This window comes from Prauserella halophila, from assembly GCF_024171895.1.
Lineage (GTDB): Bacteria > Actinomycetota > Actinomycetes > Mycobacteriales > Pseudonocardiaceae > Prauserella > Prauserella halophila.
In genome coordinates this window covers 1-114,339 of the sequence record NZ_JAMTCQ010000008.1, presented here as the reverse complement: position 1 = coordinate 114,339, position 114,339 = coordinate 1, and the positions used below count along the sequence as shown (strand labels likewise).

At 71.1% G+C, this 114,339-nt stretch carries 104 protein-coding genes and 1 pseudogene (1 of these 105 only partly in view); 51 read left to right on the top strand and 54 right to left on the bottom strand.

Going from position 1 to position 114,339, the window contains the following annotated elements; all coding sequences use genetic code 11:
* The 6 genes from LY41_RS00750 to LY41_RS00725 form a co-directional block, all read left to right on the top strand.
* Window positions 1-1,303, top strand: the 3' end of a protein-coding gene (locus LY41_RS00750) for a nitrate- and nitrite sensing domain-containing protein (protein ID WP_253861798.1). The gene continues 3,044 nt to the left of window position 1, outside the view; 1,303 of the gene's 4,347 nt are visible here — the last part of the coding sequence; its start codon lies off the left edge, out of view; it ends in the stop codon at window positions 1,301-1,303.
* Window positions 1,300-1,752 carry a roadblock/LC7 domain-containing protein gene (locus tag LY41_RS00745; RefSeq protein ID WP_030533451.1) on the top strand — a complete coding sequence of 151 codons (453 nt, stop codon included), beginning with the start codon at window positions 1,300-1,302 and terminating at the stop codon, window positions 1,750-1,752. Before LY41_RS00750 ends, LY41_RS00745 begins: the two co-directional genes overlap by 4 nt.
* 62 nt (window positions 1,753-1,814) lie before the next feature.
* The gene (locus LY41_RS00740; RefSeq protein ID WP_253861796.1) at window positions 1,815-2,390 is read left to right on the top strand and encodes a DUF742 domain-containing protein; all 576 of its coding nucleotides are present in this window, start codon (window positions 1,815-1,817) and stop codon (window positions 2,388-2,390) included.
* Window positions 2,371-2,994: a GTP-binding protein gene (locus tag LY41_RS00735; protein WP_253861795.1), complete on the top strand. Its 624-nt coding sequence runs from the start codon at window positions 2,371-2,373 to the stop codon at window positions 2,992-2,994. The genes LY41_RS00740 and LY41_RS00735 overlap by 20 nt, the downstream gene beginning before the upstream one ends.
* A gap of 123 nt (window positions 2,995-3,117) precedes the next feature.
* Entirely contained in the window at window positions 3,118-6,354 is a 3,237-nt protein-coding gene (gene icmF, locus LY41_RS00730; RefSeq protein ID WP_253861793.1) for a fused isobutyryl-CoA mutase/GTPase IcmF, read from the top strand.
* Window positions 6,355-6,495: 141 nt separating this feature from the next.
* Window positions 6,496-7,329 (top strand): LLM class F420-dependent oxidoreductase, encoded by an 834-nt coding sequence (locus LY41_RS00725; protein ID WP_253862827.1) that lies wholly within the window; start codon window positions 6,496-6,498, stop codon window positions 7,327-7,329.
* 143 nt (window positions 7,330-7,472) lie between these two features.
* Here the strand turns inward: LY41_RS00725 and LY41_RS00720 are convergent, their stop codons facing one another.
* Both LY41_RS00720 and kstR read right to left on the bottom strand, forming a co-directional pair.
* Complete coding sequence (locus tag LY41_RS00720) at window positions 7,473-8,447, bottom strand: NsdA family TPR-like regulatory protein (protein WP_253861790.1); 975 nt, start codon at window positions 8,445-8,447, stop codon at window positions 7,473-7,475.
* A gap of 175 nt (window positions 8,448-8,622) precedes the next feature.
* Window positions 8,623-9,198, bottom strand: a complete 576-nt coding sequence (gene kstR / locus LY41_RS00715) for a cholesterol catabolism transcriptional regulator KstR (protein WP_253862826.1) — start codon at window positions 9,196-9,198, stop codon at window positions 8,623-8,625.
* 201 nt (window positions 9,199-9,399) lie between these two features.
* Here kstR and LY41_RS00710 point away from each other — a divergent pair, with 201 nt between their 5' ends.
* Window positions 9,400-11,553 carry an acyl-CoA dehydrogenase family protein gene (locus LY41_RS00710; protein ID WP_301296556.1) on the top strand — a complete coding sequence of 718 codons (2,154 nt, stop codon included), beginning with the start codon at window positions 9,400-9,402 and terminating at the stop codon, window positions 11,551-11,553.
* Here LY41_RS00710 and LY41_RS00705 read toward each other — a convergent pair.
* The gene (locus LY41_RS00705; RefSeq protein WP_253861788.1) at window positions 11,510-12,796 is read right to left on the bottom strand and encodes an alpha/beta hydrolase; all 1,287 of its coding nucleotides are present in this window, start codon (window positions 12,794-12,796) and stop codon (window positions 11,510-11,512) included. The genes LY41_RS00710 and LY41_RS00705 overlap by 44 nt on opposite strands.
* Window positions 12,797-13,038: 242 nt before the next feature.
* Here LY41_RS00705 and LY41_RS00700 point away from each other — a divergent pair, with 242 nt between their 5' ends.
* The 5 genes from LY41_RS00700 to LY41_RS00680 are packed head-to-tail and all read left to right on the top strand — an operon-like array spanning window position 13,039 to window position 17,948.
* A complete protein-coding gene (locus LY41_RS00700; protein ID WP_253861786.1) occupies window positions 13,039-14,226 on the top strand; it encodes an acyl-CoA dehydrogenase family protein in 1,188 nt (395 codons plus the stop codon).
* Complete coding sequence (locus LY41_RS00695) at window positions 14,226-15,407, top strand: acyl-CoA dehydrogenase family protein (RefSeq protein ID WP_253861784.1); 1,182 nt, start codon at window positions 14,226-14,228, stop codon at window positions 15,405-15,407. Before LY41_RS00700 ends, LY41_RS00695 begins: the two co-directional genes overlap by 1 nt.
* Window positions 15,404-16,390, top strand: a complete 987-nt coding sequence (locus LY41_RS00690) for a bifunctional MaoC family dehydratase N-terminal/OB-fold nucleic acid binding domain-containing protein (protein ID WP_253861783.1) — start codon at window positions 15,404-15,406, stop codon at window positions 16,388-16,390. The genes LY41_RS00695 and LY41_RS00690 overlap by 4 nt, the downstream gene beginning before the upstream one ends.
* Window positions 16,387-16,776 carry a MaoC family dehydratase gene (locus LY41_RS00685; RefSeq protein ID WP_253861781.1) on the top strand — a complete coding sequence of 130 codons (390 nt, stop codon included), beginning with the start codon at window positions 16,387-16,389 and terminating at the stop codon, window positions 16,774-16,776. Before LY41_RS00690 ends, LY41_RS00685 begins: the two co-directional genes overlap by 4 nt.
* A complete protein-coding gene (locus tag LY41_RS00680; protein WP_253861779.1) occupies window positions 16,773-17,948 on the top strand; it encodes a lipid-transfer protein in 1,176 nt (391 codons plus the stop codon). The genes LY41_RS00685 and LY41_RS00680 overlap by 4 nt, the downstream gene beginning before the upstream one ends.
* 141 nt (window positions 17,949-18,089) lie before the next feature.
* On the opposite strand, the gene chsH3 is transcribed toward LY41_RS00680, so the two are convergent.
* Genes chsH3 through LY41_RS00660 form a run of 4 tightly spaced genes read right to left on the bottom strand, consistent with a single transcriptional unit; the run spans window position 18,090 to window position 21,631 of the window.
* Window positions 18,090-18,950, bottom strand: a complete 861-nt coding sequence (gene chsH3, locus LY41_RS00675) for an enoyl-CoA hydratase ChsH3 (RefSeq protein WP_253861778.1) — start codon at window positions 18,948-18,950, stop codon at window positions 18,090-18,092.
* Between the two features lie 10 nt (window positions 18,951-18,960).
* The gene (locus LY41_RS00670) at window positions 18,961-20,088 is read right to left on the bottom strand and encodes a ferredoxin--NADP reductase (RefSeq protein WP_253861776.1); all 1,128 of its coding nucleotides are present in this window, start codon (window positions 20,086-20,088) and stop codon (window positions 18,961-18,963) included.
* Window positions 20,078-20,479, bottom strand: a complete 402-nt coding sequence (locus LY41_RS23750) for a hypothetical protein (protein WP_253861775.1) — start codon at window positions 20,477-20,479, stop codon at window positions 20,078-20,080. The genes LY41_RS00670 and LY41_RS23750 overlap by 11 nt, the downstream gene beginning before the upstream one ends.
* Window positions 20,480-21,631 carry a 3-ketosteroid-9-alpha-monooxygenase, oxygenase component gene (locus LY41_RS00660; RefSeq protein WP_253861773.1) on the bottom strand — a complete coding sequence of 384 codons (1,152 nt, stop codon included), beginning with the start codon at window positions 21,629-21,631 and terminating at the stop codon, window positions 20,480-20,482. It abuts the gene before it with no gap.
* Between the two features lie 353 nt (window positions 21,632-21,984).
* Here LY41_RS00660 and hsaA point away from each other — a divergent pair, with 353 nt between their 5' ends.
* The 5 genes from hsaA (at window position 21,985) to LY41_RS00635 (ending at window position 26,392) form a co-directional block, all read left to right on the top strand.
* Window positions 21,985-23,178 (top strand): 3-hydroxy-9,10-secoandrosta-1,3,5(10)-triene-9,17-dione monooxygenase oxygenase subunit, encoded by a 1,194-nt coding sequence (hsaA, locus tag LY41_RS00655; RefSeq protein ID WP_253861771.1) that lies wholly within the window; start codon window positions 21,985-21,987, stop codon window positions 23,176-23,178.
* A gap of 9 nt (window positions 23,179-23,187) precedes the next feature.
* Complete coding sequence (gene hsaD, locus LY41_RS00650) at window positions 23,188-24,060, top strand: 4,5:9,10-diseco-3-hydroxy-5,9,17-trioxoandrosta-1(10),2-diene-4-oate hydrolase (RefSeq protein WP_253861769.1); 873 nt, start codon at window positions 23,188-23,190, stop codon at window positions 24,058-24,060.
* A complete protein-coding gene (gene hsaC, locus LY41_RS00645) occupies window positions 24,060-24,959 on the top strand; it encodes an iron-dependent extradiol dioxygenase HsaC (RefSeq protein WP_253861768.1) in 900 nt (299 codons plus the stop codon). The genes hsaD and hsaC overlap by 1 nt, the downstream gene beginning before the upstream one ends.
* Window positions 24,956-25,567 (top strand): 3-hydroxy-9,10-secoandrosta-1,3,5(10)-triene-9,17-dione monooxygenase reductase subunit, encoded by a 612-nt coding sequence (hsaB, locus tag LY41_RS00640; protein WP_253861766.1) that lies wholly within the window; start codon window positions 24,956-24,958, stop codon window positions 25,565-25,567. The genes hsaC and hsaB overlap by 4 nt, the downstream gene beginning before the upstream one ends.
* An 84-nt stretch (window positions 25,568-25,651) precedes the next feature.
* The gene (locus LY41_RS00635; protein WP_253861764.1) at window positions 25,652-26,392 is read left to right on the top strand and encodes an SDR family oxidoreductase; all 741 of its coding nucleotides are present in this window, start codon (window positions 25,652-25,654) and stop codon (window positions 26,390-26,392) included.
* A 15-nt stretch (window positions 26,393-26,407) separates the two neighbouring features.
* Here LY41_RS00635 and LY41_RS00630 read toward each other — a convergent pair whose 3' ends face one another.
* Window positions 26,408-27,568, bottom strand: coding sequence for a steroid 3-ketoacyl-CoA thiolase (locus LY41_RS00630; protein ID WP_253861762.1), 1,161 nt, complete (start codon window positions 27,566-27,568; stop codon window positions 26,408-26,410).
* Between the two features lie 231 nt (window positions 27,569-27,799).
* On the opposite strand from LY41_RS00630, the gene LY41_RS00625 reads away from it, so the two are divergent.
* Complete coding sequence (locus LY41_RS00625) at window positions 27,800-29,026, top strand: cytochrome P450 (RefSeq protein WP_253861760.1); 1,227 nt, start codon at window positions 27,800-27,802, stop codon at window positions 29,024-29,026.
* 197 nt (window positions 29,027-29,223) lie between these two features.
* Here the strand turns inward: LY41_RS00625 and LY41_RS00620 are convergent, their stop codons facing one another.
* Genes LY41_RS00620 through LY41_RS00610 form a run of 3 tightly spaced genes read right to left on the bottom strand, consistent with a single transcriptional unit; the run spans window position 29,224 to window position 32,513 of the window.
* The gene (locus tag LY41_RS00620; protein WP_253861759.1) at window positions 29,224-30,384 is read right to left on the bottom strand and encodes a thiolase family protein; all 1,161 of its coding nucleotides are present in this window, start codon (window positions 30,382-30,384) and stop codon (window positions 29,224-29,226) included.
* 3 nt (window positions 30,385-30,387) lie between these two features.
* The gene (locus LY41_RS00615) at window positions 30,388-31,476 is read right to left on the bottom strand and encodes a thiolase family protein (protein WP_253861757.1); all 1,089 of its coding nucleotides are present in this window, start codon (window positions 31,474-31,476) and stop codon (window positions 30,388-30,390) included.
* Window positions 31,477-31,487: 11 nt separating this feature from the next.
* Window positions 31,488-32,513: a Zn-ribbon domain-containing OB-fold protein gene (locus tag LY41_RS00610; protein ID WP_253861755.1), complete on the bottom strand. Its 1,026-nt coding sequence runs from the start codon at window positions 32,511-32,513 to the stop codon at window positions 31,488-31,490.
* Between the two features lie 100 nt (window positions 32,514-32,613).
* Here LY41_RS00610 and LY41_RS00605 point away from each other — a divergent pair, with 100 nt between their 5' ends.
* On the top strand, window positions 32,614-34,206 hold the full coding sequence (locus LY41_RS00605) for an acyl-CoA synthetase (RefSeq protein ID WP_253861753.1): 1,593 nt from the start codon (window positions 32,614-32,616) through the stop codon (window positions 34,204-34,206).
* Window positions 34,207-34,553: 347 nt separating this feature from the next.
* Here the strand turns inward: LY41_RS00605 and LY41_RS00600 are convergent, their stop codons facing one another.
* Entirely contained in the window at window positions 34,554-35,342 is a 789-nt protein-coding gene (locus LY41_RS00600) for a crotonase/enoyl-CoA hydratase family protein (protein WP_253861751.1), read from the bottom strand.
* Window positions 35,343-35,505: 163 nt separating this feature from the next.
* On the opposite strand from LY41_RS00600, the gene LY41_RS00595 reads away from it, so the two are divergent.
* The gene (locus tag LY41_RS00595) at window positions 35,506-37,122 is read left to right on the top strand and encodes an acyl-CoA synthetase (protein WP_253861750.1); all 1,617 of its coding nucleotides are present in this window, start codon (window positions 35,506-35,508) and stop codon (window positions 37,120-37,122) included.
* A 98-nt stretch (window positions 37,123-37,220) separates the two neighbouring features.
* Window positions 37,221-38,330: an NAD(P)H-dependent flavin oxidoreductase gene (locus LY41_RS00590; protein WP_253861748.1), complete on the top strand. Its 1,110-nt coding sequence runs from the start codon at window positions 37,221-37,223 to the stop codon at window positions 38,328-38,330.
* 10 nt (window positions 38,331-38,340) lie between these two features.
* Here LY41_RS00590 and LY41_RS00585 read toward each other — a convergent pair whose 3' ends face one another.
* The 4 genes from LY41_RS00585 to LY41_RS00570 all read right to left on the bottom strand — a co-directional run bounded on the left by LY41_RS00585 (window position 38,341) and on the right by LY41_RS00570 (window position 43,547).
* Window positions 38,341-40,308, bottom strand: a complete 1,968-nt coding sequence (locus LY41_RS00585; protein ID WP_253861746.1) for a hypothetical protein — start codon at window positions 40,306-40,308, stop codon at window positions 38,341-38,343.
* Window positions 40,305-41,456: a 5'-methylthioadenosine/S-adenosylhomocysteine nucleosidase family protein gene (locus tag LY41_RS00580; protein ID WP_253861744.1), complete on the bottom strand. Its 1,152-nt coding sequence runs from the start codon at window positions 41,454-41,456 to the stop codon at window positions 40,305-40,307. Before LY41_RS00580 ends, LY41_RS00585 begins: the two co-directional genes overlap by 4 nt.
* Complete coding sequence (locus LY41_RS00575) at window positions 41,456-42,184, bottom strand: NUDIX hydrolase (RefSeq protein ID WP_253861742.1); 729 nt, start codon at window positions 42,182-42,184, stop codon at window positions 41,456-41,458. The genes LY41_RS00580 and LY41_RS00575 overlap by 1 nt, the downstream gene beginning before the upstream one ends.
* 127 nt (window positions 42,185-42,311) lie before the next feature.
* Window positions 42,312-43,547 (bottom strand): APC family permease, encoded by a 1,236-nt coding sequence (locus tag LY41_RS00570; RefSeq protein WP_253861740.1) that lies wholly within the window; start codon window positions 43,545-43,547, stop codon window positions 42,312-42,314.
* Window positions 43,548-43,588: 41 nt separating this feature from the next.
* Here LY41_RS00570 and LY41_RS00565 point away from each other — a divergent pair, with 41 nt between their 5' ends.
* Window positions 43,589-44,041: a hypothetical protein gene (locus LY41_RS00565; RefSeq protein ID WP_253861739.1), complete on the top strand. Its 453-nt coding sequence runs from the start codon at window positions 43,589-43,591 to the stop codon at window positions 44,039-44,041.
* Between the two features lie 40 nt (window positions 44,042-44,081).
* The gene (locus LY41_RS00560) at window positions 44,082-44,519 is read left to right on the top strand and encodes an SRPBCC family protein (RefSeq protein ID WP_253861737.1); all 438 of its coding nucleotides are present in this window, start codon (window positions 44,082-44,084) and stop codon (window positions 44,517-44,519) included.
* Window positions 44,520-44,633: 114 nt separating this feature from the next.
* On the opposite strand, the gene LY41_RS00555 is transcribed toward LY41_RS00560, so the two are convergent.
* The 4 genes from LY41_RS00555 to LY41_RS00540 form a co-directional block, all read right to left on the bottom strand.
* On the bottom strand, window positions 44,634-46,313 hold the full coding sequence (locus LY41_RS00555) for a fumarate hydratase (RefSeq protein WP_253861734.1): 1,680 nt from the start codon (window positions 46,311-46,313) through the stop codon (window positions 44,634-44,636).
* Window positions 46,314-46,787: 474 nt separating this feature from the next.
* Complete coding sequence (locus LY41_RS00550; RefSeq protein ID WP_253861732.1) at window positions 46,788-47,921, bottom strand: sigma-70 family RNA polymerase sigma factor; 1,134 nt, start codon at window positions 47,919-47,921, stop codon at window positions 46,788-46,790.
* 302 nt (window positions 47,922-48,223) lie between these two features.
* Window positions 48,224-48,649, bottom strand: a complete 426-nt coding sequence (gene dtd, locus LY41_RS00545) for a D-aminoacyl-tRNA deacylase (RefSeq protein ID WP_253861730.1) — start codon at window positions 48,647-48,649, stop codon at window positions 48,224-48,226.
* Window positions 48,646-50,190: a DUF7782 domain-containing protein gene (locus LY41_RS00540; protein ID WP_253861729.1), complete on the bottom strand. Its 1,545-nt coding sequence runs from the start codon at window positions 50,188-50,190 to the stop codon at window positions 48,646-48,648. The genes dtd and LY41_RS00540 overlap by 4 nt, the downstream gene beginning before the upstream one ends.
* 193 nt (window positions 50,191-50,383) lie before the next feature.
* On the opposite strand from LY41_RS00540, the pseudogene LY41_RS00535 reads away from it, so the two are divergent.
* A pseudogene (locus LY41_RS00535) lies at window positions 50,384-50,692 on the top strand (DUF3099 domain-containing protein); the annotation flags it as partial.
* Between the two features lie 172 nt (window positions 50,693-50,864).
* Here the strand turns inward: LY41_RS00535 and LY41_RS00530 are convergent.
* Entirely contained in the window at window positions 50,865-51,761 is an 897-nt protein-coding gene (locus LY41_RS00530; RefSeq protein WP_253861727.1) for a carbohydrate kinase family protein, read from the bottom strand.
* Window positions 51,758-52,711, bottom strand: coding sequence for a pseudouridine-5'-phosphate glycosidase (locus LY41_RS00525; RefSeq protein ID WP_372493040.1), 954 nt, complete (start codon window positions 52,709-52,711; stop codon window positions 51,758-51,760). The genes LY41_RS00530 and LY41_RS00525 overlap by 4 nt, the downstream gene beginning before the upstream one ends.
* A 61-nt stretch (window positions 52,712-52,772) precedes the next feature.
* On the opposite strand from LY41_RS00525, the gene LY41_RS00520 reads away from it, so the two are divergent.
* Window positions 52,773-53,021: a DUF3039 domain-containing protein gene (locus LY41_RS00520; protein WP_253861725.1), complete on the top strand. Its 249-nt coding sequence runs from the start codon at window positions 52,773-52,775 to the stop codon at window positions 53,019-53,021.
* A gap of 52 nt (window positions 53,022-53,073) precedes the next feature.
* Here LY41_RS00520 and LY41_RS00515 read toward each other — a convergent pair whose 3' ends face one another.
* Window positions 53,074-54,252, bottom strand: a complete 1,179-nt coding sequence (locus LY41_RS00515; protein ID WP_253861724.1) for a YihY/virulence factor BrkB family protein — start codon at window positions 54,250-54,252, stop codon at window positions 53,074-53,076.
* Between the two features lie 379 nt (window positions 54,253-54,631).
* On the opposite strand from LY41_RS00515, the gene LY41_RS00510 reads away from it, so the two are divergent.
* Window positions 54,632-56,362: a DEAD/DEAH box helicase gene (locus LY41_RS00510; RefSeq protein ID WP_253861722.1), complete on the top strand. Its 1,731-nt coding sequence runs from the start codon at window positions 54,632-54,634 to the stop codon at window positions 56,360-56,362.
* Between the two features lie 249 nt (window positions 56,363-56,611).
* On the opposite strand, the gene LY41_RS00505 is transcribed toward LY41_RS00510, so the two are convergent.
* Complete coding sequence (locus tag LY41_RS00505; RefSeq protein ID WP_253861720.1) at window positions 56,612-56,791, bottom strand: DUF7455 domain-containing protein; 180 nt, start codon at window positions 56,789-56,791, stop codon at window positions 56,612-56,614.
* A gap of 261 nt (window positions 56,792-57,052) precedes the next feature.
* Between LY41_RS00505 and LY41_RS00500 the strand changes: the two genes are divergently transcribed.
* Window positions 57,053-57,925, top strand: coding sequence for an EamA family transporter (locus tag LY41_RS00500; RefSeq protein WP_253861718.1), 873 nt, complete (start codon window positions 57,053-57,055; stop codon window positions 57,923-57,925).
* Between the two features lie 160 nt (window positions 57,926-58,085).
* Here the strand turns inward: LY41_RS00500 and LY41_RS00495 are convergent, their stop codons facing one another.
* Complete coding sequence (locus tag LY41_RS00495) at window positions 58,086-59,507, bottom strand: RNA polymerase sigma factor (RefSeq protein WP_253862824.1); 1,422 nt, start codon at window positions 59,505-59,507, stop codon at window positions 58,086-58,088.
* A gap of 217 nt (window positions 59,508-59,724) precedes the next feature.
* Complete coding sequence (gene ppgK, locus LY41_RS00490; RefSeq protein ID WP_253861717.1) at window positions 59,725-60,486, bottom strand: polyphosphate--glucose phosphotransferase; 762 nt, start codon at window positions 60,484-60,486, stop codon at window positions 59,725-59,727.
* Window positions 60,487-60,657: 171 nt separating this feature from the next.
* Here ppgK and LY41_RS00485 point away from each other — a divergent pair, with 171 nt between their 5' ends.
* Window positions 60,658-61,449, top strand: coding sequence for an inositol monophosphatase family protein (locus LY41_RS00485; RefSeq protein ID WP_301296542.1), 792 nt, complete (start codon window positions 60,658-60,660; stop codon window positions 61,447-61,449).
* A gap of 121 nt (window positions 61,450-61,570) precedes the next feature.
* Here the strand turns inward: LY41_RS00485 and cei are convergent, their stop codons facing one another.
* Complete coding sequence (gene cei, locus LY41_RS00480) at window positions 61,571-62,257, bottom strand: envelope integrity protein Cei (protein WP_308292178.1); 687 nt, start codon at window positions 62,255-62,257, stop codon at window positions 61,571-61,573.
* Between the two features lie 490 nt (window positions 62,258-62,747).
* Between cei and LY41_RS00475 the strand changes: the two genes are divergently transcribed.
* Window positions 62,748-63,056 (top strand): DUF4193 domain-containing protein, encoded by a 309-nt coding sequence (locus LY41_RS00475; RefSeq protein WP_253861713.1) that lies wholly within the window; start codon window positions 62,748-62,750, stop codon window positions 63,054-63,056.
* 181 nt (window positions 63,057-63,237) lie between these two features.
* Here LY41_RS00475 and LY41_RS00470 read toward each other — a convergent pair whose 3' ends face one another.
* A complete protein-coding gene (locus LY41_RS00470) occupies window positions 63,238-63,729 on the bottom strand; it encodes a DUF3093 domain-containing protein (protein ID WP_253862822.1) in 492 nt (163 codons plus the stop codon).
* A 159-nt stretch (window positions 63,730-63,888) separates the two neighbouring features.
* On the opposite strand from LY41_RS00470, the gene dut reads away from it, so the two are divergent.
* Together dut and LY41_RS00460 are read left to right on the top strand one after the other, a co-directional pair.
* Window positions 63,889-64,353, top strand: coding sequence for a dUTP diphosphatase (dut, locus tag LY41_RS00465; protein ID WP_253861711.1), 465 nt, complete (start codon window positions 63,889-63,891; stop codon window positions 64,351-64,353).
* Entirely contained in the window at window positions 64,353-65,054 is a 702-nt protein-coding gene (locus LY41_RS00460; RefSeq protein ID WP_253861710.1) for a DUF3710 domain-containing protein, read from the top strand. The genes dut and LY41_RS00460 overlap by 1 nt, the downstream gene beginning before the upstream one ends.
* Window positions 65,055-65,214: 160 nt before the next feature.
* Here LY41_RS00460 and LY41_RS00455 read toward each other — a convergent pair whose 3' ends face one another.
* Window positions 65,215-65,949: an alpha/beta fold hydrolase gene (locus LY41_RS00455; RefSeq protein WP_253861708.1), complete on the bottom strand. Its 735-nt coding sequence runs from the start codon at window positions 65,947-65,949 to the stop codon at window positions 65,215-65,217.
* A 188-nt stretch (window positions 65,950-66,137) separates the two neighbouring features.
* Here LY41_RS00455 and LY41_RS00450 point away from each other — a divergent pair, with 188 nt between their 5' ends.
* The gene (locus LY41_RS00450) at window positions 66,138-66,515 is read left to right on the top strand and encodes an OB-fold nucleic acid binding domain-containing protein (protein ID WP_253861706.1); all 378 of its coding nucleotides are present in this window, start codon (window positions 66,138-66,140) and stop codon (window positions 66,513-66,515) included.
* A gap of 26 nt (window positions 66,516-66,541) precedes the next feature.
* On the top strand, window positions 66,542-67,441 hold the full coding sequence (locus LY41_RS00445) for a DUF3159 domain-containing protein (protein ID WP_253861705.1): 900 nt from the start codon (window positions 66,542-66,544) through the stop codon (window positions 67,439-67,441).
* A gap of 111 nt (window positions 67,442-67,552) precedes the next feature.
* Here LY41_RS00445 and LY41_RS00440 read toward each other — a convergent pair whose 3' ends face one another.
* Window positions 67,553-68,209, bottom strand: coding sequence for a potassium channel family protein (locus LY41_RS00440; RefSeq protein WP_253861703.1), 657 nt, complete (start codon window positions 68,207-68,209; stop codon window positions 67,553-67,555).
* Window positions 68,210-68,875 (bottom strand): potassium channel family protein, encoded by a 666-nt coding sequence (locus LY41_RS00435; protein WP_253861701.1) that lies wholly within the window; start codon window positions 68,873-68,875, stop codon window positions 68,210-68,212.
* 354 nt (window positions 68,876-69,229) lie between these two features.
* Between LY41_RS00435 and LY41_RS00430 the strand changes: the two genes are divergently transcribed.
* Genes LY41_RS00430 through LY41_RS00420 form a run of 3 tightly spaced genes read left to right on the top strand, consistent with a single transcriptional unit; the run spans window position 69,230 to window position 73,172 of the window.
* Window positions 69,230-71,296: an APC family permease gene (locus LY41_RS00430; protein WP_253861699.1), complete on the top strand. Its 2,067-nt coding sequence runs from the start codon at window positions 69,230-69,232 to the stop codon at window positions 71,294-71,296.
* Window positions 71,289-72,506: a class I SAM-dependent RNA methyltransferase gene (locus LY41_RS00425; RefSeq protein WP_253861697.1), complete on the top strand. Its 1,218-nt coding sequence runs from the start codon at window positions 71,289-71,291 to the stop codon at window positions 72,504-72,506. The genes LY41_RS00430 and LY41_RS00425 overlap by 8 nt, the downstream gene beginning before the upstream one ends.
* A gap of 36 nt (window positions 72,507-72,542) precedes the next feature.
* Window positions 72,543-73,172 carry an alpha/beta fold hydrolase gene (locus LY41_RS00420; RefSeq protein WP_253861696.1) on the top strand — a complete coding sequence of 210 codons (630 nt, stop codon included), beginning with the start codon at window positions 72,543-72,545 and terminating at the stop codon, window positions 73,170-73,172.
* Between the two features lie 79 nt (window positions 73,173-73,251).
* Here LY41_RS00420 and LY41_RS00415 read toward each other — a convergent pair whose 3' ends face one another.
* Entirely contained in the window at window positions 73,252-74,640 is a 1,389-nt protein-coding gene (locus LY41_RS00415) for a GntP family permease (RefSeq protein ID WP_253861695.1), read from the bottom strand.
* Window positions 74,641-74,676: 36 nt separating this feature from the next.
* Window positions 74,677-75,237, bottom strand: a complete 561-nt coding sequence (locus LY41_RS00410; protein WP_253861694.1) for a gluconokinase — start codon at window positions 75,235-75,237, stop codon at window positions 74,677-74,679.
* 187 nt (window positions 75,238-75,424) lie between these two features.
* Here LY41_RS00410 and LY41_RS00405 point away from each other — a divergent pair, with 187 nt between their 5' ends.
* From LY41_RS00405 to LY41_RS00390, 4 genes are all read left to right on the top strand, one after another.
* A complete protein-coding gene (locus LY41_RS00405; RefSeq protein WP_253861693.1) occupies window positions 75,425-76,147 on the top strand; it encodes a FadR/GntR family transcriptional regulator in 723 nt (240 codons plus the stop codon).
* Between the two features lie 40 nt (window positions 76,148-76,187).
* Window positions 76,188-78,104, top strand: coding sequence for a 1-deoxy-D-xylulose-5-phosphate synthase (dxs, locus tag LY41_RS00400; RefSeq protein WP_253861691.1), 1,917 nt, complete (start codon window positions 76,188-76,190; stop codon window positions 78,102-78,104).
* A 140-nt stretch (window positions 78,105-78,244) separates the two neighbouring features.
* On the top strand, window positions 78,245-78,985 hold the full coding sequence (locus LY41_RS00395; protein WP_253861689.1) for a response regulator transcription factor: 741 nt from the start codon (window positions 78,245-78,247) through the stop codon (window positions 78,983-78,985).
* Complete coding sequence (locus tag LY41_RS00390; protein ID WP_372493039.1) at window positions 78,986-80,134, top strand: sensor histidine kinase; 1,149 nt, start codon at window positions 78,986-78,988, stop codon at window positions 80,132-80,134. It begins immediately after the preceding gene.
* A gap of 123 nt (window positions 80,135-80,257) precedes the next feature.
* Here the strand turns inward: LY41_RS00390 and LY41_RS00385 are convergent, their stop codons facing one another.
* The 5 genes from LY41_RS00385 to LY41_RS00365 all read right to left on the bottom strand — a co-directional run bounded on the left by LY41_RS00385 (window position 80,258) and on the right by LY41_RS00365 (window position 86,903).
* Window positions 80,258-82,366, bottom strand: a complete 2,109-nt coding sequence (locus tag LY41_RS00385) for a 3-hydroxyacyl-CoA dehydrogenase NAD-binding domain-containing protein (RefSeq protein ID WP_253861687.1) — start codon at window positions 82,364-82,366, stop codon at window positions 80,258-80,260.
* Window positions 82,363-83,565: a thiolase family protein gene (locus tag LY41_RS00380; RefSeq protein ID WP_253861685.1), complete on the bottom strand. Its 1,203-nt coding sequence runs from the start codon at window positions 83,563-83,565 to the stop codon at window positions 82,363-82,365. Before LY41_RS00380 ends, LY41_RS00385 begins: the two co-directional genes overlap by 4 nt.
* 256 nt (window positions 83,566-83,821) lie before the next feature.
* Window positions 83,822-85,009, bottom strand: a complete 1,188-nt coding sequence (locus tag LY41_RS00375; RefSeq protein WP_253862820.1) for a ribonuclease D — start codon at window positions 85,007-85,009, stop codon at window positions 83,822-83,824.
* Between the two features lie 146 nt (window positions 85,010-85,155).
* Window positions 85,156-85,872: a LuxR C-terminal-related transcriptional regulator gene (locus LY41_RS00370; protein WP_253861683.1), complete on the bottom strand. Its 717-nt coding sequence runs from the start codon at window positions 85,870-85,872 to the stop codon at window positions 85,156-85,158.
* 467 nt (window positions 85,873-86,339) lie between these two features.
* Window positions 86,340-86,903: a DUF3000 domain-containing protein gene (locus LY41_RS00365; protein ID WP_253861681.1), complete on the bottom strand. Its 564-nt coding sequence runs from the start codon at window positions 86,901-86,903 to the stop codon at window positions 86,340-86,342.
* 89 nt (window positions 86,904-86,992) lie between these two features.
* Between LY41_RS00365 and hemE the strand changes: the two genes are divergently transcribed.
* The 5 genes from hemE (at window position 86,993) to LY41_RS00340 (ending at window position 91,002) form a co-directional block, all read left to right on the top strand.
* On the top strand, window positions 86,993-88,108 hold the full coding sequence (gene hemE, locus LY41_RS00360) for a uroporphyrinogen decarboxylase (protein ID WP_253861679.1): 1,116 nt from the start codon (window positions 86,993-86,995) through the stop codon (window positions 88,106-88,108).
* A 10-nt stretch (window positions 88,109-88,118) separates the two neighbouring features.
* On the top strand, window positions 88,119-89,546 hold the full coding sequence (gene hemG / locus LY41_RS00355) for a protoporphyrinogen oxidase (protein ID WP_253861676.1): 1,428 nt from the start codon (window positions 88,119-88,121) through the stop codon (window positions 89,544-89,546).
* A gap of 4 nt (window positions 89,547-89,550) precedes the next feature.
* On the top strand, window positions 89,551-90,246 hold the full coding sequence (gene hemQ / locus LY41_RS00350) for a hydrogen peroxide-dependent heme synthase (protein WP_253861674.1): 696 nt from the start codon (window positions 89,551-89,553) through the stop codon (window positions 90,244-90,246).
* A 77-nt stretch (window positions 90,247-90,323) separates the two neighbouring features.
* Entirely contained in the window at window positions 90,324-90,599 is a 276-nt protein-coding gene (locus LY41_RS00345; protein WP_253861672.1) for a FitA-like ribbon-helix-helix domain-containing protein, read from the top strand.
* Window positions 90,589-91,002 (top strand): type II toxin-antitoxin system VapC family toxin, encoded by a 414-nt coding sequence (locus tag LY41_RS00340; RefSeq protein ID WP_253861670.1) that lies wholly within the window; start codon window positions 90,589-90,591, stop codon window positions 91,000-91,002. Before LY41_RS00345 ends, LY41_RS00340 begins: the two co-directional genes overlap by 11 nt.
* 129 nt (window positions 91,003-91,131) lie before the next feature.
* Here LY41_RS00340 and msrB read toward each other — a convergent pair whose 3' ends face one another.
* The 7 genes from msrB to LY41_RS00305 form a co-directional block, all read right to left on the bottom strand.
* On the bottom strand, window positions 91,132-91,587 hold the full coding sequence (gene msrB, locus LY41_RS00335) for a peptide-methionine (R)-S-oxide reductase MsrB (protein WP_253861668.1): 456 nt from the start codon (window positions 91,585-91,587) through the stop codon (window positions 91,132-91,134).
* Window positions 91,588-91,597: 10 nt separating this feature from the next.
* Window positions 91,598-91,897 (bottom strand): hypothetical protein, encoded by a 300-nt coding sequence (locus LY41_RS00330; protein WP_253861666.1) that lies wholly within the window; start codon window positions 91,895-91,897, stop codon window positions 91,598-91,600.
* Window positions 91,898-91,960: 63 nt separating this feature from the next.
* Window positions 91,961-93,400, bottom strand: coding sequence for a serine/threonine-protein kinase (locus LY41_RS00325; RefSeq protein WP_253862819.1), 1,440 nt, complete (start codon window positions 93,398-93,400; stop codon window positions 91,961-91,963).
* Window positions 93,401-93,617: 217 nt separating this feature from the next.
* Window positions 93,618-94,301 carry a TVP38/TMEM64 family protein gene (locus LY41_RS00320; protein WP_253861664.1) on the bottom strand — a complete coding sequence of 228 codons (684 nt, stop codon included), beginning with the start codon at window positions 94,299-94,301 and terminating at the stop codon, window positions 93,618-93,620.
* Window positions 94,302-94,330: 29 nt separating this feature from the next.
* Window positions 94,331-95,587: an AMP-binding protein gene (locus tag LY41_RS00315; protein WP_253861662.1), complete on the bottom strand. Its 1,257-nt coding sequence runs from the start codon at window positions 95,585-95,587 to the stop codon at window positions 94,331-94,333.
* Window positions 95,588-95,754: 167 nt separating this feature from the next.
* The gene (locus LY41_RS00310) at window positions 95,755-97,296 is read right to left on the bottom strand and encodes an alpha/beta hydrolase (RefSeq protein ID WP_253861661.1); all 1,542 of its coding nucleotides are present in this window, start codon (window positions 97,294-97,296) and stop codon (window positions 95,755-95,757) included.
* 177 nt (window positions 97,297-97,473) lie between these two features.
* Window positions 97,474-98,247 (bottom strand): pyrimidine reductase family protein, encoded by a 774-nt coding sequence (locus LY41_RS00305; RefSeq protein ID WP_372493037.1) that lies wholly within the window; start codon window positions 98,245-98,247, stop codon window positions 97,474-97,476.
* Between the two features lie 108 nt (window positions 98,248-98,355).
* On the opposite strand from LY41_RS00305, the gene zapE reads away from it, so the two are divergent.
* Window positions 98,356-99,408 carry a cell division protein ZapE gene (gene zapE / locus LY41_RS00300; protein WP_253861659.1) on the top strand — a complete coding sequence of 351 codons (1,053 nt, stop codon included), beginning with the start codon at window positions 98,356-98,358 and terminating at the stop codon, window positions 99,406-99,408.
* Here zapE and LY41_RS00295 read toward each other — a convergent pair.
* Window positions 99,356-99,973: a phosphatase PAP2 family protein gene (locus tag LY41_RS00295; RefSeq protein ID WP_253861657.1), complete on the bottom strand. Its 618-nt coding sequence runs from the start codon at window positions 99,971-99,973 to the stop codon at window positions 99,356-99,358. The genes zapE and LY41_RS00295 overlap by 53 nt on opposite strands.
* An 86-nt stretch (window positions 99,974-100,059) precedes the next feature.
* Between LY41_RS00295 and LY41_RS00290 the strand changes: the two genes are divergently transcribed.
* Window positions 100,060-101,496 carry an NAD-dependent succinate-semialdehyde dehydrogenase gene (locus tag LY41_RS00290; RefSeq protein WP_253861656.1) on the top strand — a complete coding sequence of 479 codons (1,437 nt, stop codon included), beginning with the start codon at window positions 100,060-100,062 and terminating at the stop codon, window positions 101,494-101,496.
* A gap of 63 nt (window positions 101,497-101,559) precedes the next feature.
* Here the strand turns inward: LY41_RS00290 and LY41_RS00285 are convergent, their stop codons facing one another.
* On the bottom strand, window positions 101,560-102,927 hold the full coding sequence (locus tag LY41_RS00285; RefSeq protein WP_253861655.1) for a DUF2252 domain-containing protein: 1,368 nt from the start codon (window positions 102,925-102,927) through the stop codon (window positions 101,560-101,562).
* A gap of 35 nt (window positions 102,928-102,962) precedes the next feature.
* Window positions 102,963-104,219, bottom strand: coding sequence for an ornithine--oxo-acid transaminase (gene rocD, locus LY41_RS00280; protein ID WP_253861653.1), 1,257 nt, complete (start codon window positions 104,217-104,219; stop codon window positions 102,963-102,965).
* A gap of 157 nt (window positions 104,220-104,376) precedes the next feature.
* Between rocD and LY41_RS00275 the strand changes: the two genes are divergently transcribed.
* Window positions 104,377-106,533 carry a S9 family peptidase gene (locus LY41_RS00275; RefSeq protein ID WP_253861651.1) on the top strand — a complete coding sequence of 719 codons (2,157 nt, stop codon included), beginning with the start codon at window positions 104,377-104,379 and terminating at the stop codon, window positions 106,531-106,533.
* A 55-nt stretch (window positions 106,534-106,588) separates the two neighbouring features.
* On the opposite strand, the gene crcB is transcribed toward LY41_RS00275, so the two are convergent.
* The 3 genes from crcB to LY41_RS00260 form a co-directional block, all read right to left on the bottom strand.
* Window positions 106,589-106,966: a fluoride efflux transporter CrcB gene (gene crcB, locus LY41_RS00270; protein ID WP_253861649.1), complete on the bottom strand. Its 378-nt coding sequence runs from the start codon at window positions 106,964-106,966 to the stop codon at window positions 106,589-106,591.
* The gene (locus tag LY41_RS00265; protein ID WP_253861648.1) at window positions 106,963-107,367 is read right to left on the bottom strand and encodes a fluoride efflux transporter FluC; all 405 of its coding nucleotides are present in this window, start codon (window positions 107,365-107,367) and stop codon (window positions 106,963-106,965) included. The genes crcB and LY41_RS00265 overlap by 4 nt, the downstream gene beginning before the upstream one ends.
* Window positions 107,368-107,484: 117 nt before the next feature.
* Window positions 107,485-108,129, bottom strand: coding sequence for a dihydrofolate reductase family protein (locus LY41_RS00260; protein ID WP_253861646.1), 645 nt, complete (start codon window positions 108,127-108,129; stop codon window positions 107,485-107,487).
* A gap of 219 nt (window positions 108,130-108,348) precedes the next feature.
* On the opposite strand from LY41_RS00260, the gene LY41_RS00255 reads away from it, so the two are divergent.
* Both LY41_RS00255 and LY41_RS00250 read left to right on the top strand, forming a co-directional pair.
* Window positions 108,349-108,717 carry a YciI family protein gene (locus tag LY41_RS00255; RefSeq protein WP_253861645.1) on the top strand — a complete coding sequence of 123 codons (369 nt, stop codon included), beginning with the start codon at window positions 108,349-108,351 and terminating at the stop codon, window positions 108,715-108,717.
* A complete protein-coding gene (locus LY41_RS00250) occupies window positions 108,714-109,940 on the top strand; it encodes an RNA polymerase sigma factor (RefSeq protein WP_253861643.1) in 1,227 nt (408 codons plus the stop codon). Before LY41_RS00255 ends, LY41_RS00250 begins: the two co-directional genes overlap by 4 nt.
* A gap of 61 nt (window positions 109,941-110,001) precedes the next feature.
* On the opposite strand, the gene LY41_RS00245 is transcribed toward LY41_RS00250, so the two are convergent.
* Window positions 110,002-111,105: a hypothetical protein gene (locus tag LY41_RS00245; protein WP_253861642.1), complete on the bottom strand. Its 1,104-nt coding sequence runs from the start codon at window positions 111,103-111,105 to the stop codon at window positions 110,002-110,004.
* A 482-nt stretch (window positions 111,106-111,587) separates the two neighbouring features.
* Here LY41_RS00245 and LY41_RS00240 point away from each other — a divergent pair, with 482 nt between their 5' ends.
* Window positions 111,588-111,995, top strand: coding sequence for a hypothetical protein (locus LY41_RS00240; RefSeq protein ID WP_253861640.1), 408 nt, complete (start codon window positions 111,588-111,590; stop codon window positions 111,993-111,995).
* 89 nt (window positions 111,996-112,084) lie between these two features.
* On the opposite strand, the gene LY41_RS00235 is transcribed toward LY41_RS00240, so the two are convergent.
* Window positions 112,085-113,410, bottom strand: coding sequence for a DUF222 domain-containing protein (locus LY41_RS00235; RefSeq protein WP_253861638.1), 1,326 nt, complete (start codon window positions 113,408-113,410; stop codon window positions 112,085-112,087).
* 81 nt (window positions 113,411-113,491) lie between these two features.
* Window positions 113,492-113,818: a hypothetical protein gene (locus tag LY41_RS00230; protein ID WP_253861636.1), complete on the bottom strand. Its 327-nt coding sequence runs from the start codon at window positions 113,816-113,818 to the stop codon at window positions 113,492-113,494.
* Between the last annotated feature and the right edge of the window lie 521 nt (window positions 113,819-114,339).

The window sequence follows — 114,339 nt, the reverse complement described above, 5'->3', positions numbered from 1 at the left end:
CTGGGATTCCACGACGGATGCGCGCGGCCGGTCGGCAGGGTCCACGGGCGGTGCCGAGCCCGCGGGCTACACCTCGGCGGGCCTGCCGCGCCGGGAGCGTGGCCGGAAGCTGATGCCGGGCAGCGCGTCGGAGAGCGCAGACAGCGGCGCCACCGGTGGTGCCGGCGGTAGTGCCGCCACCGGCGTGCCGCCCGAATCGCCGAAGGCCCCGCAGCGGGACGCGTCGGGGGTGCGCAGCCGGCTGAGCAGCTTCCAGCAGGGTGTCAGCCGAGGTCGGCGCCGGGCGGGCCCTGAGGGGCAGGCGGTCTCCACGACCTCCGGGGAGGCACCGGTGAACGGCGCGGCGGTTGCCGAGGGCACGGCTGCGGATCAGCGGGCCCCGGAGGAACAGGGTTCGACCCCGCACAGCCCGGCGCAGGAGCCCGCGCAGCAGGCCGCTCCCCAGGACGGGACTGCGGCACACACCGAGTCCGCGACCTCCGCCGAATCCACCGCGCAGACCGACTCGACAGCGCAGGCCGACTCGACCGCGCAGTCTGATTCGACAGCGCCATCGGATTCGACCGCTCCGGCGACGGGGCGGACCGAACCCGGTCAGCAGGGCCCGCAACCTCGGCCGTCCGGAGCCGGGACGCCGACGACCGCCGCGGGCTTGCCGCAGCGGCGGCGCAAGCCCCGGCCGGCTCCGGCACCGAGTCCGAAGCCACGGGTGAACGGGGCGGGCGACCACGCGCCGTCGCCGGCTGGCGAGCGGGCCGACGTGACGGGGGCCGCCGCGGTCCCGCCGGCCCCGGCGACACCGGCGACGAGCTCGATGACGCCCACGGCGGATCAGGGGGACACGGCGGATCCGGGGGACACGGCGGATCCGGGGGACACGGCGGATGCGCAGTCGGCAGAGCCGGCGTCGGCCACGGCCGAGAACGGCTCTGCCGCCCCCGAACAGTCCGTGGAGTCCGCAGGTTCCGAACCGGCGACCGCTGCGGCGGCCGAGCCGGAGGCGGCGGGCAGCACGTCGGAGTGGATGTTCGCCGCGGACGACCGGTGGCGGACGGTGGAGGCGGCGTCGGATGCGGCGCCGACCGGTTCCACCCCGGCGGGGTTGCCACGTCGCCAGCGTGGCGAGCAGCTCATGCCGGGCAGTGCGACGTCGACAGGACCGGCGGACAGCCGGCCGCGGCGCGAGCGTGACCCCGCCGACGTGCAGGGCAGGCTCAGCAGTTTCCAGCAGGGAATTCGCCGAGGCCGGCATCGGACCGCTCAGGCGAGCGACAGCAGTGAACAGAAAGTGGAGGGTGAATGACCGCGCCGGATCGGGCTCAGCCCCAACAGAACCAGTTCGGATGGCTGGTGAACGACTTCGCCGAGCGAGTGCCGGGCGTCGCTCATGCCGTCGTCGTGTCGGCGGATGGGCTGCTGCTCACCGCGTCGAACCGGCTGCCGCTCGACCGCGCCGATCAACTCGCCGCCGTCGCATCCGGCCTGATCAGCCTGACCCAGGGAGCCGCTCGCTGCTTCGAAGCGGGGGCCGTGAACGAGACGGTCGTCGAGATGGAACTCGGCATCATGGTGCTGATGTCCATCAGCGACGGCTCGTGCCTGGCCGTGCTGGCCGCGCCGAACTGTGACATCGGTCAGGTGGCGTACGAGATGACGCTGCTCGTCGACCGGGTCGGGCAGATCCTGACACCCGAGCTGCGTGCGCAGCTGCAGGGTGCGGGCGGCCCGCTGGTCGGCGGATCGGTGGGATGACCGCAGCGATGAGCACTGACTCCGGATCCGGGAGCGGGAACGGCGAGGGCGCGATCGCTGACGTGCTCAACGGCGTCGCGCTCACGTCCGGGCTGAGCCGTCAGCAACGAGGCCAGCGCAGCGAGGACCCCGGCGAGCACGACAGCCGGGAAGCAGTGTCGTCCCCACCGGCCGAACCCACCGTCGTGGTGTGGCCGGGCGAGGAGGACCACGACCGGTCATGGACCGGAGAGGAGCAGTCTGTGTCGGCCGAACCCATCCCCGTCGAGCCGGTGGCGCCGCCGCCGGCGGCGGCAGAGGAAACCGGTTTCGTCCGTCCTTACGCCATCACCGGCGGCCGGACGAAAGCGAACTACCCGCTGGAACTCGAGACGCTGATTTCGACCCGCGATGCCGCGGTTCTCCCGGTCCCCGACCAGGTCGAGCATCAGGTCATCATGGAAGAATGCCGGACTCCGCGTTCGGTGGCCGAGATCGCAGCGGTGCTTCAGGTGCCGCTCGGGGTGGCGCGAGTGCTGATCAGCGACGCGGCGGACACGGGACTGGTGACCGTGCACCGCACCGTGGCGGGCAGCGAGAACGCCGAAGCGCATTTTATGTTGATGGAAAGGGTGTTGAGTGGACTCCGTCGGCTTTAAGGCACCGCGCCAGGCCACGCCGCAGACGATGACGTCGGCCAAGATCGTCGTGGCAGGCGGGTTCGGCGCGGGCAAGACAACGTTCGTCGGTTCGGTGTCCGAGATCGTGCCGTTGACGACCGAAGCGATGATGACGGACGCGAGCACCGGCATCGACGACACGGCGGCGACGCCGAACAAGTCCACCACCACGGTGGCGATGGACTTCGGCCGTGTCTCGCTGGACGAGGACCTGATCCTGTACCTGTTCGGTACGCCCGGTCAGGAACGCTTCTGGTTCATGTGGGACGACCTGGTGCGTGGTGCCATCGGCGCGGTGGTGCTGGCCGACACCCGGCGACTGGCCGATTCGTTCGCCCCCATCGACTTCTTCGAGGACAGGGGGCTGCCCTACGTCGTCGGCGTGAACACGTTCGACGGTGTGCTGCAGCACGACCTGAACGATGTACGTGAGGCACTGTCGATCGACGAGAGCATCCCCCTGGTGCGCTGCGACGCCCGGCAACGCGAATCGACCAAGCAGACGCTGATCACCATGGTCGAGTACGCCATGCAGCAGTGGCTGGCGGTCCGCGGCTCCGCTGCACCGAAGCCCGTCGGCTGACCGGGTCGCCGCGGCGGCGGCAGCTCCTTGCCGGCGTTGCCCGGGAGCGATCCTCGAAGGGGAGACCGTCGTCACGGGGGACCACATCTTGGAATTAGTAGGAAGTCCAAGTATTTTGGTGGCATGACCACCGAGCTGCACCAGCCTGTGCATCCCGTCCGGTTCGTCACGGCGGCGAGCCTGTTCGACGGACACGACGCTTCGATCAACATCATGCGGCGCATCCTGCAGTCGCAGGGTGCCGAGGTGATCCACCTCGGGCACAACCGGTCCGTCGACGAGGTCGTGACCGCGGCGATCGCCGAGGATGCGCAGGGCGTGGCGATCAGCGCCTACCAGGGCGGGCACGTCGAGTACTTCTCGTACCTGGTCGAGTTGCTCCGCGAGCGCGGGGCGGGCCACGTGAAGGTCTTCGGCGGCGGTGGCGGCGTCATCGTCCAGGACGAGATCGACCTGCTGCACTCGCGGGGCGTGGCGCGGATCTTCTCGCCGGAGGACGGGCTCGAGCTCGGCCTGCCGGGCATGATCAACCACATGATCCGGGAATGCGACGTCGACCTGGCCGGGCAACGGGCCGGCGACGTGGACGAGCTGCTCGCGGGCGACACCCGGACCCTGTCGCGGGCGATCTCACAGCTGCAGCAGGGCGTCCTGCCCGGCGAGTGGCTCACCGCCGTGCGGGAGTCCGCCCGGGTGCGGACGGTGCCCGTGCTCGGCATCACCGGTACCGGCGGTTCCGGCAAGTCGTCGTTGACCGACGAGCTCGTGCGCCGGTTCCGCAACGACCAGGAGGACAAGCTCCGGATCGCGGTACTCGCGGTCGACCCGACACGCCGGCGCGGCGGCGGTGCGCTGCTCGGCGACCGCATCCGGATGAACTGCCTCGACGGCGACCGCGTGTTCTTCCGGTCGATGGCCACCCGCACGACCAGCGGGGAGATTCCGCAGGGCCTCGACGAGACCGTGCTCGCCTGCAAGGCCGCCGGCTTCGACCTCGTCGTTGTCGAGACCCCGGGTATCGGCCAGGGCGACGCGGGCATCGTCGACCACGTCGACCAGTCGCTCTACGTCATGACGCCCGAGTTCGGCGCGGCCTCGCAGTTGGAGAAGATCGACATGCTCGACTTCGCGGACGTCGTGGCGATCAACAAGTTCGAACGCCGCGGCGCCGAGGACGCCCGCCGCGACGTCGCGCGGCAGCTGGTGCGCAACCGCGAGGCGTTCGGCTCCGACCCCGAGGACATGCCCGTCTACGGCACGAGCGCGGCGACGTTCAACGACGACGGCGTCACCGCGCTGTACCAGGAGTTGCGCGACATGCTCGCCGACGGCGGGCTCTCGGTGTCGGCGGGGACACTGTCGCCGGTCGAGGGCAAGGTGTCGACGCAGACGGCGACGATCATTCCGCAGCATCGCGTCCGGTACCTGGCGGAGATCGCCGAGACCCTGCGCGGTTACCACGCCGAGACCGAGCGGCAGGCCGATGCCGTGCGCACGCGTGAGCATTTGACCGTGGCGCGGGACGCACTCGCCGCCGACGGGGGAGACGCCGCAGCACTCGACCGGCTCGTGGAGCGCGCGGAATCCGCTGTGGGCGACGAGACGACGGAGCTGCTCGGCCACTGGGAGGAACTGTCCGAGTCCTACCGCGGCGAGCAGCTCTCGTTCACGGTGCGGGACCAGGAGATCCGCACCGAGCTGTGGCGGGAGACGCTCTCGGGCAGCAGGATTCCGCGGGTGGCGTTGCCGCGGTACAAGGACAAGGGTGAGCTCGTGTCGTTCCTGCGGCGCGAGCACCTGCCCGGCTATTTCCCGTACACGGCAGGCGTGTTCCCGTTCAAGCGTGACGGCGAGGACCCGGCCCGTATGTTCGCCGGCGAGGGCGATGCGTTCCGCACGAACCGGCGGTTCAAGTACCTCTCCGCCGACTCCGAGGCCAAACGCCTGTCGACGGCGTTCGACTCGGTGACGCTCTACGGCTTCGACCCGGACACCCGTCCGGATATCTACGGCAAGGTGGGTACGTCGGGCGTCTCGATCGCGACGCTGGACGACATGAAGGCGCTCTACGACGGCTTCGATCTCACCGCACCGTCGACGTCGGTGTCGATGACCATCAACGGTCCCGCACCGACGATCCTGGCGTTCTTCCTGAACACGGCCATCGACCAGCGGATGGACGCATTCCGCGACGAGCACGGCCGCGAGCCGAATGCCGACGAGACCGCCGAGATTCGCGAGTGGACACTGCGGCAGGTCCGCGGCACGGTGCAGGCCGACATCCTCAAGGAGGATCAGGGGCAGAACACCTGCATCTTCTCCACGGAGTTCAGTCTCCGGATGATGTCGGACGTCCAGGAGTGGTTCATCGAACACGGGGTGCGGAACTTCTACTCGGTGTCCATCTCGGGATATCACATCGCCGAGGCCGGGGCGAACCCGATCTCGCAGCTCGCCTTCACCCTCGCCAACGGATTCACCTACGTCGAGTCCTACCTCGCCCGCGGTATGGACATCGACGAGTTCGCGCCCAGTCTGTCGTTCTTCTTCTCCAACGGCATGGACGCCGAGTACTCGGTGCTGGGCCGGGTGGCGCGGCGGATCTGGTCGGTGGCGATGCGCGAGCGCTACGGCGCGGGGGAGCGGTCGCAGAAGCTCAAGTACCACGTGCAGACCTCGGGGAGGTCGCTCCACGCGCAGGAGATGAACTTCAACGACATCCGCACGACGCTGCAGGCGCTGTGCGCGCTGTACGACAACGCCAACTCGTTGCACACCAACGCCTACGACGAGGCGATCACGACGCCGTCCGAGAGTTCGGTGCGCCGCGCGATGGCCATCCAGATGATCATCAACAAGGAATGGGGCCTGTCGAAGAACGAGAACCCGCTGCAAGGGTCGTTCATCATCGACGAGCTCACCGACCTCGTGGAGGAGGCCGTGCTCACCGAGTTCGAGCGCATCTCCGAACGGGGCGGCGTGCTCGGCGCGATGGAGACCGGCTATCAGCGCGGCAGGATTCAGGACGAGTCGATCACCTACGAGCGGCTCAAGCACAACGGCGAGCTGCCGATCGTCGGCGTGAACACCTTCCGCAGCCCGGAGGAGGACGAACAGCAGGGCGAGGTCGAACTCGCTCGTGCCACCGAGGACGAGAAGCACTCGCAGCTGCAGCGGCTCGAGGACTTCCAGGCGAGGAATCACGCCGAGGCGCAGGTCGCGCTCGCCCGCCTGCGGGACGCGGCGGCACGGGGCGAGAACGTGTTCGCCGTACTCATGGACGCGGCGCGGGTGTGCTCACTCGGGCAGATCACCGAGGCGTTCTTCGAGGTGGGCGGCCAGTACCGGCGCAACGTCTGAGCCCCGCCGCCGTCCGGTCCGCGGACGGCCGGAAGGACCGGCCGTCGCGGGCGGAGGCGGGTACCACCCCGTGGGCCGGGCGCCGATCGTCAGGGGCCCGCTCCGGGAATGTACGTCGCGCGCGGCGGGTTGCTGGTGGATATGAAGTTCGGTGTTTCGACGTTCGTGACCGACGAGGGAATCCGCCCGGGCCCGTTGGGTGCTGCGCTGGAGGAACGGGGCCTGAGCTCGCTGTTCCTCGCCGAGCACTCCCACATCCCGGCCAGCAGGGAGTCGCCGTATCCCGGCGGTGGTGACCTGCCGCGCAAGTACTACCGCACGCTCGACCCGTTCGTGGCGCTCACTGCGGCCGCCGCGACGACGCGGGAGCTGACCGTGGGCACGGGGATCGCCCTGCTGCCGCAGCGCGACCTGATCCACACCGCGAACGAGGGCGCGAGTCTGGACCTGGTGTCGGGCGGCCGGTTCGTGCTCGGCGTCGGTATCGGCTGGAACCGCGAGGAGATGCGCAACCACGGCGCGGACCCGGCGGTCCGCGGTGCGCTGATGAACGAGCAGCTGGAGGCACTGACCCGGCTGTGGACCCAGGAGCAGGCCGAGTTCCACGGCCGGTTCGTGGACTTCGATCCCGTGTACGCGTGGCCGAAACCGGCGGCCTCGCCGCATCCGCCGATCTACGTGGGTGGCGAGAGCACGGCGGCGCTGCGCCGGACCGTCGCCTGGGGTGACGGCTGGCTGCTGCGGCCGCACACCACGCCGGACGAAATCCGGCAGGCGCAGGACTGGTTCGCCGAGCAGGGCAAGCCGGACGTGCCCATGGCGATCTTCGGGGCGCCTGCCGACGAGAAGTTGATCGCGGGGTGGGCCGAGGCCGGCGTCGAGCACGTGACGTTCATGCTCGAGACCGCGCCGGAATCGGGCACACTGCGGGAACTCGACGAGTTCGCCGCTTTCGTGCAGCGCTACGCCGGCTGACGCCGTCGCACCACTGTCACAGTTTCCGTCGGCAGCCCCGGAACACTCCGTCCCCAGAGCACTCTGCCCCGGAGCACTCCGCGAAGTGAGCGGCGAGGTGAGCGGGCAGGTGCAAGTGACGTTCAGCTGCCCGGTTGAGGCGGTCAGGGCTGGCGGAGCAGCCGTTCGATGTCGGTGATCCTGCGGTCCAGCCGGGTGGAGTTGATGCCCTGGGACGTCTTCCGTGCGGTCGTCAACGTCGACTGTGCGGCATCGACCACACCCGCACGGGCGTAGGACTCGGCGAGCCACGTCTGATACAGCGCAACTTCCCGCGCGTGGCCCGGGTTATAGGCGTCGATGGCTGCCGACAGCAGCGGCTCGGCGGCCGTCGGGTCGCCCAGTTCGATCAGGCACCGTCCGGCCATGACGTCGATTTCCTTACGGTCCAGCCAGTACACCCATTCCGGCTCTTCGGTGCCGTCGGTGCTCTGGTCGTAGGAGTCGTCCACCGCGTCCAGCGTTCGCCGGGTGCTGTCGTGGTCCCGAGAACGGGCACTGGCCCATGCCAACCGTTCGAGGAGCAACGCCCGGGCAACGGGCGTAGCACCGTGGGCACCCTTGACCGCTGAGCGTGCCAGTAGGGCAGCGTCGGCAGGATCTCCCACGTTGGCTACCTGGTAGCTCAGGCTGGACAGGAGCTGTCCGGCCAGCGGGTGGTCTCCGGCATCACGGGCGGCCGATACGCCGTCGAGGTAGACCCGTTGTGCTTCGGTGTACTGGCCGGCATCGCTGGCCACCCATCCCGCTAGCTGGGCTAACTCTCCGACGACAACGAGCAACCGGCGGCCGGTCTCCTCCCCGTAGCTGGCAGTCCTGACGACGTGCTGAGCGTCCGACAGCTCCCGGAGCACCAGCGGGGACAGGTCACCACCGCCAACTACGTCGTCCAGGTGCCGTAATTCGATCACCCGTCGTTCCAACTCAGCGGCCAGGCTGTCGCCCACACGTCGACCGGTCTCCAGGTGCCCGATCAGCGCCTTGGAGTAGTGCGTACGGGCGGCCATGGCGGCCATGGCGGCAAGGCTCACCCCGGCAGCCTCACGGGCCGCCCGGAGGTTCCCGCCCAGCTCTGTCATCTGTAGACGCTGAACCGGTTCCGCTCACTGTCCGTGCCGACCAGGTTACCCAACAGGGCGACCCCGGACCCCGGCCCGCGGGTGACGTTGACATGGGCCGGGGTCCTCTCGCTGGCTACGAGAGTGGGCACGGTCCCGAGAAGGCCCGGGGTGCGCGTGTGTGTCGCCGGAGTGCTCAGTCGAGGAGCAGGTGGACCGACAGTTCGAGGCGTTTGGCGACATCGGCCGCCGACGCGCGGCGGGTGACCCAGGCGACGAGGTTGGCCATCCAGACGTCGGCGATCACGTGGAAGACGTCGCGGTCGTGATCGGTGGGCTCGTCGATGCCCATCGCCTTGGCGAACATGTTCTCCATCATGGCGCCGACCTGTTCCACCTCGGCGGCTGCAGTGGTGTCGGCGAACATGAAGGCCCGCACCATCGCCTCGGTGAGATGCGGATCGCGCTGCATCATGCGGGTGTTGCGGCCCAGGACCACGAGCAGGCGCTCGGTGGACGTCTCGCCCGGGATGCTGCCACGGTCGAGCTTGTCCTGTGCTCGTTCGAACTCGCGCGCGAGTCCGGACACCAGCAGGTGGATCTTGGACGGGAAATAGCGGTAGAGGGTGCCGAGGGCGACGTCGGCGCGTTCGGCCACGGTCCGCATCTGCACGGCGTCGTAGCCGCCTTTCGCCGCGAGGGCGAGCGTCGCATCGAGGATGCGCTTGCGCCGGTCGCGCTGGGCCGCCGTTCCGGGCTCGTCCCCGCCCATCGGGCCGAGAGCGGCGGAGCTCCGGGACGCCGTCTTCGCCGAGGCCGGCGTCGTGGGCTTGCTTGCCATCGGGCATCTCTCCTGGTTAAAGAACCTGTTCCAGTCCTGATCTGCAGTCTACCCATTGTCGGATGAAAACGGCGATCGGGTTACACCCGGTTAAGTGAAACATGTTCTACAATAGGTGTCGTGGGTATCGCGATGACGGACGAGCAACGAGCACTGGCCGATGCCGTGAGTGCCGCGGCGAAGGCCGCCGATCCGGCCACGGCGATCGCGGGCATCGGCCTGCCGGCGATCGCGCTGCCGGAGTCGCTCGGCGGCGCAGGCGGCGGTGTGACGGACCTGGTCGCGGGCGTCGCGGCCGGATCGGGTGAGCTGGCGGGAGGCGTCGGCTTCGGCACGATCCTGGCCGGACTCGTGTGGGCACGGCGGCCGGGATCGGTCGTGGCCGAGGAACACGCGCCGGCGGTGGCGGCGGGTGCGGCGCGGGCGGCGGTGGCGCTCGATGCGGGCGGTCTCGTCGCGCGCCGGGCCGGGGACGGCGGTCTCGTCGTCGACGGGACCACGCCGGTGCTGCCGGACGGCCCCGACGCCGACGTGCTGCTGCTGGCCGCGCGCACCGGTGCCCGGCCCGCGGACGAGCCCGTCCCGAGCGAGAGCGCCGCGGACACCGTGTGGTTCGCGGTGGAGCCCGGACGGGTGCGGCTGATCGAACACGAGTCCTTCGACCCGAGTCGCGGGGTCGCGACGGCGGAACTCGACGGGCTGGCCGTGCCCGCCACGGATGTCCTGGACCGGATCGCGGTGCCGGAGCTGGCGGCCACGCTGGCGGCCGCGGAAGCCGCGGGAGTGGCGGAGTGGTGCGTGCGCACGGCGAGTGAGTACGCGCAGGTCCGGGAGCAGTTCGGCCGTCCCATCGGTGCGTTCCAGGCGGTGCAGCAGCTGTGTGCGGAGATGCTGTGCCGGTCCGAGTCGGCGGCGGCGCTCGCGTGGGACGCCGCGCGGGCCGCCGACACGGCCGACGACGAGCAGTTCGCCGTGGCCGCCGCGGTCGCGGCGGCGGGCGCACTCGACGGCGCCGTCGAGTGCGCGAAGGACTGCATCCAGGTGCTCGGCGGCATCGGCTTCACCTGGGAGCACGATGCACACCGGTACCTGCGCCGGGCGGTGTCGCTGCGCCAGGTGCTCGGCGGCACGCCGCGATGGCGCCGCCGGGCCGGTGAGCTGACCCGGGCGGGTGTGCGGCGCCGGGTCGAGGTCGACGTCGACGCCCACGCCGGACTCGGTACCGGTGAGGATCTGGCGGAGACCCGGAACGCGGCGGCCGCGCTGGCGGCCGAGGTCGCCGGCCTGGACGGTAACGCCGCCCGCGTGCGCCTGGCCGAGAGCGGTTACCTGGCGCCGCACTGGCCGCGGCCGTACGGGCTCGACGCGACGCCTGCCCAGCAGCTGGTGATCGACGACGAGGTCGACCGTGCCGGCATCACGCGGCCCGACCTGGTGGTGGGTGCGTGGGCGCTGCCGACGATCCTCGAACACGGTTCCGGGGAGCAACGGGAGCGGTTCGTGCTGCCGACGTTGCGCGGCGACGTGACCTGGTGCCAGCTGTTCAGCGAGCCCGGCGCCGGCTCCGACCTGGCGTCGCTGCGCACCTCGGCCGAGCGGACGGAGGGAGGGTGGCGGCTGTCCGGGCAGAAGGTCTGGACCTCGCTGGCGCACGAGGCGGACCGGGCGATCTGCCTGGCGCGTACCGATCCGGACGCCCCGAAACACCGGGGCATCACGTACTTCCTGGTCGACATGCGGGCACCGGGTATCGAGGTGCGGCCGCTGCGCGAGATCACCGGCGAGGTGCGGTTCAACGAGGTGTTCCTGGACGGGGTGTTCGTGCCGGACGCCGATGTCGTGGGCGAGGTGGACGGCGGGTGGCCGCTCGCGCGCACGACCCTCGCCAACGAGCGGGTCGCGCTCGGCGGCGGATCGGCGGTCGGCGAGGCGGTGGAGCAGCTCCTGGTCGCGCAGCCCGAGCTGGATGCGGAACGGCTCGGTGCACTGGTCGTCGACGGGTCGGCCGTGTCGGTGCTCGGCGTCCGGGACACGGTGCGCCGGCTCGGTGGCGGCCGGCCCGGTGCGGAGTCGAGCGTGCAGAAGCTGCTCGGCGTACGGCACCGGCAGGAGGTCGCCGAGACGGCGCTGGACGTCGTGGGCCCGGCCGGTGTCGTCGCCGACGAGGCGACGGCGGCGGTCCAGCACGAGTTCCTGCTCACGCGGTGCCTGAGCATCGCGGGCGGGACGAGTCAGGTGCTGCTCACCGTGGTGGCGCAGCGGCTGCTGGGCCTGCCTCGCCACTAGCCCGCCGGTCCGAGGGCCGTGCGGAACGGCCGGTGTGGCGCCGGTGGAGCCACTCCAGGAACCGTTCCACGCCATCGACGACGTGGGCGCTGCGGATCGAGGGGAAGAGGTCGAACGCGTGCTGCGCGCCCGGGATCTCGGCGTAGGCCACGGGCTGCGGCGAGACGGCGCGCAGGGCGTCGACGAACCGGCGCGCCTCGCGGACGGGCACGAGGCTGTCCTGATCGCCGTGGATCACGAAGAACGGCGGTGCCGCGTCGGTGGTGCGGTCCAGCGGGGAGGCGGCGACGTAGTCCTCGTGGGTGGGAGCGGGCCCCATGACGAACCGGGCCAGCAGGCCGCGCATCCGGGCCGCACTCGTCCGGGAGCCGCTCGTCGCGGCGAAGTCGTAGACGCCGTAGTGCGGCACGCAGCCCTGCACGCTGGTGTCGCTGCCGGTGAAGCCCGGCTGGAACGCGGGGTCGTTCGGGGTCAGGGCCAGTAGCGAGGCCAGGTGGCCGCCCGCCGAACCGCCCGTGGTGACCACGAACGACGGATCACCGCCGTACTCGGCGATGTGCTCCCGGATCCACGCGAGCGCGCGCTTGGCGGCCACGATGTGTTCGGGCCAGCGGGATCTCGGTGAGAGCGGGTAGTTGATCGCCACGCAGATCCAGCCGCGGCGGGCCATGTGCAGCATGAGCGGCACGCCCTGTTCGTTCTTGCTGCCGGTCATCCATGCGCCGCCGTGCACCTGCAGCAGCACGGGCCTGCCGGCGCCGGGCTCGCTCGGGCGGTAGACGTCCAGCAGGAACCGGCGTCCGCCCGGGGCGTAGGCGAGGTCGCGCTCGCGCTCGACCCCGCGGGTGTCCATCCGGAACGGGAACGCCAGCCTGCCCCACGGTGTCGCCACGTCATCGGGTGCGCGCTCCCCGGCCGCGGGGCGGTGGTCCGGGCCGAGGGCGTCGGTGAGTGCGGTGTCGACGACGCCGCGTGCGCGGTGTGCGGAGGCGATGAGGGCGGCGAGCCCGCCCGCGGACGCCGCTGCCGCCGCCAGGCCCGCGGGGTCGCTCGCGCGGCGGTGGCGGGCGAGGTGCGCGGCCGTGTCGGCGGCAGTGAGGGCGAGCAGCTGGGGTGCGAGTTCGGAGGTCAGCCAGCCGGCGACGAAGGCGGGGATCGAGATCCGGTGCCCGGACCACGGCCGGATCGCGTTGGTGGTCAGGGCCAGTTGCAGCGCTCGGCGCGCACGGAACAACGCGTGCATGCGGCCAGCGTATCCGCCGATCCGGACCCGGCCCGTATCGAGAACCGGTTCCCCTTCCGAATTCCGGTGATGTCCTTGCCACTGGGTGCACCCATCCAGCAAACTAGAACATGTTGCAAATATTGGCGGTATCGAACCGGCGGGTCACCTCGCCGTGGGGTGCGGTTCTGCGGTGATGCGGCGGTGCCGCAGGGCCGGCGACGCCGCCGCAGCGCTGGACGAACGCTGGACGAAGGAGTCGCGTGGATTTCACTCCGGACGAGACGCAGCGTGCCGCCGCCGAACTCGCGGCGGGCGTGCTGGCCCGGGCCGCAGGTGGGAACGACGGCGGTGCTGCGGGCGCCGCGGAGGCGTGGCGCGGGGCGGAGGCGTGGCGCGGACTGGCCGAGGCCGGGCTGCTCGCCCTCGCCGTGCCGGAATCACTCGGCGGGGACGGGCTCGGTGCCGCGGAGACGGCCGCCGTCGTGCGGGAGGTCGGCCGCGCCGGCTCGCCCGCACCCGCATGGGCGACGCTGGCACTCGGCCTGGCGCCACTCGTGCACCTCGGAGCGGCGGAGCGGTGCGCCGAGCTGCTGCGGGCGGTGTCGGCGGGGGATGCGCTGCTGACCGCCGCGCTGCACGAACCCTCGTCCCCGATGGCCGAACACCCCGCGACCACCGCGACGGCCACCACCGCGACGGCGACCAGGGAGACGGCGACCAGGGAGACGGCCGGGTCCGGGACGTGGCGGCTCGACGGGGTGAAGACCGCGGTGCCGCTGGCCGCCGAGGCGGAGCGGATCCTCGTGCCGGCCACGCTCGCCGAGGGCGGCAGGGGCGTGTTCCTGCTCGACCCGTCGGCGCCCGGCGTGCACGTCACCCCGGCGCCCACGGCGTCGGGCACGCCGGAGGCGAGTCTGCGGCTCGACGGCGTCGAGACGGGGCCGCCGCTGGACGACCCCCGGAGCCCGGGGCGCCCCGATGATCCCGGGAGACCGGACGACGCGGTGCGCGTGCTGCACCGGTACGCACTCGCGGGGGCCGCCGCGTTCGGTGACGGACTGCTCGCCGGAGCGCTCGGGCTCACCACGGCGCACCTGACGACCCGCGAGCAGTTCGGCCGCCCGCTGGCCACGTTCCAGGCCGTCGCGCAGCAGGTCGCGGACGTCTACGTCGCCGCGCGCACGGTGCATCTGGCGGCCGAGTCGGCGGCCTGGCGGCTCGGTACGGGGCGCGGCGCCGACGCCGACCTCGACGTCGCGGCCTACTGGCTCGCCGAGCAGGCGCCCCCGGCGATGGCCACGTGCCACCACCTGCACGGCGGGATCGGCCTCGACGAGACGTATCCGCTGCACCGGTACTCGTCGCTGCTGAAAGACCTGGTCCGCGGCATCGGCGGGATGTCGGTGCGGCTCGACCGGGTCGGTGCGCTCACGGGAGGTGTCGCCTGATGGACATCGCGCTCACCGGACAGCAGGAACGGCTGCGGGACGAGCTGCGCCACTACTTCGCCGGGCTCGTCACGCCGGAGGAACGCACGCTGCTGCTCACCGAGCGGCACGGGCCGACCTACCGCGAGGTCGTGCGCCGCATGGGCCGGGACGGGTGGCTCGGTGTGGGCTGGCCGAAGGAGTACGGCGGCCTGGGCCTCGGGCCGGTCGAACAGCACATCTTCGCCGACGAGGCCGCGCGCGCCGACGTGCAGCTGCCGTCGGTGACGCTGCAGACCGTCGGGCCGACCCTGCAGCGGTTCGGCACCGAGGAACAGAAACGCCGGTTCCTGCCCGCGATCCTGGCCGGCGAGGTCCACTTCGCCATCGGCTACAGCGAGCCCGAGGCGGGCACCGACCTGGCGGCGCTGCGCACCACGGCGATCCGCGACGGCGAGTCCTATGTGGTCAACGGGCAGAAGATCTTCACCACGGGCGGCCACGACGCCGATCACATCTGGCTCGCGGTCCGCACGGATCCCGCCACGCTGTCGGACGAGAACCGGCGGCGGCACCAGGGCATCTCGATCCTCGTCGTCGACACCTCCGATCCGGGCTATTCGTGGACGCCGATCATCACCTGTGACGGTGCGCACCACGTCAACGCGACGTACTACTCGGACGTGCGGGTTCCGGCCTCGATGCTGGTGGGCGAGGAGAACGCGGGGTGGAAGCTCATCACGACCCAGCTCAACCACGAGCGCGTCATGCTCGGACCCGCGGGCCGGATCGGCGGACTCTACGACCGGGTGCGCGAGTGGGCGGCCGGACGGACGAGCCCCGACGGGACGCCGCTGCCGGAGCTGCCCGACGTGCGCAGGGCGCTCGGTGAGGTCTACGCACTCATGCGGATCAACGAACTGCTGAACTGGCAGGTCGCCGTGTCCGAACCCGGATCGGTGGCGGACGCCTCGGCCACGAAGGTGCTCTCGTCCGACCGGCATCAACGGGTGAGCAGGCTGCTCGAGGAGGTCGTCGGCAGGCACGGTGATCCGTCCGATCCGGACACGGCCGAGCTCGCCGACTGGCTGGACACGCTGACGAAACGCAACACCGTGCTCACGTTCGGAGGCGGAGTGAACGAGATCCAACGGGAACTGATCGCCCAGTTCGGGCTGGGGCTGCCGAGGGTGCCGCGATGACGGCGGCGACGGACGGCCGGAGCACAGCCACCGACGCCGGCCGGCGCATCGAGGAGGCCGCGCGCGAGATCGCCGGGGCAGGGGCCTCGGCCCCTGATCCGGCGCGGGATCCGGTGAACCAGGCCATGATCAACAACTGGGTCGAGGCGATCGGCGACGCGAATCCGGTGTACACGGATCCGGCCGCCGCGGCCGCGTCCGTGCACGGCGAGCTCGTCGCCCCGCCCGCGATGACCCAGGTGTGGACGATGCGCGGGCTGCACGGGGCGCGCCCGGACGACGATCCGCTCCGCCGCATGACCGAGCTGCTCGACGAGGCGGGATACACCTCGGTCGTGGCGACGAATTCCACGCAGACCTACCACCGCTATCTGCGCCCCGGCGAGCACGTCGCCGCGTCGGCGGTGCTGGAGGGCGTCGTCGGGCCGAAACGGACCGCGCTCGGCGACGGCTGGTTCGTCACCACCCGCACGACCTGGTACGTCGGGGACGAGGCGGTGGCGGAGATGACGTTCCGCATCCTCAAGTTCCGCCCGCCGGAGCCGCAGGATCCCGGGAACTCCGACGACGGCACGAGGACTGCCGACGCCGCGCCGGTGCTGCGCCCGGTCGTGACCCGGGACAATGCGTTCTTCTGGGAAGGCCTGCGCGACGGGGAGCTGCGGATCCAGCGCTGGGGCGGGACGCTCCGGCACCCGCCGGGGCCGATGCCCCCGGACGGTGACCTGGAGGCCGAACCGGACTACGTCGTCGCGGCCGGCACCGGAACGGTGTACAGCTTCCTGGTCCATCACCACCCGCCGGTGCCCGGCAAGCGCCTGCCGTTCGTGCTCGCACTGGTCGAACTGGACGAGGGGGTGCGGGTGCTCGGCGAGCTGCACGACGTGGATCCCGACGAGGTCCACATCGGACTGGCCGTGGCGGCGAGCTTCGACCGGATCGACGACGATCTGACGCTGCCGGCATGGACGGTGCGGTCATGACCATCACCGCGGGTACGGAGCTGCCACCGTTGACCGTCGAGGCCACGCCGACGTTCGTGGTCGCCTCGGCACTGGCCACGCGGGACTTCCAGGACGTGCACCACGACCGGGACGCCGCCGTGGCCCGGGGGTCGCAGGACATCTTTCTGAACATCCTCACCGACACGGGCCTCGTGCAGCGGTTCGTCACCGACTGGGCCGGACCCGATGCGCTGGTCCGGTCGGTCGACCTCCGGCTCGGTGTGCCGTGCTACGCGGGCGACGAGCTGACCTTCACCGGCCGCGTCGCGGAGGTCGACGGCGACGAGGTGACCGTGTCGGTGTCCGGTACGGACAGTCTGGGCGAGCACGTGTCGGCGACGGTACGGATCGAGGTGACGGCATGACCGGCGGAATCGGTGGTGAGGCGGCGATCGCCGGCATCGGCGCGACCGAGTTCTCCAAGGACTCCGGCCGTACGGAACTGCGGCTGGCGACCGAGTGCGTCTCGGCGGCGCTCGCCGACGCGGGGCTGTCCGCATCCGACGTGGACGGTCTGGTGACGTTCACGATGGACGGCAACGCGGAGATCGCGCTCGCGCGGGAGCTGGGCATTCCCGAGCTGACGTTCTTCAGCCGCATCCACTACGGCGGCGGTGCGGCCGCCGCGACCGTGCAGCAGGCCGCGATGGCCGTCGCGACCGGGATGGCCGACGTCGTCGTGGCCTACCGCGCCTTCAACGAGCGGTCCGGCAGCCGATTCGGGCAGGTGTCCTCGTCGGTCGCGCAACAGGCGAACACGTCGGGCGTGGACAACGGGTACCACTACCCGGCGGGCCTGGCGACGCCCGCGGCCACCGTCGCGATGGTGGCCCAGCGCTACCTGCACGACTACGGCGCCAGCAGCGAGGACTTCGGCAGGATCGCCGTCACCGCACGCGCCCGCGCCGCGACCAACCCGCACGCGTGGTTCCACGGCAAGCCGATCACGCTCGCCGACCACCAGGCCTCCAGATGGGTGGCCGAACCGCTGCACCTGCTGGACTGCTGCCAGGAGAGCGACGGCGGCGTCGCGCTGGTCGTGACGAGCGCCGAGCGGGCCCGCGACCTGCGCAGGCCGCCCGCGGTCATCGCCGGAGCGGCCCAGGGGAGCGGCCCGGACCAGTACGTCATGACCAGCTACTACCGCGACGACCTCGCCGGGCTGCCCGAGATGGGTGTCGTCGGGCGCCAGCTGTGGCGGCAGTCGGGCCGTACGACGTCGGATGTGGACGTCGCCGTGCTGTACGACCACTTCACTCCGTACGTGCTGATGCAGCTGGAGGAACTGGGGTTCTGCGGCCGCGGCGAGGCGAAGGACTTCGTCGCCGACGGCAGACTCGACCTGGACGGGCAGCTGCCGCTGAACCCGCACGGCGGGCAGCTGGGCGAGGCCTACATCCACGGGATGAACGGCATCGCCGAGGCGGTGCGCCAGCTGCGGGGCACCGCGGCCAACCAGGTGGCGGGTGCCGAGACCGCGCTGGTCACCGCCGGAACCGGCGTGCCGACCAGCGGCCTGGTCCTCACCGTGCCCTGACCCGCGCGTGTCCTGCGCCCGCCCGTCGCCCGACCACCTCCCCTCAACGCCGCGCTGCCGCGCGACTGCCTCCTCGCGCGTGTTCTGCACTCGGGCCCGCGTGTCCTGCGCCCAGGCCGGCGTGTTCTGCGAGGGGAGCGGTCAGGCGGGATCGAGCACGGCGTCGGAGAGCACGGGTGCCTCGTCGCGGTCGAGCGACGTCGCCGTGACGAGCAGCCGGCCGTCCTCGCGCCAGATCCGCACCCGCAGTGTCTCGCCGGGCACCACGATGCCGGCGAACGTCGCCGACCACGAGCCGACGCGCGTCACGTCGCCGTCCAGCGCCGCGTCCGTGACGGCCTTGGCGACGAGTCCGTAGGTGCACAGGCCGTGCAGGATGGGTGCGTCGAAACCCGCTCCGCGGGCGAACTCGGGGTCCGAGTGGAGCGGGTTGCGGTCGCCGCACAGCCGGTACAGCAGCGCCTGTTGGGGCAGCGTCGGCACGTCGGCGACCAGGTCCGGATCACGCTCCGGCGGTGCGAGGCGGGCCGATTCGCCGCGGTGACCGCCGAAACCGCCTTCGCCGCGGGCGAAGATACTCGATCGCGCCGTCCACAAGGGATCCCCCGAGTCGTCGGTGACCTCGGTCTCCTGGACGATCACCGCGGCCGTGCCCTTGTCGAGCACGTCGGCGATGCGGCTGCGCGCGGTCGCCGTGCCGGACACGGGAAGCGGCCGGTGTGCGGCGACCCGCTGCGTCCCGTGCACGACCTTCGCGAGGTCGATGTCGATGCCGGGGAATCGCACCTCGGGTGGTTCGGTGGCACGGATCGTGGCGGCGACGGTGGCGAACGTCGGCAGCACCCGCAGGTCGCGTTCGGTGGCGTAGCGGAGTTCGCGGGGGTCGGTCGGCGCCGACCCCGCGCCGAGTGCCAGGTGGTACAGCAGCACGTCGGAGGCGCTCCACGCGAACGTGGTCTCGCCGAGGTCGGCGCCGATCGCGCGGTCGGGATCGATGGGCACGGAGTGGCTCCTACTCGTAGCTGATCGACACGTCGTCGGTGAGTGGCAGGGACTGACAGGCGAGCACGATGCCGTCGGCGAGGTCGTCGGAGTCGAGCACCTCGTTGTGCAGCATCTTCACCTCGCCGGCGGTGACCCGGCACGCGCAGGCGCTGCACTGGCCTTCGCGGCACGAGTACGGCGCGTCCCGGCCCGCGTCCAACAGGACGTCGAGCAGCTTGGCGCCGCGCGGCCAGGCGTGGTGCGAGCTCGTGCCGTCGAGGTCGACGGTCACCCGCGCGGGCGCGGTGCCGGCCTCGTCCCCGGCGCCGCCGCCTCCGGTGTCGACGGCACCGCCGTCGACGGCACTGTCGTCGTCATCGGCGGCCGCCCCCGGTGTGTCCGCCGTCGTGACGTCGGTGTGCGAGCCCGTGGCCGGTTCGGCGGCCGCGAACGGGTCGCCGCCGAGCGAGACGAACGTCTCGCGGTGGATCTGCGCCCGTGGGGTGCCCGCGGCCTTGGCCGCCGCGACCACCGCACGCATGTACGGCGCGGGACCGCAGACGAACGTCTCGCGGCCGGCCAGCAGCTCGGCGATCGTAGCCAGCCGCTCGGCCGTCGGCAGCCCCTGCAGCGTCTCGAGCCAGTGCACCACGGTGAGCCTGCCGGGATACGCCTCCTCCAGGTCACGCAGCGCGCCCGCGAGGATCACCGACCGTTCGTCGGCGTTGGCGTAGACCAGGGTCATCGCACCCGTTCCGTGGGCGAGCACGGACCGGACGATCGACAGCACCGGGGTGATGCCGCTGCCGCCCGCGAACAGCGCGAGGTCGGCTTCGAGGTCGGCCGGGGTGAAGACACCACTGGCCGGCAGGACGTCGAGCTCGTCGCCCGCGGCGATGTGGTCGCACAGCCAGTTCGAGGCGTATCCGTCGCGCTTGATCGTCACCTGCGGGCGCTGGCCGGTGTCCGGCGCGCTCGACAGCGAGTAGCACCGTGCCACGGGCCCGCGTTCGTCCCCGGGTACGCGGACGGTGAGGAACTGGCCGGGCCGGTAGTCCAGCTCCGCGTCGAACACGATCGACCGCGCCGCCGCGGTCTCGTCCACCACGTCGGCTACCCGCAGCCGCTGCACCCGCACTGTGCCGTCACTGCTCATGGCCGAATGCTCCGTCCCGGTCGGCGGCCGTGATGCTCTCCCGCAGGCGCTCGCACGTGCCGGCGCGTGCGGCAGGCGTGCCGTGCGCGACCCGCTCGGCCAGCACCGGACAGCTCGTCGCGGCGTCGGTGATCCACTGGATGCTCGTGTGCTCCGGGCTGTTCTTCTTGACCAGCACCGTCGTCGCACAGGCGTGGCAGTCGACCGGGACGAGCCCCGCGGTGAGGAACTCCTCCCGGTCGGCCCGGGTCTGCGCGCGGACGGCCTCCGCGCGCGCCGCGTCGGCGGTCGGGGAGACGTCGGTGGTAGCGGATGGTGCCGCTGCCGAGGGTGCCGTCGCCGAGGGCGCCGTGACGGTGCGCGTGGTGGCCCCGCTGGTGTCGGCGGCCACTCAGGACACTCCCGCCTGGTCGGCCGCCTCCTGCTGCCGGGCGAGGTTGTCGGCGACCTCCTGTTCCCACACCTGGTTGGCGCGGGTGACGTCCACTTCGAACTCGAACCGGCGCGTCATGTCCTCGTCGATGTCGTCGACGTCGACGTAGAACTGCTCGTACCACCGCCGCAGCTGGTAGACCGGACCGTCTTCCTCGCACAGCAGGGGGTTGTCGATGCGGGTCTTGTTCTTCCAGATCTCGACGTCCTGGAGGAATCCGACGCCGACGCCCTCGGCGAACTTCTCCGCGATCTTGTCGGCCTGGGCGTCCTCGAGTCCGGCCGGTTTGCGCACCGCCACGCCCCACTGCAGTACGAACGACGTCGGGCTGATCGGGTAGTGGCAGTTGACGAGCACCGTGTCGATCTTGATGCCCTTGTAGTCGTTGTGCAGCGTGTTGATCATGTACGCCGGGCCGTAGTACGACGCCTCGGATTCGAGGAGATTCTCCTCGCCGCCGTAGTTCGACGACATGCCCATGTCGGCGCGGCCCTTGGAGTTGAGGTACTGCGAGGCGATGTGGCCGTCGAAGACGTTCTTGAAGTACGTCGGGATGCCGTAGTGGATGTAGAAGAAGTGGGCCATGTCGACGACGTTGTCGACGATCTCGCGGCAGTTCGCGCCCTCGATGGTCACCGAGTCCCAGGTCCAGTTGCTCCACTCGCCGGAGAAGATGCCCTCGATCCGCGGGATCGTCACCTCGTCGGGCGGTGGGTTGCCCTCGGGGTCGTGCCACACGAACAGTTGCTTGTTCTCCTGCAGCGTCGGCCATGCGCGGGTGCGCGCCCGTAGCGGGACCCGTTTGGCGTAGGGGATGGACTTGCACTTGCCGTCGCCGCCCCAGCGCCAGTCGTGGAACGGGCAGGCGACCTCGTTGCCCTTGACCTCGCCCTGGGTCAGATCGCCGCCCATGTGGCGGCAGTAGCCATCGAGGACGTTGATCTCCCCGTCGGCGCCCTGGAACACGACCAGTTTGGTGCCGAACGCGTGGACGGCGTGCGGCGCGCCGTCGGTGAAGTGCTCCACGAGACCGAGACAGTGCCACCCGCGGGCGAACCGCTCCGGCGGCGCGCCCGCGTCGATCGTGCGGACGGAGCCTGCCTGCGTCATGACGAACCTCCAGCTCCCCGGGCTGCTCTGCCCGTGGTTCATGCCCCACGTCCCCGCCTGCGAGGCCGGGAATGCGCGGCATGTCTGTCGTGGTGAATGACGGTCGACCGTGTCTACCATAGATGAGAACGTGTTCCAGTTCTAGCGGGGATCGACAACGGGTTCCGGTGACGGTGCGACGGGGTAACCGAGGGTGGGCGACGGCGGTTTCGGCCTGGCAGCGCCGTGTTCTCGGGATTTCTCACCCGGGCAGAGCTCCAGTGCAGTGACAAAAACAAGAACGTGTTCTAATCTTGGTACGTACACCGAGCGGCCGGATCTCCGGGGTCCGGCGGAGAAGGAACGAGGCAGGTATGAGCGAGCAGGGCGCGCACGCGGTGATCGCCGCGATCGAGGAGCTGCTGCCCGTGCTGCGGGAGCGCGCACAGGACGCCGAGGACGCGCGGAGGATTCCGGACGAGTCGATCAAGGCCCTGCAGGAGACCGGATTCTTCGCACTGCTGCAGCCCCAGCCCTACGGCGGGTACGAGGCCGACCCGGTCACCTTCTACACGGCCGTCAAGCTCATCGCGAGCGCGTGCGGATCGACCGGTTGGGTCGCCTCGATCCTCGGCGTGCATCCGTGGCACCTCGGGCTGTTCGAGGCGCAGGCGCAGGAGGACGTATGGGGTGGCGGTGAGGGCAGTGCTGGCAGCGACACGCTGATCTCCTCGTCGTACGCGCCGATGGGGAAGGCGACGGTGGACGAGAGAGGTTACCGGCTCAGCGGCAAGTGGAGCTTCTCGTCGGGCTGCGGGCACGCGACCTGGGTACTGCTCGGCGCGCCCGCGTTCGACGCCGAGGGTAACGCCGTCGACTTCTGCACCTATCTGCTGCCCGCCGCCGACTACACGGTCGACGACGTGTGGGACACCGTCGGACTGCGGGGTACGGGCAGCAACGACGTCGTCGTCGAGGACGTGTTCGTGCCGAAGCACCGCGTACTGAGCTTCCTGTCGACCTCCAAAATGGACACTCCGGGTCAGAAGGTGAATCCCGGACCGCTGTACCGGTTGCCGTACGGGTCGGTGCATCCGAGCACGATCACGGCGCCCATCATCGGCATGGCGCAGGGTGCCTACGACGCGCACGTCGACCACCAGCGCAGGCGGGTCCGCGCCGCGTACGCGGGGGAGAAGTCGCAGGAGGACCCGTTCGCCAAGGTGCGGATCGCCGAGGCCGCCAGCGAGATCGACGCCGCGTGGCTGCAGCTGACCCACAACATCGACGAGCTCTACCAGCTGGCGCGGCGCGGCGAGAAGCTGCCGTTCGACACCCGGCTGCGCGTCCGGCGGGATCAGGTGCGCGGCACCGAGCGGGCGATCGCCGCCATCGACCGGCTCTTCGAGAACTCCGGCGGCCGTGCGTTGCAGACGGGCACGCCGATCCAGCGGTTCTGGCGGGACGCCCACGCGGGCCGGGTCCACGCGGCCAACGACCCCGAGCGGGCCTACACGATGTTCGGCACCGGCGAGTTCGGCCTGCCGGTCGAGAACGCGATGGTCTAGGAGGGTCGCATGCCGGACACCGCCGAGGAGGCGACAGTGAGCGAGGGTTCCTACGTCACGACCGCGGACGGTCTGCGGTTGCACTACCACGAGGCGGGCACCGAGCACGCCGACGTGGTGATCCTGCTGCACGGCGGCGGGCCGGGGGCGTCGGCGTGGAGCAACTTCTCCCGCAACATTCCGGAACTGGCCAAGACGTTCCGCACGATCGCCGTCGACCAGCCGGGATTCGGCCGTTCGGACAAACCGACCGACCATCCCCAGTACTTCGTGCACAGCTCGGCCGCCGTCGTCGGCCTGATGGACGCACTCGGCATCGAGAAGGCCCACCTGATCGGCAACTCGCTCGGCGGCGGGACGGCGGTACGCCTGGCGCTGGACCACCCGGACCGCGCGGGCAGACTCGTGCTCATGGGCCCGGGCGGGCTGAGTGTGAACCTGTTCGCACCCGATCCGACCGAGGGCGTGAAGAACCTGGCCCGGTTCGCCGCGCCGCCGGGGCCGAGCAAGGAGAAACTCGACGAGTTCCTCCGGGTGATGGTCTACGACCAGTCGCTGATCACCGACGAGCTGGTCGAGGAGCGCTTCGCCGCGGCGAGTACACCGGAGTCCCTCGCCGCGATGGCGGCGATGGGCGCCTCGTTCGCGGGCCCGGACTACGAACTGGGGATGCTGTGGCGCGAGGCGCACCGGCTCCGGCAGCGGGTCCTGCTGATCTGGGGCAGGGAGGACCGCGTCAACCCGCTCGACGGGGCGCTGGTGGCCCTCAAGACGATTCCGCGCGCGCAGCTGCACGTGTTCGGCCGGTGCGGCCACTGGGCGCAGCTGGAGTGTTTCGACGAGTTCAACCGGATCGCGACCGACTTTCTCGAGGACACCTGATGGGTATTCGTTCGCTGGCATATCTGCGCATCGAGGCCACCGACATGGCCGCGTGGCGCGAGTACGGGCTGAAGGTGCTCGGCATGGTCGAGGGCGAGGGCCGGAACCCCGACGCGTTGTATCTGCGCATGGACGAATTCCCGGCGCGGCTGGTGATCGTGCCGGGGGAGACCGACCGGCTCGTCACCGTGGGCTGGGAGACCGCCAACGCGGGAGAGCTCGACGAGGTGCGCCGGCGCCTGTCCGCCCACGGCGTGTCGTTCGAGGAGGGCACCGCCGAGCAGACGGCCGACCGCGGCGTCGACGAACTGATCGAGTTCACCGACCCGTCGGGCAACACGCTCGAGGTGTTCCACGGCATCGCGCTGCAGCACCGCCGCGTCGTCAGCCCGTACGGGCACCGGTTCGTGACCGGCGAGCAGGGGCTCGGGCACGTGGTGCTGTCCACCCACGACGACGCCGCGGCACTGGAGTTCTACCGGGACGTGCTCGGATTCCGGCTGCGCGATTCGATGCGGCTGCCGCCGGAGGCCGTGGGCAGGTCCGCCGACGGCGATCCGGCGTGGCTGCGCTTCTTCGGCTGCAACCCGCGGCACCACAGCCTCGCGTTCCTGCCGATGCCCACGCCCAGCGGCGTCGTCCACCTCATGGTCGAGGTCGAAACCACCGACGACGTCGGCCTGTGCCTCGATCGGGCGCTGCGCCGGAAGGTGCCGATGTCGGCCACCATGGGCCGCCACGTCAACGACCTGATGCTGTCGTTCTACATGAAGACGCCCGGCGGGTTCGACGTCGAATTCGGCTGCGAAGGCAGACAGGTCGACGACGACACCTGGATCGCCCGCGAGAGCACGGCGGTGAGCCTGTGGGGCCACGACTTCTCGGTGGGCCTGTCATGACCTCCGCGCCGGACACGGTGGGTTCGACGGACACTGTGGGTTCGACGGGCGCGGTGGGCGCGGATGCGGCGGACGTGTCCGCACGGTTCCGGTCGGTGCTCGGCCACTTCTGCACGGGGGTGGCGATCGTGACCGCGTGCGAGGACTCCGGTCGAGCAACACAGCACGGCGAGCCCGTCGGGTTCGCGTGCCAGTCGTTCACCGCGCTGTCGCTCGACCCGCCGCTGGTGCTGTTCTGCCCGGCGCGGACGTCGGGCACGTGGCCGGTGATCGAGCGCGCCGGACGGTTCGCGGTCAACGTCCTGGCCGGCGAGCAGCAGGACGTCAGTGCCGTGTTCGGTTCCCGTGGTGCGGACAAGTTCTCGTCGGTGTCCTGGACGCGGGCGCCGAGTGGTTCGCCGCTGCTCGACGGTGTGCTCACGTGGGTGGACTGCGCCGTCGAGACCGTGCACGAGGCCGGTGACCACTACGTGGTGATCGGCAGGGTCACCGCACTGGGCGAGTCGTCCGCCAGACGGCCGTTGCTGTTCTACCGCGGCGGCTACACCGTCACCGAGGCCGCGCCGGACGCGATGCCCGGCGGGCCCCGGCCCGACGACTGGTTCTGACCCCGGGCCGATGCCTGCCTGCCGTGCGCGGTGGCCGGCGACCACTCCCGCACCGGTGCCGGGCCGCGGGGATAGCCTGCAGCCATGACGAAGGTCGCCGTGGTGACGGGTGCAGGGACAGGGATCGGCAGGCAGGTCGCGCGGGCGCTGCTCGACGACGGGTACGGCGTGGCGCTGGCCGGGCGCAGGCGGGAGCCGCTGCAGGAGGTCGCGGGTGAGCGCGCCGAGGCGCTGGTCGTGCCCGCCGACGTCACCGATGCGGATTCGGTCGCCGCGCTGTTCGACGCGGTCCGGCAGCGGTGGGGCCGGGTGGACGTGCTGTTCAACAACGCGGGTACCACTGGCACGCGCGGGTCGGTGGACACGCTGCCGGTCGAGGACTGGAAGGCGATCGTCGACGTCAACCTGACCGGCATGTTCCTGTGCGCCCAGCAGGCCGTGCGCATGATGAAGGAGCAGTCCCCCCGCGGCGGGCGCATCATCAACAACGGCTCGATCTCGGCGCACACGCCGCGTCCGGAGACCGTCGGCTACGCCGCCACGAAGCACGCGCTGACGGGCCTGACCAAGTCCATCGCCCTCGACGGCCGCCCGCACGACATCGCGTGCGGGCAGATCGACATCGGCAACGCCGCCACCGAACTGACCAGCGGTTTCTCCGACGTCGGCATGCCGCAGGCCGACGGCAGTCTCGTGCCGGAGCCGACGTTCGACGCCGCCCACGTCGCCGACGCGGTGCGGACCATGGTCAACCTGCCGCTGTCGGCGAACGTGCCGTTCCTGACGATCATGGCCAACGGCATGCCGTTCCTCGGCCGCGGCTGAGCCACCGGGCCGGGTTCACAGGCGTTCGAGGACCGTGGCGGTCGACAGCGCGCCACCCGCGCACATGCTCACCAGGGCGGTCGCGCCGTCCCGGCGTTCGAGCTCGTGCAGTGCGGTGGTGAGCAGGCGCGATCCGGTGTTGCCGACCGGGTGGCCGAGCGCGATCGCGCCGCCGTTGACGTTGACCCGGTCCGGGTCGGGCTCGTGCACCTGTTGCCAGGACAGCACCACCGACGCGAACGCCTCGTTGACCTCGAACAGATCCGGGCCGTCGATCGTCATGCCCGCACGGTCGAGCACGCGCTGCGTGGACCGGACCGGTCCGTCGAGGTGGTAGTACGGCTCGGCGCCGACGAGCGCCTGCGCCCGGATGCGCGCGCGTGGCCGCAGGCCGAGGGCGCGGGCCCGCGTGGCGTCCATGATCAGTACGGCCGAGGCACCGTCGGAGATCTGCGACGACGTGCCCGCGGTGTGCAGGCCGTCGTCCAGTACGGGCGTGAGGCGGCCGAGAGCCTCGCTGCTGGTCTCGCGCAAGCCCTGGTCGCGGGTGACGAGCCGGTGCTCACCGGTCGGCGTGCCGTGTTCGTCCAGTACCGGGGCCTCGACGCCGACGACCTCGCGGTCGAACCGGCCCTCGGCCCACGCGGCAGCGGCCTTCTGCTGGGAGGCGAGCCCGACGGCGTCGAGGTCGGCACGGGACAGGCCGCGGCGGCGGGCGATGCGTTCGGCGGCGCCGTACTGGTCGGGCAGGTCGACCGACCACGACTCGGGCCTGCGGCGTCCCGCGTCGCCGACGTTCGCGCCCAGTGGAACCCGGCTCATGGCCTCGACCCCGCACGCGATGCCCACGTCGATCGCCCCGGCCGCCACGAGCCCGGCCACCAGGTGAGCAGCCTGCTGGGCCGAACCGCACTGGGCGTCGACCGACGTGGCGCCGCACGCCTCGGGCAGGCCTGCGTGGAGCCAGGCGGTGCGTGCGACGTTGCCCGCCTGCTCGCCGGCCTGGGTGACCGTGCCGCTGATGATCTGCTCGACCTCGGCCGGATCGACGCCGGCGCGGTCGAGGACCGCGGTCTGGGCCGCGCCCAGCAGCTCGGCGGCATGGAGCCCGGCGAGGACGCCACCGCGCTTTCCGATCGGGGTCCGGACGGCTTCCACGATGACCGGGTCGCCCACGTCGCACTCCTTCGCATGTCGGCTCCCCTTAAAGGTAGAACATGTTCTCGTGTGGATCAAGGTGACGACGGGATGTCCTTCCCGGTGCCGGACGACCGGGACCGTGGCAGGCAGGGCGATTGCGACTGATCCGGTTGCCGGTCTCCTTCGGGCTCTTCACCGAATCGACGTCGTGTGCTTCACTCGGTAAGTAGAACGAGTTCCATTACGCTGCTCGCGGAGGTTCGGCGCATGACGACGTCACTGTTGCCCGAGGGTTTCGACTTCACCGATCCCGATCTGCTCGCGCGGCGACTGCCGCTCGACGAACTGGCGCTGCTGCGCCGCACCGCACCCGTGTGGTGGAACGACCAGCCGCACAATGTGGCGGGCTTCGGCGACGACGGCTTCTGGGTGGTGACCCGACTCGAGGACGTGAAGACCGTGTCGAAGGACAGCGAGCTGTTCTCCTCGAGCGAGAAGACCGCGATCGTCCGCTTCGACGAGAACATGGACGAGGACGGTCTCGACGCCAATCGGCTCGTCCTGCTCAACATGGATGCGCCGCAGCACACCAAGCTGCGCCGGATCGTGTCGAAGGGCTTCACGCCGCGCGCGATCAACAGGCTCGAGGACGGGTTGCGCGCACGCGCCCGGCAGATCGTCGCCGACGCGAAGGAGCGGGGGTCCGGTGACTTCGTGCAGGACGTGGCCTGCGAACTGCCGTTGCAGGCGATCGCCGACCTGATCGGTGTCCCGCAGGAGGACCGGCTGAAGATCTTCGACTGGTCCAACCAGATGATCGGTTACGACGATCCCGAGTACGACGTGGATCCGCTGACGGCCTCGGCCGAACTGGTCAGTTACGCGTTCGCGATGGCGGAGGAGCGGCGGCAGAACCCCACCGACGACATCGTCACCACGCTCGTCCAGGCCGATGTGGACGGTGAGTCGCTCGCCTCCGACGAGTTCAGCTTCTTCGTCATCCTGCTGGCCGTCGCGGGCAACGAGACGACGCGCAACGCCATCACCCACGGCATGAAGGCGTTCCTCGACAATCCGGACCAGTGGGAGCTCTACAAGCGCACGCGCCCGGAGACGACCGCCGACGAGATCGTGCGCTGGGCGACCCCGGTCGTGGCGTTCCAGCGCACGGCCACGGCCGACACCGAGCTCGGCGGTCAGCACATCCGCACGGGCGACCGCGTGGCGATGTTCTACAGCTCGGCCAACTTCGACCCCGAGGTGTTCGACGAGCCCGAGACGTTCGACATCCTGCGCGACCCGAACCCGCACGTCGGCTTCGGCGGTACCGGGGCGCACTACTGCATCGGCGCGAACCTGGCGCGGCTGGAGATGAACCTGATCTTCAACGCGATCGCCGACGCCATGCCCGACATTCGCGAGGTCGGGGAGCCGGAACGGCTGCGCTCCGGCTGGCTCAACGGCATCAAGCACTACGAGGTCGCCTACGAGTAGGCGCATCTCCGCACGGCCGGACCCCGAACACGCGCGCACCTTACGAGTGCGCGCGTGTTCTGCGCTCACCCGTCGTCCGGTCACCGCCGCACCGGCCCGTACCCGACTGGTTCTCACCGGGCCCGTACCGGGCTGTGCGCAGCGGCGTGCCCCGGTCGCCGTTGCCCGGCGACCGGGGCACGACCCGCGCCGGTGGGTCAGGCCGGTTTGCCGCTGCCGACCAGCCACATGGAGAAGTACTGCGAGCCGCCGCCGTAGGCGTGTCCGAGCGCCGTGCGGGCACCGTCGACCTGGTGCTCGCCCGCGCGGCCCATGACCTGTTTGGCCGCCTCGGAGAACCGGAGCATGCCGGAGGCGCCGATCGGATTGGACGAGAGCACCCCGCCCGAGGGATTGACCGGGAGCCGCCCGCCGAGTGCGGTCTCGCCCGCCTCCGTGAGCTTCCAGCCCTCGCCGTCGGCGGCGAAGCCGAGGTTCTCCAGCCACATGGGCTCGAACCAGGAGAACGGCACGTAGATCTCCGCGGCGTCCACTTGGGACAACGGGTCGGTGATGCCGGCCTGGTGCCACAGTGCGGTGGCCGCGTCCCGGCCCGCCCGCGGGCTGACCTGGTCGCGGCCTGCGAACGTGGTCGGTTCGGTGCGCATCGCCGTCGCGTGGATCCACGCCGGGTCCGGGGCGTCGTCGCCGGCCTGCTCGTCCCCGATCACCATCGCGCAGGCACCGTCCGACGACGGGCACGTCTCGTCGTAGCGGATCGGATCCCACAGCATCTGCGAGGCCTGCACGGAATCGACCGTGATCTCGGACTGGCGCAGGTGGGCGTAGGGGTTGAGCGCGCCGTTGCGGCGGTCCTTCGCCGCGACGATCGCCCCGACGTGCTCCGGAGCCCCGGACCGGCGCAGGTAGGAGCGCACGTGCGGGGCGAAGTACCCGCCCGCGCCCGCGCCCACCGGCATCGTGAACGGCACCCGGATGGACAGTGCCCACATCGCGTTGGACTCGGACTGCTTCTCGAACGCCACGGTCAGCACCCGGCGGTGCACCCCGGACCGCACGAGACTCGCCGCCACGAGCGCGGTCGATCCGCCGACCGAGCCCGCGGTGTGGACGCGCAGCAGCGGTTTGCCGTTCGCGCCGAGCGCGTCGGCCAGGAACAGTTCGGGCATCATGACGCCTTCGAACAGGTCGGGCGCCTTGCCGACCACGACGGCGTCGATGTCGGACCAGGCCACGTCGGCGTCGGCCATCGCGCGGTCCACTGCTTCGCGGAGCAGTCCCGGCATCGAGACGTCGGTGCGCTTGCTGCGGTGGTGCGTCTGCCCGGTGCCCAGGACCGCGGTGCGTTGCTCGGCCATCTGTCAGCCCCTCTCCAGGACGGTGACCAGGTTCTGTTGCAGCGCGGGACCGCTCGTGGCGTGACCGAGGGTGCGGGTGGCGTCGCCGTCGAGGATGCGCTGTGCGGCTTCACCGATCCGCGCGAGTCCGGCCGAGAACATCGGGTTGCCGGTGAGGGCGCCGCCGGACGGGTTGATGCGCACGTCGTCACCGAGGCCGAGCTCGTCGCGCACGATGAGCTCCTGGTGGGTGAACGGTGCGTGGAGCTCGGCGACCTCGACACCGTCGGTGCCGACCGCCTCGCCCGCGAGCCGCGTCGAGGGCGAAGTGGTGAGGTCGCGGGCACCGAGGGACGGCGTGTCGATGCGATGGTCGATGCCGCTGATCACGGCGGGCCGGTCGGCCAGATCGCGGGCCCGCTCGGCCGAGGCGAGCACGATGACCGCGGCACCGTCGGTGACGGGAGCGATGTCGTGGCGGCGCAACGGATCCGCGACGAGGTCCGCGGTGGGGTCCGCGGTGGGTTCAGTGGTGGGGGCGGAGCCGAGCAGGGTTGCCACGTCGGTCTCGCCGCTGAACTGGGCGCGCGGATTGTCCGCGGCGTCGCGCCTGCTCCGGGCCGCGACCTCGGCGAGGTCCTGCTCGGTCCACCGGCCGGACTCCAGCCCGAGCCGGGCCTGCAGCGCGGCGATGCTGACCGAGTCCGGCCACAGCGGTGCGACCGTGTACGGGTCGAGCTGCAGTGACAACACCCGCCGCAGCTCGCCGGCCGAGGACTTGCCGAACCCGTAGACGAGCGCCGTGTCGACCTCGCCCGTGCGGATCTTCAGCCACGCCTCGTACAGCGCCCACGCGGCGTCCATCTCCACGTGCGATTCGTGGATCGGGGGGAACGCGCCGATCGCATCGACCGCCGAGATGAACGAGAACGCCCGCCCCGCCAGATAGTCCGACGATCCGGAGCACCAGAATCCGATGTCGGTCTTGGACAGTCCGGTGCGGGTGTAGACCTCGTCGAAGATCGGCACGAGCATTTCGACGCCGTTGGTGGTGCCGTGGGTCCGCCGCACGTTGGGTGCCTGCGCGAACGCGACCACCGCGACTTCCGTCATGACTGGCCTCTCTACAGGTGGTGGGCGTACGAGGCGTACGGCGCGTCGGCCTCGCCCGTCGGTTCGAAGTGCGCGATGTTCTCGAGCGTCGTCGACCACTCCTCGCGCGGTTTCCAGGCGGCGCGCACGCGCATGCCCATGCGCACCTCGGAGGCCTCGCAGCCGAGCACGAGATGCAGGAACGGGATGTCGGCGCCGTCGAGCAGGATGTAGGCGCCCACGTACGGGGGAGCGATGCGCTGGCCGAGGAACGGCACGTTGACGATGCAGAACGTCGTCACGATCCCGGTGTCGGGCAGGTCGACCTCGTCGGTCGTCGGCACGCCGCACGTGGGGCACGCACCGCGGGGCGGGATGTAGACCTTGTCGCACCCGGGGCAGCGCTGGGCCAGCATTCTGCCGTCGGCGAGGGCTCTGAGGTACCGGCTCTCCTCGGGGGAGGCCGAGTGGGTGTAGCTCAGCTGCACCGGGGTGACGACGGTGTCCACCGTCGTCGTGTCGTCGTCGGCGCCGGTCGCTGCCGCGGGGGGAGCGGGCGCCGTCGGCGCCGCGTCGGCGGGCGGGTCCGCCACGGGGACGAAGTAGGCGATGTCGCGGATGTGGCCGACCGGCTCGTCGGCCCAGCGGACCCGGACGCGCTGTCCCGTGTGGACGGACGTGGGATCACCGCCGGTGTCGACGGCGTGCAGCAGCGCGGTGTCGGCGCCGTCCAGGCGGACGAGCGCCCAGGCGAACGGCCGTTGCACCGGCTGTCCGGCCAGCGGGTCGGCGATCCACGACCACGACACGACCGTGCCCTCGCCGGCGACATCGACCAGTTCGTCGAGCGCTTCGGCGGTGCCGGGGTCGTATTCGACCGGCGGGACGTGGACCCGGCCGTCGGAGCCGCGGACGCCGAGGATGCGGCGCTGCGCGAGGGCGGCCATGAACCGCCCCAGTACCGGGCCGACCGAACGGGTGTAGTCGAAGCCGATGTCCAGCGGTGCGGACAACGGCTGTTCTGGTGTCTCGGCTGGTTCGGATTCGACAGCAGTCACGTACGAAAGTGAAACACGTTCTCGATATTTCCGGCAACCCGAATCGGTGTTGCACTAAGTAGGGTTGCCCAAATGTGGAACGAGTTCTAGATTTGCGGGTATGACCTCGACGAATGCTGCGCGCCCCGCGACCGACCGCCCTGCCGAGACCGTCGGACTGTGGAACATCGCCGCCGAGCATCCGGAGCGGTGTGCCGCCGTCGACCCGGACGGCACCGAGGTCACCTACGGGCAGCTGGCCGCGCAGGCGAACACGTACGCGCGCGGTCTGCAGGCGCTCGGCCTGGAGACGGGCGACGCCGTCGTGGTGCTGCAGCCGAACGGGGTCGAACTCGTCGCCGCCTACTTCGCGGCGATCCAGTCCGGGCTGTACGTCGTCATGGCGAACTGGCATCTGACCGGCCCCGAGGTGGCGTACCTGATCACCGATTCCGGGGCGAAGGCCCTGCTGGTGCACGAGCGGTTCGCCGACACCGCCATCGCCGCGGCCGACGAGGCGGGACTCGACGGACACGGCAGGTTCGCCGTCGGTTCCGTCGACGGCTTCCGCCGCATCGAGGAGCTCGGGGCAGGCGAAGGCGACGGCAGGCCGCCGCGGCGCACGGCCGGGTCGCCGATGCTCTACACCTCGGGCACGACCGGCAAGCCGAAGGGCGTGCGACGGCCGCTGACCGGGACCGACCCGGACGAGGTCTCGCCGGCCAACCGTGGTTTCTTCGGGATCTTCGGCATCGAGCCGTTCGACGGGCACGTGCATCTGTGCGGGTCACCGCTGTATCACACCGCGGTGCTGAACTTCGTGGCGATCTCCATCCAGCTCGGGCATCCGGCGGTGCTGATGGACCGGTGGGACCCCGAGGAGATGCTGCGGCTCATCGAACGGCATCGGGTGACCCACAGCCACATGGTGCCCACCCAGTTCCGCAGGCTGCTCGCGCTGTCGGAGGAGACCCGCCTGCGCTACGACGTGTCGTCGCTGCGCGTGATGATCCACGGCGCCGCACCGTGCCCGGACGAGATCAAACGGCGGATGCTCGACTGGTGGGGACCGGTGGTCACCGAGTACTACGCCGCGACCGAGGGCGGCGGCACCGTCATCAGCGGCGCCGAATGGTTGCGCAAGCCCGGTTCGGTGGGCAGGCCGTGGCCGAACTCCACGGTCAAGATCCTCGACGACGACGGCAACGAACTGCCCGCGGGGGAGACGGGTTCGGTGTACCTGCAGATGGGCGGCTCGCGGTTCGAGTACCACAACGACCAGGACAAGACCGAGCGCGCGAAGGTGGGCGAGCTGTTCACGCTCGGCGACATCGGTCACCTCGACGAGGACGGCTATCTGTACCTGCACGACCGCAAGAGCGACATGATCATCTCCGGTGGGGTGAACATCTATCCCGCCGAGATCGAAGGCGAGCTGGCCGTGCATCCCAAGGTCGCCGACGTCGCCGTGTTCGGCGTGCCGCACGAGGACTGGGGCGAGCAGATCAAGGCCGTCGTGGAGCCCGCCGAGGGTGTCGACGGTTCGGAGGAACTGACCGACGAATTGCTCGCCTACGCCCGCGGGCGGCTGGCGAAGTTCAAACTGCCGAAGAGCATCGACTACCGCGACAGCCTGCCGCGCGACCCCAACGGCAAGCTGTACAAACGCCGCCTGCGTGATCCGTACTGGCAGGACCGCGATCGCGCGATCTGACGAAGCGGGGCGCTCCCGTGTGTCGGCCCGGCCGACGTGCGCGAACTTCGAACAGGGCGAACTTCGAACAGGGCCCTGGCAGCGCGAAACCCGGCCCACCCACCGTCCGGAAGGCTGCCGGGTTCACTTCGCAGGCCTACTGGCCTGTGCCGCGCCAGCCTGGCCCATCCCTCGTGGACGAGGCTCTCGATGAGTGCTCGTCGAGGTCACCCGTGTTCAGGAGGTCACCATGTGGCGCCGTCGTGCTACTGGGAAGGGTGGACGCGCGGACCTGCACCGACGAATGGTCGACCTGCGTCAGCGGGTCGATGCTGCAGAGCACGCACGCCCCTGGGTGCGTTTCGGCGTCAGCGGGCGCGGAAGTTCGGGGTGCGTTTCTCGGCGAAGGCGCGCGGGCCCTCCTTGGCGTCCTCGCTGGCGAACACGCCGACGCCGTACTGGGACTCCAGCTTGAAGGCCTCCTCCTCGTGCATGCCCTCGGTGTCGCGCATCGTGCGGAGGATGGCCTGTACGGCGAGCGGGCCGTTCGCCGCGATGGTGTCGGCGATCTCCAGCGCGGTGTCCAGGGCGCCGCCGTCGGGGACGAGACGGCCCACCAGGCCGATGTCGCGTGCCTCGGTGGCGGTGACGTGCCTGCCGGTCAGCAGGATCTCCGCGGCGACCGTGTAGGGGATCTGGCGCGGCAGGCGCACCGCCGATCCGCCGAGTGGGAACAGTCCCCAGCGCGCCTCGGAGACGCCGAACGTCGCGCTCTCGCCCGCGACGCGGATGTCGGTGCCCTGGAGGATCTCGGTGCCGCCCGCGATCGCGGGCCCTTCGACGGCCGCGATCAGCGGTTTGGTCAGCCTGCGGCCTTTGAGCAGGCCGTCCATGCGGCTCGGGTCGAACGCGGCCTTGTCGAACGCGTCCGAGGGCCGGTTGCTGTTCATCGCCTTCAGATCCGCACCGGCGCAGAACGTGCCGCCCGCGCCGGTCAGCACGCAGCTGCGGATCTCGGCGTCCTCGTCGACCCGGTCCCAGGCCTCGGTCATGATCGCGAGCATGTCGGCGGTGAGCGCGTTGCGCGTCTCCGGCCGGTTCAGCGTCACCACGAGGGTGTGTCCCCGTTGTTCCACCAGAGCGTGTGCGTCGGTCATGTGGTCCCTTTCGCCGGTCGGAGGATGCGGCGCCGCCGGGTGGTTGTCGCGGCCGGTGCCGGTGCGATTCGACTGCGCGGCGGTTCCGGGGTTCGCTCCCGCGGAACGTCACCATTGCCCGAAACCATTGCCCGAAACAATAACATGTTCTAGTTTGTTCGTCGTGGCCTTCAACATCGCAGACCTGCTGGAGCACGCCGTCGACGTCGCGGGCGATCGCACCGCGGTCGTCTGCGGTGACCGGAGCCTGACCTTCACCGAACTGGACGAGCGGGCCAACCGGCTCGCGCACCACCTGGCGTCCACGGGGGTCGGCAAGGGCGATCACATCGGCGTGTACTCGCGGAACTCCCTGGAAATGATCGAGACGATGTTCGCGGCGTACAAGCTTCGCGCCGCCGCGATCAACGTCAACTACCGCTACGTCGAAGCCGAGCTGAGCTACCTGCTCGACAACGGCGACGTCGTCGCGCTCGTGTACGAGCGGCAGTACTCCGACCGTGTCGCGGCCGTCCTGCCCTCGCTGGCAGAACTGGAACACGTTTTCGTCGTCGAGGACGGTTCCGACGCCGAGACGGCACCCGGTGCCGTCCGGTACGAGGACGCCGTCGCCGCCGGCGCACCCGAGCGTGACTTCGCCGACCGCAGCGGCGACGACCTCTACATCCTCTACACCGGCGGCACGACGGGCTATCCGAAGGGCGTCATGTGGCGCCACGAGGACGTCTTCCGCGCACTGGGCGGCGGCATCGACTTCCTCACCGGCGAGTACGTGCCGGACGAATGGGCGCTCGCCGAGCAGGGCCGCGACGGTGCGATGGTGCGCCTGCCCGCGGCACCGCTGATCCACGGCGCGGCGCAGTGGGCGGCGTTCGGGGCGTTGTTCGCCTGCGGCACGGTCGTGTTCGTGCCGCAGTTCGACGCCGACGAGATCTGGCGCGAGATCGAGCGGCACCGGGTCAACGTGCTCACGATCGTCGGGGACGCCATGGGGCGCCCGCTGCTGGACGCCTACCGCGCCGGCGCGTACGACGCCTCGTCGATCGTTGCCGTCTCCAGTCACGCGGCACTGTTCTCGCAGTCCGTGAAGCAGGAGTATCTCGCCGAGTTCCCGAACCTCGTCCTGACCGACGCGATCGGCTCGTCCGAGAGCGGGTTCACCGGGATCGGCATGATGGGGCGCGACGACGACCACTCGGCAGGTCCACGGGTGAACTTCGGCAAGGACGCCGTGCTGGTCGACGACGACGGCGCGATCGTGCCCGCCGAACCCGGCGCGGTCGGCCGGATCGGCAGACGCGGGCACGTCCCGCTCGGCTACTACAAGGACCCGGCCAAGAGCGAGACGATCTTCGTCGAGGCCGGGGGAGTGCGCTACGTGGTGCCCGGCGACTACGCCCGCTACGAGGAGGACGGCACGGTCACGCTGCTGGGCCGGGGCTCGCAGTGCGTCAACACCGGCGGGGAGAAGGTGTTCCCCGAAGAGGTCGAGGGTGCGCTCAAATCCCATCCGGAGGTGTTCGACGCGCTCGTGATCGGCGTGCCCGACGAGCGCATGGGCCAGTGCGTCGGTGCTCTGGTCGAACCGCGGCCGGACGCGCAGCTCGACCCGGCGACGCTCGGCGAGCACGTCCGCGGCGCGCTCGCCGGGTACAAGGTGCCGCGCTGCATCTGGCTCGTGCCGCAGGTCGAGCGTCTTCCCAGCGGCAAACCCGACTACCCGTGGGCCCAGCGCCACGCCGCCGCCCACCCGCCGGACACCGAGAAATCGGCGGCCTGAGCCGGCGAGCACGATCCGGGGCCGGGGCCGGCGCACCATCCCGCGTCCCCGGTGCTGTGCCTGCCCGGCCGGCCGCACCCAGCGTAGGAGGATTTTCGATGCGCACGTCCCTGTGCGACACCCTCGGCATCGACGTGCCGATCGTCGGCTTCACCCCGTCCGAACACGTCGCCGCGGCGATCAGCCGCGCCGGGGGGCTCGGCGTGCTCGGCTGTGTGCGGTTCAACGACGCCGAGGAACTCGACAAGGTGCTCGGGTGGATGGACGCCAACACCGACGGCAAACCGTACGGCGTCGACGTCGTGATGCCCGCGACGGTGCCCGACGAGGTCAAGGACATCGATCCCGAGACACTGATCCCGGAGCAGCACCGGGAGTTCGTCGACCGCACGCTCGCGCAGCTGGGCGTGCCCGAGCTGCCCGAGGGCGAGGAGCGCGACGGCGTGCTGGGCTGGCTGCACTCGGTGGCGCGCTCGCACGTGGACGTGGCGCTGGAGCACCCGATCGCGCTGATCGCCAATGCGCTCGGCTCGCCGCCGCCCGATGTCATCGCGCAGGCCCACGAGCACGGCGTGCCGGTGGCGGCGCTTGCGGGCAAGGCCGAGCACGCACTGCGGCACGTCGACAACGGCGTGGACTTCGTCGTGGCACAGGGGCACGAGGCGGGCGGCCACACCGGCGAGATCGCCTCGATGGTGCTGCTGCCGGAGATCGTCGACGCCGTCGGCGAACGGGCACCGGTGCTGGCCGCGGGCGGCATCGGTTCGGGCAGGCAGGCCGCGGCGGCGCTCGCGCTCGGCGCGTCGGGGGTCTGGACCGGTTCGATCTGGCTCGGCACCCGCGAGTACCTGGAGACGATGCCGTCCTCGGAGCCGATGCAGCAGGCGCTGCTGGCGGCGACGTCCGCCGACACCGTGCGGACCCGGATCTACACGGGCAAACCGGCGCGGCTGCTGAAGACCCGCTGGACGGAGGCGTGGTCGCAACCGGACGCACCGCAGCCGCTGCCGATGCCGTTGCAGAACCTGCTCGTGGCGCCCGCGCACAACCGCATCCACGCCTCGTCCGACCCGTCGGTGGTGTCGATGCCGGTCGGCCAGATCGTGGGCCGGATGACCGAGGTGCGCGCGGTCGCCGACATCGTCGCCGAGCTGAGTTCCGGCTTCTCGGCCGCCGTCGGCAGGCTCAACCGGATCGAGGACGGTTAAGTAGCGTTGTTCAGGACCGTACCGGTTCGCGTTGGATCCATTTCTTACCCTCCGCCGCGACGCCTTCCAGAAGTCGCAAGGTGTGGAGGAACCCGGATGCTTCGAGGTTCATTGTGGCGATCCGGTCAGGGTCCTCGCCCTCCTGGAGGTTATCTACGACCGTCTCGGCGACCGGGATCTTCCGCGGGGCGCCGTTCAACAGGGACAGGTGGAGTTCGTGCCTTTCGTCTGCTGAACGCTCGACGTAGATGGAGGACACGGCGTCGAACCGGAAGTTGTGCCTGGACTGGCCGCCGGGGCGGATGGGAGTGAAATGTAGCTCGGTGGTGATTTCCCGCACCCCATCCTTGGTGAGCAGGAACGTGTGGATGTTGTAGCGGGTGTAGCGCCAGGGGCCGCTCTTCGCGCGAGCTCGTCTGGATCTCGGGGCGGGAGACAAGAGAGTCGCCTCGCGGAACACGTCCCTCCATGCCAGCCGATAGGTCTTGAGGATGTCATCGACCAGCAACGTGATGTCGTGGTCCAGCCACCGCTGCATCTCTGTCTCGTCAGGTGATGTGTTCTCGAGCTTGTTCGCCCATCGTCGCTGCCATTCTCGGCGTTGGGCAAGCTCTTCGTCGTACTCGGCGCGGTCGTCGATCTCCCGGCGTCGTTCGGCGACGATATGCGCCCACCGTTTCACGGTGGCCGTTCCGGCGATGACGGCCACCAGGGTGGCTGTCGCCGTAGGTAGAGGTGAAGCCGAGAACAGCTGCGGTGCCGTCGTGGCCGAGCCTGCGAACGTGGCCCCGATACCGAGGATGCACCATCGTCTCACCGCTGTCGGGGTCCGATAGCGATCTCGGTAGGCATGCAACTGCCCCGACTCTGCCCGGTGCTGTGCATCCAAGGCGAGGTCGCGGATGAGCCAGCGGATCATGCCGCAGGAAGTGTCGCGCTCCCGGTAGATCTCCACGAGCTCGTCGCGGAGGTGTGCCCTGATGCCGGCACTACGTCTCATCCACGTCTGCTCGTCAGATCCTGCAGGGACATACCTGCGGAAGTACCTTTCGAAGAAGTGTGTGACGTCGCCTGCGAATCCGGTGTCCGAGCGCCGTTTGTGTGGATCGAACTCGTATTGGCGGTCCTTGTGTGCGATGCGCCTGTTCCGGTAGTGCCAGTCCATGCCACAGCGCGCACCCACGAACGTGCTACCGGCAGCGCACAGAAGGCTCAGTGTCGCCAGGAAATCCGCCGTGGTGGCGGCAACCCAGCCGAGATAGCCCACTGCAGCTGCGGCGACGGTGAGCCACGCGCGTGCCCGGAACAGCTCGTCCGGTGTCGTGGCGTCGGGGAGTGGGTCGCGAACACGAGCGCCTGCCGGTCTGGGACAGAAGTACGCCCAGACACGTCCCTCACGGTCGTTCTCGTCGCGTCGGTTCTGGGCCTTCTTACGGCGCGCGTCCCAGAGGTGATCCCGCGTGTCACCGTCGATGACGTGGGCGAGGTGGTCGTCGATCAACCTTTGCTGGTCGGGTGCGAGTTGCCTTACCTTGTTGACGATCCGGTCGCCTCCCGTTCTCCCTTCGCGATGCCGGTCGATCAACTCGCACACGAGTCGCAATGCGGGAATCCACCGGACATCGTAATGTGCATCCATGCCTCGGCCAACTGCCCCGAGTCGCTGCTCGTCGTCCTCATCCAGATCGCGGAAGGTGCGGCCGCTTAGTAGAGCGAGCGCCAGATAGAAGTGGGCGCGTGCGGAGTCGTCGGAGGCGAGGACCTTGTCGAGGATCTCAATCGACTTGGCGCGGCCGTGAGTATGAAGGATCTGGATGGCTTGGTCGAGCTGTTGCTCCGGAGGAGCATCTTCCTGCACATAGTAGTGATTGCTCTGGTGGACAACGCCCACGATGTTGCTTTCTTGGAAGGACATGCCGCCCTGGTTGACGTCGGCGACGTTGTGGGCTTCCGGCTCTTGAGGTTCGGCGTCGGTCATGTCAGCGCCTCCGCGGCCGTGATCAGGGTCGCCACCTTGGCGGCGAAGTCCGTGGCCCCCATGACCACCCCGTAGAGCCGTTTCAGTGCGAGCACGAAGGATTTCTTCGACGACTCCGGATCGGTCAATGTCGCGCTCGCGGCGTCGAGTTCGGCTTCTGCGGCGTGAGCTGTTTCGGCATCGAGTTCACTGCCGACTCGGAGTTGCTCGAGTTCGGTGCGAAGAGCCATCAGTTCGTGACGGAAATTGGTGGATGAGCCGGCGTCGTGGGCCGTCGTCCGTGTTGTGACGACGGAGTTGGTCACCGTGCTGCCCTGGATGGCGACGGATCCGCCACTGACCTTCTGGACGTTGCGCGGGCCGGAGCTGCGGTCTCGTGTCATGGGCGAATGCTCCTGTTCTGTGGCGAGTTCACTTGCGAGGCGGACCCCGAACGCCGCGGCATGGTCGGCTGCGACGGGTTGCCATGCGGAATCCGAGGTCGTTGCTTTGGTCCCGTCGGCGTGATCGCTGATCCCTCGTACGACCGCGACCGGGACGCCACTCAGCTGGCCGGCCTGGGCGACGCCGGCTGCCTCCATCTCCACCGCGCGGGCATCGTTGTAGTGCCGCCGGAGCCAGGTCGCCTCGTGTGACGTACTGGAGTTCTGCACGATCTCGCCTGCAGCGATCGGCGCGACGTGCGCGGTCGGGGCGGCGCCTGATTCCTCACGGCCGATGTCGGCAACCCAGTGGTTGTCCCGTTTGAGCTGATGAACGAGTTGGCTGAGCCCGTGGTCGAGTTGCCAAGCCTCAGGGCGTGCCATGAGGCCGTCATCCTCGCTCGTCCCGCCGTGATACGCGTAGATCTTCGACGCGATGACGACGTCGCCGAGCGGGGTGTTCCACAGTCCGCCGGCCACGCCGATGAACAAGACGGCGAGGGGCTCGAATTCGGTGAGTGCCCGCTCGGTCATGGCCGCGGCCTTGTGGTTGCCCTTGTCGGCGAGTCCGAGAGCTATCTGGTGTGTCGTGCCGGGAATGGTCCCCACTTCGAAGCGGGTGCCTTTGTCGTGTGGATGCCGGTGGAGAGTGGAGAGTCGGTTTCGTACGGCGTCGTACTCGAGATCGAGCGCGGTGAGTACGACGATCGTATGGCTCGTTGTCATCATTCCCCCTGACGAGAGACGGTATGGCCGGGGCGCGGGATGGGCGGATGAAGCGTGGTGGCAGGTCCGGCGGTGAAGAGCCGTGCCGGCCGTCCCTTGGTGACGCGACGTTCGGAGTCGACGGGAAGTAGAAAGTCCGGAACCTTCTGCACCTTCCGGTAGAAGTTCCGGGGGTCCAGGTCGACTCCCCACACGGCCTCGTAGACCTGTTGGAGGTCGGAGATCGTGAAGGTCGGCTCGCAGAACGCTGTCGCCAGCGGGGTGTGCTCCAGCTTGGAGCGAGCCCGTTCGATGCCGTCGGCGATGATGACGTCGTGGTCGAAGGCCAAGGGAAGCTCGCCGGAGACGATGGCGTCGACAGGCCGCCAAGCGGCTCGTGCGGCATCCGTGCCGGCTGTGGGCTCCGGCAAGCGTGGTGCGATCGCCAGGTATGTCACGGACACAACACGTCCACGCGGATCACGGCTCGCGTCACCGTAGGCCCCCAGCTGTTCGAGGTGCAGCTGAGTCGCGTCGAGATCGGCTTCCTCGTCGAGCTCTCGCCGGGCGGCCGCGAGAAGACCCTCCCTGTCGTTGTTGAGAAAGCCGCCCGGTAGCGCCGCACAACCTCGGTACGGATCGATGCCCCGTTCCACGAGCAGGACATGAAGGCGTGTCTCTCGTAACGTCAAGATCACAAGATCGACGGCGAGCAGGATGCGTGGTGGTGACCAGGTGTCGTCGGTCATGACGAGGACCGTATCTTCTTGTTAAAGTGACAAAAAGCGTCTATCCGGGTGATGTGATGGAGGTGGGTCGTGCCGTATCTCAGCTATCAGGGGAGTCGGGACGGCTTCTCGGCCGCCGTCGGCAGGCTCACCCGGATCGACGGCGCGTGAGCGCGTAGGCGAGTGCGCCCAGCGCGAGCACGCCGAGTCCACTGAGGACGGATACGGCCGGCAGGTTCGCGGCCAGCAGCAGACAGCCCGCGAGCCCGGCGACGGGCACGAGTCTGCGGCCGAGCGTGCACGCGCTCGCGTTGGCGATCGCGTAGTAGACCAGCACGGCCAGTGACGAGAACCCGATGGCTTCGCGCAGGTCGACGGTCGCCGCCAGGATCGCGACGACGATGCCGACGGCGACGGCGGCCCGGTGCGGCACGCCGAACCGCGGATGCACCACGGCGAGGCCGTGGGGCAGATGCCGGTCGCGGGCCATGGCGAGCACGGTCCGGGACACGCCGAGCACGAGCGCCAGCAGCGCGCCCAGCGCGGCGAGCACGGCACCGACGCGCACGACGGGGACGAGTCCGGTCAGCCCGGTCGCGGCGACCGCCTCGGCCACCGGATCCTCGGCAGCCGCGATCCCGGCAGGCCCGAGCGTGGTCAGCAGTGCGAGCGCGACGAGCGCGTACACCGCGAGCACGAGCCCCAGAGCCCACGCCACGGCACGCGGGATCGTGCGCGCCGGATCACGCACCTCCTCGCCGAGCGTGGCCACCCGCGCGTACCCGGCGAACGCGAAGAACAGCAGGCCGGCCGCCTCCAATACGCCCGGCGGCCCGGCACCGGCGGTCGGATCGAGCCTGCTCACCTGCGGGTCGCCCGCGGTGAGCGTGGCAAGGACCGCGGTGGCCAGCGCCAGCAGACTGACCGTCACCAGTACGGCGGCGGCCCGCGTGGACCGGTGCACCCCGTGGTAGTCGAGCGTCGTGATGGCCGCGACGACCGCCACGGCGAGCAGTCCCCGCCACGGCTGACCCAGCCCGGGTGCGGCGTAGGCGACGACCGTCAGCGCCATCGCCGCACAGCTGGCCGTCTTGCCGACGACGAACCCCCACCCGGCGAGGTGTCCCCAGAACGGGCCGAGGCGTTCGCGGCCGTAGACGTACGTCCCACCGGATTCGGGGTACCGCGCGGCGAGGCGGGCCGAGGACGTGGCGTTGCAGTAGGCCACGACGGCGGCCAGCAGCAACGCGACGGGCAGCGCCCCGCCCGCGGCTGCGGCGGCCGGGGCGAACGCCGTGTACACGCCGGCGCCGATCATGGCGCTCAGGCCCACGAGCACGGCCTGTGGGGTCCCGAGCCTGCGCGCGAGCCGATCCGCCGTCATCGCGTGCAACCTACCGGGCGCCCGGTTACGTCCGGACGAACATGAGATGGAAACAGACGATTCTCGGTGCGGTCGCGGGCGTGCTCGTGCTCTCGGCGTGCGGTCAGGCACCGGCGGAACAGGACACCGGCGGCGGTCCGGCGGAATCGGCGTCGGAGCAGTTCAAGAAGCAGCCGGCCGAGCACGAGGCGAAGGACGGTCCGGTACCCGAGTCCCGGCTCAACGCGGGAGGCCTGCCGGACGGCTTCCCCCGTGAGGCCACGGCCGAGAACACCTCGCTGACCATCACCGCACAGGAGGGCGGCTGCGGCGAGGCCAGTGCCGAGGTGACCGACCAGGGGGCCGACACCGTCACCGTGCTGCTGGTCGAGACCGAACCGGCGGGCAAGAAGATGTGCACGATGGACATCCGGCACCCGCCGGTGACCGTCGAACTCGAGCAGCCGCTGGGGGAGCGCACGCTTGTGCTCGAGCACACGAAACGTCAGGAGTAGTTGGGGTTACCAGTGAGTAGGTAGAGGCTACCGTGGGCGCATGACACGACAGGTCAGCCTCACCCGCACGATCCCGGCGCGCGCGGCGGAGATCTTCGCCCTGCTCACCGATCCGGACAAGCATCCGATCCTGGACGGTTCCGGCACCGTCCGGGGAGCCCGCAGCGGCAACCCGGACCGGCTCGAACTCGGATCCCGGTTCGCGATGGACATGAAACTGGGCGCGAAGTACCGCATCACCAACAAGGTCGTCGAGTTCGAGCAGGACCGGCTCATCGCCTGGCGCCACTTCTACGGACACCGCTGGCGCTGGGAACTGACACCGAACGACGACGGCACCACCGAGGTCACCGAGACGTTCGACTGGGCACCGGCGCGGATCGCGCTGCTGATGGATCGTTCGCCGATTCCCGGCAAGAACAAGGTCGCCATCCGCAAGACCCTCGAACGGCTGGCGAGCCACTTCGGCCAGCGGTGACGCTCTGACGTTCGCTCACCGGCATCGTCTCGCCGGCGCCGTCCCACCGGTGTCCTCCCGGCCGCATCGGGGCGCGGCCGGGAGGACACCGGAAGCCGGGCTCGGCGAACCGGCTCAGCCGAACGAGATCTGCAGCACCGGCTCGGAGGTCTCGGCGAAGAAGTCATTGCCCTTGTCGTCGATGACGACGAACGCGGGGAAGTCCTCGACCTCGATCTTCCAGACCGCTTCCATGCCGAGCTCCGCGTACTCCAGGACCTCGACGCTGTGGATGCAGTCCTGGGCCAGCCGCGCCGCGGGGCCACCGATCGAGCCGAGGTAGAAACCACCGTGCTGCTGGCACGACTCGGTGACCTGCTTCGACCGGTTGCCCTTCGCCAGCATGACCATCGACCCGCCCGCGGCCTGGAACTGGCTGACGTAGGAGTCCATGCGCCCGGCCGTGGTCGGCCCGAACGAGCCCGAGGCGTAGCCGTCCGGAGTCTTGGCCGGGCCCGCGTAGTACACCGGGTGGTCCCGCAGGTACTGCGGCATCTCCTCGCCGGCGTCGAGCCGCTCGGCGATCTTCGAATGGGCGATGTCGCGCGCCACGACCAGCGGCCCGGTCAGGCTCAGCCGGGTCTTCACCGGCAGTTGCGAGAGCTGTTCGCGGATCTCGTCCATCGGCCGGTTCAGGTCCACCGGCACGACCTCGTCCGACAGGTCCTCGTCGGCGACCTCCGGCAGGAAGCGGGCCGGGTCGCGCTCCAGCTGCTCGATGAACACGCCGTCGGCGGTGATCTTGGCCTTGGCCTGCCGGTCGGCCGAGCAGGACACGGCCACGCCCACCGGGCACGACGCGCCGTGGCGGGGCAGGCGGATGACGCGGACGTCGTGGCAGAAGTACTTGCCGCCGAACTGCGCGCCGATGCCGAACTGGCGCGTCAGCTCCAGCACCTGCTGTTCGAGCTCGGTGTCCCGGAAGCCGTGGCCGAGCGGCGAGCCCTCGGTCGGCAGGGTGTCCAGGTCGCGGGCCGAGGCCAGTTTGGCGACCTTGAGGTTGTACTCGGCCGACATGCCGCCCACGACGATCGCCAGGTGGTACGGCGGGCAGGCCGCCGTACCGAGTCCGCGCAGCTTCTCGTCCAGGAACTTGGCCAGCCGCTTCGGGTTCAGGACGGCCTTGGTCTCCTGGTAGAGGAACGTCTTGTTGGCGCTGCCGCCGCCCTTGGCCATGAACAGGAACTCGTACGACGGGTCGGTTCCGTCGGCGGGGTCGGTGCCGTCCTTGTGGTACAGCTCGATCTGCGCGGGCAGGTTCGTACCGGTGTTGCGCTCCTCCCAGAAGTTCACCGGTGCCATCTGCGAGTACCGCAGGTTGAGGTCGCGGTAGGCCTCGAAGATGCCGCGCGAGACGGCCTCCTCGTCGGCACCGCCGGTGAGAACCCCTTCGGTGCGCTTGCCGATCGCGATCGCGGTGCCGGTGTCCTGGCACATCGGCAGCACGCCACCCGCGGAGATCGCCGCATTGCGCAGCAGGTCCATGGCGACGAACCGGTCGTTGCCGCTGGCCTCCGGATCGTCGACGATCGACCGCAGCTGCTGCAGGTGTGACGTGCGGAGCAGGTGCTGGATGTCGGTGATCGCGGTCCGGGCGAGCGTGGTCAGGGCCTCCTGGGACACCTCGAGGAACCGGCGCCCGGCTGCCTCGACGACCGTGACGCCGTCCGGCGTGACGAGCCGGTACTCGGTCTCGGTGTCCTTACCCTTCGGGAGAACGTCGGTGTACTCGAACTGGGGAGTGGAAGAGGTCACGGTAGCTGCTCGCCTCGCACGCGGTCGGGTTAGGGCGGTTACTCACGAAACGAGCCGACAGTACAACGGCAGCGCGGCCGGTGGGGCCGGCCGCCCACACCGGGCGATCCAGATCACGCGGGCGTGACCCGCCGGGCGTGACCCGCGGATTGCCCGAGGGGAATGACCGAGGGGAATGGAGTGCCCGAGGTCCCGGGAGCGGTGACGGACGGGCATCCGGTGCACGAGCGGTGCCGGCAGGCGGGGCGTCCGCACGCGGGGAACGGGGGTGGACACGATGAAGGCCGGGTCCCACCCCGAGGGACCCGGCCTTCGAAGGCAGGCGGCACGCTCCGTGGAACGCATGCCGCGTTGCCCTAACCCCACTAGGTAGACGTCCGGTGGGCCGAAAGGTTGCGCGACATCGGCACCGAATTGTTCGTACCAGTTGTGATTCGGGTTACAGGGCGGCGGCGCGGCGTTCCGGAGCGGGACTCAGCTGGCGTACGCGCGGAGCTTGTCGGCCCGCTCGCCCTGCCGCAGCTTGGCCATGACCTCCCGTTCGATCTGCCGGACCCGCTCCCGGGACAGGCCGAAGTGACGGCCGATCTGGTCGAGTGTGCGGGGCTGGCCGTCGTCGAGGCCGTAGCGCATGCGGATGACGTTCTGCTCCCGGTCGTCGAGCGTGCCCAGGACCCGCCGCATGTCGTCGTGTAGCAGCCCCGAGATGACGCTCGTCTCGGCGTCGGCGGCTTCGGAGTCCTCCACGAAGTCGCCGAGCGGGGCGTCCTCCTCGTTGCCGACCGGCATGTCCAGGCTCACCGGGTCCCGCGCGTGGTCGAGCAACGTGGAGACCTTGTTCGCCGGGATGCCCGATTCGGCGGCGAGCTCCTCGTTGGTCGCCTCCCGCCCGTGCTTCTGGTGCAGGTCCCGCTTGATGCGGGCGAGCTTGTTGACCTGCTCGACCAGGTGGACGGGCAGGCGGATCGTGCGGCCCTGGTCGGCCATGCCGCGGGTGATCGCCTGACGGATCCACCACGTGGCGTAGGTGGAGAACTTGAAGCCCTTCGCGTAGTCGAACTTCTCCACCGCCCGGATCAGCCCCAGGTTTCCCTCCTGGATGAGGTCGAGCAGTGGCATGCCGCGACCGGTGTAGCGCTTGGCCAGCGACACCACCAGCCGCAGGTTGGCCTGCAGCAGGTGGTTCTTCGCGCGGCGGCCGTCACGGGCGACCAGCCGCAGCTCCCACGCCCGCTCGTCGGTGAGGTCGTCGGCGGTGTCCAGCAGGTGCTGGGCGTACACGCCGCCCTCGATGCGCTTGGCGAGGCCGACCTCCTCGGCGGCACTGAGCAGTGCGGTCTTGCCGATGCCGTTCAGATACACGCGGACGAGGTCGGCGGCGGGGCCCTGGGTGTCGAGGTCCTCGAGCTGCAGCGCAGCGCGTGCTGCGGGCTCGGCGGGCTCCGGTATCGACGCGAGCGCGCTCGCCGCGCTCGTGGTGTCGGCATCGACGGTGTCGGCGCCGACGGTGGCCGGTTCGACCGCACCGACCGTGGGCGTCGGGACGTCGGCCGCGGTGTCGCGGTCGCGGATGTCCCGGGCCTCGCGTTCGAGAGTCTGGACGGTCATTCTGCCTCCCCGGATGGCGGGCTCACGTGCGGTGCGACGCGGCGGACGCCCGCCGCCTGTGTGTTGCCGCGCGGTGTTCCCCAGGACAGTCGATCAAGCCTGTGGAACCGTTACGCACCGGCCGGCTTCGTGGCCGGTTACCTCGAACAACGTCGTCCCACGCGAAATCGTTCCCGGGGTTTTCCGGTGCTGTGCAACGCCTCACGTTCCGGTTTCGGCGCGCTCCGGTCGGCGCACCCGGCGCAGGCGGGTGCGCCGATCGGTGGCCGGGCGCACGTGGTGCGGGTCGGACGTGGTGCGGGTCAGACGTTGACGAGGACCGTGAACGGGCCGTCGCCCACGCTGTGGACCTGCATCGTCGCGCCGAACCGGCCGGTTTCCACGCGGGCGCCCCGTGCGCGGAGAGCGGCGACGACCGCGTCGACCAGTGGCTCGGCGTGTTCGGGCCGCGCCGCGGCCGTCCACGATGGACGCCTGCCTTTGCGGGTGTCGCCGTAGAGGGTGAACTGGCTGACGACGAGCAGCGGCGCATCGGCCGTGGCGCACGATTCTTCGTCCCGCAGCAGCCGCATGTCGTGCAGTTTCCGCGCCATCGTGCCGGCTTTGTCGGACGTGTCGTCGGTGTGAATTCCCAGCAGTACCACCAAGCCCGGCGCGTCGAGCTCGCCGACGACCTCGTCGCCGACGGTGACCCGCGCTTCCGTGACCCTCGTCACGACCGCCTTCATCGCGGTGGCCCCACGGAGGCCGCCGCGGGCATCCCGCCCACCGGTTCGAGCATGCCGTGGCGGACGAGCTCACGGACCAACGGCACCGCGGCGCCGCGCAGCTGTGCGGCGTCCTCACCGTGCGCAGCGGCCAGCAGTTCGAGCAGGTCCTCCAACGGCAGCACACCACGGCAGCCGCCGAGCAGCGCCGCCATGAGCTCGTCGACCTCGTGCTGCCAGCCGGGGCCGTCGAGACGGTGCAGCCGCCGGATCGACGTGTCCCAGCCCTCGTCCGACGGCGCATCGATCCGTTCCAGCACGACGCCGTCCGGCACGCGCAGCGGCGTCGCCAGCAGCGCGGCGTCGTCGCGGGGACGCAGCCAGTCCACGCGGTCCAGCCATGCCGCCGCCTCCGCGCCGAGCGGATCGTCGTAGGCCTGGCGCAGGTCCTCGCACACGATCGCCGGCTCACCGGCGGTCTTGCGGAGCGTGACGAACCCGAATCCGATGCCGCGGACGTCGTGGGCCGCGAACCAGTCGAGCCAGGCCTCCGCCTTCGCCAGTCCCTCCGGCGACGTCGGATCGATGCCTTCGTCGCGCAACCACGTGCCGACGTACAGTTCCGGATCGGCCACGTCACGTTGCACGAACCACGCGTCCGTGCCGTGCGGCAGCCAGCGGGTCACGCGGTCGGACCAGTCCTCGTCACCGACGTGCAGCCACGACGCGAGCAGCTGCCCCACCCCGCCGTCGGTCAGCAGCGACGGCAGCTGCCGGACGACCAGGGCGCTGGCGTCGTCGCCGCCGAGACCGGAGTCGCGGTAGGTGTAGTCGACACGCGGCGGGCCGACCACGAACGGCGGGTTGCACACGATCTGGTCGAACCGGCGGCGCGCCACCGGGGTGAACCACTCGCCCTGCACCAGTTCGACGTCGAGCTCGTTGAGCAGGAACGTCGCGCGGGCGAGTGCGAGCGCGCGCGGGGAGACGTCGGTGGCGGTGATGTGCTCGGCGTGCCTGCTGGCGTGCAGCGCCTGCACGCCGTTGCCGGTGCCGAGGTCGAGCAGCGATCCGACCGGCCTGCGGCTCGTCGCCCGCACCAGGCTCAGCGAGGCGTGCCCGACACCGAGGACGTGCTCGCGGCCGACCGGCCGGCCCAGCTGGTCGGAGTCCAGGTCGGCCACCACCCACCAGGAGCCCTCGTCGTCGCTGTGCGGGCGGACGTCCAGGCCCGCGCGGAAACCGTCGCCGTCCGGCTGCAGCAGACCCGCGGCGACGGCATCGGCAGTGGTCAGGGGAGCGAAGGCAGCGGTGACGGCGTCGCCGGGTTCACGGCGGCCGACCAGGAACAGCCGGATCAGCGTGCCGAGCTCACCGGCGTCGGCGCTGGCGCGCAATGCGGGCAGCGGTTCGCCCCTGCCGAGCGCGGCGTGCGCCGCCGGGCCGAGGGCTTCGGTGACGCCGTCGGCGTCGTACCGGCAGCGGAGCAGCGCCTCGCGCAGGAGGGCGCACACCTCGGGGGTGAGTGCGGGAACGGTCTCGGTGGATGCGGCACTGTTCACGGTGCGGCATCGTCGCACGGCTCACGCGCGCCGGCCCGCGCGTGGTCGGCACCAAGGGCCGGGAATCACACCCGTGCCACCGGGGACGGCGCGCCGCCCTGCCTGCCGCCCCACCCTGCCTGCCGCCCCGCCCCCGCCCTGCCTGTCGCGCTCCCCGCCGCGGTGGGAGCATGGAGCGGTGGAGGTGAGTCCGGTGGAGGAACGCGACAGGTCCGGCGACCCGGTTCTGATCACCGAGGCGGCGCCCTCCCACGACGACGAACTCGCCGCCCGCAAACGCCGGTACGTCCTCACGATGGGGATGCGCTTCCCGTGCCTGGTGCTGGCAGGCGTGTTCTACCAGACGTGGTGGCTCGCACTGGCGCTGCTCGTGCTGTCGATCCCGCTGCCGTGGATCGCCGTGCTCGTCGCGAACGACCGCCCGCCCCGGAAGAGCGAAGAGGTCAACCGCTACCGGCCGGAACACCGCTCCCTCGAGGCGAGACCGCACCAGGTGATCGACGTGGCCGAGCCGGGCGGGGCCGAGCCGGGCGGGGCCGAGCCGGGCGGGGCCGAGCCGGGCGGGGCCGAGCCGGGCGGGGCCGAGCCGGGCGAGGGGTCGCAGCCGCGTCCCGGCGACGGCACCACGTCCGGCGAGTAGCCCTCCGGCCCCGCACGCCGCGTGGACACGGCCGTCAGGTCGGCAGCGACCCCGGCGCGGGCTGAGCGCCCACCTGGCTCACGACCCGGGCACCGAGGCGCACCCCCGCCGCCAGGCAGTCGCGTACCGGTTCGCCGCGCAGCCGTGCGGTGAGCAGGCCCGCGTTGAACGCATCGCCGGCTCCCGTGCTGTCGACGCACGGTGCCTGCTGGGCGGGAACGGTCCGCAGGCCGTTGTCGTCGATCCAGGCCGCACCGTCGAGCCCGGTGGTCACGGCGACGGCGCCCACGTGCCCGAGCAGTTCACGTGCCGCGGCCGGTTCGCCGGATCCGGTGAGCGCGGCCAGCTCGGCGGCGTTGGGCAACAGCAGGTCCACGCCGCGGACGTCGGCGAGGAACCCCTCGGGGTCGGTGATGAGTGCGGCCGCCTGCGGATCCACCGAGGTCGGCACGCCCGCCGCCCGCGCTGCCTCGAGCGCGGCCAGGCCCGCGGGCCGCGACGACGGGTCGAGCAGTACGTACCCGGACAGGTGCAGGTGGCCGGCGCCCGCGAGCGCCGCCGGTCCCACCGCGGCGACGTCGGACGGACCGAAGTGTTTGTTGGCGCCGCGGTCGGGCAGCATCGTGCGCTGCCCATCGGGGTCGACGAGCACGACGACACAGCACGTCGCGGCGTCGGCGTCCACGGCGAACGCGCACGTCACGCCGGCGGCCTCGAGTTCGGTGCGCAGCAGGCGGCCGCCGGGGTCGTCGCCGACACGGGCCAGCAGCACCGGGTCCGCGCCCGCGGCGCGCAGCCACAGGGCGGTGTTGGCGCCCGCGCCGCCGCCGGTGAGCCCGACCTCGGCGCGGGTGTCGCCGCCGTGGGCCAGCGGCCGGTCGTGGCGGGCCACCACGTCCAGGCCGGCGTCGCCGACCACGACGATCCTCATCGGGCGAGCTCCACGGCCACCAGGGAGGCGAGCTCGGCGTTGGCGACGACGAGTTCCTCGTTGGCATCGAGGCTGACACCGCCGGATGCGGTGTGGAAGTGCTCCAGCAGCGCCGGAGTGACGTCGCCGCCGCTCACCGCCGATCCGGTGACCTCGGCCAGCCCCTCGACGAGCAGCCGGTCGTGCAGCTCACGGTCCATCTCCGCCTCCTCCGGGATCGGGTTGGCCAGCAGCATGCCTGCCGGGGAGAACGTCCGGTGTGCCCGCATCGCGCCGGCGACCTGCTCGGGGCCGTCGACGCGATGCGGCACCGGCTGTCCCGACGAGCGCAGGTAGAACGCCGGGAACTCGTCGACGCCGTAGCCGAGCACGGGTACCGAACCGGTCTCGAGGACTTCGAGCGTGGCCGGGATGTCGAGGATCGATTTCATGCCGGAGCACACGACGAGGATCGGCGTGCGGCCGAGTACGGCGAGGTCGGCGGAGACGTCCCAGGTCGTCGTCTCACCCGGCGGCGGCAGGTGCACGCCGCCGAGCCCGCCGGTGGCGAACACGCCGATGCCCGCGGCGTGGGCGAGCACGGACGTGCCCGCCACCGTGGTCGCTCCCGAACGGCCCGAGGCCAGGGCCGGGCCGAGGTCGCGGGCCGAGAGCTTGTCGAGGTCCTCCTCCGGCGAGCACACGCGTTCCAGCTGGGCCGTCGTGAGTCCGACCAGCGGCGTGCCGTCCAGCACCGCGATCGTGGCGGGAACGGCGCCCGCGCGGCGGACCGTGTTCTCGAGCCGGCCCGCGACCTCCAGGTTCCGGCCGGGCGGCAGGCCGTGCGAGAGGATCGTGCTCTCGAGCGCGACCACGGCCGAGCCGGCCTCGAGTGCGTCGGCGACCTCGGCCGACAGCCTCACGGGTGCGGCGGTGGCGGGAGCGGTGGCGTGGCGGGGAGTACTGGTCACAGCGGGCAATCCTGACCCATAGCCGTCCACCCGCGTGGCCGTGGGTGGCAAACTGGTGGGTATGAGCACTGCAACACTGCCTGATGTCGACACTCGCCCCGAGGGCACCGAGAGCACCGACGACGACGCTCCCGAGGTGTTCCACTACGTGCAGAAGAACAAGATCACCGAGAGCGCGGTGACGGGTACGCACGTGGTGGCGCTCTGCGGAGCGGTGTTTCCCGTGACGAAATCCGCGAAGCCGGGTTCGCCGGTGTGCCCCGACTGCAAGAAGGTCTTCGAGGGGTTGCCGCCCGGCGGCGAGGAGTGACCCGTCCTGCCCTGACCGCGTGACCGGCCCGGCCGGTCGGCCACGCGGTCACTCAGGCGTCGGCAGGCCGGTCGGGTGACGAGTGGTCCTGGCCCGCCTGCCGGGGTGTGCGCAGCGGCAGGGTCGTGCGCTCCCACTCGTCCCGGTGTTCGTCGGCCTGGATCCGCTCGGCGGCGCGCTCCCGTTCGAGCCGCTGCCAGGCCCGTCGCTGCCTGCGGGTCGGCTTGGCCGGCCAGAGTTCCTGGATGGCGCTGTTGAAGTAGGCACCGGCCACGATGGCCAGGCCGATGAAGAACGCGAACAGCAGGAACGCGATCGGGGTGGCGAGCGCGCCGTAGGTGTAGCCGGTGGTCGTGATCCACCCGATGTAGAGCCGCAGTCCGATACTGGAGAGCAGGAAGATCACCATCGCGAGCACCGCACCGGGCAGGCCGCGGTGCCACGGCAGTTTGCGCGGCAGCGAGAGCTTGTACAGCGTCGCGAGCGCGAGCACGAGTGCGATCCCGGCCGTCGGGTAGTACAGGGTCCCGACCCACGTGGATATGGTCGGCCGCCAGTCCGGGGGGAAGAAGTCGGGCAGCAGCTCGGGCCCGATCGCGATGATCGGCAGGCCGACGATGAGCAGTGCCAGGCTCGCCATGTAGAGCAGCAGCGCGAAGATCCGCTGCCACACCTCGTTGCGGACTCCGTACTGGTTGTGGGCGACCGTGATCGCGTCGACGAAGGACGACATGGCCGACGAACCGGCCCACAGCGAAATCAGGAAACCGACGGAGACGATCTCGCCCTTTCCGGTGGTCAGGATGTCGTTGACCGTCGGTTCGATGATCCGCCGGACCACGCTGTCGCTGAAGATCGTGTCGGCGAACCCGATGAGGTTGTCGTGGACGCGGGTCACGACCTGCCGGCCGAACCAGTCACCGATGTAGCCGATGCTGCCGAGCAGGCCCAGCAGCAGCGGCGGCAGGGACAGCGTCTGCCAGAACGCGGCCTCGGCGGCCTCGGAGAAGATGTTGCCTTCCCACGCCTTGTTCATCGTGCGGCGGAGTAGGCGCAGCGGGCCTCTACGGCGACGTGGCGCATCCTCGCCGCGGGATTCGTCGACGGACGGCGAGCGCTCCGGGACGTGCTCCGGCGCGCCCGCGGGGAACTCGCCGGCTCCGGCGTCGTCGTCACTCGCTCGCGCGGACGGGTCGTCGCCGGTGGGCCGGCCGGTGTTCTGCTCGTTCATGACGGGTTCCAGCATGGTCCATCGGCGCCGGATCGGCGCGTTCGCCCGTGTTGTCGGCGTCGGCGTGTCGCGCGAGAACGCCTCACCGGGCGACCGTGCCCGGTGAGGCCGTGAGCCGATCCTGTCGGACGGTGCGGGTACTCTTTCCGACGCGCCCTCACCACGACGGCCGCCACCGGAGCCGGCCCGCGCGGGAGGGTTTTGCTGTGTGAGCCCGCCGGCGCGCGGGCCCCGCGAGCATGTCACCGGCCGTCTGCCGCGGCCGGTGATCGTTATCGGTCCTGATGGAAAGTCGGTCCTGGTGGGAAAGGGGAGTGCATCGGCGGTGTCGGCGACGTCGGACCAGAGGGCGGCCCGGGCGCGGCAGGAGGAGCGCGCCGTGTCCGCACCGGATCCCGACAGTGACGCGACGGCCCGTCCGCTGCGTGCGTGGCAGCGGCGGGCGCTGACCAAGTACCTCACGCAGCGGCCGAAGGACTTCCTGGCTGTCGCGACGCCGGGTGCCGGTAAGACGGTGTTCGGCCTGCGGGTGGCCGCGGAGCTGCTGTCGGACCGCACGATCGAGGCCATCACGATCGTCACGCCGACCGAGCACCTCAAGCACCAGTGGGCCGCTTCCGCCGCGGGCGCGGGTATCGCGATCGACTCGGACTTCCGCAACACCACCGGCGTCACCTCGCCGGACTACCAGGGTGTGGCCGTCACGTACGCGCAGGTCGCCGCGCATCCGAACCTGCACCGGGTGCGCACCGAGAACCGCAAGACGCTGGTGATCCTCGACGAGATCCACCACGCGGGCGATGCCAAGTCATGGGGCGAGGCCGTCGAGGAGGCCTTCACTCCCGCGGTCCGCAGGCTGGCTCTGACGGGTACGCCGTTCCGCAGCGACGACTCACCGATCCCGTTCGTGACCTACGAACCGGACGCCGACGGGTCGCTGCGCAGCAAGGCCGACAGCAGCTACAACTATGCCGACGCGCTCGCCGACGGCGTCGTGCGGCCCGTCGTGTTCCTCGCCTACTCGGGTGAGGCGTCCTGGCGCACCAGCGCCGGCGACGAGTTCACCGCGCGCCTGGGCGAGCCGCTGACGGCCGAGCAGACCGCGCGGGCCTGGCGCACGGCCCTCGACCCGGGCGGGGAGTGGGTGCCGTCGGTGCTGCAGGCCGCCGATACGCGGCTCTCCCAGTTGCGGGCGAACGGCCTGCCGGACGCGGGCGGGCTCGTGGTCGCGAGCGACCAGGATTCGGCCCGTGCCTACGCGACGATTCTGCAGCGCATCGCGGGGGAGCCGCCGGTGGTCGTGCTCTCCGACGATCCGAAGGCCACCCGGCGGATCGGTGAGTTCGCCGACTCGACGGAGCGGTGGCTGGTGGCCGTGCGGATGGTGTCCGAGGGCGTCGACGTGCCGCGGCTGGCTGTCGGCGTCTATGCGACGAGCGCGTCCACACCGCTGTTCTTCGCGCAGCTCATCGGCCGTTTCGTGCGTGCGCGGCAGCCGGGGGAGACGGCGAGCATCTTCCTGCCGAGCGTGCCGGTGCTGTTGGAACTCGCCAGCCAGCTCGAGGCCGAACGGGACCACGTGCTGGGCAAACCGGACCGCGAGTCCGATGGCTTGGACGACGAGCTGCTGCTGGCGGCCAACCGTACCGAGGACGAACCCGGCGAGGAGGAGAAGGCGTTCACATCGCTGGGCGCCTCCGCCGAGCTCGACCAGGTGATCTACGACGGCGACTCGTTCGGCACGGCCGTGTTCTCGGGCAGCGAGGAGGAACAGGAGTACCTGGGCCTGCCGGGGCTGCTCGAACCCGACCAGGTGCGGGCATTGCTGCGGAAACGCCAGGAGGAGCAGCTCGCCGACGAGCAGCGGCGGAAGCCGAAGCAGTCCGAGCCCGCCGAGCCCGAGCCCGCAGCGCGGCCGCAGCCGGTCGGACAGCGGATCCATGCGCTGCGCAAGGAGCTGAACACGCTCGTCGGTGTCTACCACCACCGGACGAAGAAGCCGCACGGTGCGATCCACAACGAGCTGCGCCGGATCTGCGGGGGGCCGCCGACGGCGATGGCCACCGTCGAGCAGCTCGAGGAACGGATCGTGACCCTGCGCTCCTGGTGACCCAGCGCTCCTGGTGACCCAGCGCTCCTGGTGACCCTGCGCTCGTGGTGACGGGCAACGAGAAGGGGCGGAACCCGGATGAGGTTCCGCCCCTTCTGCGTGTCGGTTGCTGTTTGGGTGAAGTGCTGTCTGGGTGCTGTCGGTGGGGGTGTTGTCGGTGCGGGTGTCACAGCGGCGTTGTCAGTGCTGCCGCGTGCCGCCCCGGCCCCCGACGCCGGACATGCCGTGATGACGGCTGCTGATGGCTACTCAGCGCTGAATGTCGGCTTCCTGTTCCTTCAGCTTGGCCTCGTACTCGCGGCCGTGGTGTCCGCAGAAGAGCAGTTCGCCGCCGCTGGGGAGTACCGCTCGCAACTGGGCTGCGGCTCCGCAGCGGTCGCAGCGGTCCGCGCGGGTCAGTTCGGGGCGGGTGAGCGTCGGTGAAGTCATGGGAGTCTCCCTCCGTCCCGGCATCGGCGCGCCGATGCCATCAATTCAGCCGCGAGAACGACGCGGCAGGATTGCCACTGTCGTTGTTCGCTGCCATCCACTCTTACAGACGTTTTGGCGTCCGCAAGTGTTCCCGCGCCAGTGGGAGGTGTGTCACGCCGCGGTGGTCCTTGCGTTTCCGGTCGTTTCGTGCGTGATCACCACGGCAGGGTCGACCGGCCCCTCAGCTGGGCGTTTTCCGTGGTCGGGCACCATCGTGCCGTGGATGTTTCGGCTGCGAAAAGGCGAATCGACGCGGTTCCCGCACCTACCCTGTTCGTTCTCAGCGGAATTTCGATCTATGTGGGCGCGGCCGTCGCCGTGTGGCTTTTCGACGCCTCGAGTCCGGCTGGAGTGGCGTGGCTGCGCTGTCTGGGTGCCGCTGTGATTCTTCTCGTATGGCGCAGGCCGGGGCGGGAGGCGTGGCGAGGCCGTCCACTGTTGCTGGCGGGAACGTTCGGCGTGGTCACGGCGCTGATGAACGTCGTCTACTACGAGGCGATCGCCCGGTTGCCGCTCGGTACGGCGACCGCCATCGAGTTCGTCGGCCCGGTACTGGTCGCCGCGATCGGGTCGCGCACGAAGCGGGACTTCGCGGCGCTGACGCTCGTGGTGGTGGGCGTGCTGGCGATCGCCGACGTGCAGTGGAGCGGCAGTCCGGCGGGCGTGGCGTTCGCGCTGGCCGCCGCGGCGGCCTGGGCCGGCTACATCGTGCTCGGCAAGAAGGTCGCCGTCGGTGGCAACGGCATCGACAGCCTGGCGGTGGGGTTCACCGTCGCCACGGTGGTGCTGAGCCCGCTGGCGCTCGGTACCGGCGGCGTGTGGGCCGAGCCGGACCTGCTGCTGCTCGGTATCGGCGTGGGCCTGCTGTCGACCGTCGTGCCGTACGGATTGGATCAGGTGGTGCTGCGCCGCGTCGGGCAGGCACGCTTCGCGGTCCTGCTGGCGCTGCTGCCGGTGACCGCCACGCTCGTCGGCCTGGTCGTCCTGGGGCAGGTGCCTGCCCTGACCGAGGCACTCGGCATTCTCGCCGTCGTCGGCGGGGTGTTGCTGCGCTCGCGCAGGTCCGGGGAGACGGTGGGCGAACCGCCGTGACCTCGTCGCCCGCGGTGCGCGCCGGTGATATCGGGAATCGGCGGTACGGAGCTCTCGCCTCACCGCTGCGGCTCGTCTCGCCGGTAGAACAAACAATTGGCCGCCGACCTGCGCAGCGCAGGTCGGCGGCCAGATGCAGGGCCGTGTCGGTGCTGAAGCGTCAGTCCAGGTAGTCCCGCAGGACCTGGGACCGCGACGGGTGCCGCAGCTTGGACATCGTCTTCGACTCGATCTGTCGGATCCGCTCGCGCGTGACCCCGTAGACCTGACCGATCTCGTCTAAAGTCCTCGGCTGACCGTCGGTGAGGCCGAAGCGCAGCCGCACCACGCCGGCTTCGCGCTCGGACAGTGTCTGCAGCACCGACTGGAGCTGGTCCTGCAGCAGCGTGAACGACACCGCGTCGACCGCGACGACCGCCTCGGAGTCCTCGATGAAGTCGCCGAGCTGCGAGTCGCCCTCGTCGCCGATGGTCTGGTCGAGCGAGATCGGCTCACGGGCGTACTGCTGGATCTCCAGGACCTTCTCGGGGGAGATGTCCATCTCTTTCGCGAGTTCCTCGGGGGTGGGCTCGCGACCGAGGTCCTGCAGCAGCTCGCGTTGGATGCGGCCGAGCTTGTTGATGACCTCGACCATGTGCACCGGGATACGGATGGTGCGGGCCTGGTCGGCCATCGCGCGGGTGATCGCCTGGCGGATCCACCACGTGGCGTAGGTGGAGAACTTGAAGCCCTTGGTGTAGTCGAACTTCTCGACCGCACGGATCAGGCCCAGGTTGCCCTCCTGGATCAGGTCCAGGAACGCCATGCCGCGACCGGTGTAGCGCTTGGCCAGCGACACGACCAGTCGCAGGTTGGCCTCGAGCAGGTGGCTCTTGGCGCGCTCACCGTCACGGATGATCCACTTGAGGTCGCGGCGCATCTGGGTGGTGAGCTTCTCGCCCTCTTCCTCGATGACCCGCATGCGCTCGGAGGCGTACAGCCCGGCCTCGATGCGCTTGGCGAGCTCGACCTCCTCCTCCGCGTTGAGGAGGGCGACCTTGCCGATCTGCTTCAGGTAGGCACGAACCGAGTCGGCCGACGCAGTGAGTTCGGCGTCCTTGCGGGCCTGCCGCAGAGCTTCCGACTCCTCCTCGTCCCAGACGAAGTCGCCGTCCGCGGTCGGCTGCTTCTTCTTGCCGCTCGGAGCCTCCTCGGTTTCGGCCTCCTCCTCGGACTCCTCGGCCTCCTCCTCGGTCACCGTGGCGTCGACGACGTCCACCTCGACCGCGTCGACGTCGAGGTCGGACAGATCGACGTCCTCGACATCGGCGCCGTCGAGGTCGGCTTCCTCGCCGTTGGCCTTGGCTGTGGGCTTCGCCTTGGCGGAACCCGCCGACTTGGCCGTCTTGGTGGACTTCGCGGGAGACTTCTTCGCCGCCGTCGTGCGCGCAGGCTCGGTCGCTGTCGCTTCCGGCGCCTCGGCACCGTCGGCGGCCGCCGTCTCCTCGGCTGTCGCTTGCTCGGCGGCGCTCGTTGTCTTCGGCCCGCTTCGGGTTGCGGTCTTTGCGGCTGCCACGTACGCCCTTTCGCAGCGGTCGATCATGACGAACCGGTACGCATGCGTCCCGGCTGCCTTGGATTCGGGGGACATGGCCCCGGCCTGCGGTTTCGCGCCCCGCAGTCGAGGGCCGTGTTCCATTGTAACGACATCGCCGTGCAGAGTCGGGCCGCGATCACCTTTTTCGTCGCCGGGAACCGGTGTTCCGCAGGTGCGCGAGGTCCCGGCGTGGGCGCGTCCGGGTACGTCGCCGCGTCGCCGGTCAGGGTTCGATGCCTTCGGCGGCGGCCGCCGCTGCGCCGACGATCCCCGCGTTGTTCTGCAACGATGCCGCCACGACGGGTGTCCGGTTCGTCAGCAGGGGCACCCATTTGTCGGCCTTCTTGCTCACTCCGCCGCCGACGACGAACCGATCCGGCCAGATCAGGTTCTCGAGCACGGTCAGGTAACGATCCACCCGGGCGGACCATTGCGGATACGACAGCTCCTCGTGGTCCTTCACCGATGCCGCGGCGCGCGTCTCGCCGTCGTGGCCGTCGACCTCGATGTGACCGAACTCGGTGTTGGGCATGAGCTTGCCGTCGTCGAACAGTGCGCTGCCGATGCCGGTGCCGAAGGTCAGCAGCGCGACGACACCCGTGCGCACGGCCGGATCGCCGAAGCGCATCTCGGCCATGCCTGCGGCGTCGGCGTCGTTGAGCATGGCGACGTCGTCACGGGCCAGGCCGAGCCGCTTCGCGAACAGGGCGTCGGCGTCCGTGCCGATCCAGCTGGGATCGATGTTGGCGGCGGTGTGGGCCACGCCCTGCTTGACGACGGCGGGCAGCGTGACGCCGACCGGGCCGTCCCAGTCGAAGCGGCGGACGATCTCGACCACGACGTCCGCCACGGCGTCGGGTGTGGCCGGTTGCGGTGTGTCGATGCGCACCCGGTCGCCGATGAACTCGCCCGTGTCGAGGTCGACGAGTGCGCCTTTGATGCCGCTCCCGCCGACATCGATGCCGAACCCTCGCGTCGCCGCCATGGACGTCGCCCCTTCCTATTCGATTCAGATTCCTGACGGGAGACTGTAGCGGGGCCGGCATCGTGGTGTGGTCGGATAGATCCCGTGGACCCCATCGAACCCGAATCCGGAACCCCGACCCCCGACCCCGGCGGTGCCGCACGCGACGGTGCCGCACCGTCGCGTGCCCAGCTGGCCGGTGTCGCCGAGCAGGTCGCCGTCGAGGCGGCCACGTTCGTCGCGGCCGAGCGCGAGTCGATGCTCGACGGGGCCGGCGTGGACGTGCAGACCAAGACCAGCCGCACCGACGTCGTCACCGCGGTGGACGTCGCCTCCGAGAAGCTCATCCGTGCCCGGCTCGCGCAGCTGCGCCCGGGCGAGCCCGTCGTCGGCGAGGAACACGGCGGGGACGCCGGCGACGGCGGTGTCACGTGGGTCGTCGACCCGATCGACGGCACCGTGAACTTCCTGTACGGGCTGCCGGAGTTCGCCGTGTCCGTCGCGGCGCAGATCGACGGCGTGTCCGTCGCGGGTGCCGTCGTGGAACCGGTGAGCGGTCGCCGGTGGACGGCCTCCCGCGGCGGCGGTGCGTGGCTGGACGGCCGCAGGCTGGCGGTGTCGGAGCCCGAGGGGCTGGACATGACGCTGGTCGGCACGGGCTTCAATTACGTGACCGAGCGCAGGAAACGGCAGGCCGCCATGATCGCCGCGCTGCTCGGCCGGGTGCGGGACATCCGCCGCGGCGGCTCGGCCGCGCTCGACCTGTGCCACGTCGCGGCCGGCTGGCTGGACGGCTACGCCGAGCACGGCCTCTCCCGCTGGGACTGGGCGGCGGGGGCACTGCTGGCCGAGGAGGCGGGTGCGGTCGTGTCGTTGCCGGGCCAGGACGCCGAACTGGGGATCGACGGCACGATTGCAGCCTCACCGGCGATCGCTCGGCCGCTGCGCGAGGCGCTGCTCGACTGCGGGATGGGCGGCATCTGACCGCGGTATCCGATCCCTGCCGGCGTTCGATGCCGCCGCGCCCCGAACGTCGGCAGGGGACGGCGAGTCCCGACTCCCGGCCCGGCGCCACCGGGGCGTCCGGTTCGGCGGCCGGCGTCGCTCAGCAGTGTTCGGGCTCGGTCCGGTCGAGCAGTTCGCGGTCGATCAGTGAGCTCGTGCCGGACGCGCCGCCCGCGGACTGCTCACTGCCCGAGGAGTCGTCGTTGCTCGAACGCGTCAGCCGGTCCAGGACGTCGAGGGCGTCACTGGTGGGGCGCACGTCGTTGAACGCGGAGCCGATGGCGAGGTCGACGGTGGCGTCCTTCCTGCCGTCCTCGACCAGTTGCAGGCACGGGTCGACGAGGCGGAGGGTGCGGGCGGCGGCCTCGCCGTTCGGGCCGTAGCGCAGTTGTCCGTGGCACGACGCCTCGCCCTTGGGGAAGGCGTCGTCGTTGGCGGGTTCACCGAGCTGGGTGAAGCCGAGCTGTTCCAGCGCCGACGTGGTCATCGCCGCCTCGCCGCGCAGCCCGCTCGCGTTGAGTACCTGGACGTTGACCCGGTGGGGCGGTGCGGGCTGGGTGCTGGAGAGCGCGTCGTACGGCTGCGGGTCGAATGTCACCCCTTCGGGTGAATGTGTCGCGGGGTCGCAGCGAATGGCCTCGTTCAGATCTTCGCTGGACGTGACTACGTTGATCCAGATCACCGATGCCGCCACGCCCAGCACCGCCACCACGATGAGTGCAGGCAGCGGCCTGTGCTTCCGGTACGGCTTGACGCGGCTTCTCCGGAAGCCTCCGGTCCCCGACACCACTGCGCCGTCCCTTCGCCGATCCCCGCCCGATTACCGTCCATGTCGCCGCTGATCAGCTTAGGCGTTACAGCGACGGCGCAGGCCGGGACCCGCCGGAGGTACGCCGCCGGAGCCGGGCACAGTCCCACCGGAGCGTGCGGAGGGTGAGCTGTGCTCGTCGTCGAGGGTCGATTCCGGGATTCGCGGGTCGCGGCACTACGTCCCGGGTAACCCGCTTCCGGCCGGATCAAATACCCCGCTCGAGTGACGTGCCGCAGTGCCGGGGTGACCTGCTGCGGAGTCGGGTACGTCGTGGGCTACCCTCTCCGGGCTCCCAGGGTGCGGCGACGGGTGACGCAGGCGGCGACGCCGATGAGACGACACTCACCTTGCTCCCGGGCACAAACACAGGCGCTGGAACGTTGACCAGCGGAAGCGGCAGGACCGCCGGAGATCGATTCCGACGGTTTCGTATCGAGAGAAATGCTGATCGCAGGGGTGAAGGACAATGGCGACCGACTACGACGCTCCGCGCCGCAGTGAAGCGGACGAGCTCGCCGAAGACTCGCTGGAGGAACTGAAGGCGCGGCGCAACGAGAACCAGTCCGGTGCCGTCGACGTCGACGAGGACGTGAGCGCCGAGAACTTCGAACTTCCGGGCGCCGACCTGTCGGGGTTGTCCGGTGAGGACTTGACCGTCAAGGTCGTGCCGAAGCAGGCGGACGAGTTCACCTGTTCGGTGTGCTTCCTGGTGCACCACCGCAGCAGGCTCGCGGAGGAATCGGGCTCCGAGCTGATCTGCCGCGACTGCGCGTGACTCGAGCCCGCGCAGGGCGCGCCGGGTGACGGGACGACCGCACGGGCGAGACGGACACGGGCGACGCTGACACGGGCGCAACGGACACGGGCGACGCGGATACAGGCGCAACGGATACAGGCGCAACGAGAGCGGCCGGGTGATGCCTGCATCACCCGGCCGCTCTCGTTGTCTCGCCGGATCAGCCGCCGTCGGCGGCAGGCGTGGCGTCGGGCGGCAGGGGCGGGCGGATGTCCCGCAGCAGCGCCGCGATCCGCTCGGGGTGGCGGGTGCTGAACACCCAGTACGGCGTCGGATCGTCCGGGTCGGTCACCTCCACGCGCACCAGCGTGGGGATCCAGCTCCGGTTGACGACGAACGCGGCCGGATCGAGTTCGGGTCCGAGTGCCTTACGCCGGATGTCCTTGCCGATCACCTCGACCGCACCGACGTGCCGCAGCGGGAGGTGGGCGTCGCCGACCCACAGTTCGGGACCGTCACCGCCCGTGACGCGGACCTTGAGCCGTCCGAGCCCGAGCAGGAGCAGTACGGCCAGCGGGAGGAGAATCACGTACGGCAGCCAGGCGCGCACGCCGGGATAGCCCATGTGGACCTCGGCGGCCAGCAGAGCCGCGCCGACCAACGGCAGCGGCCAGCCCCACCACGCCAGGTACAGCCACTCGCTGAACCGCACCCCGGGTTCGGCCGGGGGCGAGGCGGCCCCCGATCCCGGGTCGGCCCGGCCCCTGCCGGGGGTGTTGCCTCGGGCCGTGTCCGGGGGCGTTGCCGGATCGTCGTCGTCGGGCCGCGCGCGTGCACTCGTGCTCACGGGTTCAGGGTAGTCTCACCAGCCGTGTCCAGCGTGCAGGTCCTGCTTTCCCGCGTCGATCCCGATGTTCCCCTCCCGTCCTACGCCCGGCCCGATGACGCCGGCGCCGACCTCGTGACCACCCGGGACGTGGTGCTCGCGTCGGGCGAGCGCGCCGTGGTGGGGACCGGGGTCGCGATCGCGCTCCCGTCCGGGTACGCGGGCTTCGTGCACCCGCGTTCGGGACTGGCCGCGCGCGTCGGCCTGTCGATCGTGAACACGCCGGGCACCATCGACGCCGGATACCGCGGTGAGATCAAGGTGTGCCTGGTCAACCTCGACCCGGCCGAACCCGTCCGGCTCACGCGCGGCGACCGGATCGCGCAGCTGATCGTGCAGCGCGTCAGCCGCGCGGAGTTCGTCGAGACCGGCGAACTCGAGCCGACCGAGCGAGGTGCGGGCGGCTACGGTTCGACGGGTGGGCACGCGACCCTCGGAACGGAGAACTAGTGGGGATTTTCGGACGGAAGCGACGACAGGCGCAGGATTCGGACGAGCTCGGCGCGGGCTCCGGCGACGACCGGGCGGCCGCCGCAGCGGACGTCCCCGGAGCCGACGACACCGACGACGGTGACGACGGGGGCCGGCCCGCCGACCGGGTCGACGGTGCGTCGGGCCCGTACGACGAGACGGACGCCCCCGACGACGGGCTGGCGCGCATGGACCTCGGTTCGGTGCGTGTCCCCGTGCCGGACGGATCGCAGGTGCAGGTCGAGATGGACCAGCAGGGCGGCAACGTCCGGGCCGTGCACATCGTGGTTCCCCAGGGGCAGGTCACGGTCAGCGCCTACGCGGCGCCCCGGTCGGGCGGCCAGTGGCGGTCGGTCAGTGACGAACTCGCCGAACAGTTGCGGGGCGATGGTGCGAAGGTGTCGCTCGGCCGCGGTGAGTGGGGAATGGAGCTGTCGGCCGTCATCGGGGAGATGGCGCTGCGATTCGTCGGTGTCGACGGCCCGCGGTGGATGCTGCGCGGGGTGATCGCGGGCCCGCAGACCCAGGCCGCGGATGCGCCGGAGGTGCTGCGGGACATCGTGCGCGGCACCGTCGTGGCCCGCGGGGACGCTCCGATGCCGGTGCGCACGCCGCTGCCGGTACGGCTGCCCGAACAGGTCGCGCAGCACATCGCGGCGCAGCAGTCCGGGCAGGGCTGAGGCCGGCACGGCAGCGTTCTGACGGGGCAGCGGCCGGGCGGGCAGTTGCCCGGGCACGGCAGTGTCCGGACAGGGCAGTGTCCGGACAGGGCAGCGGCCGCTCGGTGCCGGGGCGGGACAGGGCTGACCGTGGCGGCCGGTTCCGGTCGTGGGGTCGGCTTCAGCGGTCCCGGCGGGCGTCGGACCAGGCCTCGACCGCGGCCCGGCCCGCCGAGGCGGGATCCGCGCCGAAGGCGGCCAGCGGCAGCTCCCGCAGGCGTGCCCGCGGGATCGTTCCCGCCCAGGCGCGTGCGATCCCGGCCGGATGCACCGGGTCGTCGGTGCAGGCGCTGATGCCGACCGGAACGGGGCACCGGGCCAGTGCGTCGTCGTCCGGCGCGGGGTGAGCGGCGGCCGTCCGTAACCCCGCGGCGAGGCCGTCGCCGTGGCGGCGCCAGGACCGGGTCAGCTCGGCGGCCAGCCACGGTGGTACGTCGTCGGTCGAGAGGGCGAGTGCCTGTTCGAGGCCCTCACGGTCGATGAGGTCCGCGGACGCGCGGGCGGCGACCGCAGCGGGCGCGTCGCCGGGGGTACCCGACCAGGCGGGCAGTACGGCGAGCACCCCGGCGCAGCGCGGACCGTTGCGCAGCGCCCATTCGACGGCGAGCTGGGCGCCGAGGGACACGCCGCCGACCAGGATCGGCCCGGGCGCGGCTGCGGCGGCCGCATCCAGTGCCGTGAGGGCCTCCCGGACGAGTGCGCCACCCGAGTGGGGTCGTGGGGTGTGCACGACGATGTCGGCGGCCCTCAGCGCGGGGGCGAACACGGCACGGGCGAACACCTCGTCGGAACCGGTTCCGGGCAGGACGGCGGCGTGCGCCGGCGAGGCCGGGTATGCGGGTGGTGTGGCGGGCACACCGACATCGTGCTCGGCCCGATCGCAGTCCTGTGACCGGGTCACGATCGGGCATAACGCAGCTCACGTCGTGGCGCCTTGCCAGAGCAGACCTCCGTCGGCTTCCCTGGGCCGGTACGGAAGCTACGCTGAACAGTACGGGCCGTGAAATGCCGAGTCGGGGGCCCTCGAAGTACAGGAGCAGGCACATGCCCGCCAAAGACGGCGGCTACTTCAGCCGGTTGGTCAAGAAGCTCACCAGCGACGTCGAGACCCTCGACGCCGACGATCTCTCCGAGAAATCCGAAGCGGGCGGCGCCCAGCGAGCGTGCGACTGCCGCTGCGGTGACGAGGTGACCGTGCTCGGACGGCTGCGGAGCGTCGAGTTGTGTCCCGCGAGCGAGGCGGCCACGTTGCAGGCCGAACTGTTCGACGGCACCGACGAGGTCACGCTCGTGTGGCTCGGCCGCAGACGGATCCCCGGCATCGAACCGGGCCGGACGATCAAGGCCCGTGGCCGCATGGCGGACCGCGAAGGTCGTAAAGTGCTGTACAACCCGTACTACGAACTGCTGCAACCCACCTGACGACGACAGATCCGGAGACTTGCCGCGTGACTGCACCCGACCGCGAGCCCGACCGCACCGGCACGCCGGACCAGGCCGACGGCTCCGAGGAGGGGCCGCACGGCGGTGCCGCCCCGGGTGACCCGGGCGGTCGGGACGCCGACACCGGTGCCGACCGGGCGCCGACGATGCTCGAGCAGATGGGCGGCGTGTCCGGGCTGATCTACTCCGGCATCCCCGTCGTGGTGTTCGTGCTGGCGAACGCGATGTTCGGGCTCATGCCGGCCATCTGGATCGCCCTGGGCAGCGCCGTGGCCATCACCGTGGCACGCGTCGTGCGCAAGGAAGCGGTCCAGCCCGCGATCTCCGGGTTCTTCGGGGTCGCGATCGCGGCGTTCATCGCCTACCGCACCGGTGAGGCCAAGGGCTTCTTCCTGTTCGGTATCTGGACGTCGGTGGTGTACTTCAGCGTCCTGGCGCTGTCGGTGCTCGTGCGCTGGCCACTGGCCGGCGTCGTGTGGAACGCGCTCAACGGCACCGGCATGGACTGGCGCAAGGACAAGCCGTCGCGCCGGGGCTACGACATCGCCACGCTCGCGCTGGCGGCCGTGTTCGCCGCCCGGTTCATCGTCCAGCGGTGGCTCTACGACGAGGACCACACGGGATGGCTGGCGTTCGCGAAGATCGCCATGGGCTACCCGCTGTACGGCCTGGCGCTGCTGGTCGTCGTGTGGGCGGTGCGCCGTTCGGACCGCAGGCTCAAGCACCTGCGGGAGCGTACGGAGCGCACCGACGCCGAGATCGAGGCCGAACTGCGGGCGAAGTACGACCGTCCCGCGCAGAACACCGCCGGCACCGTGCCGTCCGGCGTACTGTCGCCCGGCGCCGCGGCACCGGCGAGCGGAGCGGCACCGGACGACGATCCCGCGGACACTCCGCCCCGCTGAGGCCTCGCTGCCCCACTGTGCGAGCGGGGATCCGTCCCGCACAGTGGGTGCCTCACAGTCGCCCGCTGAGCGCCTGCCACTGAGCGCCTGCCGTCGAGCGACCGGCGCCGCTCATCGGCCGAGCGCGGTGCGGAGCTCCGGTTCGACCGTCTCCGGCGCCACGAACAGCACCTCGTCCCCGCCTTCGACCGGGTCGTCGGGCTGCGGCACGATGACGCGTTCCCCGCGCAGGATCGCCACCAGCGCGGCGTCGCGCGGCAGGTTGAGCCGCTCCACCGGTGTGCCGGCGAGCGGGGTCTCCTCGGGCAGGGTGAGTTCGACGAGGTTGGCCTGGCTCTTACGGAACGTCATCAGCCGCACGAGGTCGCCGACGCTCACGGCTTCCTCCACCATCGCGGCGAGCATTCGTGGCGTCGACACCGCCACGTCGACGCCCCAGCTCTCGTTGAACAGCCACTCGTTGGCCGGATTGTTCACGCGCGCCACCACGCGCCGCACCGCGAACTCGGTCTTGGCCAGCAGCGCCAGCACAAGGTTGACCTTGTCGTCGCCCGTGGCCGCGATGACCACGTCGCAGCGTTCGATACCCGAGGCCTCGAGCGTGGACATCTCACAGGCGTCGCCGAGTACCCATTCGGCGGCCTCGACGACCTCGGGCGTGAACTGACGCGAGAGCCGTTCGATCAGGAGCACGGTGTGGCCCGCCTCGATGAGCTCGGAGGCGATGGACCGGCCCACCGCGCCGGCGCCGGCGATCGCGATACGCATCTAGTCGTCCTCCTCGGGGGCGCGGGCTGCCACGGCGGTGACGTCGCCGACCGTGCCCGATTGCGCTGCGACGTACATCTCGTCGTCGGCCTGAATGACGGTCGTGGCGGTCGGCAGCACACCGGTGCCGAAGCGCATCACGAAGGCCACGCGGACGTCGGCGGCGCGTTCGATGTCGCGCACGCTGCGGCCGATCCAGCCTTCGTGCAGCGGCAGCTGCAGCAGCGCCACCGTCCCGGTCGGATCGCGCCACGACGTGGCGACCCCGTCGGGCAGCAGGGTGCGCAGGAACCGGTCGGTCGTCCACGGCACGGTCGCGATCGTCGGGATGCCGAGGCGCTCGTAGACGGCGGCACGCTTGTGGTCGTAGATGCGCGCCACGACGTGCTCGACGCTGAACAGCTCGCGGGCCACGCGGGCCGAGATGATGTTGGAGTTGTCGCCGCTGGACACGGCCGCGAACGCGCCTGCGCGTTCGATTCCGGCCTCGGTCAGCACGTCCCGGTCGAACCCCATCCCGACGACCTGCTGGCCGTGGAAGTCGGTGCCGAGCCTGCGGAACGCCTCCTGGTCGCGGTCGATGACGGCGACCCCGTGATCGAGCCGTTCGAGGGCGGCGGCCAGGGAGGCGCCCACCCGGCCGCATCCCATGATCACCACGTGCACGGTGCCTGATGCCTCCTTGAGCGTTGTCGGCGACTGCGGAGCAACCTACCGCGCCGCGGCGACATGCGGGCTGCGGGCGGTGATCGAAAGCTGGGGAGCGCGCGGGTTCCTCAGGATGTTCCGAGGGGTTGGCGCATCAATCTACCGCGCAGCTGTCCGGCGGTAACGTGGCCGATAGGCGACAGCCCGTTCCGTGTCGGGTGGAGACCTCGCCGTCGGGCGGTCTACGAAGCGGGAACCAGCGTTCCCGCACGGTGACGCGCGTTCCCGCACGGTGACGCGCACCGATCGGCGCCGGAGCTGATGGGAATCCCCCGGCTCTCGTCGCGGGGAGGACGTCAATACCCTGCACTGGTGTCCAAGTTCGCCACCGCGACGAAACGGTTGCTGCTGGGCCGCCCCTTCCGGAGCGACCGCCTGGCGCACACCCGGCTACCGAAGCGCATCGCGTTGCCGGTTTTCGCCTCCGACCCCATGTCGAGTGTGGCCTACGCGCCCGAGGAGATACTCCTCGTCCTCTCGATCGCCGGGACCTCGGCGTACGTCTACAGTCCGTGGGTCGGCCTCGTCATCGCGCTGGTGATGGCGGCCGTCGTCGCCTCCTACCGGCAGAACGTCCGGGCCTACACCTCCGGCGGCGGCGACTACGAGGTGGCGACCGTCAACCACGGTCCCAACTGGGGCCTCGGCGTGGCGTGTGCGCTGCTTGTCGACTACGTGCTCACCGTCGCGGTGTCGATCTCCGCGGCGGCGGCGAACATCGGTTCGGTGATCCCGTTCGTCGCCGAGCACCAGGTGTTGTTCTCCGTCGGGGCCATCGTGCTGCTGGCCGCCGGGAACCTCCGCGGAGTGCGCGAATCGGGCACGGCGTTCGCGATCCCGACCTACGCCTTCGTGGTGGGCATTCTGGCGATGATCGTGTGGGGCTTCGTCCGCACGACGGTGTTCGGCGACGACGTGCGCGCCGAGAGCGCCGGGTTCGAACTGGCCACCGACGGGCACCAGCTCGCGGGGCTGGCGTTCGTGTTCGTGGTGCTGCGGGCGTTCTCGACCGGCAGTGCCGCGCTGACGGGCGTCGAGTCCATCGCCAACGGCGTGCCCGCCTTCCGCAAGCCGAAGGGCAGGAACGCGGCGACGACGCTGCTGCTGATGGGCGTGCTCGCGGTGACGATGTTCCTCGGACTGTTGTTCCTGGCGAACGTCACCGGCGTGATCATGGCCGAGGACCCGGCCAGTCAGCTCGTCGGCGCACCGGAGGGGTACGAGCAGAAGACGCTCGTCGCCCAGCTGGCCGGAGCCGTGTTCGGGGGCTTTGCACCGGCGATCTGGTACATCATCTTCTTCACCGGTCTGATCCTCGCGCTGGCGGCCAACACGGCGTTCAACGGCTTCCCGGTGCTCGCATCGAACCTCGCCCAGGACCGGTTCCTGCCCCGCCAGCTCCACACGCGCGGCGACCGCCTCACCTTCAGCAACGGCATTCTGTTCCTGGCGTTGCTGGCGATCGTGCTGGTCGCGGTGTTCGACGCCGAGGTCACGCAGCTGATCCAGCTCTACATCGTCGGCGTGTTCGTCGCGTTCGTGCTCAGCCAGAGCGCGATGATCCGGCACTGGAACCGCAGGCTGGCGGTCGAGACCGACGAGGGCGCTCGCACCCAGATGCGCCGGGCGCAGCTCATCAACTCCTTCGGGCTGGTGATGACCGCGGCCGTGCTGGTGATCGTCCTGGTGACGAAGTTCCTGGAGGGCGCGTGGATCTCGATCGTCGCGATGGCGGCGATCTACGTGCTCATGCGCGGTATCCGCCGGCACTACGACCATGTGTCCGAGGAGATCAAGGAGGTCGAGGGCGAGGAAATGACCTTGCCCGCGCGCAACCACGCCATCGTGCTGGTCTCCCAGATCCACCGGCCCACGCTGCGTGCCCTGGCTTATGCGAAGGCGACGAAACCGGATGTGCTCGAAGCGGTGACGGTCAACGTTGACGACGTGGACACGCGCAGGCTCACCGACCAGTGGAACCGCCGGAAGTTCTCGGTTCCGCTGAAGGTGGTGGAATCGCCGTATCGCGAGATCACCAGGCCGGTGCTCGACTACGTCAAGCGGGTGCGCGGCGACAACCCGCGCAACGTCGTGACGATCTTCATTCCCGAGTACGTGGTCGGCCGCTGGTGGGAGCAGGTGCTGCACAACCAGAGCGCGCTGCGCCTCAAGACGCGGCTGCTGTTCCAGTCTCGGGTGATGGTGACGAGCGTGCCCTGGCAGCTCGAATCGTCGAAGCGGGCACACCGTTCCGACCCCGACGCTCCCCGTCCGGTCGCCGGGGACGTGCGGCGCGGCCTCACCAACGGCAGGCAGAACCGGAACGGGAAGGCCGGCCGGGACGGATCGTCGGCAGCGGGCAGGACGAGCGATGAGTGACGTCGACTGGACCGGCCGGGAGTTCGACGTCGACGTCGGCGACGTGGCTCACGGCGGTCACTGCGTGGCCCGTGCCGACGGCCGGGTCGTGTTCGTCCGCCACGCGTTGCCGGGGGAGCGGGTGCGGGTGCGCGTGACGGAGGACCGCGGCGGCTCGTTCTGCCGCGCCGACGCGATCGCCGTGTCGGAGGCGTCCCCGGACCGCGTCGCACCGTCGTGCCCGGCCGCGGGTCCCGGGCTGTGCGGTGGATGCGACTGGCAGCACGCCGCTCCTGCGGCTCAGCGGGCGCTGAAGGCACGGGTGGTCGCCGAACAGCTGGAACGGCTCGCGGGCGTCACCTGGCCCGTCGACGTGGAGGCACTGCCCGACGAGGCACTGCCCGACGAGACACCGAACGACGAACCGCGGCGCTGGCGCAGCCGCGTGCGGTTCGTGACCGGGCCGGACGGCAGGCCCGGACTGCGGGCACACCGGAGTCACGACGTGATCCCGCTGGAGGACTGCCCGATCACCCTCGAGGGTGCCGCCGGGGCCGGGCTGGCACACACGGCCCGGCCGGGCACCGAGTTCGAGGTCGCCGAGGACGCGCGGGGCACCGTGCACCGGGCGGAGGTCCGGCGCGGCGGCAGGCCGAAGCAGCTGTCCGGCGGGATCGCCGTCGAGCACGCGGCGGGCCGCACGTGGCGGCTGGCGGCGCACGGCTTCTGGCAGGTGCACCCGGCCGCGGCGTCGATGCTTGCCTCGGTGGTGGCCGAGTGGGCCGCGGCGCCGGTGGCGGGCCGGGTGTGGGACCTGTACGCGGGAGCGGGACTGTTCGCCTCGGTGCTGGCCGAGCAGGTCGGCCGGGACGGGTCGGTGGTGGCGATCGAGTCGGGCAGGCGGGCCGTCCGCGACGGACAGGCCAATCTGGCGGATCTGCCGCAGGTCGAATGGCGCTGCGGCACGGTCGAGCGGATCGTGTCCGCAGTGGAGGCGGCAGCCGACGTGGTGGTCCTGGACCCGCCGCGGAAAGGTGCGGGGCGCGGTGTCGTCGACGCGATCGCGAGTGCCGCGCCCGCCCGCGTGGTGTACGTCGCCTGTGACCCTGCGGCGCTGGCGCGCGATGTCGCGACGCTGCAGGGCCACGGCTACCGGATGACCGCGCTCCGCGCGTTCGACGCGTTTCCCATGACCCATCACGTCGAATGCGTCGCGCTGCTGGAACACTGAGATCCGGGCGACGGGCGGTACGTTCCGAGCTGGACGGTGCGCGCCCGTGCCAGGAGCGCCGCGCTGCTCGATCACTGGGAACTCGACCGCCCCGACGTGGTCGCCCACGACTTCGGTGGCACCACCGCGCTGCGCACGGATCTGCTCGATCGGCGGGACTGTCGCACCCTGACCCTGATCGACCCGGTTGCGCTGAGCCCGCACGGCTCCGCGCTCGTACAGACCGCCCGTCGCCACCCCGACGCATTTGTCGAGTTGCCCGGCTACATCCATGAAGCGATCGTGCGTGCCTACATTGCCGGCGCCGTGCACCGCACGCTCTCCGAGTGCGAGATGAGCCGCTATGTGCAACCGTGGCTCGGCGAGGTGGGACAGCCCGCGTTCTACCGCCAACTCGCCCAGATGAACGACCGGCACACCGACGAGATCCAAGATCGCTACACCGAGATCCGCTGCCCTGTGACGATCCTCTGGGGTGAGCACGACACGTGGATACCCCTCGAGAAGGGCCGCCTCCTGGCGGACCGGATTGCGGGCGCAGCCTTCCAGGTCGTGCCCGGGGCCGGTCATCTGCTGCCCGAAGACAGTCCCGAAACGGTCGTGGCCACGGTCCTCGACGTCATCAACCGATCGGCCGGCGCGACGGCGGCTCCGGCGACTCGATGACCCGGGACGGCCTCGGCCGCAGCGCGTATCGCGCTGCGGCCGAGGATCGTCGGCGATACTTCCTCGCCGGTCGGCGCCGCTATCCGACGAGGAAGAGGACGCCCGCGAGGCCGAAACCGACGAGGCCGATCGTGGTCTCCATGACCGTCCACGTCTTCAGGGTCGTCTTGGTGTCCATCTCGAAGAACCGGCCGACCAGCCAGAAGCCCGAGTCGTTGACGTGGCTCGCGGTCACCGAGCCTGCGGCGAGCGCCAGCACGATCGCGACGATCTCGACGCTCGAGAACGAACCGGTCATGACGAGCGGCTGCACCAGGCCCGCCGCGGTGGTGAGGGCGACCGTCGCCGAACCCTGCGCGATGCGCAGGACCGTGGCGATGACGTACGCGGCCACGAACACGGGCATGCCGAGGTCGGACAGTGCGTCGGCGAGCGCGTCGCCGATGCCGCTGGCCTGTAGCACCGCGCCGAACATGCCACCTGCGCCGGTGATGAGAATGATGGCGCACACCGGGCCGAGCGAGGTGTCCAGCAGCCGCTCGAGGACGCTGCGGCTCCGGTCCCGCCGGATGCCGAGCACATAGCTCGCGACGAAGACGGTCACCAGCAGCGCGACCGGCGTCGACCCGAGTACCAGGGCCACCTGCACCCAGCTCGCGTCGCCGTCGATCCAGCCCACTTCGCCCGCGGTGCCGAGCCCGGTGTTGGCGAAGATCATCACCAGCGGGATCAGCAGCAGCCCGATGACCGTCGAGGCCGGCGGTGGGTTCCGGTCCTGCTCGCTGGTGTCCGGTCCGCCGCGCAGGAACTCCGGAACGGGCAGTGCGATTCGCTTGCCGACCATCACGCCGTACAGGTAACTGGTGATGTACCAGGTGGGCACGGCGATGACGAGGCCGAACAGCAGCACCAGGCCGACGTCGGCGCCGAGCAGTCCGCTCGCGGCGACCGGGCCGGGGTGCGGCGGCACGTAGATGTGCATGACGGAGAAGGCGCCCGCCACGGGCAGGCCGTAGCGCAGCACACCGCCGCCGAGCCGCCGTGCCACGGAGAACACGATCGGCAGCATCACGACGAGCCCGGCGTCGAAGAAGATCGGGAAGCCGAAGATGAGGGAGGCGACGCCGAGGGCCAGCGGGGCACGTTTCTCCCCGAACCGCCGGATCAGTGCGTCGGTCAGTGACTGCGCGCCCCCGCTGATCTCGAGCAGTCTGCCGAGCATCGCGCCGAGGCCGACGAGCAGGGCCACGCTGGCGAGCGTGGAGCCGAAGCCGTCGGTGAGCGTGTCCAGGACCGAGCCCGCGGGGATGCCCGCCGCGAAGGCCGTGGCGATGCTGACCGTGACCAGCGCGAGGAAGGCGTGCACGCGCAGCCCGATGATCAGCACCAGCAGGACCGCCACGGCGGCCCCGGCGATGCCCAGTAGTGGCCCTGCTCCGAGGGTCTGGGTCCACTCGTCGGTGTTCATTACCGGCTCCGTTTCCGACGTCGTCGTCGTTGTTGTTCAGCCTGGTGTGTTCGAGTCGGGGGCCGCGTCGGCGGCCCCGGTGGATCCGGCGGGCCGGAGTCCGAGATGGTCGAGCGCCGTGGTGGTGATCACCTCGGGCGTGGCGGTCACGTCGAGCGCCACGCCGTCCTCGTCGGGATCGAGGGGTTCGAGGTCGGCGAACTGGGATTCCAGTAGCGCGGTCGGCATGAAGTGGCCGGACCGGCCGGACAGCCGCCCTCCGACGGTGTCGGTCGAGCCGCGCAGGTGGACGAACCGCACCTGCGCACCGGCACGCCGGAGGATGTCGCGGTAGGTCCGTTTGAGCGCCGAGCACGTCACGATGACGCTCTCGCCCGCCGCGTCCCGGCGGTCGATCCACGCCCGCAGCGCCTCGAGCCACGGGACGCGGTCGGCGTCGGTGAGGGGAGTGCCCGCCGACATCTTGGCGATGTTGGCCTCGGGGTGGAACTCGTCGGCCTCGGCCATCGGCCAGCCGAGTGCGTCGGCGAGGTGCGCGGCGACCGTGCTCTTGCCCGCGCCGGACACTCCCATGACCACGAGGCAGGTGGCTGACATAGGCGCTCCTCATTGAACGTGCGGCGGCGTCGGTGCGTCGCACACTGTTACACAGAAAGGTATTACGTGTGAATCGAAAGGTAACACCATTAAATCGGGCTCACAATGACCGCCTCCGCCGCCACGAGCACGCTCCTCGTGGCGGGTGGTCCCCACGTTCCGGCCGTCACGACTAACCTGGACGATCGTGAGCAGGGCGGGGTTCGAGAACAGGCACGACGCGGTGCTGGAGGCCATCGGGCGCGAGATCACCCACGGCGATCTGGCGCCGGGGGACACGCTGACCCTCGAGCACATTCAGAATCGCTTCGGTGTCTCCCGCACCGTCGCCCGCGAGACGATGCGCATCCTCGAATCCATGGGGCTCGTCACCTCGCGTCGCCGGGTCGGCATCACCGTGCAGGACGCCGCGGCGTGGAACGTCTTCGATCCCAGGGTGATCTGGTGGCGGCTCGACGGCAACGGGCGTGACACCCAGCTGCGTTCGCTCACCGAACTGCGCGTCGCCGTGGAGCCCCTCGCTGCGAGCGCGGCGGCCCGCAACGCCTCGGCGGAACAGCGCACCCGCGTCGTCGAACTCGGCGCGCGGATGCGCGGACTCGGCGAACGCGGTCTGCTGGCGGACTTCCTCGACGCCGACGTCGCCTTCCACACGTTGCTGCTGGAGGCCAGTGGTAACGAGATGTTCGCCGCGCTGGCCGATGTCGTGGCCGCCGTGCTGCGCGGCAGGACCCAGCTCGGGCTGATGCCGCGCCAGCCGGTCCCGGAGGCGCTGGACGCGCACGAGAACGTCGCCCGTGCTGTCGCCGCCGGGCAGGATCGCCGTGCCGAGGACGCGATGCGTGCGTTGCTCGGCGAGGTGCGGGAGGCCATGGTGCCGCCGGACACCGGGCAACTCTCTTTAGACTGAGCGGTCAGGCACCGTGAACCGACGGCGAATGAGGTGGAGCGTGACGTTGCTGGAGTCCGTGCAGGGGCCGGCGGATCTCAAGGGGATGGACCACGAGCAGGTCGGCGCCCTGGCGGCGGAGATCAGGACGTTCCTCGTCGACAAGGTCCGCCGCGCCGGCGGGCATCTGGGCCCCAACCTCGGCGTCGTCGAGCTGACGCTCGCGCTGCACCGGGTGTTCGACTCGCCGCGGGACCCGTTGCTGTTCGACGTCGGACACCAGTCGTACGTGCACAAGATCGTCACCGGGCGCCGCGAGGACTTCGACGGGCTGCGCCGGCGCGGCGGGCTCGCCGGCTACCCGGCCCGCGACGAGAGCGAGCACGATCACGTCGAGAACAGCCACGCCTCCACGGCGCTGTCGTACGCCGACGGGATGGCCAAGTCCTTCCGGCTGTCGGGTGACACCGACCGGTGCGCGGTCGCGGTCGTCGGTGACGGTGCGCTGACCGGTGGCATGTGCTGGGAAGCCCTCAACAACATCGCGGCGCAGCCGGACCTGCCGGTGGTGATCGTCGTCAACGACAACGGACGCTCGTACTCGCCGACCATCGGCGGGCTCGCCGAACACCTGTCGGCGCTGCGGCTGCGCCCGAGCTACGAACGGCTGCTCGACTCGGGCCGGGAACTGTTGCAGCACACGCCCGTGGTCGGCAAGCCGATCTACACGGCGCTGCACGCCGCGAAAGCCGGGATCAAGGACGCCGTCACCCCGCAGGTCATGTTCTCCGACCTCGGCCTCAAGTACCTCGGCCCGGTCGACGGGCACGACGTCGTCGCGCTGGAGAAGGCGCTGCAGAGCGCGAAGGCGTTCGGCGGTCCGGTGATCGTGCACGTGGCCACCGAGAAGGGCCACGGCTACGAACCGGCCGTCAACCACGAGGCCGACCAGATGCACCAGACCGACCCGATCGACCCGGAGACCGGCCTGCCGCCGGAGAAGGGGACGAGCTGGACCTCGGTGTTCGGCGAGGAGCTGACCCGCCTCGGTGGTGAGCGCGAGGACGTCGTGGCCGTCACGGCCGCGATGCTGCGCTCGACCGGGCTGCACACGTTCGCGGAGGCGCATCCGGACCGCTGGTTCGACGTCGGCATCGCCGAGCAGCACGCGGTGACCTCCGCGGCCGGACTCGCGATGGCCGGGCGCCATCCGGTGGTGGCGGTGTACTCGACGTTCCTGAACCGGGCGTTCGACCAGACGCTGATGGACGTGGCGCTGCATCGCCTGCCCGTGACGCTGGTGCTCGACCGCGCGGGTGTCACCGGTCCCGACGGGCCCAGTCACCACGGCATGTGGGACCTCTCACTGCTCGGGATGGTGCCGGGCATGCGGGTCGCCGCACCGCGGGACGCCGGGACGCTGCGGGAGGAGCTGCGCGAGGCGGTCGCCGTGTCCGACGGGCCGACGGCGCTGCGCTTCTCCAAGGGCGGCGTGGTCGAGGCGGTCCCGGCGGCCGAGCGGTTCGGCACGGTCGACGTGCTGCGCCGCAGCGAGCAGGAGGACGTGCTGCTGGTCTCGGTGGGCGCGTTCGCGGGGCTGGGTCTCGATGCCGCGCGCAGGCTGGCCGACCAGGGAATCGGCGTCACCGTCGTCGATCCGCGGTGGGTCGTGCCGGTGCCGGGCGAGCTCGCGGCGCTGGCACGCAGGCACCGGCTCGTCGTCACCGTCGAGGACAGCGGGCGGCACGGCGGCTTCGGCTCGGCGCTCGCGACCGCGTTGCGGGACGCCGAGTGCGACGTGCCACTGCGCGATCTGGCCGTGCCGCAGCGGTTCCACGCACACGGCAGCCGCGACGAGGTGCTCGCCGAGGTCGGCCTGACGGGCCAGGACGTGGCCCGCACCGTGACCGAGTGGGCCGCGGGGTGCCTCGGCGAGCACCGCGGTGACGCCGAGGCGGATCCGACACCGCACGCCTGAGCCTGCACGGCAGCCGTGCAGGCGGGTCCGACGTGGACCGACGGGGCGCCCCGCGGCCGTACCGGTGGCCCGCCGCGGGCGGGTCCGGGCCGGCCGCGGGAATCAGGAATCTCTCAGAAAGCTGTGGCACGGTGGTCGGCGTGCGCGTGTTGGTAGTTGAGGACGAGGCGCCGCTCGCGGAGGCGATCGCGCGCGGCCTGCGTCGTGAAGGTATGGCAGTGGACGTGGCGCTGGACGGCGACGACGGCCACGAAAAGGCGTCCGTCACCCGGTACGACGTCGTGGTGCTCGACCGCGACCTGCCCGGCATGCCGGGCGACGAGCTGTGCCGGGAGATCGTGCGTTCCGGCGAACTGACCCGGGTGCTGATGCTCACGGCGAGCACGGCGGTCTCCGACCGGGTCGAAGGGCTGTCGCTGGGCGCCGACGACTACGTGGCGAAGCCGTTCGCGTTCCCGGAGCTGGTGGCACGGGTGCGGGCACTGGGCAGGCGCGCCACGCCTGCCGCCCCGCCGGTGCTGACGGCGGGCGACATCGAGTTGGATCCGTCGCGGCGCACGGTCCACCGCGGGGGCGAGCTCGTGGACCTGACCCGCAAGGAGTTCGGTGTCCTCGAGGTGCTGTTGTCGGCGGGTGGCGCGGTCGTCAGCAGCGAGGACCTGCTCGAACGGGTGTGGGACGAGAACGCCGATCCGTTCACCACCACGGTGCGTGTCACGGTGATGACGCTGCGCAAGAAGCTCGGTGAACCCGGTGTGATCGAGACCGTGGTCGGTTCGGGCTACCGCGTGCCCGGTGCCGGGTCCGTGGCGGATGCGCAGGGGGAGGCAGGGGGAACGCCGGGCGTGCACGGATCCTCGGAGTCCGGTTCCCTGACGTAAGTGATCCGGCGCACGGGCATCCCGGCGCGCAGTCTGCGCGCCCGCATCACGATCCTCGCGACGGCGCTCGTCGCGCTCGTCAGCGCGCTGTTGCTGTGGCTCGCGTGGACGCTCGTCGGTGACGCGGTGGGCGGTGTGCCGCAATTGCCGCCGGGCACGGTCGTCGAGGTCGACGGGGTGCACGTCCGGGCAGCCGACCTGGCCGAGTACCTGCGCGACGAGGCACGCGGTCGCGTGGTCGTCGCCGGGGGAATCGCGTTCTGCTTCGTGGTCGCGGCGGCGGGCATCCTGGCGTGGACGTTCACCTCGCGCGTGCTGCAGCCGCTGCGGACCATGACCGGAACGGCGCAGCGACTGTCCGGCGATTCGATGGGGGAGCGCATCGGCGAGGTGTCCACTCGCGACGAGCTCGCCGAGCTGGCACGCACGATCGACGCGATGCTGGACCGGCTGCAGTCGGCGTTCGACACGCAGCGGCAGTTCGTCGCCAACGCGAGCCACGAGCTGCGCACCCCGTTGGCCGTCATCCGCACGGAACTCGACGTCACGCTGTCCGACGAGCACGCCGACGAGGGCGAACTGCGCCGCATGGCCGGAGTGGTGCGGGACGCGACCGAACGCGCCGAACGTCTCGTGACGTCGTTGCTGCTGCTCGCCCGTACCGACGGCGCCGGGGTCGCCCTGACCGAACGGGTGAACGTGGCCGAGGTCGCCGGGAGGGCGTGGAGCGCGGTCGAAGCCGATGCGCGGCGGCGTGAGCTGCACGTCGAGCTGCACCTGGCTCCCGCGCTGACGACCGGCGATGCGGCGCTGCTGGAGCGCGTCGCGGGAAACCTGCTCGAGAACGCCGTGCGGCACAACGTCGAGCAGGGCTGGATCGAGGTCACGACGACCGCGGGGGAACGGTGGAGCACGCTGACCGTCCGCTCGTCGGGGCCGCTGCTGGATCCGGAGACGGTGGCGGGACTGTTCGAACCGTTCCGCCGGGCGGGCGTGGCCAGGACGGCGCGTCACGGTGCGGGCCTGGGCCTGTCGATCGTGCGCGCGGCGGCGGACGCGCACGAGGGTGCCGTCTCCGCCGAACCGGTCGTCGGTGGGGGTCTGTCGGTCACGGTCCGCCTGCCCGCGGCGACGGGCCGGGTGTCCTGACGACGGGTTCGAGATCCACATCGGACTGCCGTACGTGCGATGTGGACAGCGAGCTGCCCTGGCCGTATAATGACCTATACGGCGGGACTCGGGGCGTAGGCCCCGAGTCCCGCCGCCGTCACCTCACGCCGTGGGAACCGATGCCACGCCGCGGGCGAGGAAGGGCTTACCCGCGACCTTCTCCGACACACCCGCACGGTCGAGGTACGGCGTGATGCCGCCCAACCAGAACGGCCAGCCGGCGCCGAGGATCATGCACAGGTCGATGTCCTGGGCCTCGGCGACCACGCCCTCGTCGAGCATGATGCGGATCTCCTCGGCCAGGGCGCCGAGTGCGCGATCCCGCACCTGCTCCGCCGTCGACGGCGCGTCGCCCTGCTGCCACAGCGCCGCGACCTCGGGGTCGATCGTCTGGTTGCCGGAGGAGTCCCACTGCCAGACCGCCGACTTGCCGGCCTCGACGAAGCGCTTCAGGTTCTCGCTCACGCCGTAGCGCTCGGGGAACGCCTCGTGCATCGTCTCGGCCACGTGCAGCGCCACCGGCGGGCCCACGAGCTGCAGCAGCGTCATCGGCGACATCGGCAGGCCGAGCGGGTCGAGCGCGGAGTCGGCCACCTCGAACGGCGTGCCCTCGTCCACCGTGGCCAGCACCTCGCCGAGGAACCGTGTCAGCACGCGGTTCACCACGAACGCCGGAGCGTCCTTGACCAGCACACTCGACTTCTTCAGCTGCTTGCCGACCGAGAACGCCGTCGCCAGCGTCTCGTCGTCGGTCCGCTCGCCGCGGACGATCTCCAGCAGCGGCAGCACGGCGACCGGGTTGAAGAAGTGGAACCCGACGACGCGCTCCGGGTGCCGGAGCTCGGCGGCCATCGCGGTGATCGACAGCGACGAGGTGTTCGTCGCCAGTACGCACTCGGGGCCGACGTGCTGCTCGACCTCGGCGAAGACCTTCCGCTTGACGCCCGGGTCCTCGAACACCGCCTCGATGACGAAGCCCGCGTCGGCGAACGCCGCCTTGTCCAGCGAACCGGACACCAGCGCACGCAGGCGGTTCGCCTCGTCCGGGCTCACGCGCGTCTTGTGCTCGAGCTTGTCGATCTCGGCGTGCACGTAGGACACACCCTTGTCGACGCGGTCCTGGTCGACATCGGTGAGGACGACCGGAACCTTGAGCCTGCGCACGAACAGCAGCGCCAGCTGGCTGGCCATCAAGCCTGCGCCGACGATGCCGACCTTGCCGACCTGCCGGGCGAGGGACTTGTCCGGCGCGCCCGCCGGTTTCTTCGCCCGCTTGTTGACGAGGTTGAACGAGTACAGCCCGGACCGCAGCGGATCGGACATCAACAGCTCGGCCAGCGCCTCGGTCTCGGCGGCGTACCCGGCGTCCCGGTCGGCCGTGCGCGCCAGTTCGAGCAGTTCGAGGGCCTTTTCCGCGCCCGGCGAGGCGCCCTTCGTCTTGCCCGCGACGACGGCCTTCGCACGGTCCAGCGCGGCGTCCCAGCCCTCACCGCGGTCGATCTCCGGGCGGGCGGGCGTGACCTCGCCGCGCACGACGCGGGAGAGCCACAGCAGCGACTGTTCCAGGTAGTCCGCCGACGGCAGCAGCTCGTCGGTGACACCCAGTTCGGCCGCCCGGGCCGGTTTGAGCATCGCGTTCTGGTTCAGCGCGTTCTCGACGATCACCGTCACCGCGGCGTCCGGGCCGATCAGGTTCGGCAGCAGCTGCGTGCCGCCCCAGCCCGGGAACAGCCCCAGGAACACCTCGGGCAGTGCGATCGCGGCGACGTTGTCGGCCATCGTGCGGTAGTGGCACGAGAGCGCGAGCTCGAGCCCGCCGCCCATGACGGCACCGTTGACGAACGCGAACGTGGGGATCTCGGACTCGGTGAACCGGCGGAACACGTCGTGGCCGGTCTGCGCGATCTGGTGTGCCAGCCCGGGATCCGAGATCTCCTCCACACCGGACAGATCCGCGCCGACGGCGAACACGAACGGCTTCCCCGTCACGGCGATCGCCGCGGGGTCGGCCGCCACGGCCTCGTCGAACGCGGCGTTGAGACTCACCAGACTTTGCGGGCCGAATGTCGACGGGCGGGTGTGGTCGTAGCCGTTGTCGATCGTGATCAGGGCGACCGGCTTGTCGAGACCGGGCACCGATACGAGGCGGGTCACTGCGCGGGTGACGACCTCGTCGGGGAATGCTGTCGTGGCCTGTTCTGCGGAAATCACTTGTTGCCCTCCCAGTGGGGGTTCTCCCAGATGACGGTGCCGCCCATGCCGATACCGATGCACATCGTCGTCATGCCGTAGCGCATGTCGGGGCGCTCGGCGAACCGGCGCGAGAGCTGAGTCATCAACCGCACGCCGGAGGAGGCGAGCGGGTGACCGCAGGCGATCGCGCCGCCCCAGGCGTTGACGCGGGGGTCGTCCTCGGCGATGCCGAAGTGGTCGAGGAAAGCCAGCACCTGGACGGCGAACGCCTCGTTGATCTCGAACAGGCCGATGTCGTCGATGGACAGTCCGGCGCGGCCGAGCGCCTTCTCGGTCGCCGGGACCGGGCCGACGCCCATGACCTCCGGCTCGACGCCCATGTACGAGTAGCCGACCAGGCGCATGCCCACCGGCAGGCCCAGCTCGCGCGCGGTGTCCTCACCGGCGAGCAGCGCGCCGGTCGCCCCGTCGTTCAGGCCCGCGGCGTTGCCCGCGGTGACCCGGCCGTGCGGACGGAACGGTGTCTTCAGCTCGGCGAGGCTCTCCAGCGTCGTGCCCGGGCGGGGCGGCTCGTCCTCGGTGGCCAGGTCCCAGCCCAGCTCCGGGTGCCGGGTGGCGACCGGCACCAGCTCCGGGCCGATCTTGCCCGCCTTCACGGCGTCGGCGAAGCGCTCCTGGCTGCGGACGGCGAAGGCGTCGCAGCGCTCCTTGGTGATCGCCGGGTAGCGGTCGTGGACGTTCTCGGCGGTCTGGCCCATGACGAGGGCGGACGGGTCGACGAGCTTGTCGGACAGGAACCGCGGGTTCGGGTCGACGCCTTCGCCCATCGGGTGCCTGCCCATGTGCTCGACCCCGCCGGCGAGGGCGACGTCGTAGGCGCCGAACGCGATACCGCCGGCGACCGACGTCACCGCCGTCATCGCGCCGGCGCACATGCGGTCGACGGCGAACCCGGGGACGGACTTCGGCAGGCCGGCCAGCAGCGCCGCGGTGCGGCCGATGGTCAGGCCCTGGTCGCCGGTCTGGGTCGTGGCGGCGACGGCGACGTCGTCGATCCGCTCGGCCGGTAGCTGTGGGTGGCGGCGCAGCAGTTCACGGATGACCTTGACGACGAGATCGTCGGCCCGTGTGTTGGCGTAGATGCCCTTGTCGCCTGCCTTGCCGAACGGGGTCCGTGCCCCGTCGACGAAGGCCACGGTGCGCGCGGGTGCGGACACGGGTGCTCCTTCGGAGGTGATGTGCGCGGTGTTGGGAACTCGGAACCGGCCCGCACGGCGTTGTTACTGGCCGGTAACCTCGATGGTAATCCCGATGCCGACCGCGTCGCAGGGTGGCCTCGTCCACCGTGTGACACCCCACCGTGTGATACCTCGCCGGGTGTGCGGCGCCGCGTGCGCACACATCCCCCGCCGACGAGCGTTGGGCCCGGTGCGGACGGCTCCACGGCGCTGCCGGCGGTGGGGAGCGGCGTACTCAGGCGGTGGTGTGCAGCGCGGTGCTCAGCACCTCGGAGGTGAGCTCGATCTGCCACGCCCGCGCGCCGCCGTCGGCCAGGGTCTCGGCGACGCCGGCCGGGGAACGGTCGTCGGGCGGCGTCCAGCAGGTACGGCGTAGCAGATCGGGCAGCAGGACGTTCTCCACCGGAAGCGTGTGCCGCTCGGCGAGCGTCGTCAGTGCCGTCCGGGCGGCGGCGAGCCGGGCGGCGGCGTCCGGATCCTTGTCGCCCCACCGGTTGACCGGCGGTGGCCCGTCGTTGCCGGTGGACGTGCTGGGCAGTTCGTCGGCAGGCAGCTCTTTGGCCGCTTGCAACTGACGCAGCCAATGGGCGCTGTAGCGGCGCTGTACCCGGCCGCCGAAGACCGGCAGAGCCTGCAGCTGCCCGGTCGTCGACGGGTCCGAGAGCACGGCGTTGACGATGGCGCTGTCGGGCAGGACACGGCTGGGTGCGCGATCGCGTTTGCGCGCCATCTCGTCGCGGGCCTCCCAGAGTGCCCGGACGGCGGCGAGGCCGCGCGGGGTGCGCACCTTGTGCACGCCCGAGGTGCGGCGCCACGGCTCGGCACGCGGAGGCGCCGCAGGCGTGGTGCGGACCGCCTCGAACTCCTGCCGGGCCCACTCGAGCTTGCCCTGGGCGGCCAGTTCGGCCTCGAGCGTGTCGCGGAGCGGGACGAGGAGTTCGACGTCGAGCGCGGCGTAGTTGAGCCAGTCGTGGGGGAGCGGGCGCCGGGACCAGTCGGCTGCGCTGTGCCCCTTCTCCAGGGTGTATCCGAGCAGCTTCTCGACGAGAGTGCCGAGTGCGACGCGTTCGTGGCCCGCGAGTCTGCCCGCGAGCTCCGTGTCGAACAGCGCGGGCGGGTCCAGGCCCAGTTCCGCCAGGCACGGCAGATCCTGTGACGCCGCGTGCAGCACCCACTCGGCGTCGCCGAGGGCCTCGGCCAGTGGCGACAGCTCGCCGGCCAGTGGGATCGGATCGATGAGGATCGAGCCCGCGCCCTCGCGGCGGATCTGCACGAGGTAGGCCCTGGGCCAGTAGCGGTAGCCCGAGGCGCGCTCGGTGTCGACGGCGATGGGACCGGTGCCTGCGGCGAGCCGTTCACAGGCGGCGCGGAGTGCCCCGGCGTCCTCGATGACCGGTGGTGTGCCCTCGACGGGCTCGGTCAGTAGCTCGGGCGCAGCCGCATCCTGGCGGTCCGGCGCATCGGTCGCCGCCGCCGCGGGGGAAGCGTGTTCTGCGTTGTGCACGGGTGTTGACCCTACGGGACGGGCACACCTGCCCCTGGCGAGCCCGTCCCGTAGGGAGGTCGGTGCTAGCGGATGACGCCGGCGCGCATGGCCAGCGCCACCATCTGGGCCCGGTCGCCGGTGCCGAGCTTGCGGCCGATCCGCGACAGGTGGGATTTCACCGTGAGCGCGGACAGGCTGAGCTCGTCACCGATCTCCTTGTTGGACTGCCCGTCGGCCACGAGCTGCAGGACCTCCACCTCGCGCGCCGAGAGCTCGCGCGGGGTGTTGTCGGTGCCCGGTACCCGGGTTCCGGTGGCCAGCACCGGGGCCACGCTCGGATCCGCGTAGACGCCGCCGTCGAGCACCCGGCGGACGCCGTCGGTGACAACCACCGGCGACGCGGATTTGAGCAGGTAGGCCTGAGCGCCGGCCTGGAACGCCGAGCGGACCGCGTACGGGTCGTCCGACGAGGCCAGGACCACCACTCGTGGCCAGCTGTTGCTGCGCAGCTCGGTGACCAGCTCGATGCCGCTGCCGTCCGGCAGTCCGAGATCCAGGACGGCGAGATCGCACGGCCCCGTGGCCGTTGCGCGCGCCCTGGCCTCGGCCACCGTGGCGGCCTCGTGCACCGTGCCGGCGCCCATCTGGGCAAGTCGTCCGGCGATCGCCTCCCTCAACAACGGGTGGTCATCGACCACCATCACGGAAAACAACTCTTCCCGCGGATGCGGAACCATGCTGGCCGGCAAGGCGCCGGCTGGCGTGGATCGAACGGCCTGAGAAAAGCCGACGGCAGCCACGTCACTACCTCCCTGGAGTCGGTCGTGCCCCCCGACCGGCACCGGGACTTTCGGCCGTTCAGCCGCGCCAGCTTTAGACCGAAAGTGGTGTCGTCGACAGGTACTGTAGCCGCCTGAGTGGGGTAGTGGGGGCATCGAATGGGTATCTATCCCGATCGGATTGCGCTCGAAGGGCTCCGGTGTAGCGCGATGGAATTAATCCCGGCGAAAGGTGTAACGCAGCCCGTTTTCACTGCGATATCCTGGGGTTGTGGTGCGTGAACTGGGCGTGCATATGCCGCGTGCAGTCGCCGGTGACGAGTATGCCGCGGCGATCACGCCTATGACGCAGCGGTCGCGCCCATGCCGCGGCGTCGCGCCCATGCCGCGGCGTCGCGCGAGTAGCGAGCGGGGGACGCCGAGCGAGGACGGAAGCGGCCGACGTCAGGACGGCGGTGTCAGAACGGCCAGTGCCAGAACGGCCAGTGTCAGGACGGGTGGCGCTGGCCGAACATCGTGACCCCGACGGGAGGCAGGCCGGCGTAGCTCGCCATCAGCTGGCAGAACGCCTCGCCGTGGGGACCGAGTTCGGCCGTCAGCGGCGTCCAGGACGCGCGCAGTTCGAGGTCGTCGGTGCGGGACGGCCCCGCGATCTCACCGAACCGGGCCGAGGACGTCTCGGTGACGGTGCCCCCGAGTGCGGTGAACTCGGCCTCGGTGGCCTCGAGTGCGTCCGTGAGCCACGACCAGCCGACCGACGGCAGGAACGGGTCGGTCGCCAGCTCCTTGTCGATGCCCGCGCGCACGTAGGCGACCAGGCGGAACACGCCGTTCCACGTCTCCTGGCCGTCCGGGTCGTGCAGCAGGACCAGCCTGCCGGACGCCTCGACCTCGGCCGGTCCCGTCGTCTCGCAGCCGAGTGCGTAGGCCCAGGGCGCGAGTCGTTGCGGAGCCTTGATCGGCTCGAGGCTCACCTCGGGTCGCGGCTGCAGCGCCTGCAGCGCGGCGACGGCCTGGCGGAATTCCTCCGGCGCCTGGGTCAACACGGTCACTCCGAAACTGTAAGCGGTCGCGGGTCCTGCGCCGGTTTCCGACGCGCCGACGACGGCGCGGATATCCGGGCGTGGCACCATGAACAGTGATGACAGCCTCGTTCTCCGCGTCGTCGTTCTCCGCGTCGTCCGCCTCCGTCGCCCGGGCCGGTTCCCCGGTGTCCGCGCGGCGTGCGCTGCCCGACGCGCCGCTGCTGGTCGCGGCTCGTGGCGGCACGCCTGCGCGCGTGCCCGTGTGGTTCATGCGCCAGGCCGGCCGGTCGCTGCCCGAGTACCGCTCGGTGCGCGAGGGCGTGCCGATGCTGCAGTCGTGTTTCGACCCGGGGCTGCTCGCGGAGATCACGATGCAGCCGGTGCGCCGCCACGGCGTCGACGGCGCGATCCTGTTCAGCGACATCGTCGTCCCGCTGTACGCCGCGGGCCTGGCCATCGACATCGTGCCCGGCACCGGACCCGTCGTGGCGCACCCCGTGCGGACCGCGGCCGACGTCGACGCGCTCCCGGCGCTCGAGGCCGAGCAGGTCCGGCCCATCACCGACGGCATCGGCCTGCTGCTGCGCGAGCTCGGCGAGACCCCGCTGATCGGGTTCGCGGGCGCGCCGTTCACGCTCGCCTCGTACCTCATCGAAGGCGGGCCGAGCCGCAACCACGAGCACACCAAGGCGCTCATGCACGCCGAGCCGGAGCTGTGGCACCGCCTGGCGTCCCGTCTCGCCGACGTGACGGCCACCTTCCTGACGGCCCAGCTCGAGGCCGGGGTCGACGCGGTGCAGCTCTTCGACTCGTGGGCCGGTGCGCTCTCGGAGCGCGACTATCGCGAGTTCGTGCTGCCCCACTCGGCGAAGGTGCTGTCCGCCGTCGCCGAGTACGACGTACCGCGGATCCACTTCGGGGTCGGCACCGGGGAGCTGCTGCCCGCGATGCGCGAGGCCGGTGCGGACGTCGTCGGCGTCGACTGGCGGGTCCCGCTCGACGAGGCGGCCCGCCGGCTGCGGGTCCCGGGCGAGCCCGCTCCGGTGGTCCAGGGCAACCTCGACCCGGCGCTGTTGATGGCCTCGTGGCCGGTGATCGAGGCCGAGGTGCGGCGCATCGTCGCCGAGGGCCGCGGCGCCGCCGGGCACATCGTCAACCTCGGGCACGGGGTGCTGCCGGAGACCGATCCGGAGGTGCTGACCCGCGTGGTGGAGCTGGTGCACAGCCTGTGAGGAGCGCGCTGTGAGGGTCGCGGTCGTCGGGGGAGGCGTCTCCGGGCTGACCGCCGCCTATCGTCTCCGCACGCTGCTCGGCCGGGACGCCGCGATCACCGTGTGCGAGGCGTCCGGCGAGCTCGGCGGCAAGCTGCGCACGGTGTCGCTGGCCGGCGTGCCGTGCGACGTCGGTGCGGAGGCGTTCCTGGCGCGGCGACCGGAGGCCCTCGACCTGGTACGTGAACTGGGCCTGACCGACCGGCTGCGGCATCCGTCGGGAGCGTCGTCGAGCCTGCGCGCGGGCGGCGCGACCACGGGCCTGCCGAAACGCACCGTCATGGGGATCCCCGCCGACCCGGATGCGGTCGCGCACGTGCTGTCCGAGGCGGGGGCCCGCGCCGTCGCGGGGGAGGCGGGACTCCCGCCGGTCGAGCCCGTCGGCGACGACGCGTCGCTCGGCCTGCTGCTGCGCGCGCGGCTCGGTGACGAAGTGGTCGACCGGCTCGTCGATCCGCTCCTCGGCGGTGTGTACGCGGGCGGTGCGGACGGTCTCGGTCTCCGCGCGGTGCTGCCCGCCCTCGCGCACGCGCTGGACGGCGGGGCCGGGTCGGTGACGTCGGCGATCTCCGCCCAGTTGCCGGATCCGGCGGCCCCGCCGAACCCCGCACCGGTGTTCGGCACTCTCTCCGGTGGCCTCGCCGCGCTGATCACGGAGCTCGAGGCGCGTGCCGGCGCCGACGTGCGGCTCGGGGTTCCGGTGCGCGCGGTGAGCCGTCGCGAGGGCGGTGGCTGGCGCCTGACCTTCGGCGCCGTCCCCGCGGCGCACGCCCCGGCCGCACCCGATCTCGACGTCGACGCCGTCGTGCTCGCCGTTCCGGCACCGGCGGCCGCGCGCCTGCTCGCCGACGTGGCGCCCGCCGCCGCAGCCGCGTACGGCGAGGTCGAGCTCGCGTCGATGGCCGTGGTCGCCCTGGCCCTGCCCGCCGGGACCGCGCTGCCCGACTCGTCCGGGTTGCTGATCGGAGCGGGCGAGCACACGCGCGACGGCGGGCGGTTCACCGCCAAGGCGTTCACGTTCTCCGCGCGCAAATGGCCACACCTGGCCGCACCGGACGGGCCCGTGCTGCTGCGGGGGTCGGTGGGCCGGTTCGGTGACCTCGTCGCGCTGCGTGCCACCGACGACGAGCTCGTCCGGTGCGTCCGTGCGGATCTCGCGGAGCTGACCGGCATCACCGCCGAGCCGGTCGAGGCCCGGGTGCAGCGCTGGGGCGGCGGACTGCCGCAGTACGGCGTCGGGCACGGCGACCGTGTGGCGCGCATCGACGCGGCCGTCTCCGCCCTGCCCGGGCTCGCCGTCGCCGGAGCGGCACTCCACGGCGTGGGCATTCCCGCCTGCATCGGGACGGCCGACGCCGCCGCCCGGCGCGTGGCAGCCCGGACGACGGTGGGATCATAGGGCCATGGCTCGGTTGAATTACGACGAACTGAACAGCACGCTCCGGTACACCATGTGGTCGGTCTTCCGGGTCGAGCCCGGCACGCTCGGCGACGACCGCGACGCCGCGGCGCAGGCGACCGCCGAGTACCTGGACGCTCTCGAAGGCAAGGGTGTCGTGGTCCGCGGGGTGTACGACGTCGCGGGCATGCGCGCCGACGCCGACTTCATGATCTGGTGGCACGCCGAGGAGGTCGAACAGCTCCAGGCGGCCTACACCGCGTTCCGTCGCACGACGCCGCTCGGCCGCGTGTCCACGCCGGTCTGGAGCCAGGTGGCGCTGCACCGGCCCGCCGAGTTCAACAAGAGCCACGTCCCGGCGTTCGTCGCGGGCGAGGACCCGAAGCGCTACGTCTGCGTGTACCCGTTCGTGCGCTCCTACGAGTGGTACCTGTTGCCGGACGACGAGCGCCGGACGATGCTCGCCGACCACGGCAAGGAGGCCCGCGACTACCCGGACGTGCGTGCCAACACCGTGCCCGCCTTCGCGCTCGGTGACTACGAGTGGATCCTCGCGTTCGAGGCCGACGAACTGCACCGGATCGTCGACCTCATGCGGCACCTGCGCGGCACCGAGGCGCGGCGCCACGTGCGTGAGGAGATCCCGTTCTACACGGGTCCGCGCATCGAGCCGAGTGATCTGGTGCGCACGCTGCCCTGAGGCGGCGCGATGGTCCACCCGGCCGCTGCAGTGTCGACCGCCATAGCGCCAGAATGGCGCAGCGCTAAAATGGCGCTATGGCGACCATTCAGATCCGTGACATCCCGGACGAGGAGTACGAGGCCCTGCGCGCCGCGGCCAGCGCGGAGGGCAAGTCGCTGCAGTCCTACATGCGGGAACAGGCGGGCTTCCTGGCGCGGGTCGCGCGGAAGCGATCGGTGTTCGAACGCCTGCGGGCCGAGTTGACCGAGCGGAACGAACCCGGTGTCACGGCGGAGACCGTCGTGTCCGATCTCGACGACATCCGGGGCCCGTGGCCGGGCGACGAGGATGCGAACCATCGTGGGCGATGAGGTCGTGGCCGACGCCTCGACGCTGGTGGTGATGTTGACCGAGCTGACACCACGGGCCGAGGAACTGGGGAGACGTCTCGCCGCCGGTGCGGTGCACGCGCCGCACCTCGTCGACGCCGAGGTGGGCGACGTGCTTCGCAAGCACGTGCTGCGGGGCGGCCTCTCGCCCGACGGTGCGGCGGCGGCACTGGCCGCGGTGGACCTGGTGGTCGACGAACGCTATCCCCACGCGGGGCCGTTGAGCCGCGGTGCCTGGGAGCTGCGGGACCGCGTGCGATTCTACGACGGGCTGTACGTGAGCCTGGCCGTGCGGCTCAAGCTTCCCCTGGTCACCGCGGATGCGCGGTTGGGCAGAGCACACGGGGTGCCGTGCGACGTCGAGGTCGTTCCCGCCGCAGCGTGAGGCGCGCCCCACGCTGCGGCCGGTCCCGTGAGTTCCCGCAGGCTTCACGGGGCGGATGCCCTCATTCGACGGGGACTCCTACTCCGCGGGGACTCCTACTCTGCGGGGACTCCTACTCTGCGGGGACTCCTACTCTGCGGGGACGAGGCGCAGCGCGACCGAGTTGATGCAGTAGCGCTGGTCCGTCGGCGTCGCGTAGCCCTCGCCCTCGAAGACGTGTCCGAGGTGGCCGTGGCACGACGCGCACAGCACCTCGATGCGCACCATGCCGAGCGAGGCGTCCTTGCGCAGGATGACGGCATCGGAGTCGGCCGGATCGTAGAACGACGGCCAGCCGCAGTGGCTGTCGAACTTCGTCGTCGAACGGAACAGCTCGGCGCCGCAGCCCCGGCACTCGTAGACGCCTTCGGTGGTCGTGTCGGTGTAGTCGCCGGTGAACGGGCGCTCGGTGGCCGATGTGCGCAGCACCGCGTAGGCTTCCGGCTCCAGTTCGGCGCGCCACTCGTCGTCGGATTTCGTGACGCGGGCAGTGGTCTGGGCGGGACTGGTGCTCTCGGCGGGAGTGGTGTTCGCGGCGGGATCCATACCGCCCAGATTACCCGGCCAGGTGCGTGACGAAGGCGCTCAGCTGGTCCCAGGCACCGACGACGACGCCCAGCAGAAGCAGCAGGATGATCAGCACGGCGGTCCACCAGCGCAGGCCGCTCGCGCGGGTGCTGCCCTCGGCGAAGTCGGCCACGCCGCGCAGCGACCCTTCGACCGTGAACGCCGGATCGGCACGCTGCATCCGGTTCAGGTGGTCGGCGAACTCCTGGGCCTCCGGATCGTCCGGATCGAGCCCGACGAGTTCGTCGTCGAACAGTCGCCGACGGCGGGTGGCCTCGTCATCCGGCATGGTGCCCACGGTAGGACATGCGCAGTCGGTAGGACATGCGCACTGGCGTGCCCGGGTCGCCGGTCAGCGCGACACCCCCGCCTGCGGCCGGGTCTCGCCGTCGAGCTTCAGTTCGCCGTCGGCGTTGACGACCCGCACCGTGTGGGGCCGCTTGCCGTCGCCGAAGTCGAGCTGGACCTGGATGTCGACCGAACCGTCGGCGTTCTGGCCATCGGGGGCCGACGCGTCGGACCATCCGGACAGACTGTGCTCGTCCCAGTACGTCTCGAAGTCCTCCTCCGAGCCGTAGGCAGCCTGGGCCGAGGGGGTCAGCCGGTCCCACTCCGGGTCGTTGTAGAACTCGCCGACCAGGGCTCCGGCGTCCCCCCACTCGACGGGCTCGTCGGAGCCGGACTGCGTGCTCGAGGACGGGGGCGCCGTCGAGGAGACCGGGTCCCGCGGCTGCGACGGGTCGCCGCCCGCGGCCGGGTCGTCGTCCCCGCCGCCGAGTGCGAACACCAGCACCGCGGCGACGGCCAGCACGGCGATGCCGGCCGCGACCAGCAGCAACGGGGTGCGCCGTCTGCCACTCGTGCCGCCTTCGTCCGCGGTGGCTGCCGAGGTCACGGCGGGCGTGCCCGTGGCGGTCGACGGCGGGGCGGAACGCTGGTCGCCGCGTTGCCACGGTGCCGCGGGCCTGCGGCCACCGCCGTGATCGGCCACCGCGGGTGAGACCGCGGTGGCCGCGAGCGGGGGCCCGGCGGTCGGTGCGCCACCTGCCAGCTGGGCGAGTTGCTCCTGCGCCTCGCCCATCGTGGGGCGTTCGTCGGCCTCGGTACGCAGCAGGCTCATCAGCAGCGCGGTCGCCTGGCCCGCGTGGTGAGGAGGGTTGATCTGCCCGTTCGCGGCGGCATAGAGCAGTGCGAGCTGGTTGGTGTTGTCGCCGTACGGGGGCAGGCCTTCGATCGCGTGGTACAGGGTCGCGCCGAGGGCGAACACGTCGGATGCGGGCGTCGGGTCCGCACCGCGTGCGAGTTCGGGTGCGAGATACGCCGGAGTCCCGCCGATGAGACCGGTCTGGGTGAGCGTCAGGTCACCGCTGGCCCGCGAGATACCGAAGTCGGTGATCTTGCAGGTGCCACCGGAATCGATCAGCAGGTTGCCGGGCTTGATGTCACGATGCACGATCCCCGCCCGGTGGGCCGCGACCAGCGCGGCGGCGACCTGTTCGCCGATGCGGGCGACCTCGGGCACCGGCAGGGTGCCGCGCTCGGCGAGGATCGCGGACAGGCTCTGTGAGGGCAGGTACTCCATGACGAGCACGGGGTCGCCGTCGTGTTCGGTGATGTCGAACACGACGATGGCACCCGGATGCTGGAACCGGGCGGCGTTCCTCGCCTCGCGCATGGCGCGCTGGCGCACGGTCGTGCGCTCGGTCTCGGACAGACCGGGCTGCGTCAGGATCTGCTTGACGGCGACCGACCGTTCGAGGCGTTCATCGACGGCGCGCCACACGATGCCCATGGCGCCGCTGCCGACGTGCTCTACGAGGCGATAGTGGCCTGCGACCAACTGACCGGTGTCGATGACGCCTTCTCCTCGGGTACTGCTCGGCTGCTGCTCGAGCCCGTCGTTGTCGTGACGGCCCGAGCTCTCGAAAAGGGACCGGTGCGCCACCCCGCTAGCGCCCGTGTCGAGTGTAGCTTCCCGCCTCGGCGCGGCCCGATCGAACCGGGGCCGCCTAGTCGGCTGCGCCGTCCGGACGGGACGCCACCCCGGCCATCCGATCGCCGGCCGGTGCCGCCGTGCGGATGACGCGCAGCAGTCCGGCAGCGCCCAGTGCGGCGAACACGCCGTAGCAGATCAGCAGCGCAGTCGGTGTGTTACCGGTCAGGGCGTCGCCGAGAACGACCACGGCGATCGTGCCCGGAACACTGCCGAGTGCGGTGCCGACGAGATACGGCCGAAGTGCGAGCGAGGACACACCGCAGCAGTAGCTCAACGGGGCGAACGGCACGACCGGGATCAGCCGCAGCGACGCGACGGCCAGCATACCGCCGCCGGAGAGTCGCGCGTCGACGGCGTGCACGGAGGTGCGGTGCAGATTGCGGGTGACGAACTCCCGGCCGAGCAGGCGCGCGAGCTGGAATCCGCACAGACCGGACACGATCGTGGCGGTGAGGGCGACGACCACGCCGGAGACGTGCCCGAGGAGCAGACCGGCGGCGAGGTTGAATGCGGTGCGGGGGACGGGTGCGATCGTGCACACGGCGTAGGCGGCCAGGAACACGACCGAGGCGGCGGCACCCGCCTCGTCCGCCCAGGCGCGCATCTCGGCCGGGGAGGGGATCGGCAGCAGCAGCGCCGCGAGAACGAGCGCCGCGAGCAACAGGATTCCGAGAAGCAGTGTGGTCCGGCGCGGCACGGATCAACCGTAGTGGACGGTCGGGGCGCTCACGCGTCGCGGTCCGCGGGACCGTCGTAGCGCACGTCGCCGCCGGGGGTCAGCGTGCCCAGGTCGCCGGTGGGGAACCAGTCGGCTGCGGCCGTGCCGTGGCTCTCGGAACGCGGTTCGGGTACGCAGGCACCGCGTAGCTCGACGACTCCGCTCTCGCCGTCGGCGACGGGCTCGCCGGACTCGGGGTCGGTCACGCGGACGTCGACGTCCGCGCACACCGGATGGCCGCCGCCGAGCCACCGGTCGGCGGTCGACCTGCCGGTGGGCCACACCGCGAACGGTGCGAGCACCCCGGCCGGGGCGTAGAAGCCACGGGCCGGTATGCCGAGTTCGTCGAGCCGCTGTGCGGCGTCGGCGGAGGTGGCGTTCGCGATGCCCACCCATCGGAGCGACGGCAGCACCGCGCCGGCGTCGTGACTCCGGGCGTGGCAGGACTTGGCCAGGCGCAGCGCGGTCGCCTCGTCGGCGGCCAGGTGTGTCGCCCCGAACCGGGCGAGTTCGCCGGGCAGGGTGGTTTCGTCGAGCCTGGGGTCGAACAGGTACGTCGCGCCGCCCGCGAGCGCCGCGAGGGCGAACGACCACGCGATGGGACGCGTCGCCGGGCGGGTGCAGACGACCAGGTCGCCGTCGCCGAGCCCGAGCGCCGTTGCCGTCGAGGTCGCGTGCCGCACCACGACCGATTCCCGGTAGCAGGCCAGCCCGGGGGCGAACGCCACGGCGGGTTCGTCGCCGCTGGTCGCCGGCATCGGCATGCCCGCGGTGGCGGCGCTGGGCTGCCACGCACCGCCGCCCAGATCCCACGCCGACGGGTCGACCGGGGGCTGGGACCACGGGCCGGGCACGACCGCGACGGCGGGTGCCGGGTCGCCGGGCGTGGCGGCGCATTCCGCACGGAGGTGGTCGGTGAGCGTCGCGGGCACGTCCCGGTCGAGCGCGAGGACCCGCGGTCGGGTGTCGGTCACGGCGCGCGCCAGTTCGGCGGTCGGCGCCGCAGGGTCGAGTCCGACGGCGCACGCGCCGAGCGAGGCCGTCGCGATCTGCCAGCCGAGCAGGTCGGACCAGTTCGGCAGGCACACGGCGACGACGTCACCACGCCCCACGCCCGTCGTCGCCAGATCCGCGCGCAGCTGCAGCGTGCGCCGCCACAGTTCGGAGCGGCTCACGTGGACGGGCTGCGCGGGATCGGCGTCGATCGCGATGATGGCGTGTGGGTCGTGCTTGGTCAGACCGGAGAGCAACGACAGAAGATTCACCGCGCGACAGCGAAACATTCCCCATGCCCTCCGTCAAGTAACGCTTCGCCGGGTACGCGCGATGATCGACAGCGGCGCTGTGGTCGCTGCGGCCGGTGGCGAGCGGTTCCGTTCGGGCCGGGCCGGGCCCGAACCCCGGACGGGCGTGCCCGGTCACGCGCGGCGGGTCACGCCGGGCACAGGGTGCCGTCCCGCGGCACCTCGCCGTCGACGAGGAATCCCCGCGCCGCGTCGGTGACACACGCCGAGCTCAGCGCGCCGTGCCCGGCGCCCTTCCATGCCACGTGCACCGCACGCGGCATCTGATCGGCGGCCCGGACCGTTCCCTTGCCGGGGGTGACCGGGTCGGTCTCGGTGCTGACGACCACGATCGGCGGCGTGTGCTCGGAGGCGATGTCCCCGGGCTCGTCGGACCGGGTGGGCCACGGACTGCACCACACCAGCTCCTGAGCGAGCGCGGCGCCGAACACGGGGTGGTTGCGGGCGAGGTCACGGGCGGTCGAGGCCAGCCGGTCGGCGGGCTGCCGGGTGACGGTGTCGTTGCACTGCGTCGCGATCGTGCCGTCGAGGCGGGCCGCGGCGAGCCGGTCTTCGACGATGTGGGGACGCACGAATCCGAACAGCGGGTTCGGGTCGCCGGAGCGCGCTGCGGCGACGGCGTCGGCGAGATCGGCCCAGCGGTCACGCTGGGCGAGGCCGGACAGTACCGCGCGGACGGCCAGCTGCGGGGTGAGCCGGTACCCGCCGGAGGTCAGCGGTGCGCCGCGGTCGAGCTCGCCGGTCAGTGCCGTGACGTCGGCGCGCAGGTCGCGGCCGAGCTGCGCGCCCGCGGCGTCGAGGGTGGCTTCGGCGCCACCGGCGACCCCGTCGAGCACGGTGGCGTGGTCGTCGGACGGATCCGGCATGCCGTCGAGGACCATCCGTCCGGTCTTGTCGGGGAACCGTGCGCTGTACACGGCGAGCACGCGGGAGCCCTCGCCGTGTCCGAGTGCGTGGAGACGGTCCATGCCGAGGTTCTCGCGGAGGGTCTCGAGGTCGCTCGTGGTGCGCCGGGTGTCGATGGCGCCCTGTTCGTCCTCGAGCGCGATGGCGCACTGCTGCCCCGCGGTGCGGGCGGCATCCAGCGGCCGCTGGATGCCCTCCGACGGGTCGCTGTCGAGCAGGGTCGCCCGCTCGGCGGACGGGATGCAGCGCACGGCGTCCGAACCGCCCGTGCCGCGGCGGTCCACGCCGATCAGCGAGAACTGTTGCAGCAGCTCGTCGGGCAGCGTCGCGGCCAGTCGCGCGGCGTACCGGGTGCCGGGTTCGCCGTCGACGTCGTTGACGACCACCAGCGGCACCGGACCGTCGCCCGCCTTGAGCACCGACATGCGGGCGAGCCCCTGCCCGGGCATCCCGGGCGGGTCGAGGGTGGTCGTGAGGTACGCGCATTCGTAGTTCAGGTTCCGGCCGGCGGCCTCGCCGAGCTGTTCGCGCGTCTCGGCGGCGCAGTCGGACCAGCCGATGCGGGACGAGCCGGGCTCACCGAGCGGCGGTAGCGGCGCCGGCGATTCCTCGCGGTCGCGTTCGGTCGGTGCCGGGGCGTCGTTCTGGACCACGGCGGGCCGCGTCGACGGGCCGACCGTGCACCCGGCGACGACGAGGACGGGAAGCAGGGCGGCCAGCACGGCCCGCCGGGCGTGGCGACGTGGCGGATGGCGGCGCGGCAACGGTCAGGTCCTCACTCGGGTCGGTCGGCGGTGCCGTGCACCGGGCGGACACCCGGTGACGGCGGTGCGCTCCCTCGGCGGCGCGGGCGTCACTGTCGCACGCGCGCGGTGAGCGTGCCGTGAGGGCCGCGCGAGGGCCGGACGCCTCGGGCCGCGGGGAGGTCGCCCGTTGCCGATTCAGTGTCGCCGGTAGCGGGCGAGCAGGAAGCCGTCGTGGTGCAGCAGCGACTCCAGCGTCATGGCACGGGGCGTCGTCGGCAGCCCAGCGACGATGCGGCCCGGTCCGGGTCCGGCCACCATCGGGGCGTAGGTCAGGCACAGCTGGTCGATCAGGTCGGCGGCCACGAGCGAGGCGAACAGGTGCGGCCCGCCTTCGCAGTCGATGCGGCGGAGGCCGTGGTCGTCGAGCAGGCGGACCGCCGCGGCAGGCTCGACGGTGTCCTCGCCGGCCAGCAGCACGTCGGCGCCCGCGTCGGTGAGCGCGGCCCTGCGGTCGGCGGGAGCGTCGGCGGTCGTGATGACGAGCGTCGGCACCGACGTCTCGGTGATGACCGGCGCGTCCGGCGGGATCGAACAGCGGCGCGTCACGACGGCGATCGGCGGAACGTCCGACAGGCCGTGGCGGCGCCTGCGCGCGCGGCGGGTCTCGTTGGTCCGGGCCCCGCGATAGTTCTCGCCCAGTGCGGTGCCCGCGCCGACGAGCACGACGTCGGCCAGGTCGCGGCCCAGCAGGAACACGCGCTTGTCGGCCGGGCTGGACAGGCCCGCGGACAGTTCGTCGACGCTGACGGCCCCGTCGGCGGAGGCGACGAAGTTGGCCTGGATCCAGGGCCGGTCGAGGTCGGCCGGATAGCCGTAGAGCGCTTCGAGGTCGGTGTCGGTCAGCTCCCGCGCAGCGGCCTGCGTGCCGTCGGGATCGGATGCGGTCGGTACGGGCCACAGCTGGTGCACTGCGCCATCCCAGCACGGCCCGTCGCCGCACGCAGTACCACCGCGCCCGTCGCGGCCCGGGTCACATCGGGGAGGGGCGCGAGCCGGGCGGCGACTAGCCTGAGGACCATGCCTGCCGAGAAGCTGACCGAGCGTCGTCCCGAGATCGGTGCGGACGAGCTGATCACCACGCTCGTGCCCCCGCCGCGGTTCGACGAGGTGCGGCTCTCGACCTACATTCCCAACCCCGACGAACCCAGCCAGGCCACCGCGATCACCGATTGCGGCGCGTTCGCCGAGCGGGTCGGTGCGGCCGGCGGCAAGCGCTCCGGACTGCGCGGGCTGTTCGGCCGCAGGACCGGGGACCGGGCGGATGACGGCCCCCTCGGGTTGTACCTGGACGGCGGGTTCGGCGTCGGCAAGACCCACCTGCTGGCCTCGATCTGGCACGCGGTGCCCGGGCCGAAGGCGTACGGCACGTTCGTCGAGCTGACCCACGTGGTCGGCGCGCTCGGGTTCGGGGAGGCCGTGCGGCGCCTGTCCGAGCACCGGCTGCTGGCGATCGACGAGTTCGAACTCGACGATCCGGGTGACACGATGCTGGTCAGCAGGCTGATCAAGGAGCTGACGGCGGCGGGCGTGTTCGTCGCCGCCACGTCGAACACGCTGCCGGACAAGCTGGGGGAGGGCCGGTTCGCCGCCGAGGACTTCCTGCGGGAGATCCGGGCGCTGTCGGCGAAGTTCGGGGTCGTGCGGGTCGACGGTCCGGACTACCGGCACCGCGGCCTGCCCGAGCCGCCCGCCGCGCTGAGCGACGACGCCCTGAACGCCTCCGCCGAGCAGCGCCCCGGCGCGACGCTCGACGACTTCGACGCGCTGTGCGGCCACCTGGCGGGCCTGCATCCGTCCGCGTACGGCCGGCTGGTCGACGGAGTGCCGGCGGTGCACATCCGCGGCGTCCGGGCGGCCGACGACCAGGCCATCGCGCTGCGGCTCGTGGCCCTGGCCGACCGGCTCTACGACCGCGCGATCCCGGTGCAGGTGTCGGGCGGCTCGCTCGACTCGCTGTTCACAGCGGAGATGCTGGCGGGCGGCTACCGCAAGAAGTACCTGCGCGCCATCAGCAGGCTCACGGCTCTCGCGCGGGACGCCGAGGCGTCGGCGCCGGCCTCGCGCGGGTAGCCGTCCGCGCCACCTGAACCAACCGCGCCACGGCGAGCGTCACGGCGACGGCGAGTGCGCCGCCGCCCACGACGTCGGTCGCGTAGTGGTGACCGAGCCCGACCAGGCCGATGCCGGCCACCGCGCCGACCGCGGCCGCGGCGGCCGCCGGCCCGCGGCGCCGTGCCGGCGGTGAGGCCAGGACCAGTACGGCGAGGGTCGCGACCAGCGCCGTCGTGTGTCCGCTGGGGTAGGCGAGATGGTCGTCGTACCAGCGGTCGAACAGCGGTTTCGCCACCCAGGAGGCCAGCGCGGTGGCCAGTGCGGGGGCGCCGAGCGCGGTCGCCGCGACGTCCCACCGGCGCCGCCACAGCGCGCCGACGGTGAGCAGTGCCAGCGCCGTCAGCCACACCGGCGGCTCGGTCGGCAGCACGAACGCGGTGAGCACGTCGTCGTCGAACCGGCCGGCGAAGGTGGTGACGGCGGAGTCGACGGCGGTCGGGGTGCGTCCGCCGGCCACGACGACGCCCATCGCGACGAAGCCCGTCGCGAGCAGGACGAGGGTGCAGGCGAACGCCACCGGCATGGCGGCATCGTAGAGTCGGTGCCGACACCGGTCGAACCACACCCGTGGCCGCACATCGAGCGCACGCGATCAAGGAGGTTTCCGAGATGGCCTACCCGGACACCCGGCTCTTCATCGACGACGACTGGCGGGACGGGGAGGACGGACGCCGGATCGACGTCCACAACCCCGCGACCGGCGAGGTGATCGGCGGCGTGGCGCACGCTTCGCGCCGGGATCTCGACGCCGCCGCCGACTCGGCGCGCCGCGGCTTCGAGGTGTGGCGTGACTACACGCCCGCGCAGCGCGCCGCGATCATGCGCCGGGCGGCCGGACTGGTGCGCGAGCGGGCCGACGAGATCGCCGACCTGATGACCCGCGAGCAGGGCAAGCCGCTGGTCGAGGCCAAAGGCGAGATCCTGGCAGGCGCGGACATCATCGACTGGTTCGCCGACGAGGGCCTGCGCGTCTACGGCCGGACGGTGCCGCACCGCGCCGACCCGACGATCCGCCAGCTCGTCGTGAAGGACCCGGTCGGACCGGTGGCGGCCTTCACCCCGTGGAACTTCCCGATCAACCAGGTGGTGCGCAAACTCGGCGCCTGCCTGGCCACGGGCTGCTCGATGGTCGTCAAGGCCCCCGAGGAGACTCCCGCCAGTCCGGCGGCGCTGGTGGGCGCGTTCCAGGACGCCGGCCTGCCCGCCGGGGTGCTCGCGCTCGTGTACGGCGATCCGGCGGAGATCTCCGAGTACCTGATCGCGCACCCGGCGATCCGCAAGATCACGTTCACGGGGTCGACCGCGGTCGGCAAGCAGCTGGCCGAGCTCGCCGGCAGGCACATGAAGCGGGTGTCGATGGAGCTGGGCGGGCACGCGCCGGTGATCGTGTGCGAGGACGCCGACGTGGAACGCGCCGTGAAGATCATGGCCAAGTCGAAGTTCCGCAACGCGGGCCAGGTGTGCATCTCGCCGACACGGTTCCTCGTGCACGAGTCGGTGCGCCCGGACTTCGCCAAGGCACTGGCGCAGTCGGCCACCGGCGTGACGGTGGGCGACGGACTGGCCGACGACACCCAGATGGGCCCGCTGGCCAACAGCCGCCGACTCGACGCCATGGCCTCGCTGTACGACGACGCGGTGGGCCGTGGCGCGGCCACCCTCGCCGGCGGCGAGCGGATCGGCGAGGCGGGCAACTTCTGGGCACCGACCGTGCTCGACGACGTCCCGTCGGACGCGCGCCTGTTCAACGAGGAGCCGTTCGGGCCGGTCGCCGCGATCCGCGGGTTCACCGACCTGGACGAGGCGATCACCGAGGCCAACCGGTTGTCCTACGGCCTCGCCGGCTACGCGTTCACCCGCTCGCTGGCCGCCGCCGACACGCTGACGCGGAAGGTGGAGGTGGGCATGCTGTGGGTCAACATGCCGGCCACACCGTCGGCGGAACTGCCGTTCGGCGGCGTGAAGGACTCCGGCTACGGCACCGAGGGCGGTCCCGAGGCGATGGAGGCCTACCTGAACACCCGCTCGGTCGCCATCGCGCACTGACGACACGCCATCACGCACCGGCCGGCCCGGCCGCACCGGTCGGCCGGTGCGGCCGCCCTCGGCTCAGTCGTCCTCGAACTCGGCGTCGAGCTTGCCCGCCTTGATCGCGGCGACGAGTTCGGCGTGGTCGGCCTCGGTCCGGTCGGCGTAGCGCACCGCGTACCGGCCGACGGCCTCGTCCATCTCGCTGTCCTCGGCGAAGTAGCCCGCCAGCAGCCGCGGGTCGAGTGAACGGGTGTGGGCCCGCGCGAGCAGCGCGCCGGCGAGTCTGCCGTAGTCGTCGAGGTGCCCGCCGTCGAGGCCGGTCGGGTCGATGTCGCCCTTCATGTTGCGGAACTGGCGCACGATGTACGGCCTGCCCTCGATGGTGGTCCAGCCGAGCAGGATGTCGGTCTCGGCCTGCACCAGGCGCGCGCCGTGCACGATGCGGTGTCCCTCGTGGTCCCACGGTTCGGGGTCGAGGACGTCGGTCAACGCGGAGGGGCACGCCTCCTTGAGCTGCAGCACGAGCGCCTCGTCCCCGTTGCCCCGCAGCAGCGCGATGTAGCCCCGGCGGCCGACGCTGCCCGTGCCGACGACGCGGAAGGCCACATCGGACACCGAATAGCGGGTGATGAGGTTGCGCCGGGATTCGCGGAGCGTGTCCACATAGGATTCCAGGCCACCGATGACGGCGTCGGCCGTCGCGTCGTCGACCGCGGTGCGCTTCGGCGGGTCCTCGGTGAAGCGCCACTCGCTGTCGCCGGAGCCGTGCGAGTACTCCTCCGTGCGCTTTGCCGCGATCTTGGCGCTCGTGTTCTTCCTGGCCTTCGCCGCGGCCTTCTCGAAGTCGTCCATCAGCTCGTCGGCCTTCGCCTTCTCCACGACCGACGAGTCCGGCAGCGCATTCCACGACCGCAGGAACGGCACCTCGGCGAGTTCGCGCACCGTGCGGCGGTACGACTTCACGACGGCCTCGGCCGCTTTGCGGCACTTCTTGTCCGAGACGTCGCCTTCGCGGCCCGCGAGTACGAGGCTCGTCGCCAGCCGCTTGAGGTCCCATTCCCACGGGCCCGGCACGGTCTCGTCGAAATCGTTGATGTCCATGACGATCTCGCCCTCGGGCGTGCCGAAGAGCCCGAAGTTGGCTGCGTGGGCGTCCCCGCACAACTGCGCGTGCATCCCGCTGGACGGCGTCCCGGCGAGGTCGGCGGCCATCAGCCCGGCGGCGCCGCGGTAGAACGCGAACGGCGACGCGGCCATCCTGCCGTGCCGCAACGGCAGCAGCTGCGGCAGGCGCCCGGCGTTGCTCGTTTCGATGTAGGAGAGCACGTCCGGGCGCTGCGGGTTGACCGCGTCGTGGTCGTGGGAGACGGGCGGGGTGGCGTCCCGCATCGCCTTCCCGCGAGCGACGATGTCGTCGGTGCTCACCGGCGTGCGCAGATCGATCATGACCCCCATTCTGCCTACGCCGGGACTCCGCGGGGTCAGCCGGTGACGACGGCTTCGATCGCGTCGATCCCGCGGTCGAGTTCGGTCTCGGTGATCACCAACGGCGGCGCGATCCGCAGGGTCGAGCCGTGCGTTTCCTTGCAGAGCACGCCGCGTTCGCGCAGCGCGGTGGAGGCCTGCCGGCCGGTCGGCCCGCCGGATGCGATGTCCACGCCCGCCCAGAGGCCGCGGCCCCGCACCGCGCTGACGCCGTGGCCGACGAGCCCGGACAGGCGCGTGTGCAGGCGTTCGCCCAGCGTGGCGGCCCGCTCGGCGAACTCGCCGGTCGACAGCAGCCGCACCACGGCACGGCCGACGGCGCAGGCGAGCGGGTTGCCCCCGAACGTCGAGCCGTGTTCGCCGGGCTGCAGCACGCCGAGGACGTCGCGGCGGCCGACGACGGCCGACACCGGCACGATGCCACCGCCGAGGGCCTTGCCGAGGGTGTACAGGTCCGCGTGCACGCCCTCGTGCTCCAGTGCGAAGACCGTGCCCGTGCGGCACAGGCCGGACTGGATCTCGTCGGCGATGAGCAGGGCCCCCGCCTCGTCGCACAGCCTGCGGGCCTCGGCCAGGTATCCGGCGGGCGGGACGACGACGCCCGCCTCGCCCTGGACGGGTTCGACCAGTACGGCCGCGGTCTGCTCGGTGATGGCTCCGGCGAGCGCCTCGGCGTCGCCGTAGGGCACGACGTCGAAGCCCGGGGTGAAGGGCCCGAAGTCGGCACGCGCGTCGTCGTCGGTGGAGAACGAGACGATGGTCGTGGTGCGCCCGTGGAAATTGTCGGAGGCGACGACGATGCGCGCCTGCCCGTCCGGCACGCCCTGCACGCGGTGGGCCCACTTGCGCGCGACCTTGATCGCCGATTCGACGGCCTCGGCGCCGGAGTTCATCGGCAGCACCATCTCGGTGCCGGTCAGCTCCGCGAGCTCGCGGCAGAACAGGCCGAACCGGTCGTGGTGGAACGCGCGGGAGGTCAGCGTGACCCGCTCCAGCTGCTCCGTGGCCGCCGCGACGAGGTCCGGGTGCCGGTGCCCGAAGTTCAGGGCCGAATAGCCGGACAGGAAGTCCAGGTAGGTCGCGCCTTCGACGTCGGTGACCGTGGCGCCCTCGCCGCCGGCGATCACGACCGGCAGCGGATGGTAATTGTGCGTGCTCCACTGCTCGTCGAGTGCGATGTAGTCGGCCGAGGCCGCCGGTGCTGCGGCCGGCGGCGTGGACGTGGGGGCGGCGCGGTCGGCAAACGTCGTCATGCGTTCAGATTAGGGCCGATCAGGTGTCGAGATCAGCCGGAATGCATTGCGCAGAAGCGAGAATTCTTGCGCGCTGTCCCCGATCGGGCGGCTATTCGTTGTGCTCGGCGTGGCAGCGGCGGGCACCGGGGTGCGGCCATGGTGGAGCGCCCTGGTCATGACAGAGTGTCTGTCCGTGACAGACGATCTCTCCTTCCTCCGCGCACAGGCACGTACCCAACGGTTCACGCTCGGCACGCCCCGGCAGTTCCAGGTCACGCCCGACGGCGAGCGCGTGCTGTTCCTCCGGTCCGAGTCCGGCCACGACCGGCGCAACAGCCTGTGGCAGCTCGACGTCGCGTCCGGTGAGGAGTCGAAACTCGTCGACGCGGCCGAGTTGCTGCCCGGTGAGGAGGACCTGCCCGCCGAGGAACGGGCCCGGCGCGAACGTGCGCGGGAGACCTCGGGCGGCGTCGTCGGCTACGTGACCGACGCCGCGGGCACGGTTGCGGCGTTCTCGCTGTCCGGCAGGCTCTACACCGCCGACCTCGGGACCGGCGCGGTGCGGATGCTGGTCGACGCGGCGGTGATCGATCCGCGGCCGAACCCGCAGGGCACCCACGTGGCCTACGTGGCGGACCGGCGGTTGCACGTCGTGGACCTGGCGACCGGTGACGACCGCGTCGTGGCCGCCGAACCGGAGGAGACCGACAGCGAGGACGTCAGCTGGGGGCTGGCCGAGTTCATCGCCGCCGAGGAGATGCGCCGGGTGCGCGGCTACTGGTGGTCGCCGGACGGACGGAGCCTGCTGGCGGCGCGCAGCGACCGCTCCGACGTGGCGCGCTGGCACATCGCCGACCCGGCCAACCCCGCGGCACCGGTGAACACGGTCGCCTATCCGGCGGCGGGCACGACGAACGTCGCCGTGTCGCTGGCGGTCGTCACGCTCGACGGAGGCCGGGTGGACGTGCCGGCCGGCGAGTGGGAGTACCTCGTCGCCGCGCACTGGTCGGCGGGCGGGCCGCCACTGCTGACGGTGCAGTCGCGGGACCAGAAGCACCTCGAGGTGCGGGCCCTCGACGTCACCCACGGGTCGACGCGGCTGCTGCACGCCGAGAAGGACCCGGACTGGGTCGAGATCGTCCCCGGGGCCCCGGCGTGGACCGCCGACGGTCGGCTCGTGCACGTCGGCGTCGCCGACGGGGCCTACCGGCTGTTCGTCGACGGCACCGCGGTGACCGGTACGGACCTGCAGGTGCGCTCGGTCATCGACGTCGGCGAAGAGGTGCTGTTCAGCGTCTCCGGCGACGACCCGACCCAGATCCACGTCTACCGCACCGAGGGCGGTGCGGTGCGGCGGCTGTCGGAGGGCGTCGGTGTCCACAACGGAGCCGGGACGGCTGAGGCGGCGGTGCTGGCGTCGTGGAGCCCGGACTACGCCGGCATCCGCGTCTCCGTGCTGGCCGCAGGGGAGCGTGTCGCCGGCATCGCGTCCGTCGCCGCCGAGCCGGGCATCACGCCGAACGTGCACTGGCTCGAACTGGGGGAGCGCGGGCTGCGCGCCGCGTTGGTGCTGCCCACGGGGCACGAGCCGGGCGACGGATCGCTGCCCGTGCTGCTCGACCCCTACGGCGGGCCCCACGCACAGCGGGTGCTGCGCAGCCGGAACGCGATGCTCACCCCGCAATGGCTGGCCGACCAGGGATTCGCGGTGCTCGTCGTCGACGGCCGCGGCTCGCCCGGCCGCGGGCCGGAGTGGGAACGGGCGATGGCGGGCGACCTCGGCGACGTCGCGCTGGCCGACCAGGTCGACGCGCTGCACGCCGCGGCGGAGCGGTTCGGCGACCTCGACCTCGCGCGGGTCGCCATCCGCGGCTGGTCGTTCGGCGGCTACCTCGCGGCCGCAGCGGTGCTGCGCAGGCCGGACGTGTTCACGGCGGGTGTCGCGGGTGCTCCGGTGACCGACTGGAGCCTGTACGACACGCACTACACCGAGCGCTATCTCGGTCATCCCGACGAGCGGCCGGAGCTCTACGAGCGCAACTCGCTGATCACGGATGCGCCGAAGCTGGAGCGTGCGCTGCTGATCGTGCACGGACTCGCCGACGACAACGTGTTCGTCGCCCATGCACTGCGGCTCTCCTCGGAGCTGCTGGCCGCGGGCCGGATGCACACGTTCCTGCCGCTGGCCGGAGCGACGCACATGACGCCGCAGGCCGAGGAGGTCGCCGAGAACCTGATGCGCACGCAGGTGCGGTGGCTCAAGGAGCAGCTCGGCGTGACGCCGGGCGGCGACGACCCGGCGGAGCCGGTGGGCACGCTCGCGGCCCAGTGAGGCCGGGCCGCTCGCCGGTGCCGGTCCTGCCGGCCGACCGCCGTGGCCGCGGCGGTCAGCTCCACAGGGCGCTGCCGGCGAGCAGGCCTGCGAGCGCGGCGGCGAATCCGGAGAGGACGGTCACCGCGACGTTGGCGGCCGCGTGCCGGTGCCGCCGCTGGCTGATCAGCTGCACGGTGTCGTAGCCGAAGGTGGAGAACGTCGTCAGCGAGCCGCACAACCCGACGCCCGCCAGCGCGAACACGGAGCCACCGGCGGTGCCGGTGGCGAGCACCCACGCGGTGAGCAGGCCGAGCAGCGCCGAGCCGAGTACGTTCACCACGAGCGTGCCCCAGGGGAATGCGGAGACGCGGCCCCGCTGCATCCGCAGGTCGATGAGGTAGCGCAGCATCGCACCGCCCGCTCCGCCGAGCATCACCATCGCCGCGGTCATGCGGGGCTCCGCGGCGGGTCGAGCAGCCGGCGGACGCCCGCGATGCCCGCGACGACGGCCAGCAGCGACGCGAGGACCGATCCGGCGGCGTAGGCGAATGCGGTGACGAGGTGCCCGTCGTAGGCGGTCGAGAGCGCGTCGAGTACGTACGTCGAGAACGTCGTGAACCCGCCGAGCACGCCGACCCCCAGGAACGGGCGCAGGAGCCGGGGTTGTGGCGCCTGCCGGGTCAGGACGGCCATGAGCGCGCCGAGGGCGAGACAGCCCGCGACGTTGCCCAGGAGCGTCGCGACACCCGCCGGCGACGGCAGGGCCGCGCCGAGTCCGTAGCGTGCGAGGCTGCCGAGCGCGCCGCCCGCGGCCACGGCGAGCAGCACGTCCCAGCGGCGAATCCCGGTCATCCGCCCATCATCACCGATCGCCGCCGGGCATCCCGCGCAGGCCGCCGGAATTCGGACCGCGGCCGGGGTCCCGACCCCGATCCGAACCCCGGCCGCGGCGGAGGGCGCCCAGAAGAATCAGCGCCGCCAGAAGAAGTGGTGCACGACGCCGCTCGAACTCGGAACGCGTTCCAGGTGGAAGCGGTCGGTCAGTTCGTCGGGGGAGTCCCAGAGCCGTTTCCCGGCGCCGAGTTCGGCCGGGGTGACGGCGATGTGCAGGTCGTCGATCAGGTCCGCGTCGAGGAAGGCGCGCAGTGTGGTGACGCCGCCGCCGATGCGGACGTCGCCGCCGTCGGCGGCCGCCTTGGCCCGCTCGACGGCGTCGCGGGGAGTGGTGTCGAGGAAGTGGAACGTCGTTTCGCCGAGCGTCAGACTGGGGCGCGGATGATGGGTGAGTACGAACACCGGCGTGCGGAACGGCGGCTCGTCGCCCCACCAGCCCTGCCACTCGTGATCCGGCCACGGGCCGGTCTGCGGGCCGAACTTGCCGCGCCCCATGATCTCGGCGCCGATGCCGTGGGCGAAGTCGCGGGTGATCCAGTCGTCGAGTCCCCGGTTGCCGCCCGGTTCGGTGCGGTTGACCCAACTGGCGGTGGCTCCTGCCCAGGCGAACAGCTCCCCGGGGTCGACGTCGCCGAATGGTTGGTCGAAGCTCTGGTTCTCGCCCGTGCCGACGCCGTCGGCGGTGACGGTGAAGCAGTGGACCCGGACTCGCTGTGTCATGTCGTCTCCTCGGATGTCGCCGGTCGGTGGTGAGCGCGTGGCGCGGGACGCGCTCGGTGAGTGGTCGTCACCGGCCGGCGGTTCGCGACACCGTCGGCAGCGAGTCCTCGGCCAGAATTCTCTGCGACATCCGATCGCCCCGCGCTGTCGCATCGGCCGGACCGGTGACGACCCCCTGGTGTGCCGCCACGGTGGCGGCGCCCGAATCGAGGAGGAACTGTGAAGTACGTGATCCTGATGCAGGTCGACCCGGCGGTGCTGGAGAACCTCACCGAGGAGCAGCAACAGCAGATCGGGGAGGGGCACGGCGCGTTCATGGCCGAGACCAAGGAGAGCGGCGAGTTCGTGGCGACGCAGGCGCTCGCCGATCCGAGCCGGAGCAAGGTCGTCCGGAGCGGCGCCGACGGGCCGGAGGTGACCGACGGTCCGTTCGTCGAGAGCAAGGAGTACCTGGGCGGGTTCTACCTGGTGGACGTCGCCGACGAGGGGCGGGCGCTCGAACTGGCGAAGCGGATCCCGGACGCGGGCATTCCGGGGCTGGCGTTGGAGGTGCGTCCGGTGATGTTCGCGGATCCGGGCGAGGGATGACCGAGCCGGACCGGGCGGGGGACCCGTGGCGTGATGCGGCGCCGCGGGTCCTCGCCCGCCTGCTGCGGGCCTACGGCAGTGGCCGGTTCGACCTGTGCGAGGACGCGGTGCAGGAGGCGCTGTTCGACGCGTACCGGCAGTGGCCGTCCGGACTGCCCGACGATCCGGTGGGGTGGCTGACGTCGACCGCCCGCCGCCGGTACGTCGACCGGGTCCGCAGCGACGCCCGCCGCCGGGACCGCGAGGAGCGTGCGGCGCGGTTACACCCTCCGGTGCACCCGGAAGTGGCCGAGCAGGACGATTCGCTGTTGGTGCTACAGCTGTGCTGTCATCCGGAGCTGCCCCGGTCGGGGCGGGTCGCGTTGACCCTGCGTGCCGTGGCGGGCCTGAGCACGGCGCAGATCGCCGGTGTCTACCAGCTGCCGGAGCGCACGATTGCCCAGCGCGTCACGCGTGCCAAGCGCAGGCTGGCCGCGGTGGGCAGGGCGCTGCCGCGGCCCGAACACGCGGCGGAGCGGCTGACGTCGGTGCTGGACGTGCTGTACGTGATGTTCACCGAAGCGCACCACACGACCGGCGGTTCGCCGCCGCGCGACGCCGATCTGGCTGCCGAGGCGATCCGCCTGACGCGATCGTTGCGGCAGAGCGTGCCCGATTCGGCCGAAGTGGCCGGGCTGCTGGCGCTGATGCTGCTGACCGAGGCGCGCCAGCCCGCGAGGATCGGCCGGGGCGGGGTGCTGCGCCCACTCGATGAGCAGGACCGTTCACTGTGGGACCGCGCGCTGATCGACGAAGGGACGGCGCTGGTCGAGCGGACCGTGCCGGGCGTCGAGCCCGGGCCGTACCTGCTGCAGGCGTGCATCGCCGCGCTGCATGCGGAGGCGCCCGACACCGAACGGACGGACTGGGACGAGATCCTCGTGCTGTACCGGCTGCTGGAGGCGGCGACCGGGCACGCGAACCCGACGATCACGCTGAACCGCGTCGTCGCGCACGCCATGGTGCACGGCGACGCGGCCGGTCTGGCCGGTCTGGACGAGCTCGAGGCGGCGCACCCGGGGCTGCCCCGGGTGGATGCGGTGCGGGCGCACCTGCTGGAACGGTCGGGACGGGCCGAGGAGGCGGTGGCCGCCTACCGCCGGGCGATCGCCGCTGCGGACAACCTCGCGGAACAACGGCACCTGCGGGACCGGTTGCGGCGGCTGACGGCGAGCGAGGACTGAGTGGGGGCGACGGCTGACCCGGGCCGGATGGTGGGGAGCGACGCGGCGGCGGCCGTCGCCGCTAGGCAGGTCGTGCCTGGGTCGTCCGTGCCTTCGCAGGTGGCCCCTGGGGTGCCGATGCCGCGTCGCGGGCGGCGTCCGCGGCCCGTTGCGGTGCGTCCGCGGTATTGGCGATCTGGCGGGTCGCGGTCTGGGCCGACACCGTGTGAGTAACGGCGTTCCTCGGTGTGCCGTTGCGCTGTGTCGTTGGCTGCTGTGAGGTTGTTGGCTGCCGTGAGCTGGTGCGCTGTGCGGGTGCCTGCGGTGCGGGCGCCTGTTGTGCCGGCGCCTGTTGTGCCGGCGACTGCTGTGAAGGCGCGGTCTGGTGGGCTGCGTTCCGGGGAGTCTCGGCGCGCGCGGGTATCTCGGCTGCGGGCGCGTCCGCGACGTCGCGTCGGTCGGCGGTGCCGGCCTCGTGGATCTCGGTCTCACCGGCCGTGGCGAGGCTGGCGCTGATCGTGCGCTGGAACTGGCGGTGCACGGTGGCCAGTTCGTGGCGCAGCGCGTGGACGCCCTGCGTCACGGGGTCCTTGTCAGACAGGGTGCCGGTTTCGGCGGCGCGCAGCAGGACGTCGATGTGGCCGTGCAGGCGCTGATGGACGTAGCCGAACGCGATGAGCTGATGCTGCAGCTCCAGACTCGGGGACGTACGCGCGAGCGCCTTGATCATCGTGTCCTGCCAGCGCTGGCAGGACTGACGGTAGTGCCGGTTCGCGGACTGCCGGTAGTGCGGTGCCACCTGGGTGTCGAGGCCGACGCGGATGAGTTCGGAACTGGTGTCGACGAGTTCGCGGGCGGCCGTGGTGAGGGCGTAGGCCCACTCCCACTGTTCGGCCCGGGCACTGTCCCGGTTCTCCTGCTGGGCCTGTTCGAGCTGGGTGTTGGCGAGTTTGACCTGTTCCCACGCCCAGCGCGCCTGGTCGCGGGCGCTCTCGTCGGCCTCGGTCGCCTGCCCGGCGTGGTTCTGTGTCTCGGTGGACAGGTCACGGACGCGGACGGCCAGTCTGCGCATCTGCTGTGCCTGCCGGCGGGCCACCACGAGCTGCCAGCCGGCGAGTGACACGGCGACGATCGCCACTGCTGCCAGGCCCACCGCGACCCAGAGGGCCACTTCCGCTGTCCGCATGGGGGCTGAGGTTCTCACATTCCGTTCCGGTAACCATGGGGGTGAGGTTGGACTCACCGGTGCGGATGTGTGTTCTCACGGAGAGTGTTTCCGGGGTGTCGTTGTGCTACTGGACGGCCAGAACGACTGTGCCCGCCCCGGCGTGAACGGCCCTCGTGGACACCGCCGGACGACGCCACTTCTCCGGTCGAATCGACCGGAGAGCCGAAACGTACCGGTAGGCGACGTGTGCTCATCGCCGCAGGCGTCACCGCGGTCGCGGCTACGGGGGCGAGCTTCCTGGTGCGAGACGTTATTCCCCGTCGAGACGGTCACGGCTCCGCCATTGCTGCAGTTCGAACCAGCCATGCACAGCGGGCCAGTACGGGATTTGCTGTCTAGCCTGGCCGAACGGGCACGTAATCAGCCTGTGCCACCCGGATCCGGCAAGGTGATCTATTCGCGGATTTGCGTACGATCACACTCATTCCAGTCTTGACACCTTGAAGCCTCGACTTCTGCACACAGGCCGCGACTGGGACAGTGTTCAGTGGTTCGACGTTGCGGGCGGAAACTGGAGCGGTTATCTCCAGGATCCGTTGTTTGCCTCGGCGTTCCTGCAAGCACTCACCACCAAGTCGGGTGTCAGTATCGAGGGGCAAACGAGCGATTGTGCCGGCCGAAACGCCGTTGCGATCAGCGTCGAAGCATCCAAACCAGGGGACTGGTGTCCCGAACAACGGCTGCTCCTGCTTCTGAACCCGGAGCGCGGTGTGTCGATCTCGACCGACACGGTCGCACTGTCAGTAGACACGAGCGCAATGAAGGTGAATATCGCTACTCCCGCGACTATTTCGTACGTGCAGTGGAAGCAACACGCACGGGTACCAGATACGGAAACCCGTCCCTGAATTCAACAGATCACGTGGGTCGATCCCCGCCTAGAAAGGTGGGCTGCCGTGGTCCTGGCGTTCCGGGGCGGTGGTTTCTCGTTCCGGTTCTACTCGGGCGTCGTAGCGGTGTGCGGGGGCGCGGCGTGTCGGCGCCTGTCGTCCCGGGTTCTGACGTGTCGGGGCTGTGCGTCCCGGGTCCTGACGTCTCGAGTCTTGTCGTACCGGGTCCTGGCGTGTCGGGGTGGCGCGTGTGGGAGTGAGGACGGGGTCGCGGTGGGCGGTGTAGGTCGCCCGTGCGGAGTTGTCACGCGGGTGATGCCGTGGACCGGGTCGTAGCGGGTGTTCCAGCCGGGGTGGTCTTTGAGTCGGTGGTGTCGTCGGCAGCGGGGTCCGCCGTTGGCGACCGACGTCGACCCACCACCGTCACTGTCACTGTCACCACTGCTGCTGGTGGTCCAGGGGTGTTCGTGGTCGTGGTCGCAGTGCCGGGCGGGGCGGTGGCACCAGGGCATGACGCATTCGCGGTCCCGTACCCGCACCAACTCGCGGATCACCGCGCTCGGCCGCCGCCGGGTGCGCCCCAGATCCACCGGCTCGCCGGTGCCGGGGTCGCACAACACCGCCCGCCAGATACTCCGCTCGTTGGTCATGATCTCCCGCGCGATCGGGGCCGGGACGGGTCCGTACCCGTCCAGCTCGCACCCGTTGTTGGACAGTGACAGGGCCGCGTCGACGGGAACGTGGAGGTAGACCATGGCTGCCGCCTCCGGCGGGGAGACACCGGGGTCACGTCCCAGTAGCAGGTCGGCGGCCACGTCGGCGCGCAGTTGGTCCAGGGTGCGGCGGTCACCACCGTGCCGCAGTGATCGGGCCATCGCATCGACCCGCGAATAACAGGCGCCCGCCGTCTCGGACGGCAGGCTCACCTCCAGCGACGACACAGCGTGCTCGCCCGGCGTGAGTTCGACCTTGCGTTCCGCCCGCGCCTGCCGGGCACGTTCGGTTTGCCCGTCGGGGTCGGTCTTCTCCACGAGCCGGCGCACCCGCTGCGCGAGGTTGCCCGGCTGCCACGCCGTCTCCGGCGCGTCCGTCAGCTTCTCTGCGAGGAGACCGTCGACCTGCCGGGCGGTGTCGTCGTCGAGTGGATCGACCACGGCCAATACCCGCCGTGCGCCGTAGGACTCCACCTCACCGTTCTGCATCGCCGCGTGCAGCCGCGGCATCCGCCGCACCACCGACTTCCCGTCGTCCACACGCCGCTCGACTTCCCGCGTCGATACTCGCAACACCGGCGTCAACTCCTCCACCACACCCCGATCATCACCCACATCCGCCGCGATCTCCGCCAACAGCTCGAGTTCTTCGGCATCGAGCCGCGCCCGCCGAGCCCGAACACCACCGACCCGCTCGATCTTCTCCCTAATCCCATCCACAACACCAACCGTATCGAACTAAAGTTCGAGATAACCATGACACAATAGAGTGAACCATGCTCCGGCGGTGCGCGTCGAAACTCAAATCCCCTCCACTGCACGGGAGTCAGTCTTCACCCCGTCATCGCATTCGAGGAGCGTGAACGAACCACTCGACCGAGTCGGACGTGCAGGCGCGAACGACAGCCCAGCGCTTGGCTGGCCGGCTCGTCCACGGGTTCTTGCCCCGAAGATCGAGCCGGAAGCGCACTCCGGAAATCCACTGACGAGACCGCGGAGACCTCCCCGAATCCAGACAAAGGCCGATTCCCCATCCAGCACGATCACGGCGTTGTCGATCACGAACACCTTGTCGGCGCTGTGGGTGAAGTCGGGGCTCTGGGCTGTCTCACGCGCATTGGTCACCACCGTGACTCCACCGCGGGGTCGGGGAAGCTGCGGACGGAGTATCTACGCAGATCCCCGGGTGACCCCGGGTACAACGCTGTGTCGGCTACGGCTGTGATCGCCGGCCGAACCTACAAAGAGCCCCTGACCTCGAAAACTCCGAGATCAGGGGCTCTGTTTTGCCGGTCGGGCTGACAGGATTTGAACCTGCGACCCCTTGACCTTGTTCGCAGTGGCGCTGGTCTGCGGTGGCTGTGAGTGGACATGGCCTGGCCAGGCGTTGCGCTGTGGTCACATGTCGTCGGTTGCGAGCGTCTGCTGGCCGCATGTGACATGAATGTGGCATGCCGCCGCATGGGGCGGTCGGACGATCAACCTGCGATACCCGCTTTTTAAGCGGGTTACAGGGAGTCACTTGACGTGCGAGGGAGCAAGCGACTAGGGCGTGTCTGACAAATATTTGGGTGGTGTGCTGGGAGTGTGTGGGCATGTCGCGGTTCCAGCTGCTTTCGGATGCCCAGTGGTCGTTGATCGAGGACATG

Excerpts from the sequence above, each read along its gene's own strand:
- LY41_RS00745 (WP_030533451.1), top strand. The coding sequence starts at position 1,300 with ATGACCGCGCCGGATCGGGCTCAGCCCCAACAGAACCAGTTCGGATGG.
- icmF (WP_253861793.1), top strand. The coding sequence starts at position 3,118 with ATGACCACCGAGCTGCACCAGCCTGTGCATCCCGTCCGGTTCGTCACG.
- LY41_RS00725 (WP_253862827.1), top strand. The coding sequence starts at position 6,496 with ATGAAGTTCGGTGTTTCGACGTTCGTGACCGACGAGGGAATCCGCCCG.
- LY41_RS00720 (WP_253861790.1), bottom strand. The coding sequence starts at position 8,447 with ATGACAGAGCTGGGCGGGAACCTCCGGGCGGCCCGTGAGGCTGCCGGG.
- kstR (WP_253862826.1), bottom strand. The coding sequence starts at position 9,198 with ATGGGCGGGGACGAGCCCGGAACGGCGGCCCAGCGCGACCGGCGCAAG.
- LY41_RS00710 (WP_301296556.1), top strand. The coding sequence starts at position 9,400 with ATGACGGACGAGCAACGAGCACTGGCCGATGCCGTGAGTGCCGCGGCG.
- LY41_RS00705 (WP_253861788.1), bottom strand. The coding sequence starts at position 12,796 with ATGCACGCGTTGTTCCGTGCGCGCCGAGCGCTGCAACTGGCCCTGACC.
- LY41_RS00695 (WP_253861784.1), top strand. The coding sequence starts at position 14,226 with ATGGACATCGCGCTCACCGGACAGCAGGAACGGCTGCGGGACGAGCTG.
- LY41_RS00690 (WP_253861783.1), top strand. The coding sequence starts at position 15,404 with ATGACGGCGGCGACGGACGGCCGGAGCACAGCCACCGACGCCGGCCGG.
- LY41_RS00685 (WP_253861781.1), top strand. The coding sequence starts at position 16,387 with ATGACCATCACCGCGGGTACGGAGCTGCCACCGTTGACCGTCGAGGCC.
- LY41_RS00680 (WP_253861779.1), top strand. The coding sequence starts at position 16,773 with ATGACCGGCGGAATCGGTGGTGAGGCGGCGATCGCCGGCATCGGCGCG.
- LY41_RS00670 (WP_253861776.1), bottom strand. The coding sequence starts at position 20,088 with ATGAGCAGTGACGGCACAGTGCGGGTGCAGCGGCTGCGGGTAGCCGAC.
- LY41_RS00660 (WP_253861773.1), bottom strand. The coding sequence starts at position 21,631 with ATGACGCAGGCAGGCTCCGTCCGCACGATCGACGCGGGCGCGCCGCCG.
- hsaA (WP_253861771.1), top strand. The coding sequence starts at position 21,985 with ATGAGCGAGCAGGGCGCGCACGCGGTGATCGCCGCGATCGAGGAGCTG.
- hsaD (WP_253861769.1), top strand. The coding sequence starts at position 23,188 with ATGCCGGACACCGCCGAGGAGGCGACAGTGAGCGAGGGTTCCTACGTC.
- hsaC (WP_253861768.1), top strand. The coding sequence starts at position 24,060 with ATGGGTATTCGTTCGCTGGCATATCTGCGCATCGAGGCCACCGACATG.
- hsaB (WP_253861766.1), top strand. The coding sequence starts at position 24,956 with ATGACCTCCGCGCCGGACACGGTGGGTTCGACGGACACTGTGGGTTCG.
- LY41_RS00635 (WP_253861764.1), top strand. The coding sequence starts at position 25,652 with ATGACGAAGGTCGCCGTGGTGACGGGTGCAGGGACAGGGATCGGCAGG.
- LY41_RS00625 (WP_253861760.1), top strand. The coding sequence starts at position 27,800 with ATGACGACGTCACTGTTGCCCGAGGGTTTCGACTTCACCGATCCCGAT.
- LY41_RS00620 (WP_253861759.1), bottom strand. The coding sequence starts at position 30,384 with ATGGCCGAGCAACGCACCGCGGTCCTGGGCACCGGGCAGACGCACCAC.
- LY41_RS00615 (WP_253861757.1), bottom strand. The coding sequence starts at position 31,476 with ATGACGGAAGTCGCGGTGGTCGCGTTCGCGCAGGCACCCAACGTGCGG.
- LY41_RS00605 (WP_253861753.1), top strand. The coding sequence starts at position 32,614 with ATGACCTCGACGAATGCTGCGCGCCCCGCGACCGACCGCCCTGCCGAG.
- LY41_RS00600 (WP_253861751.1), bottom strand. The coding sequence starts at position 35,342 with ATGACCGACGCACACGCTCTGGTGGAACAACGGGGACACACCCTCGTG.
- LY41_RS00590 (WP_253861748.1), top strand. The coding sequence starts at position 37,221 with ATGCGCACGTCCCTGTGCGACACCCTCGGCATCGACGTGCCGATCGTC.
- LY41_RS00585 (WP_253861746.1), bottom strand. The coding sequence starts at position 40,308 with ATGACCGACGCCGAACCTCAAGAGCCGGAAGCCCACAACGTCGCCGAC.
- LY41_RS00580 (WP_253861744.1), bottom strand. The coding sequence starts at position 41,456 with ATGACAACGAGCCATACGATCGTCGTACTCACCGCGCTCGATCTCGAG.
- LY41_RS00575 (WP_253861742.1), bottom strand. The coding sequence starts at position 42,184 with ATGACCGACGACACCTGGTCACCACCACGCATCCTGCTCGCCGTCGAT.
- LY41_RS00570 (WP_253861740.1), bottom strand. The coding sequence starts at position 43,547 with ATGACGGCGGATCGGCTCGCGCGCAGGCTCGGGACCCCACAGGCCGTG.
- LY41_RS00565 (WP_253861739.1), top strand. The coding sequence starts at position 43,589 with ATGAGATGGAAACAGACGATTCTCGGTGCGGTCGCGGGCGTGCTCGTG.
- LY41_RS00560 (WP_253861737.1), top strand. The coding sequence starts at position 44,082 with ATGACACGACAGGTCAGCCTCACCCGCACGATCCCGGCGCGCGCGGCG.
- LY41_RS00550 (WP_253861732.1), bottom strand. The coding sequence starts at position 47,921 with ATGACCGTCCAGACTCTCGAACGCGAGGCCCGGGACATCCGCGACCGC.
- dtd (WP_253861730.1), bottom strand. The coding sequence starts at position 48,649 with ATGAAGGCGGTCGTGACGAGGGTCACGGAAGCGCGGGTCACCGTCGGC.
- LY41_RS00530 (WP_253861727.1), bottom strand. The coding sequence starts at position 51,761 with ATGAGGATCGTCGTGGTCGGCGACGCCGGCCTGGACGTGGTGGCCCGC.
- LY41_RS00520 (WP_253861725.1), top strand. The coding sequence starts at position 52,773 with ATGAGCACTGCAACACTGCCTGATGTCGACACTCGCCCCGAGGGCACC.
- LY41_RS00515 (WP_253861724.1), bottom strand. The coding sequence starts at position 54,252 with ATGAACGAGCAGAACACCGGCCGGCCCACCGGCGACGACCCGTCCGCG.
- LY41_RS00505 (WP_253861720.1), bottom strand. The coding sequence starts at position 56,791 with ATGACTTCACCGACGCTCACCCGCCCCGAACTGACCCGCGCGGACCGC.
- LY41_RS00495 (WP_253862824.1), bottom strand. The coding sequence starts at position 59,507 with ATGATCGACCGCTGCGAAAGGGCGTACGTGGCAGCCGCAAAGACCGCA.
- ppgK (WP_253861717.1), bottom strand. The coding sequence starts at position 60,486 with ATGGCGGCGACGCGAGGGTTCGGCATCGATGTCGGCGGGAGCGGCATC.
- LY41_RS00475 (WP_253861713.1), top strand. The coding sequence starts at position 62,748 with ATGGCGACCGACTACGACGCTCCGCGCCGCAGTGAAGCGGACGAGCTC.
- LY41_RS00450 (WP_253861706.1), top strand. The coding sequence starts at position 66,138 with ATGCCCGCCAAAGACGGCGGCTACTTCAGCCGGTTGGTCAAGAAGCTC.
- LY41_RS00440 (WP_253861703.1), bottom strand. The coding sequence starts at position 68,209 with ATGCGTATCGCGATCGCCGGCGCCGGCGCGGTGGGCCGGTCCATCGCC.
- LY41_RS00425 (WP_253861697.1), top strand. The coding sequence starts at position 71,289 with ATGAGTGACGTCGACTGGACCGGCCGGGAGTTCGACGTCGACGTCGGC.
- LY41_RS00415 (WP_253861695.1), bottom strand. The coding sequence starts at position 74,640 with ATGAACACCGACGAGTGGACCCAGACCCTCGGAGCAGGGCCACTACTG.
- LY41_RS00410 (WP_253861694.1), bottom strand. The coding sequence starts at position 75,237 with ATGTCAGCCACCTGCCTCGTGGTCATGGGAGTGTCCGGCGCGGGCAAG.
- hemE (WP_253861679.1), top strand. The coding sequence starts at position 86,993 with ATGACAGCCTCGTTCTCCGCGTCGTCGTTCTCCGCGTCGTCCGCCTCC.
- hemQ (WP_253861674.1), top strand. The coding sequence starts at position 89,551 with ATGGCTCGGTTGAATTACGACGAACTGAACAGCACGCTCCGGTACACC.
- LY41_RS00345 (WP_253861672.1), top strand. The coding sequence starts at position 90,324 with ATGGCGACCATTCAGATCCGTGACATCCCGGACGAGGAGTACGAGGCC.
- msrB (WP_253861668.1), bottom strand. The coding sequence starts at position 91,587 with ATGGATCCCGCCGCGAACACCACTCCCGCCGAGAGCACCAGTCCCGCC.
- LY41_RS00330 (WP_253861666.1), bottom strand. The coding sequence starts at position 91,897 with ATGCCGGATGACGAGGCCACCCGCCGTCGGCGACTGTTCGACGACGAA.
- LY41_RS00325 (WP_253862819.1), bottom strand. The coding sequence starts at position 93,400 with ATGGGCATCGTGTGGCGCGCCGTCGATGAACGCCTCGAACGGTCGGTC.
- zapE (WP_253861659.1), top strand. The coding sequence starts at position 98,356 with ATGCCTGCCGAGAAGCTGACCGAGCGTCGTCCCGAGATCGGTGCGGAC.
- LY41_RS00295 (WP_253861657.1), bottom strand. The coding sequence starts at position 99,973 with ATGCCGGTGGCGTTCGCCTGCACCCTCGTCCTGCTCGCGACGGGCTTC.
- LY41_RS00290 (WP_253861656.1), top strand. The coding sequence starts at position 100,060 with ATGGCCTACCCGGACACCCGGCTCTTCATCGACGACGACTGGCGGGAC.
- LY41_RS00285 (WP_253861655.1), bottom strand. The coding sequence starts at position 102,927 with ATGATCGATCTGCGCACGCCGGTGAGCACCGACGACATCGTCGCTCGC.
- rocD (WP_253861653.1), bottom strand. The coding sequence starts at position 104,219 with ATGACGACGTTTGCCGACCGCGCCGCCCCCACGTCCACGCCGCCGGCC.
- LY41_RS00275 (WP_253861651.1), top strand. The coding sequence starts at position 104,377 with ATGACAGAGTGTCTGTCCGTGACAGACGATCTCTCCTTCCTCCGCGCA.
- crcB (WP_253861649.1), bottom strand. The coding sequence starts at position 106,966 with ATGACCGCGGCGATGGTGATGCTCGGCGGAGCGGGCGGTGCGATGCTG.
- LY41_RS00265 (WP_253861648.1), bottom strand. The coding sequence starts at position 107,367 with ATGACCGGGATTCGCCGCTGGGACGTGCTGCTCGCCGTGGCCGCGGGC.
- LY41_RS00260 (WP_253861646.1), bottom strand. The coding sequence starts at position 108,129 with ATGACACAGCGAGTCCGGGTCCACTGCTTCACCGTCACCGCCGACGGC.
- LY41_RS00250 (WP_253861643.1), top strand. The coding sequence starts at position 108,714 with ATGACCGAGCCGGACCGGGCGGGGGACCCGTGGCGTGATGCGGCGCCG.
- LY41_RS00245 (WP_253861642.1), bottom strand. The coding sequence starts at position 111,105 with ATGCGGACAGCGGAAGTGGCCCTCTGGGTCGCGGTGGGCCTGGCAGCA.